We start from the raw sequence: 115,343 nt of genomic DNA on the forward strand, positions 1-115,343 counted from the left end.
GTAATCATTCATTGTTATAGGTCTGATTTTCACTGTTTCCTCCAATTCACTCTGTCCTTTCATTCATCTCAATGTACAGTTTAAGATCTTTCTTTATAAACCGTATGAATGATCCCAAAGAAAATACTCGCACTTCCAACAATAAAAATAGAAAAACTCTTCAATTCAGACGAGGATAATTGTAAGTCTTCGTTTATGAAAAATTGCATCTCTTCATTTAAGGAAACAGGTATGGTTATGTTTGATAAAAACATACCTATCACTGCAAAAATGCCGTATATTTGAAGAGCCTTTTTTATTGTTATGTTTTTCTTAGTATGTATGTTTATTTCAGCAGCTGCTTTTGTTTGTAGTTCCAATCTAACTCCTCCTTTTTCTGTCTCCTTTTTATACGAAGAAATAAATAGAAAGTTCCATAATTTATCAGACGTAAAATACATTTTTATACAGCAAATTTTTAAATGTGATAGTTCAGTTGTCATTTTAGCTCAGCACCATATGTACTACTATGCTGCCATACCTTTCAGGAGTATAAAAAAGTCCGCTGGCAGCGGACTTTGATTTAGGTCATAAGTGGGTTGGCTCACAGTTCTAACAACAACACGACTACAGTTACCAATTTTCAGCATTTCATATCTCGTTTCTCTCAGTAATACGCCTAATATCGGTATCCCAGTCCCTTCCCCCTCACCTAACAATAAATGAAAGCTTAGCTTTTTCTTCCCCATTTATAAGAATAGATATCGTGTGATCACCAGGATAGTGTTTTCTTGTGGTCATATCTTTAAAGGATTGTTTCTTTTTATACAGAAGCGGTTTATCCTTCGAGATGGTATTTTCCGTTATTTTAAATATTTTAGCGGATTGTTTGCCTAGTGCTTTTGCATAGTGAATTCGGTATTCCAACCGGATCGGGGTTGGTTCGGTTCGTTCTGATGTGATGGCAAAAGAAAAAAGAAGTTCTCCCCCTATATGGATCGTTTCATTTTCAATCCTGAAGTTTTGAACAGATATTCCTTCTGCACCAGAATATCCAAATAAGGATAGAGCTGCTGGATCGCCCTTTTTTAAAAGTGTCCGGCAAGCGTGTTTGATAATCCAATCCGTATTAGGATGTGTTCCAAGCCACTTCTCTGCTAGTGCGAGGACAAGTTGTGGATGATCCTTTGAGATATCATTTAAATTATTGGCGACGCTTTTACGGACATATAAAGATTCATCTTTTTTCAAAAGCTCTAAGATAGGCATGATTGGAGATGGGTCTTTTTTTAATGACTGGAGAGCTACTCCCCATGGAAGACGGGGGCGCATCCCTTCACTTGCCAGACGCCGTACGCTTGCATGAGAGGAAATAGCCCAGTGCTCCATTTGTTTCGCCATCTTTCCTAAGTCCTTGATAATGAATGGTCGGACGGCAAATTCAGATGTTGAATACATTGTGAAATGTTCCAAGGCTGCAAGTGATGGCTCCCAGTGTTCTAAACCAAAGACCTCTACATAGTCTGGAAAAATAATGGCTGCCAGATCTTCATGTTTAAAATGGGGTGCGACTTTCATGAGAATGTCTAGGCTCTCTTCATAATCTTCAGGCAATCCTTCATTCAATTTTAAGGTAATATGGCGCATCCGTTCCTTTAATGTTCTTTGCTCCCATTGTTCATCGAAAATAGCAGAAAAGAATTCCTCCCCCTGAAAGGGAGGATATTCATTTTTAATGGAAGCAATCAATTTTTGAATGAAAAGTTCATTGTAAATGTCTTTTAATGCCGAAGCCATTTCCGTGCCACTCCTTTCGATTAGAACTTAATGATTCATCAGTAGAAATTGTGTTTTGCTGCCTGTTTGGGTTGCTGTTACCTCTAATCTGGCATCTATTCTTTCCTTCAGCTCCGGAACGTGTGAAATGAGGCCAACGAGTCGGCCGCTGCTTTGAATATCAATTAATGATTCGATTGCCTGATCTAAGGATTCAGGATCGAGGGTACCGAAGCCTTCATCAATAAACATGGTTTCAAGTGAAACTCCCCCGGCATAGTTTTGAACTACATCTGCAAGGCCAAGCGCCAATGCAAGTGACGCTTTAAAGCTTTCACCGCCTGACAATGTTTTCACATGTCTTTCCTGTCCAGTATATTGATCAAAAATCAGCAGTTCAAGTCCGCTTTGAACATTTCCCTTAGAACGGTCTGTTTTGCGGAGCAATTCATAGCGTCCGCTCGTCATTTTAGTCAGACGGCTGTTTGCTTCTCGTAAAATATCATCTAAAAAGGCGGCAAGAACGAAACGTTCAAATGTGATTCTGTACGTATTCTGTCCTTTTGATATATCAGCCAAATGGCCAATAAGCTGATAGCGCTCTTCCAGCTGCTTCATAGAGTCATTTATGTCATCAATTTTTTGTTTTGTTGCTTCATTTTCTCTTTTTTTGATCGTTAATGATGTGTATTGCTCTTGCAGGATTGAGATTTGCTCGTCCAATTCGTTCAGCTGATTTCTCATTGCCTCCAAATCAGGCTTTTCTACATGGCGGAGAAGCTCCGACAGCTCAGAAATCCGGTCTGTTACCGAACGAAGCTCTTCTCTATAGTTGCGGATGTAGCTGTCAAGGTTCTGCAGCTGCTGTTCCGTACGCTTAGCCTGTTTATATTCTCCATATACCGTAAAGCCTTGCTTTTGCATGTTATCTACAAATAATTCGCGCTCCACTTTAAGCTTTTCGCGGATGTGACCAGCATTTTTCTCCAGCAGCTCTAATCTGGCCTTTTCAGCAGCGTGCTTCGATTGTGTATCCTGATACATCTTTTGTGCTGCTTCAAGTTTATTGTGCAAATCCTGCAATTCATTTTCTGCCTGTTGTAATTGCTTTTGATAAAGCTGTACAGATCGCAGCTCAGCAGGTATTTTTGCTGTCATTCGTGTCAGCTCTGTTTGTTTTTCGGTATATCGTATTGTCGCATCATTCACTTTTTCTCTGGTGATTTGCAATTCGTTTTGAAGCTTTTTCTTTGCTTCTTCACCAGTTTTCAATTGATGTTCACATTGAGATAGTCTTTCTTTCTCTTTGCTGTACTCTTTTTGCGTAAGTGTTAATTCCTGAAGCTTTTCTTTCGCTGTATGAAAAAGAGAAGGCAGCTGCTCCTTTTGGTAATCAGGTGAGTTTTTTCGTATATCCTCTTCCAAATCATGCAAAGTATCAAATATTGCTTGTTTTGTTGATTGTGCCTGATAAAATGCGGACTCTGCCTGGGCTTTTTGCTGTTCCACCTTGACCAGCTTTTCCTTGGCAGCCTTTAAATCTTCATCGGTTGGAACTTCGCCGCTTGCATGTGCAGGCAAGGGATGATGCTCCGAGCCACAAACAGAACAAGCCTCTCCATCAGCCAATTTGCCAGCCAGCACAGCAGCCTGGCCTTTCAGCCATTTGTTCTCTAATGCTTCTTGAGTTGCTTTTGCATCATCTAACTGATGTTTTGTTGCTGTATAGTATTGTTCTTTTTCTTTGTGAACGTGATCTGCTTCATTGAAGCGATCATATTGATTTTTAAGCTGCTGCAGCTTTTGCAGTTCATTGTTAAGCTTTTCAATGACATGCTCATTTTGCATAAATTGAAGCTGATTTTGTTCTAATTTACCTTTCTCTGCAGCTAACTCTTCAAGCTTGGCTTCCATTTGTATTTGTTGTCCCTCAAGCCCGGAACGCTTCTCTTTTAACTGCTGGAGATCTTTGTTCGCTTCCATTGCTTCAGTCTCGACAGCCGCAAATGAATAAATATCCTCTTGAATGTTTTTTAAACGATGGACGTTTTCCTGAGCAGAGGTTCGTGCCTCTCCCTTATTCTGTTCTGCCGTCCAGCGCGCTTCATGCTGCTGAAGCAATTGGGTTAAATCTTTCAATCTTGTATCGGCTTGATGATGCTCCTGCTCGGCTTCATCTAAATCACGCTTCAACATGTGGCATATTTCTTCCTGCTGTTCCAGAATGGCCGCTTTGTGTGCAAGAGCAATCTCGGCTTCCTTTTGCTCCACAGTGGTTTTTAAACCATCCAATTCAATCTTACGTTGCTGCAGGCTTTCTTTTGTTTCCAGCTGCTTAACAATATTTTCAGCTTCATAGAGCTTTTGCTGGAGTTTGTTTCGTTTCTCCTGCTCGGTCTTGCCTGCCTTGATGAGCTGCTGAAGGGCAGCATCCATAAAGGAAAGCTCTTCTTGAAGAAGGGGAAGAATAACTACATCATTCGTGCTTCCCGCCTCTATATAGGCTTTCAGTTCATCAGAAAAAGACGCATGAATTTGCTGAATCGCCTGAGATCGTTCCTCTAGCCTTTTTTCCACTGCTTTTTTCAATTGTGATGCTTCTTCTTTTAAAACCTCTTCGATTCTCTTATAAAGCTCTGTATGGAATAGGCGCTGCAGTATTAATTCTTTATCTTTGCTGTCAGATGTAAGCAATTTGCGGAATTCGCCTTGAGGAATCATTAAAATTTGCCGAAATTGATTGCTGTCGATAATCATGATTTCTTTTATTTTTTCATCTACATCGCGTACATTGGAGGCGAGAAGCTGTAATTTGCCATCTTCATCGTACACATAAAGTTCTGCTTTGGCTCCAACGGTTGTTGTGCCGTCTCCGCGTTCTTTTTTCTTGATTTGCTGCGGAGATCTTGAGATAAAATAGGTTTTATTTCTGAGCGAGAATTCTAAGGAGATTTCTGTGGCCATACTCTCACTTGCAAATTGGCTGCGAAGATCACTGCCATTCCGGTCTTCTCCGCTTGCTTTTCCATAGATTGCAAAGCTGATTCCATCAAAAATCGTCGTTTTGCCTGCACCTGTTTTACCTGAAATGACAAACATCGTTCTCATCCCGAGTTGTGTAAAGTCGATCTCTTCTTTGCCTGCATATGGGCCAAAAGCTTGCATAGTCAATTTTAACGGTCTCATTTCAATGCTTCCTCCTTCCGTACCTTTTCAATAACATCCGCAATCGCCGCTTTTCTTTCGTCGGTAAAAGCAGAGGTGGTCATTTCCTCATAAAATTGCTGAAAAAGATCCAGCTCAGATTTTTTCCCATCCTTAATAGAGGTGAAGGATGATTTCTTTTTCATATCCGTTATCGAAATTTTCCGCTCTAAATGAAGCACATTGGGAAACACTTGACGGAGCTTGTTAATCGGGTCAATTAAAGCTCCTTCATCTAATAAATTAATTTTATAATAATCTTCTATATTTTGTTTTTCATAGAAAGAAGGATCTAATAATTCCTCTAAGTGTCCTTCTATTTCCCTCATATCTTTTTTAGGCTGAATTGTACGTGTGCGAAGTTCGAACTCTCCATTTTCTTTCATATCGATGATGGATATAGATTTATTTTGCTTTGCTTCTGAAAAAGAATATTTTAAGAGAGAGCCAGAATAGCGGACTGTATCATGTTTAATGGCATCCGGACTATGCAAATGCCCTAAAGCGGTATAGCTGAAAGGTGAAAAAACATCAGCGTGAACACAGCCTGAACCGCCAACAGATAATGTTCGCTCAGAATCACTCGTTTTTCCGCCTAGCACAAAGGCATGTCCAATCAGGACATTCGGTTCATCAGGATTGATAATTTTTTCGATCTCGCCAACGACTCGTTTCATTGCATCGTCATGGCTTTGTATGCTTGCATCATCAAACAAATGGCGCACCATGCCAGGTTCTGCATAAGGCACTAAATAGAAGTTTACGCCATTAACGGTTACTGGCTGAAAAGCAGAATGCAGCTTTCCCTCCAGAAAAAATTGGCTTTGTTTATACCATGAGCTTCCAAAAGAAAGGCGCTCAGCACTATCGTGGTTGCCGCCTATCGCAACAATTGGTGTCTTTAACTCTACATTTATTTTAAATAATACTTCATTCAGCAGTTCAACCGCTTCAGTTGGAGGAACTGAACGGTCATATAAATCACCTGCAATCACAACTGCATCCGGCTTTTCTTCTTCGACAACTTCAACAAATCTCTCTAGAAAGTAGCGCTGATCCTCTGTCATATATACACCATGAACGAGCTTCCCTAGATGCCAATCAGCCGTATGTATAAACTTCATTTGCCATTCCTCCCCATTCCCTATTATTTGAATCTATTATAACAAATCAGAAATGGGCATAGGAATATTTGTTCTATTTTAATTATTTTAATTTTGAAGGATGATGTTTTTTATGTACCCCATTTACTAATTCTGAAAATAATTCCCCTGGAGGTGTTTGATCCGTAATAGGGTTCTGTGTGGTAAGCCCCATTAACCTTTTGAATTCCCCAACAGTAAGCGGTTTTGCTTCATCCGTTAATTCATAGCCAATTTGTCCATTAGGTTCCAGTGTTGCTGTTTTAATATTCTCTAGCTTACTAATACCCGATATTCGAATGCGCATTTCGAGTTCATCAACAGAGATACGCAGTTTTTTTAGCTGATGAATATCAATGATGCCATCTTGAATGATAACTTTTGACTTGCCTGTAATAAATTTTTCAACTGCATTAAATTTTAACTGTACAATTTCCATGAAGACAAGGGCTGCCACAAAAATCCCTGCGGCAACGACTGTTTTCCAGACGCTTTGTTCTACAATAGGTTTAACAATGATCGATCCGATGGAGATCATGACAACCGTTTCTGCAAGGGTCATCTGCGAAATCGATTTTCTGCCAGCCAGTCTTAAAAGAAGTACACCAGCAAAAACCATTATGAGGGCTGCAAGAGCAAAGTTCATAATTATTCACCTTTCTTCTAAAAAAATTGTGCCGATCAATATGCTTTAAGCAGCAGTTGCCTGTTGCGGCGGTTTACATTCCTGTTATTAACAGCAAGGTAGACGTGAGATCGTTATTCTATTGTTTGGATTTTTTAGGTGAATTATGCAAAAAGAGGACTGATGATATAAGGAGTAGAATCTGAAGATAGAAAAAGCAGCCCTGGCGTTTGCCTAGGCTGCTTTGTATGTTAGCAATTATAGTTTGTTTACGTTTGAAGCTTGAGGTCCACGAGCACCTTCAACAACTTCGAAAGATACTTCTTGACCTTCGTCTAAAGACTTGAAGCCTTCAGTTTGGATTGCAGAGAAGTGTACGAATACATCGTTTCCGTCTTCGCCTTCGATGAAGCCGAATCCTTTTTCAGCATTAAACCATTTTACTTTACCGTTTTTCATGAAAAAATCCTCCTATTGACTAGTTCATTAGCCATCTTTAATCACCATTTACAACGATTATGCTTTACCGATAGTTACTGTTCCTAACCTTAATAGAAAAGACGGAAAAGTGGCTCAAAAAGTATAACGCGATGCAGAACGGCTATCTTTAACTTAGCATTATATTTTAAAACTGTCAACAATTTCCGTTCCTATTATCCCTCTCTATTGCTTCATCTTTTCAGGTAAACTTTGGATTGAGGAGACTACAACATCAAGCTTTGCTTCGATCCGGCTAAGTAGAAATAAGGTTACTACAATCGGAAAGCCCACTTCACCTATCATTTGGACAATCTCGTCCATCCTATTTTCCCTCCTTTCATTTTTACAGGAGCATGCTGCTGCCACATGATGCGTTCTGAAGGTTAAAACAAGACCGGCACACGAAGTTACCGGTCTCTAAAAAATTAAACAAATTCATAGGATGTAACAGTCCGTTCTACTAATCTTGCTTCTTTTGCGGCTGCATAACTGCCATTGCTGCCTTGGAATACACCAGAGGCAATCATCTGCTCCATTGCTGCTTTCACCGCATCAGGATCAATCGGCTCTTTTGGCTGATCAATTGAGATTCGCGCCTGTTTATCCAGGTTTGTAAGAAACGTAAGTTCCAGCGTTTTTTCCATGAGTTACACCTCCCTTCTTTCTTATGATCCAATTCATTATTCTGCAATCGTGTAGCTGTCGTTTCTTGTAATAGAAACGAGTGGAGTATCAGTTAGACTGCCGACAGCTTGTGCTGCGGAAAGTAACCCATCTGCTGATGCATCTCTTTTGATGTTTGAAAAGGTTTTTGACTTTAAAATCGGCTCTCCCTTTTCGTTTAATCCCGTTTCAAAGGCAAGCTTCAACTTGGAATCAATTAATAATGCTTCTGCCATGGCTGATCACCTCCTTTCGGCTTTTATATACAAAAAAAGCGAAGGAAAGGACAGGTCAATCTAAATTATATTTAGTTGAATTCCCTCAGGTTAATGAAACAAGCAATTCTAGTACAGCTTCATAAGATATAGAGAAGCCGGAAAAAGGAGGTGGTTTGATGGATTTATTAACTTTCCTGAACCAAAAATACGTCATGCTAATACCGGCTCTATGGGTTATTGGAGCCGCTTTAAAAAATACCCCGATTATTCCAGATTGGACAATTATCTGGATTTTATTTCTTTGTTCAATCATGATTGGAAGTCTAGCTCACGGCTTTACTTTTGAATCGGTTGTAAACGGGATCATAGCTGCCGGCGTAGCTGTTTTTGGGCATCAAATGTTGAAGCAGACAATGGAAGGTGGATTGATAAAAAGACAAAAAAAATAGCACAGGCTTAGATCGGTAAGTTCTTTAGGAAGTGAATTGCCAATTGTACTTGCCAGCCTTGCTGGCAAATTGGCTACATATGGACGAGACGTCTGCATTTTTATACAGTGTTTGATAGGCTTAAGGAAAACAAAATAACCACTGTAGATAGGAGGAAAAAACTTTTTAAATAAGAGGCTGGGACAAAACGAAATTAATCTTTCTAAAACACGAATATTCAATAATTTGATTGGGTAATTAAACAAGTCCGTTCCATTGCGCTGCGGACCCTCGCTTTCCGTGGGGAGGAAGCTGAGCCTCCTCGCAGCAAAGCTGCTGCGGGGTCTCACCCTTTCCTCTATTGCCCACTGGAGTCGAGGATCCTCCGCTCCATTTCACTCTGTTAATAAAATATATTATATATTCATAAATAAAAAACCGAATGATTAGAAAGATGACCTCCTAACCATTCGGTTCTGTGGTTGTGTTAAATACTTATGTCCCAGCCTCTTTTTTATATCTTGAATTTAATAACATCTATGTCCAATTAAAGTTTAAATCTTGAAACCACTGTCTGCAGGTCTTCTGACAGTTTTGCTAAGGATTCTGCTGAAGTAGCGACCTCTTCCATTGTTGCCAGCTGTTCTTCCGTAGCCGCAGAAGTTTCTTGAGCGGAGGATACATTGCGCTCAGAAATATCTTTAATCGTCGTAATTTGCTCGTTAATTTTATCACTAATACTTGATAAACATTCAATTGAGACATTTACCTCGGCCACTCTTTCAATTACATCTCCAATTGATGTGAAGATCTCCATAAAAGCAGCATTGGCGTTTTCTGTATCTGTCAGTCCCTCGTGTACTTGAGCATTGCCTTCTTCCATGGCAATAACCGCTTGCTCTGTTTCTCCTTGAATGAGGTCAACCATATGCTGAATTTGATCGGCGGATTTCTTTGATTCCTCTGCCAGCTTTCTCACTTCATCCGCTACCACCGCAAAACCTTTTCCATGTTCACCGGCTCTTGCAGCTTCAATCGCTGCATTTAATGCCAATAAATTCGTTTGATCGGCAATGGAAGTGATCATGCCGACAAAATTGCTGATTTCTTCAGAGCGTGTTTTCAGTGCCGTAATGTACCCAGTGGCGTTTTCAACAGATGTATTGATCTCCTTCATTTGCTGTACGACATTTTCAACTGCATGTGTTCCTTTATCTGTTAATTCAGTTGCTTTTTCTGTCGCATTCAGCATTTTTTCACTGCTTTTGGAAATTTGCTTTATACCTGATGACATTTCATCAACAGATAATGAAATCTCCTGAAACTGGTTTAACTGCAATTCTGTTTCAGCCACATTCGATTGCGAAATATGAGCAACCTGCTCAGAAGCAAGTGTACTTTGTTCAGAGCTTGCAGCCATTTCTTCACTGCTGGTGGCCACTTGACTGGAAGTATCTCGTACTTGTCCGACTAAAAGTCTTAATTCCGTCACCATTTTATTCAAGGATGTAATAAAGCTTCCGATCTCATCACGGTTTTTCACCTTTATTTTACCTTGACTTAAGTCTCCTTCTGCCACACGGTCAATCGTTTTCGCAGCCAGCTTGATCGGATTTGAAATCGATCTGCCAATAAAATACGCCACAACTATTCCTAAAATAATAGCAGAAATACTGCTCAGCAGCACAATCGTTTGTATCATGCTAACTTCTGCAGCCGTTTGCTCTGTCTGCTGTGATAACAAATCTTCTTCAACTTTTACTAGACGATCAGCTGCAGCAATAAATTCTTCCCCTACAGCTTTTGCATCCGTCTCCGCAAGTTCCATATAAGCAGCTTCATTTTGCTGAATTTTTAATGTGATTTGCTCTTCGGAAATTTCATAAAATTGAGTATGCAAAGCATCAATCTCTTCGATCAGCTGTTGAGATTCAGAATGGTTTGCACTTCCTTTTAAAGCTTCTATGTAGTGAATCAGCCTTTTACGAGCGCTTTCAAAATCCTCCAAATAGGTTGAATCACCCGTCAGCAAATAGCCATTTATACCATTCGCCTGATTATATAAATCTATTTTTAAATCCTTTACCGTCAGCGCAACAGGAACGCGATCGTCAATAATTTCTTCATATTGATTGTTTACATTTTCAAGCTCATAATTTGATAGTCCAGCTACAATGCCAAACAGCAAAAACACAATGAAAAATCCAAACAGCAGCTTTTTAGCTACCGTCATCTTCATTTTCTTGCTTTTTTTCATCATCCTCTTCCTCTCGTGTCGAATAGTAGGTGTAAATAGGATTTTATACTTATAAGGTACCATAGATTAGGTCCAAACGTCAGCAACTTTTATCCTATTTCGCTTAGTGGAGCTGTATTTTAATGACAGCTGTACATAGAGTAAGGGTTAATATATGAGTGTGCTTAAGTGACCATTCACCTTCCGCTTGTTTTCAGCATAAAAAAATGCCGCCAAACTCTTGGAGTTTAGCGGCCACAATGCAGACCAAAGATCTATTAGGGAGGAGATCTTACAATGTTATTGTATGCATTGTCCGTTTGCTGGCTTGGACAAACATCCCTAGGTATTATCATCATTTTTAACATTTCTTGAATTGGACTTACACTCGTTTCTTCAAGATGCTTTCATATTCTTTTGCTGTACGAATTTCTACAGTTAATTGTCCATCCTTCATGACTGTATGAATCAAAAAGGGAGCACCTGCAGTGTTTTGAAAACGAAAATCAAGCCCTCCATAGGAAACAGTTGCATCTCTTCCGACTGGCACATATCCTACGGTTACAGAATGGTTATGCTTTTCAACATACTCAACAGCCAATTGATCAACCGCATTAAATAGCGTTGAAGACGTTTGACAGATCCCTCCGCCAATGCCCATGACCAGTTTGCCATTAACCGCCTCTTCAGCAGGCTGATAGCCATGTGCTTCGTCACTTGGTCCTACTGTCGTATTAAATGAAAAAATATCATCCTTTCCAACAATCACCTGGTGGATTGCTTCTGTCGACAGCTCGATATTTTTTGTTCTGCCAGCAACTTGAGCATTATAATGAGTTGTATAGGAGGCAATAACCACTTCATTTAATACGCTCGCATCTTCAGGAGCATAGCCGCTCGCCGTCGTGTATAAAGGCAATTCTACCTCACCGCCTTTATCCGAAAGAGCCAAAATGTTATCTACCAGCTCTTTTTCTTCCAGGATAACTCTTGGTGTCCCTTTAACAACACTGCCATCAGCACTTATTTTGTCAGGATACATACGCTTGTCGTAGCCAGTCTGATCCTCTGTGCCTCGAGCAAGCTCTCTCGCCCATTTTGCCAGCTCTTGTTTATACGCATCCAGATTTTCGCTGTAGCCTAACTCCACCGGATCAATTGTTCGAATGACCTCTTTTGTTTCGGGATCAACGATTGAAACAGACAGAGGTTCTTCCGCTTCCGTTTTTGTTTCGGTTTCCACGTTCTTCTTTTTTTCTTCCGTTTCCTGCGATAATCGTTCTAGCTCTACAATTTTCTTTTCAAGCTGAACAATTTCCTTTTTTAATTCTTCTTCAACCGTTTCTTGTCCAGAACAACCACTGAGAAGGCCAATGCCTAAAATGGTCCAAACGCTGATTAAGCGAACTCTTTTTCTCATGCTTCCCCCTACATATACATAAAATTTGGATTCAATTATATGTATGGTCAGAAAAGGAAGGATATGTAAGGAAATATTGCTAACCAAAGAAATTAGCTAATAGACGAGTTTATATATAAGAAAACGTTCATATTGATTTTTTTTATACATAGATGATAAATCAATTTCCTTTTTTAGTTCAAAACATGGATTCTTTTCTAAAAAATCAACATAATCATTGTCAATATAATAAAAAATCAGCTCGATATCTCTCCAGTATTCTTCTGCTGACATAAGGATATTATTGATCACCTTTATAAAAATCTGAACAGTGAAAGGATTAAAGAAATAAAATCGATTTTGTGATGCCTTTATTTTATATTCCTCTGCCAAAATACATTCAAATTGAATTTTCTCAGCAGAAGCCCTCGATCTGTTCTTATAGGTTTCTTTATTTTTAAGTGCCTGATGATAAAATTGTTTATTCATTTCAATCCCTGTCGCTGCATTTTGAAAATAATGATGGCTATAAAAATTTAATCTTCCCTTTCCACAGCCATAATCAACAATATGGTCATCTGCAGATAGCTCATACTGTTTAAACAATTCATCAAGGGCCTGATAGGGAGTCGGCTCATAACGATGATAATGATAGGAAGCAATAACACTAAGCTCTTGGTCTAATGTCGAAATATTTAACTGTTGATCGTATTGTCCTTCGGTTAACATGTATGGAATCACCTCTCTTTATTATATGGAAAAGGCACGTTCAAAACTAAAAGTGCCATTAAGCAATAATAAAAAATCCGAATGATTAGAGATATGATCTCTAATCATCCGGATGTATGGTCTTCTTATTCTGTATCTTCAGTTCTAGTATTTTGTTGCTCTGTGGATGATTCTTCTGTCTGATCTTCTTGATCTTCAGCAGTTTCTTCATCCTGAGGAGCCGTGTAATTGTACTGTGAACGATCTACAGGTTCAAAGCCTTCAGGTTCATAAAAACGAAGCAAGTCACCATTAACGACTTTATCTGATAATGCAAGTTTGTTCTCAACCACTGCCTGCATTTCTTCTGCTTCTTTCAAGCGAGCTTCATCTTCAATCAGCTCACCTGTAATGGAATCGTAAAATTTACCTGAAATAGACGTAATCGTCGAGCTGACAAAGTCACCATTTCGGAAAGGTGTAACGTCATCATGTTGTTCTGACAATAGATCCGTTCCGAATTGCAAGTAATCCTTTGTATCAATACCAAGCAAATGCATTAAAGTTGGCATTAAGTCAATTTGTCCGCCATATTCATGATCTATTCCGCCTTCCATTCCTGGTACGCGAATAAATAACGGTACACGCTGCAGACCTGTTTGTTCAAATGCACCAACTTCATGGCCTAAAACTTGTTCCATAGCTTTTGTATGGTTGCTTGAGATTCCATAGTGATCACCATACATCACAATTACAGAATTGTCATATAGACCAGATTCCTTCAGATAATTGAAAAACTCCTCTAACGCTTCATCTGCATATCTTGCTGTACGGAAATAATTATCGACTGATTTATCTCCAGTAGTGTGAGCTGCAATTGTTGCTTTATCTTCTGCTAATGGATATGGGTAATGATGCGATACCGTAATAAACTTTGTATAGAATGGCTGCGGCAATGATTCAAGCAGGCTTTGAGACTGCTCAAAAAACGGCTTGTCCATAAGTCCATAATCTGCCATATCTTCTTCATTTAACTCATAGTAATTACTGTCAAAGAAGTGATTGTAACCAAAGGATTTGTAAATTTCATTCCGATTCCAGAACGTGCCCGAATTACCGTGGAATACAGCAGATGAATATCCTTTTTGCCCCAGGATTGCAGGAGCAGACTGATACGTATTCATTCCCTTTGTTGTAAATGCAGAGCCTTGCGGAAGTCCGTATAAAGAGTTCTCAAGGATAAATTCTGCATCAGCTGTTTTCCCCTGTGCTGTCTGATGGAAGAAATTATCAAAATAAAGTGTATTTTCATCTCTTGTCATTGAATTTAAGAAAGGTGTAACCTCTTCGCCATGCAATTTATAATCCATCAGGAATGTTTGAATGGACTCAAGATGAATATAAATCACATTTTTTCCTTCAGCGATGCCGAAGTATTTTTGGTTTGGCTCAGCATAATTAGAAGAAGTAAAGTTTACCACTTCAGTTGTGTCATTGCTATCAGCCATAACACGCTGTGCCGACGCTTTTGTACTCTGAACAGCATCGTAAATAGTATAGTTGTACATACCTAAATATTTCACGATATAGTTGCGGTCAAATCCTCTAGTTAATAACTGAGGACGGTCTGTTTCCGCTAAACCAAGATTTGCACTTGAAATCGCTAATGCGAGTGAAAAGACCGCAGCAGCTTTTCGGCGGCTCATATCCTTCATTTCAATCTTTGCAAATTTAAACACAAGCAGCATGAGTAAAAATGCAAAATCAGCAAAGAATAAAAGGTCATATGGTCGTAAAAGGGATAGCACACTGCTGCTGACATCACCGAAGTTTTGCGTTTGTGTCAACGTCGGCAGTGTAATAAAGTCATTAAAAAATCTGTAGTAGACGGTGTTAGCATAAAGTAAAAACGACATGAAAAAGTAAAGAACCATTAAGGCAATATACTTTCTGCGGCCTTTAAAAAATGACGCAACACCCAGGAACAGGATTGCTGATCCGAGTGGATTTAAGAATAACAATGTTTTTTGCAGTGTATTTTCAATTCCGAGTTCAAATTGTGTTAATTGTACAATGTACGTTTTCATCCAAAGGAAGAACACAGCTAAAAAGAAAAAGCCAATATATTTACTGAAAATACTTTGACCTTTACTCAATAAGTTGTTCATTTCTTGCACCTACCTTCTAGCACACTATTATAGCATATTAGCATTCTATTTTATATATGATAAACTTCCCTAACCAATAAATGGTTATTTTAGCCTGTGTGTCAAAAATTATGATCACAGTTATATAACTATACTCCGATTTTTCATTAAGTCAAGTATCCGCAATTTGACAGAAATTTATTAATTATATTGCAAATGAATGCTTATAGAATGAAGACCCTTTTCTATAATTGTATTGTGCCCATTTGTTTGCTTGTATGATACTGCGCAGAGTGAACTGGCGATATTTAGTATAAAACAAGCCTTCAATAATGTCCAATGATTTCCATTCGACAAAATCGGCGGCTGATCTAACCCTCTATATCTTGGTTTGTGTATTATATTTAAACAAGTCCGTTCCACCTGCGCTGCGGGGTCTCACCTTTTCCTCTATTGCCCACAGGAATCGAGAGTCCTCCGCTCCATTTCACTCATGTTAATAAAATATTTTTATAATCATAAAAAAACCGAATGAAGAAAGATGACTTCCTAACCATTCGGTTCTTTGGGTGTGTTAAATACTATGTCCCAGCCTCATGTGTCACTGAGAAGCATCATTCTGCCCCTCTCTCTTACCGAGCAGTATACTTTTGTTCTTAGTTTTTAGCTAATTTCGGTGAAAATTTTTGCGGTTCTTCAGCTGGTTCTTCTGCCTGTTTAGAACGTTTAATAAAGAAGGCCAGGATTAATGCTACCGCGGCAATTCCAGTTGCTACTAAGAATGCATCATTAATTCCATCTAGGGTGGATTGCATCATAATCTGCTGCTGCAATTGAGCTGCAGCCTCCCCGGTTGGCTGTACACCGCCGCTTTGCTGTAATGCATCTGCCGCAAGATCTTTTGCATAGTGCTCACTTTGCGTTGTCATGATCGTGACAAGCAATGCTGTACCAATCGCACCTGAAACTTGGTTTAATGTGTTATTCATCGCAGTACCATGCGGGTAAAATTTCGTTGGAAGCTGATTAAGGCCATTGGTTGATACTGGCATCATCACCATCGACATCCCAAGCATGCGCACAGAGTTTAAAATAACCAGCTGTGTATACGTGATATCCATTGTTAAATTACTAAAGAAATATGTTGTGATTACCGTAATTGTTAATCCGATAACGGCCAGAATACGTCCGCCGATTTTGTCGAATAATCTTCCTGTAATTGGTGACATAAAGGCCATCACCAATGCACCCGGCAGCATCATTAAGCCTGCATCTAATGGTGAAATGCCGCGAATCGTTTGTACATAAATAGGAATTAACAGCATACCAGAGAACATCGCCATATTCATTGTCATGGTAATAACAGAAGACAAAGCGAACATTGGGAACTTAAAGACACCAAAATTCAGCATTGGCATAGCTTGTGATCTCTGACGCAGAATAAAGGTTACAAGTGACACAAGACCTACAGCAAGCGGTATGATCACGTGCAGGCTATCCCATCCTTTAGTCCCTGCAGAACTGAATCCATATAAAATACCGCCAAAGCCGGCACTGGATAACACAACAGAGATCAGATCCAGACGAATACTTACTTTTTCTTTCTTATCTTTTAGTAAGAAGAAACCGATCAACAAAACAATGATGGCTATTGGAGTGACAAAGTGGAAAAGCATTCTCCAGTCATAATTCTCAACAATCCAGCCGGATAATGTTGGCCCGATCGCTGGGGCTGCCATAAGGATTAAACCAAAAATCCCCATCGCTGCTCCCCTTTTTTCAATTGGAAAGCTAACAAGCATAACATTCATCAATAATGGCATCATAATAGCCGAACCAGATGCCTGCAGCATTCTTCCTGAAAGCAGAATTGGAAATTCATGTGCAATTCCGCAAATAAGTGTTCCAATTGTAAACAAAGTCATTGCCACAAGGAATAAGCGACGCACTGAATATTTTTGAATTAAGAACGCAGTCATGGGAATCAAGACTCCGTTAACAAGCATAAAGCCTGTCGTTAGCCACTGCACTGTGGTTGGTTCAATTTTTAGATCATCCATTATAGACGGCAAGGCGATATTAAGCAGTGTATTATTTAAAAAAGCAATAAATGCACCAATCATTAAAACTGCAATAATGCCGTACGGAGGCCGTGTAGTCGAATTTTGTTTTTCTTCCATTGTTTTCACCTCTTATTGTACTGTTGGTACATTAATTTGTACCTTTGTTCTATGTCATAGGCAATATCATATAACACCCCATCACTTTATGCAATCAAAACTTCTTCGATTTCCTAAATTTATTTTTTCTGAACTTTATAGGAATTATCCTTCCCCTTTTCCTTTTAAATTGATCTTAAAAAAGTAAAAAAAAGGCTGTTTTTGCAAGATATGACTAAATGCTCCTTTAAAAAGTGATGATTTAAACAGCAATGATTTAGAAAAGAACGAAAAAGAAAAAGGCTGGGACAAAACGAAATTAATCTTTCTAAAACACAAATATAAAACATCTTAGTTTGGGTATTTAAACAAGTCCGTTCCACCTGCGCTGCGGGGTCTTACCTTTTCCTCTATTTCCCTCCGGAGTCGAGAGTCCTCCGCTCCATTACTCTCATATTAATAAAATATATTTTCTAATCATAAAAAAACCGAATGATTAGAAAAATAACTTCCTAACCATTCGGTTCTCTTAGTGTGTTAAATACTTATGTCCCAGCTTTTTTTTCGACTGTCTATTTCAATGCTAATCATTCTGTATACGGTGCACTCTGATAGAAATAATTCGGTTTTTTGATTTTATTTTCATAGGAGGAATGAAAAATATGTGTAGCTGCTGGTGAAATTGGCGGAATGAGCCATGTCCAGTCTCCCGTTACCTCTCTGTTCTGATCTGCTTCTATTTGTTCAAATCGTTTGAACTGCTTTGCAGCCGTATGATGGTCTACTATGCTGACACCATTTTTCTTGTATGAATAAAGGACAGCCGCATTTAATTCAACAAGGGCGCGATCCTTCCATAACGTTGCGTTTAATGCTGTATCCAATCCAAGTAAAGCAGCTACCTTAGGCAAAAGATTGTACCGTTCCTCATCAGCAAAGTTTCTCGCTCCAATTTCTGTGCCCATATACCATCCATTAAATGGAGCTGCACTATACTCAATTCCGCCAATCTCCAATTTCATTTCAGAAATGACGGGAACGGCATACCATTTTAAGCCTAAATCCCGGAAATCCGGATAATCTGGGTGTTCGATCTCTACTTCTTTAATGATTTCAAGCGGCAGTTCCTTCCACTGAGGAGGCTGATCATTGATTTGCACCACAACTGGCAAAAGATCGAACATCCCGTATTGAGGCTTCCAGCCAAGGTCCATGCATTCCTTTGTAAACGCAGCTGAATGAGGATCCCCAATGACTCCTTCCTCTGTTTCATAGCCAGCATAACGGATCAGCTGGTGATTCCAGATTCGAAAGGTCTGATTGTCCTTTTTCTGAGGGAAAATCGTGATTGCCGGTCGAATTCTCCCCTCATTCGTTGCAAATTGAATATGATCGTTCAAGGCTGCAAACATTTCCTCTTCGTTCTTTGTTTGTCTTTTGTCCAAAACGGTTAACTGCTCCCAGAACAATCTCCCAATACAGCGGTTACTGTTACGCCATGCCAGCTTTGCTCCATAAGCCAGCTCTTCAAAGGTATGTTCATATGTTCCAGTTGCTTCAATAATCCTATCAATTTCCCGAATCCGCGCCTCAATCTCTTCAATGCTTTTGCCGAGCTCTTGATAACAGAGCTGTATAAATTCTTTTGCTTCTGTGCTTATATCTAGTTTCAAGAGTGAACCTCCTATTTTCTATTTGGCATTCAATTGCTTTCATTTCGGATTCTTTCTTTATAAAATAAAACTTGCCGAGTGGCAGGCTTGAAAGGCGCACATAGCTCTATGTGCTGCCATTTATAAATTCTGATTGTATAAAAAAAACTGCCTATTCAGCAGTTAAGCAAATGATATAAGTATTAGTAGCATTGGTGGCGGGACCGTCTGGGAATCGAACCCAGCTGACCGCTCACGGCGGTCACAAATAGTTTTGAAGACTACGGAGGACACCAGTACCCCATTCGGCCCCATTTCTAAAGCTGACAATATGTATGATTTTTGAATAATCATTTATTGTTACACTGTAATATGGTACTATTTTTTACGTAATCTTTCAATAGCTAACTCCTTGCTGATTCTATATAAATGTTACATTATGATGAACGCTCAAATGGCAGAATACTTTGAACGCGTCTGAATGGATTCTTGTCTGATAGAGAAACAAGGTTTATAATAGGATCAGAATATTTGGGTGTAGGTGAATATAATGCTTGACGGCTGGTTTTTATGGTTTATTTTATTTTGGATTGTAGTGTTGCTCGGTTCCTTTGCCATTGGCGGTTTTTTTATGTTCCGCAAATTTTTAAAGCGTTTGCCGAAGGAAGATGGCAAGTCTGATATGGATTGGGAAGAGCATTTTGTAAAAGAAACAAAGCATTTATGGAAGCAAGAGGAAAAAGAACTGCTCGAGGATCTAGTCAGCCCTGTTCCAGAATTATTCAGGGATGTAGCACGGCAGAAAATTGCGGGAAAGATTGGCGAGCTTGCTGTGAGAGAGAAAGCAAAAGCTGTTAATCAGGATTTAGTGATTCGAGGCTATATTTTAGCCACACCAAAAAGAGATCACAAATTTCTCCGCAAGAAGCTTGATGAAAGTCGAATCAGTACCGTTCCTTATGAACATTTGTTTTAGCAGATTGAAAGAAAAGTACGGAATAAGTTCCGCGTACGAGGTGAGCACCGTATTGCTTTACGAAAAGTTTGCTCTGCTATATTTTCATAAAAAAATGCTCCAGCAGATGCTGGGGCATTTTTTAGATCTTGAACGTTTACTCATCAGATTGCATTTTTACTTAATAGGATGGTGTTCTGGAGCTTTTTAAAATTAATATACATAGCAATTCGCCACGGCACGATCATTGCAAAAGCTAGAATCCAGAACATGCCTCCAAGCTGACCGACATCAATCGTCGTACTGAGAATAGACTTGGCCACGATTCGGATAACTAGCAGTCCGATCAGGATAAAGATAAATGCTTTAGAGCGAATTAAATATATATCATTTTCCTTAATTTCAAATTTAGATGTTTTAATCAGCAATATAGAGAACAGCATGCCTACGAGGATGGCCTCCAGCATTTCAATGGGCGTTACTCGAAAGTCAGGAAAAATAAACATAAGAGCCCCTGTGCTCATAAACATCGGCGGTAAAATAATTTTTTTAGCGGTTGCTGGTTTTTCAGCAGACTTCATTCGGATAAACATAGCAAAAATGGCCATGAGCACTGCACCTATTGAAGAAGCAACTACCATGTTCATACAAAGACATCCTTTTTTTATGATTTTGACTTCCCTATTATATCGCAACTCATGGAGGGAGTCACCTTTTATGAGGATATTGTTTGGTTTTCATAGTTAATCGGTCTCTATTATAGCGGGGATGTGGATATATAGATGGAGGAATTGCGGTTCATGTGGCATGGATGGCAATTGCAGAGATATTCCTTTTGGTTTTTTTAAAATACCAGAATTCCAAATCTCATAAATAGGCGGAAGAATTCCGTTTAAATCGTAAAATCACTTCAAATGTGCTTAAATAGACGGAGAAATTCCGACTATCTATACGAAAAACATGAATTTGGAAGGGTTTTTTCAATATAAGCGTAAAATCTCCGCTTATTTTGCCCGAAAAAAGCTAAATACTGAAAATAAGCGTAATATCTCCGCTTATTTGAATCGCAAAGAACTCATTTATGAAAATAAGTGCAAAATCTCCGCTTATTTGAATGCAAAGAACTCATTTACGAAAATAAGTGTAAAACATCAGCTTATTTCCTCCACCCGAAATGCGGCTGTTTTCTAAAATAAGTAGAATTTCTCCTCAAATCGCAGCAAAACCAGTCCAAAAAAAATGCTTGGAAACATAAGGTTCCAAGCATTGTCGCTTATTAAATTCAGTGTGAATTACCGTTTGAAGAGCAAGGTTAGTTGAACACAATTCATTCATAACCAAACTCCTTCTTCACCAAATGCAATTTTTCAGCTCAACTTAGTTCAAAACTCTTTCTACCGCATCTAAAACGCGTGACTCGTCAAATGGCTTAACGATAAAATCCTTTGCGCCTGATTCAATTGCTTCGACGATCATTTTCTGCTGCCCCATTGCTGAGCACATTATGATTTTAGCAGAAGGGAATTCCTTCCTAATCTCTCTCATTGCTTCAAGACCGCTCATTTCAGGCATGGTAATGTCCAAAGTTACAAGATCCGGCTGCAGTTCACGGTAAAGTTGAATTGCTTCTAATCCCGTTTCCGCTTCGCCTACAATCTCATACTGCGCCTTTTTTAATATGTTTGAAAGCGTTAGTCTCATAAATTTCGCATCATCCACGATTAAAATTTTTGCCATTGATGTTTCCCCCTCGATACGGCGACGGTAAATTCGGTTTTTATATGTAAAATACAGCTGTCTACTTAAGAATTACATAATCCAATATACCTAATTTATTTCATAATTTCAATTCAAAGCGACCGACAAATTTTGCGAAAAACTTAAGAGCAATAGAAATTGCTTGTATTGTCAGGCATTCTTCCTTGCTTTTAAGAAAATTAAAATCCTTTAAATCCGCCCGTTAAAGCGGTGAAATAGGAAATAATCATGGTCATCCAATCAAAAAATAAGATGACTCCCATTACAATCATGATATATCCGCCGATTTTCATAAATTTCACATTATGTTTTTTAATCCATTGCAGCTTGCCAATAAAAAATGATAGAGCAAAAAATGGAACGGCAAAGCCTAAAGTATAAGCAATCATATAGAAAATACCTGAACTTGGGTTAGCAGCCGCCAATGCAATGACAGAAACAAGAATCGGCCCCATGCAAGGTGTCCATCCTGCTGCAAAAGCAAGACCAATTAAGACAGAGCCGAAATATCCCGCAGGTCTGTTCTTAAATTCAAAGCGTCTTTCCTTCATTAAAAATTCTGGAGTGATAAGTCCCACAATCATTAAACCAAAGATCACAATGAATATCGCGCCAATTTGCCTTATAAGATTATTGTACTCTCTGAAAAATTCCCCGATAAAGGAAGAACTAAAACCAAGTGCGATAAAAATAATAGAAAAGCCAACTAAAAATGCTGCTGTATGCAATAAGCTTCTCTTCTGCAGCATCGCATTGTCATTCTTTAATTCCCCAACAGACATACCGGTTATGTAGGATAAAAAAGCAGGATATAAAGGTAAGCAGCACGGAGAAATAAAACTTAAAAACCCAGCACCGAGGGCAAGAAATAAATTAATATCTGTCATAGTAACAACTCCCGATCATATAGTGACCATGTTTATTCTAGCAAAACAAACAAGAAAAAAGACAGGTTTAAATGTGAACAATTTATGTCATATAGAAAAAATTAGAATCATTGTTCAATATGTAAGCTACCCGTAATTCTAACCTATTATCTAAATAGATGTCCACTATATTTCTATGTTACAAAAACTCAGCAAATGTTACTTTCTTTAGACATCCTAAAGTTTTACAAAAGTTTCTTTTGAATTAATTACCAACATTCGTTATACTAGATAGGAGCTAACATTTTTTGTGACAATTTCTTGAGATTTACATGGGTGGTTTATATGTCTGTATTATTTGTTGAAGGTGAAATTGATATGAAGGGATTTCCAGCCGTGAATAAAAAAGAATTGCTTGCATTAATTGAAAAAAAACGAACAGAATTAATACAAGTAGCTATGTCAAGCGGATTAAACTCTACTGATGCAATCAAGTACAGTCAAGAGCTGGATACCTTATTAAACGAATACAACCGCACCTTTCTAAAAAAAGCGTAGAATGCAGGACACCTTTCAAGGCACCCTGCATTCTTTTTATTTTCTGCCATTTAAGTTCCTACCGCATCCTCAACGACTTCCACAGAACCATTCTGCAATAAATACATCTTATGATACAGCCCTTTTTGAGCCAGCAATTCCTGATGGCTCCCTCTTTCGACAATTTCCCCCTGATGAAGAACCAGTATTTGCTCAGCATCTTGAATCGTTGATAACCGATGAGCAATCGCAATCGTCGTTCTGCCTTTTCGCATCTTATTTAATGCAAACTGGATCGCCTCTTCTGTCTCAGTATCAATATTAGCCGTCGCCTCATCGAGAACCAAAACTTTTGGATTTGAAGCAATGGTTCTGGCAAAAGCTATTAACTGGCGCTGTCCGCTAGAAAAGGTTGAACCTCTTTCCACGACTTTATGTTCATATTGGTCTTCCAACTGCTGAATGAAATGATGAGCCTGAACAAATTCTGCTGATTGTTTCATTTCTTCATCTGAAAGATCCTCGTTATAAAGCCTAATATTATCCTTAATCGTTCCATAGAAAAGAAACGGGTCCTGCAGAACGAGTCCCAGCTTTTTGCGGAGCTCTTCTTTGCCATACTGTTTAATCGATTGTCCATCAATTAAAATATCGCCGCGCTCATATTCATAAAATCTCATCATCATATTAATGATGGAACTCTTTCCGCTTCCAGTATGTCCGACGAGAGCCACCGTTTCTCCTGGTTTAGCTTTGAAGCTGATATTTTTTAAGACATCCCTTTTTCCATCATATGAAAATGAAACATTGCGGAATTCAATTTCTCCCTCTGCTATTTGCAGCCCATTATTTTCAGGCTGATTTGGAGCCAATTCAGATTCATCAAGTAGCTTAAAAGCGCGTGAGGCTGCAATAATTGCCTGCTGATACATTGATAATCGCTGCATAATATTATTTACCGGCTCAAAAAAGCGATCCAGGTAACTGACAAATGCATAAATGATCCCTATTTCGACAGGACTATTTAAGGAATCAAAGCCGAAAAAGCTTAAAACAATTATTAAAGCGAGCACATAGACAAGATCAATGGCCGGCCGCAGCAGCAATCCGTCCATTTTAATGTTGCGTATCCCTGCTTTATAGTGCGCTTCATTTATTTCGTCAAATTCATCTCGCATTCTATTTTCTTGGCGAAACACTTGAATAATCGCCATTCCCTGCAGTGATTCACTTAGCTTTGCATTCAGCTGGCTCAAGCGTTCACGCAGATCCTGGTAAAACACCGAGCTGTATTTTCTGTAAGCGGCCATAATAATAAAAATGAGCGGCAAAATAACTAAGCAGAATAAGGCAAGCTTCACATTCAGGATAAACATTGCGGTAAAAATACCGATTAATAAAAAACCGCCTTGGATAAAAGTAACCAGGACACTGACAAACATCTCTTTGATTGCTTCCGTATCATTGGTAACTCGGGAGACAATGCTGCCGGCAGGTGTTTTATCAAAATATTTTAAACCGAGCGCCTGTACCTTTGTAAAGACATCAATTCTCAGCTGCTGAATAATTTTTAATGCGATTTCCTGGAATTTTAACAGCTGAAAATAGGAAACGATCAAGTTCGTAACTTGAATCCCTATATAGGCTGCACCAAGCATGATCAACGGTCCTGCAATCAGATTCTCCGGCCGTAAATAGTCATCAATGAAAATACTGACAAGGATCGGTCCTAGTATATCTCCTATTGTTGTAATCAAAAGGAGGCTGAAGGCAAGTAAGATCGTTTTTTTATGCGGTTTTGTATAGGATAATAGACGAAATAAGATCGTTCTCTGCTCTTTACCCGTTATAACTGGTGTTTTTTCCATTTCGCTACCCTCCGTACTCCACAAGTTCTTCTAATTGCTGACGTAAAAACATGGATTTATACCAGCCTTCTGTTGCCATTAGCTCTTCATGTGTTCCACGCTGTATGATCGTTCCGCCGTCCAATACGATAATAAGATCGGCATGCTGAATAGCACTTAACCGATGCGCTGTAATGATCGTGGTTTTATTCTCTCTTTCTTCCTTTAAGGAGCTCAATATCGCTTCTTCCGTCTTAGCATCCACCGCTGATAAGCTATCATCTAATACAAGGACTTCATGATTCATCAGGAGTGCCCTTGCGATCGAAATTCGCTGCTTTTGTCCTCCAGAGAGTGAAACGCCCCGTTCCCCAACGACCGTTTCATATCCGTCTGTAAATTGGAGGATATCTTCATGAATATGTGATAGCCTTGCAGCATCATAGATTCGCTCAGTATCTATTTGGGGACTTGTAAACGCAATATTTTGGGCAACCGTACTGGAGAATAGAAAGTGTTCTTGCGGAACATAGCCAATGGCTGCCCGCAGGCTGTCTAGTTTGTATTTTTTAATCGATAGGCCGTTAAAGAGAATATCGCTTTTTTCTCCTTCAAACTCACGTGTTAATAGCTTTAATAGCGTTGTTTTCCCTGCACCCGTTTTTCCGACAATCCCGAGAGTTTGCCCTTTTTTCAATTCAAAGCGGATATCTGTTAAGACAGGAGCATTTGCTCCGGGATATGTATATGAATCAATCTGGTACATTAGGTCTCCGCTAGGAACGTCGGTGCTGGCATATGAATCTTCTTGAATATCCACTTTCTCTGCTAGTAACAACCTGACCCGATCATATGAGGCTCTTCCCCTCTCGACAATATTAAACAGCCAGCCGAACGCGAGCATGGGCCATACCAAAAGACTCAAATACGTTGTAAAAGAAACAAGCTCACCAATTGTAATTTCGCCTGCAAGAACAAACCGTGCTCCAAAAGCAATGGATAGAAAAAAAGACACACCAACAATTATGCTGATTGTCGGATCGAATAAGGCATCCACTTTTGCTACTGAAACATTCTTGTTCACAACATCTTCAGACTGTTTTCGGAAATCTTCAATATCTTCCTTTTCCTGGCCAAACGTCTTAATGACCTTGATTCCAGAAATGCTCTCCTGGGTTTTATCATTTAAATCTGAAAATGCCTCCTGTGCTTTATGGAAACGTTTATGAAGCAATGTCCCATACCAGCTCGTAAGAATGGCCATCAGCGGCATCGGAATGAGAGCAATTAGCGTGAGCTTCCAGCTGATCGTTGCCGCCATAGCGATAATCACGGCTCCCCCAGTTGCCAAAGAATCAACTAATGTTAATACTCCTGCACCTGCAGTTTGCTGAATAGCTGATAAATCATTGGTAGCATGCGCCATTAAATCACCGACACGTTTTTTTTGATAAAATGCTTGCGACATCTTGGTGAAATGGTGATAAAGATTGTTCCGAAGCAACCTCGCCAGCTTAACGGAAGAGCCAAAAATCATAATCCGCCAAAAATAACGAAGCACATACATGGCAATGGCACATGACACCAAAACCCCAATCCAAAAAAAGATCGTTTGCGCTGTCAGCGTGTTATCAATAATATGATCAACAAAAATACCAACAATTCGAGGCGGAATCAGCTGAAGAACCGCCACAAACAAAAGCAGGAAAATCCCTGTTATATATGCCTTCTTTTCTTGTTTAAAAAACCACATTAAATCCGCAAATACCCTCATATGTTGTCCTCCACGTTCTTCCATAATAACCAATTCAGTTTATCAAATATTTAAAAAATAAGGAAGATTTAATTTTAGCATATAAGAACAGAATGAAACCTTTTTCGTATTCACCCGTATGATATGACATGAAGTGATTTAAGAAAGGATGCGGGAAAATTGAAACGACTACTACAACTACTATTCATTAGTATGTTAGCTGCGGTTATAAGCGGATGTTCTTTTTTAGGAGAAGTGAATAATTCATTAGACTATATAAATGAAACAACTGCTCATGTAGAGACACTAAACAAGTTTGCAGAGGAAGCACCTGAACTTATTCAAGAGGCCGTAACAGATCCAGCTGTTCACGCAGAACTTGAAGAACAGCTGCTGCATGTAAAAACAGAAATCGAAGAATTTATTCAGCTTACAGATATTCCTTCCCTAGCAGAAGATCTTCACGCAGAATTTGTTCAACAGAACGAAGCGTTATTAACAGAAATTAATAACCTTCTGGAAAATGGTCATCTTGTAATGAACAATATTGAAAACTCTGAGCTCTTCACTACCATTCAAGAAGCGAACGAACTTTTTAACAGGATTGAAAATTTAGGACTATAAGAAAAATCACTCCAGTTTATAGGGGGCTTTATGTTTAGTTTTCATACTTTTAAAGATAAACGTTATTGGATTCTTTTGGTTCCGTATTTACTTGTTATAATAGGAATCATTATATTTGGTTCAAGTTATTTCGTAGGACGGCCATTAATGGCACCAGTCTTTCTGCTTGTAAGTGCAACCCTTTTTTGGGGAACATACCATTTATGGAAATATATTGGGGATCGAAAAGGGAATCGTTGAATTAGGTTTATACTTCAATCACCTTTTGAGAATGTTAAATAAATCCTATAATCTTAAGAAGATCATACGAGAAAGACGAACAGACATTGAACTGTTCGTCTTTTTATATTTTTCGACTTTCATTTGTGTTTTAAAAGATTTACCTAGTTAGCTAACTGGTTTGAGTTATGTATCTTCCCTCCATCTACTGACCCGCTGACGTCTCAGCTTCTTACCTGACATATTTCGGAACTTAGTTCTGACACCTTCGCAACAAAAGCAACTCGGAACGCTTTTTCAGAGCATGGTTGTGAGCGTTTCGGAATCCTTTATTTCTCAACTGAACGGCGAATGGTTCAGGATATTTACTTCCAAACTGGGTTAGGATCATTTCGTCCTCCATTATTACGGAACTTGGTTGTGAGGATTTCGAAACCTTCAATATCACAATGCAGCTGTAAGGTCTCTGACCTTTGCTTCCGAATTTGGTTTTGACTGCTCGGACCCTCTTATTCGGAACTTGGTTGCGAGTGTTTCGAAACCTTCGATATCACAGCTTACCTTCGATGTCTCTGAACATTTACTTTTGTATTTGGTTTTGACAGCTTCGGAACCCCTTTATTACGGAACTTGGCTGCGAGCACTTCGAACCCTTGATTTCACAAATAAGCTGCAAGCTTTCTGAACTTTTGCTTCCGAATTTGGTTTGGACGGTTCGGGCCCTCTTATTCGGAACTTGGTTGCGAGTGTTTCGAAGCCTGGTGCAAACAGCCCGCCACTGCTATTTCCTAATAAACGCATAAAAGACCACTTCCCCTGCCAATGTTCCAGCAGAAGTAGTAGCCTTTAAGCGCGAAATATGAAAATTTAGCAGGTGATGAAAGAATAACGATAAAGAACGATCATACATCTTTAGCAAAACTCTTATTTGCCATCATTTCATTTAAAAGATCATATGCTTAAGCAAGGTAGTGTTATTTCCCTTGTTGTTTGTTCATCGCATTCATCATTTGATTGATTTTCTTTTGTGATGGTTTCATACCCATTTGCATCATCATCATTTTAAGCATTTGTTCGTTAATTGGTGGATTTTTCTTTAGATAGCTCATCATATAGCGGCGAGCTATGAAAAACCCTAGTGCCACACCTGCAAGCAATGCAAGTACGCCAACTAGAATATACATACCCATCTTTCTTCCTCCTTCGTGTTGTCTATCATACAGTGTACTAGACCAAAGGTTATTATACAATATTTGCTCTTATTTTTCTCTTATTTAGACGAATTTTCTTTCTTTTATCGGCTTGAGCCATCCATAGCGAATGTGTTCCATATCTATGGCAAGAAAAGAGCCCTCGTATTTCCGCAGGATTTCAAAAAACATCGTCTCAGAATCATAGTTTCCCTTGGCTTTTATTGAGATATAACGATCATGAATTTGCAAGACTGCACTGCTTTTTTTCCCATTAATGATATAATCCCCAGATTTGTCCATTTTAAAATTTAATTTTTGCTGCATTTCAGAATGAATATTCTGATGCAAACGCAGGCCAGGAATTGGTTTTGTAATGAACTGAATTTGTTTGGCAATGATCTTGTTTAACAACCCTTCAGAGGTTTCGTATTCCTCAAATAATTCATAGAACATTCTTTCACGACCAAAATAGTGTGTAGCAAATTCGTCTTCTATTAGATATATTTGATAATCTCTCATAAGGCCCTCCTTATGGGACAACCCTTTTTGAGCTATTATATCTGTTTGTCAATAAATATCCTGTCTGAAAACGTCGCAAAATTCCACTATTTTTGTCGAAGCATGATTATTAAAAAGGTACGATCAAAAGAAAGAGCACTCTTCATTTAAGTGCTCTTTCTTAGTTGTCTGTTATTTATTAGTTTTGCAGCAGTGCTTTTACTCGAGCTACTACATTTGAAACGGTAAAGCCGTATTCTTCCATAATTTTTTCACCTGGAGCAGATGCACCAAATTGATCAATGGCAAGAACATCACCCTCATCGCCAGTATAGCGATGCCAGCCTAGTGAAGATCCCATTTCAATAGCTAAACGCTTTTTCACTGTCTTAGGGATGACGCTTTCTTTGTATTCTTTCGTTTGTGCTTCAAATCGATCCCATGCAGGCAAGCTGACAACAGAAGCAAAAATGCCTTCGTTTTCTAAAGCCTTTTGAGCTTCCACAGCTAATCCTACTTCTGAACCGGCAGCCAATAATAGAACGTCTGCCTTATCATGATTCGCTTTAGAGATAACATAGCCGCCTTTTGAGACACCCTCATAAGCGTTTTGATCTGTGCCTGCAATTGTCGGTAAATTTTGACGTGTCAGCACTAGAGCAGTTGGCTTGTTAGTTGATTGGATGGCAAGCTTCCATGCTGCTGCTGTTTCATTGCCATCGGCTGGGCGAATGACAGAAAGATTCGGCATTGCACGCAGTGCTGCTAGCTGCTCTACAGGTTCATGTGTAGGTCCGTCTTCTCCAACCGCGATACTGTCATGTGTAAATACATAAGTGACAGGCAAATTCATAAGGGCAGCAAGACGAATAGCTGGTCTTAAGTAATCAGAGAAAACAAAGAATGTGCCTCCAAAAACTTTAACTCCCCCGTGAAGCGCCATTCCATTTAAGGCAGCACCCATTGCAAACTCACGCACACCAAACCATATGTTACGACCTTCAAAGGATTCTGGAGTAAAATCCCCTGTTCCTTTAATCATCGTCTTATTCGATCCAGCTAAGTCAGCGGAACCGCCGAAGAAGCTTGGAAGTTTCTGTGCAATTGCATTTAGTACCTCACCAGATGAAGCACGGCTTGCAAGGCTTTTGCCCTCTTCATAAACTGGTACATCTTGATCCCAGCCTTCAGGAAGTTCATTATTGATCGCCAATTGAAGCTGGCTTCCTAGCTCTGGATACTTCTCTTTATAAGCAGCAAATAAATCATTCCATTCCTGCTCTTTTTTCTGGCCGTGTTCTGCTACTGCTGCTTTAAAATGCTCATACACTTCCTCAGGAACGTGGAAATCTTGTTCGAATGTCCATTTATAAGCTTCTTTTGTTAATTTAAGTTCGTCTGCTCCAAGAGGTGCACCGTGCACATCTGACTTACCTGATTTATTCGGCGAACCAAATCCAATAACCGTTTTCACTTCGATCATTGTTGGACGGTTTTCATCACTTATCGCTTCTTCAAGTGCCTTAGCGATTTCATGAAGGTCATTGCCATCATTTACACGAATGTATTGCCAGCCGTACGATTTGAAGCGCTGCTCTACACTTTCAGAGAATGAACGATCCAAGTCTCCATCCAATGAAATATCATTTGAATCATAAAGGACAACGAGTTTGCCTAATTTCAGGTGACCTGCAAGTGAGGCAGCTTCAGCTGAGACACCCTCCATTAAATCTCCATCGCCGCAAATGCTATATGTATGGTGATCTACTACGTTAAAACCTTCTTTGTTATAAACAGCAGCCATATGGCGTTCTGCCATTGCCATTCCCACTGCCATAGCTACACCTTGTCCAAGCGGACCTGTTGTTGCATCTACTCCTGGTGTATGACCAAATTCCGGGTGACCTGGCGTTTTGCTTCCCCACTGTCTGAATTGTTTAATGTCTTCCATTGAGACATCATAGCCAGATAAATGCAAAAGACTGTAAAGCAGCATGGATCCATGTCCAGCAGATAATACAAACCGGTCACGATCAAACCATTTTGGATTTTTAGGATTATGATTCATGAAACGAGTCCATAATGTATAAGCCATTGGTGCAGCACCCATCGGCATTCCAGGGTGACCGGAGTTTGCTTTCTCAATCGCATCAATGGATAAAGTTCGAATAGAACTAATTGATAAAGCATCTGTTTGATTAAACATAAATTACATCCTTTCGAGAGAAATATCTTCTCTTTTAATATATAGACAATCAAGAGGTAAGACAACTAATAGCAACAAAAAACACACGATATTTCCTATTTTGTCACATTAGAACATTCATTATGTAGCAGGAAAGACAAAGGTTCGTCATTTCCTTTGAAAACAAGAATGGTAACGTCATCAATTTATAAGAATGAAAACAAGGAACACAAGCCGTGATCGGTGTATTCCTTGCTATATCTTATTTGAAAAATCATAAGATTATACGAAACACCTGATTAATGCAGGTTTTTGTCGTTTTTTACCTGCTTTAATTTTTCAGGTGTAACATCATTTCCTTCAGGATCTATGATTGTTACTGTCTTAAGAGTATTAAACATAGAAGAACGGAAAGTCTGTAAATATTCTTTGCGCAGTGCTGATTGTTCCTTTGCCTCAGCTTCCGTTAAACCAGTTGTTTTCGCCTTATTTGCTAAAACATTTATGCGGGCGAGTTTGTCCTTTGGCAGCATATGGACAGCTCCTTTTCTATTTCATTAGCATAGATGTCATTTTAGTAGAAAATAGTTGAATTGACAAGGCTGAAGACTTAATAACACCGAAACAAGGTTTTGGTTTGAGGGGGATAAGGAGAAATACATATTTTTTTATGTATTTTGAATTTTTGTTGCTCTTTTAAAAGGAAGTAAAATTACAACTTCAGCTGGCACTTTCCGGCGAAAGGTAAACTGAACTTCTTGATCTTAGCTTCTACTGGGATTTAAGCTGACGAGTTGCAGTGCAGGAGTTGCACAACCCGTTCAGGTTCATATTCACAGGCATATTGATATGTTGTCCTAATATTTAGAGCAGCTATCCTTACCTTTATTTATATAACAACTGAGCAGGGTTGCTTTTCCAGTTGCTTAGCCAACAACCGGGGTACTTTATGTTTCTTCACTTAGTTTGTCTAAATGTTCCTGATAACGTCTATGTACGGTCGCTTTTGATATATTGTATCCAAATCCTCTTAACGTAGCGGCAATCTCAGAAAAAGTTAACTCATTCTTGCGTAAACGAATGATTTCAGTTATCGGTACTTCTATTCTCTCTCTGCCTGCATGCTCTCCACGGTTAGCTAAGTTTTTCTCAGGCTTATACCCTTTTTCAATCGCTCTTTGCATTCCGCGTTTAATTTTCACATTATGAAGCTTACGCTGATATTCTTCTACCATGCCTACTATTTTTAATACCATAGAATCTGACTCAGAAAGCTGGAGCTCTCCATTATGTGAGACGCTGAATAACTTAATATTCTCTTTCAGAATACAATGCAGAATCGCTATTTTGGCATTTCCCCTGCCGAGCCTTGTTTCATCCTGAATTAAGACGGCTTGTATATTTTCTTCCTTTATAAGAGACAGCAGCTCAAGAATTCCATCTCTCTCAAGGTCATAACCGCTCGCCTTTTCCTTTATAATTCTGCTGGGAAGAAATCCATTCTTATTCGCAAGCTGAAGCAATTCCTCTTCCTGCCGCTGAAGGGACGTCTCCTGTGTATCTTTATTTGTACTGACTCGGCAGTATATAATTGCGTTCATGTTTTACTCCTTTTTCAAATAGACTCTGTTCTATTCCCTGCTTGCAAGTTCTGTAATATGCGCAGCTTCATCGGCCTTTACTGGAATAGAAACGATATCACCAGGATGAATCTCTCCATTAATAATACCGTTTTGATTTTCCATCCACTGAACAAATTCAGCAGTTGAGTATTTATGCTCATCTGCAAACCTCTCTGCAATTCCCCATAAAGAATCATTTTCATTAACTGTTACAACCAAATACTGATTGCTGTCCTGATCATCCAAATGGATAGAGAGAATAAGAGAGCCGACGATACTTAAAAATACTAGAATAATAGCATAGCAATATGAATTCCACAATTTTTTCATGATAATCACCTCTAAAAGAATGTATGTTCGCATTTGATGTTTTTATTATAATACGAACATTTGTTTTGGTCAACAGAAAATTCGAACTTATGTTTGTATGTGTTTTAAAAGAATGGTATAATAAGGACAAGATATTAATAAAGGGTGCGTGATCCAATTTGAAACTATCAAAAAGACAGCAGGATATTCTTGAATTTATCAAAGATGAGGTACGGCAAAAGGGCTATCCCCCTTCCGTGAGAGAGATTGGGGAAGCAGTTGGACTTGCCTCCAGCTCTACCGTGCATGGGCATTTGGCCAGGCTTGAAAGTAAAGGGTTAATCAGAAGAGATCCTACAAAACCAAGAGCGATCGAAATCCTGGATCTTGAAGAAGCTCAAATTCCTAAAGTCACTACGATAAACGTACCAATTGTCGGTAAAGTTACAGCTGGACAGCCTATTACAGCAATTGAAAATGTTGAAGAGTATTTTCCGCTGCCGGAACGGCTTGCTCCTGCAGATGAACATGTTTTCATGCTCGAAATCATGGGTGATAGTATGATAGAAGCCGGTATTTTAGACGGTGATTATGTCGTTGTTAAGCAGCAGAGCACAGCGAATAATGGTGATATTGTAGTCGCGATGACAGAAGATGACGAAGCTACAGTTAAACGGTTTTTCAAAGAAAAAGATTATTTCCGCCTGCAGCCCGAGAATTCAACAATGGAGCCTATTATTCTCCGTCATGTTTCGATTCTGGGGAAAGTTACTGGTGTTTATCGACAAATGCACTAACTTTTCAAAAGCGTTAGCGCCATAATGCTTAATCAGCAAAAAAGATGCAGTCCAATCCTGCTGGGAATTGGGCTGCATCTTTTTTATTGAACATAGCTTTTTAGAGATATGATGAGACAGATCATAGATATTTCAAAGCGGCTAAGTAAATATCATGTTGAAAAGAATTGAAGTGCTAAAAAAGCAGGCAAGCTTTTTATGTGAACAATGCTTTTAACCGAAAACTCTTCCGCTCAATCAACGGCTTCTACAGAAAAATAACGAACCGAACTTTTGTTCTAGCAGCAATAAAAAACATATGCCGCAACACCTAGTTTATTATCTGAAAATTCGTTATAATTAACCATGCTATTTTTGGCAAATTCCTATATACTGGTAATACACCATGATTATACCTAAGGTCGCTTCAAAAAATCTCGACTTTAGGAGTGTGAAGGACGATGTTGATGAACATGTTACTGTCTTTCTGTATCGGTGCATTTGTCGGTGTAGCAGCGCATATTCAAAAAAACGGCAAACTGATCAAACCACGCAAAACTAAACGTTTTATCTACCTGGGATTCTTTGAAGATGTTGTTATGGGGTCATTAGCGGCAGTACTTGTGGTTTTATCTGCAAATCCTGATTCTGTCATAGCTGTTATTGTTACGGCCATGATCGCTGGACTTGGAGGAGAGGCCATCCTTAAAGGTTTGGATTTATTAAAGATACGAGAGAAAAAAGAATAGGCGTGCAACCTTTTGCACGCCTTATCCTTTCTAACGTCGATGCTCTACAAGGTCAATGACACCTAAAACGACGTGTGCTAATCCAAAGCCAAATAATGTATTTGCCATCATTTTGTTGCTGCCACGCTTTTGTTTAAGTGCATATCCAGTAGCTGTTACAGCCGTACCTAGTGCAGTCGGAATCATACCTTCACGAATGTTCATGTATTTCCCTCCACATCGATGTTAGTAGGTGAAAATTCTTTCACCCACAGATAGTATCAGCTTTCTTCAGCTTTACCACTCATGTAAAATACTCCAATTTTGCATTAGGGAAGAATTTTTCCATATAAGCATATAAGCTTTTTTGAATTTCCTCTTGTTCATCTTTTTGATATATATACTTCCCTATTCCGTATTTGCCCCATTTGTAGCGGCGTTTCTCCTCATCTAATTCAAGCTTTGTCATTGGGTAGTTTTTCTGAATAACTTTCTTTGCAGGCTTGGTAAATCGGTGCTGGATAAATTCAAATGTTATATCTTTTTTTGCATCTTCAGGAAGCTCATCATGAAGACGCTCGAACATATGATAATAGCCATCCTGCCAGCCTTCGTGCAAATAAATTGGCGCAACGATAAATCCAAGCGGATAGCCTGCTCTAGCTACCTTCCCTGCTGCTTCAATTCTTTTTGCCAGCGGTGATGTGCCAGGTTCAAAATTTTTAATGACATAATCAGCGTTTACACTAAAGCGAAAACGAGTTTTTCCATTATGTTCTGCATCCAGCAGATGATCAACATGATGAAACTTTGTAACAAAGCGAAGTTTTCCGTGTTCGGACTTGCCGAAATGTTCGATTGCTCTTTTTAAACTATGTGTCAGATGATCAATACCAACGATATCTGACGTACAGGATGCTTCAAATCGTGTGATCTCTGGTGATCTTTCTTCCATGTATTTATCTGCGGCATCTAAAATTTCATCCACATTTACGTACGTACGAATATACGGTTTGCTTCCCATTGTCGTCTGCAGATAGCAATAATGGCAATGGCCCATACAGCCAGTCGCAAAAGGAATGGCATATTCCGCAGAAGGTTTAGAGGTATCAAACTTCAATGTCTTTCTAATCCCTACTACTAAAGTAGATTTTGCTACTCTATATTTTTGAAAATCATTTTCTCCAGGCAAGTTGCGGATCTGATTATGAGATGTTGTGTATCGAATATCCAGTCCCATTTCCTTAAATCGATCGTATAATGTTTCACCGAGAGGATAATCAAGTGCATTTGGCTCAAAATAAACAAGCTGCGGCTTAAAAGGTCTCATCATATAATCCGTTTCCTCCATATATATTGCCGAAGTATTCTTGGTAAGCGGCTTCTGCTTCCTGAGGTGTCGAATAAACCGCCATTTCATTTGTCAGCGGATAATAGGTTTCATAGACAAATACCGCTAAAGATTGTGGATCTTCCGGGTTATTAACAACAGCAGCTTCCTGTATATTTGCGACATCCTGTGTATGCGGGTTTCGATAGAAGATATAGACGATATCTCCTGCCTGATAATCATAACTATTTTGATTGATTTCCATATTGATCACCACTTTCGAATTGTATACATTCATTTTGCCGATCATTGGAACAAATTATGATTTCTATATAGTGGAAATAGTTACTAAGAAGGTTTCGGGTAAGGATGATGGCAATGGTTCATACTAACGATGCTAAATAAATTGGAATGGAGATGAATGACATGGATTTACATGCGTCGAACCCTACTGAAGCATCTTTGCTGCATTATAAAGAAGGACTTGGAACATTTACGAAAAAGATGCCTGAGCTTGCTTCTCACTTTAATGCTTTTACAGAAGAATGTTTTCGCGAAGGTACGTTGTCCCAAAAGGACAAGCAATTGATCGCACTTGGGATCAGTCTCTACTCACAGGATGAATATTGCATTATTTATCATACGAAGGGCTGCCTTGACCAAGGCTGCAGTGAACAGGAAATCTTCGAAGCCATCGGTGTTACAGCGGCATTTGGCGGCGGTGCTGCCATGAGTCAGGCGGTTACTTTAGTGCAGGATTGCATCAATGACTTAAATAACCTTACACAATAATAAAAAACGAGCCGCTGATCATAGTGGCTCGTTCTCTTTTTCACCGGGAAGGAGTTCTTAATATTCTTCCATATGGGCCTTTTTGTTTGATTTAGCGGCATCAACCATCAGTAAAATGGCCGTGATGATATGCATCATCATTCCAACAATAGGAATAAGCCCAACAACAGATGTAACAATGCCTAAAATGCTGCCATGTTTCTTCTCGCCTTCATTCGCGCTAAACACAAGTGTGACGATGTGTAATACAAGCATGACAAATAATGGTGTCCAAGCAGTGCTTAAAATGAATAAGCCGCCCAATAAAGGAATACCCAGAGCTGCCTCAAAGCCGCCCGTTATCCACTTTAAAATGGTTGAGATTTTCACTTTACTTCCTCACTCTCATGTAAATGATCGATAATATTATATTCTTTTATGGACCACTTATCTTCATGAAAAACCATATTGTTCAGACAGGCATTCTCTAACCGAATGTGATTAAGCGGCTCAGCATCTAAAGCATTCGCTGCCAAAATGGCATGAATGACCGCCCCGTGAGCAACAAGCAATACTTTTTGATTTGAATATTTCCTATTGATTTTCATAAGACCATGCTGCAATCGGGTTGTTAATTCCTCCACTGTTTCCATGTTAGTGTACTGCTGATCAGGAAAATGCTCTTTTCGTTCAGCTGGTGTCATGCCTTCTGCTTTCCCAAAGTGCCTTTCGATAAAATCCTCCATCACGATCAAAGGTACTTCAACTTGATTTTGAATGATTTCAGCTGTTCTTTTTGCTCGTGAAAGCGGACTGCTTATAATAATATCCCATTCTTCTTGTTTTAAATAAGCTGCACAAAGCTCAGCCTGTTTAATGCCATTCGAGTTTAACGGTATGTCTGTGCTTCCCTGCAGTTTTCCCTCTGCATTCCAATCGGTTTGACCGTGTCTAACCATACAAAGTACTGTCAAAAATTCATCTCCCCATTATTTTATCTTTATGTACATGACCTTTATTGTGAGCTGATTCGTGTGTAATCAGGTAAATCTTCATATCATTTTAGCATATTTTGTTCGTTATTTTATGTGCATTTTCTAAATATATTGAAGAAGGTCTGCAGATGCCTTTGCTATATTTTAACGTCAAAATATGTTTTAATAGAAGTATACAAAATGAGGAAGGGAGAGAAATTTTTAGTGATTATGGATCCAATGAATGACATTTTTACACCATTTCTTAAACAAGCTTTAGATGCAACGAATGTCGGGGTTGTAATTACAGATCCTCAGAAAGATGATAATCCAATCGTGTATATAAATAAAGGGTTCACTAACCTTACCGGATATGAAGAAGCCGATGTGATCGGGAAAAATTGCCGCTTTCTCCAAGGAGCAGATACAGAACGCCATGTTGTTCAAGCCATTGCTCAAGGCATTAAAGAAAAAAAATCCATTCATGTCGAGTTAATCAATTACCGGAAAGATGGTACATCATTTCGAAATGAATTGATCATTGATCCGATTTATATTGAAGAAACAAATCGCACCTTTTTTATCGGAGTGCAAAAAGATGTGACCGAACAATATGAAACAAAAATGGAGCTGGAAGATACTTTAAAAGAAGTTCAAAGACTCTCCACCCCCATCGTACCAATTACAAACTCCATTTCGGTTATCCCTCTAATCGGTTCCCTCACATTTGAGAGAGTTGAAGTCTTATATAAAGAGATTTCAGCTTCAGAAATCATTAGACATAATCACTATGTTATTATTGATTTATCAGGCCTTGCCTTCTTTGATGATCAATTCGGAATTAATATTGGAAATATACATAAAATGCTGAACCTGCTTGGTATAGAGCTCGTTCTTACTGGCTTCTCGCCTAACATGGCCGTCTCCACTCAAAATTATAGTGAACAGCTAAGGAAAGTTAATGTCTATAAAGATATTAAAAGTGCACTGCAAGTCTTACAGAATGACTAAATATGTTTATCTTTCTTTTATTCGTGTATATAAAGAATAAGCACATACACTACACGATAAAAGGAGGCATAATCATGTCAGTCTTACAAAAAATTGCTTTAGTACTAGTCATTATAGGTGCTGTCAATTGGGGCCTAGTTGGTTTCTTCCAATTTGACCTTGTTGCCACAATCTTTGGCGGACAAGAAGAGATTGCTTCAAGAATCGTATACGGTTTAGTCGGAATCGCTGGTTTAGTATCCATCGGGCTATTATTTAAGCCAGTTACTGTAGAAGAAACAGACCGTTCTTATAGAACGAATCATTAATAGAGAAAACCGAGTCGGGGATGCTGGCTCGGTTTTTTTACATATAGGGACAAAGATTTTCACTGCAGTGTAGTCGTTTTTTTAGAGGGAGATCGTCCCTCCTCACCCAATACACTGAAAGCTGTGCTAATCATAGCTTCCCACTCTCTCTGGCGTTTCACTCTACTTGGTCCAACTAACTGACATTGTTAAATGGTCTTCTTGGAAAAGGAGATTTTAAATACAACTTTCTATAAAAATACTTCCCCATTTTTAGGGTTATATAATGGGAAATGAAGTGCAGTTATTTCATGGGATATTAAGCATTTAAGCTTTCTAACATTCGTTGTGAAGCAGGTTTTTAACAATGGGGGAGCTCGTACAAGCACCAGGTAGAACCATTCCATAGTAACACCGCTAATTTCAGCAAAAACACCCCGTAAATAATATTTACGGGGCAGTTTCAAAGTCTGTGCAAATTTGGAGTCACCTTGGGTGTTTAATTAATTTAAACCGCAAATCATGTTAGCTTGTAAACGCAGGATCGGCAAACCGGTTCTTGCGGGAATAAGAACTAATTCAGAACCGTTAAACTGACTAATAAATCCATTTGCCGTTTGCATAGCAGTTCCATTACAGCCCATATAAGTTACTTCAACAAGACTTCCTGCAGGTGTATTAGCAAGAAACCTGCGGATTTGAGCAGTAGTCATGCATGTTAGTGGATTCAGCTCTGGGTCTATCATTTGCTCTGACTCCACCTCTACTTCCATTTCCTGCTCTGATTCAGGCTCTAGTTCAAAAGCTTGTTCTGACTCAGGCTCTAGGTCTGTCGTTGGAAACACCATAGGATTTCTCCAAGTTGGAGGAAATGGAGCATTATTTCCATTCCCTGCAAGGGGTTGTTTACTTTGCTTCCAGAGTCCCCTTTTTTTCATATAGTTTTCAATCTTCAATACATATCACCTTCCTTTTTTTAAATATGTTTTATACTATTATTTTTAAAGTTTTTCGACTGTGCTTGTCCCCTTTTATTTTTGCTCAAAAATAAAATGAGTAATTTGCTATTGTTTTCTATAAAAAACCCCTTGATGCCAATGGCATCAAGGGGTTTTGGCTATTAATACATTTGCAGATACTGCTCGCGCTCCCATGGGTGAACTTGAGTACGGAACATATCCCACTCAATTTCTTTTGCTTCAAGGAAGTGTTCAAGGATATGCTCACCAAGAGCATCAACCATGATTTCATCCTTTTTAAGGTTATCAAGTGCACTTGCAAGTGTTGATGGAAGATCAACGATTCCTTCTGCTTCACGCTCTTCTTTGCTCATAACGTAGATGTTGCGGTCTACTGGAGCTGGAGGAGTTAATTTATTTTTCACACCGTCTAAGCCAGCTTTTAATAGAACAGCCATTGCTAGGTACGGGTTAGCAGCTGGATCTACGCTGCGGACTTCAACACGAGTACTTACGCCGCGTGAAGCCGGGATACGGATTAGCGGTGAACGGTTTCTAGCAGACCATGCAACATAACATGGAGCTTCATAACCAGGCACTAGACGCTTGTAAGAGTTAACTGTTGGGTTTGTAACAGCTGTGAAGCTTGGTGCGTGTTTAATAATTCCAGCGATGAAGTTGCGAGCTGTTTCGCTTAATTGCAATTCGCCATTTTCATCGTAGAAAGAGTTTTTACCATCTTTGAATAAAGAAACGTTACAGTGCATACCAGAACCGTTTACACCAAATAATGGTTTTGGCATGAATGTAGCATGCAATCCGTGCTTACGAGCGATTGTTTTAACAACTAGCTTGAATGTTTGAATTTGGTCACAAGCTGTAAGTGCATCAGCATATTTGAAATCAATTTCATGCTGTCCAGGTGCAACCTCATGGTGAGATGCTTCAATTTCAAAGCCCATTTCTTCAAGCTCAAGCACGATATCGCGGCGGCAGTTTTCACCTAAATCTGTTGGTGCAAGGTCAAAATAGCCTCCGTTATCGTTTAGCTCAAGTGTTGGCTCACCAGCTTGATCTAATTTGAATAAGAAAAATTCCGGCTCAGGTCCAAGATTGAAATCAGTGAATCCAAGCTCTTCCATTTCACCTAGAATTCTTCTTAGGTTATTACGAGGGTCTCCATCAAAAGGAGTTCCATCTGGGCTATAGATATCACAGATTAGACGAGCAACTTTTCCTTTTTCAGCTGTCCAAGGGAAAACAACCCATGTGTCAAGGTCAGGATATAGATACATATCAGATTCTTCAATACGCACGAATCCTTCAATTGAAGATCCGTCAAACATCATTTTGTTATCCAATGCCTTTTCAAGCTGGCTAATTGGAATCTCAACGTTTTTAATTGTTCCTAGAATGTCAGTGAACTGCAGGCGGATAAATTTTACGTTTTCCTCTTCTGCAATACGTGTAATGTCTTCTTTTGTAAACTTTGCCACTGGTTTTTCCTCCCTTAATGAATTACAAGTTTAATATTTTAATGGAAAAAGCGGGACATATCGCCTTGGCGGGTAGAGGTACGGTTGAAACGGCCAGCTTGCATGAGTTCTTTTCTCAGCAGCTTTCTCAATTCAGTATCCGTTAACTCCTGCCTCACTTTTTCTTCTTGCTTATTTAGTTCTGCAGAAACGGTTTGATCTTCTTTCACTAAAAACAGCTGCTTAATGCCAGCCATATTAATGCCTTGATCAATTAAATCTTTAATTTCTAATAGTTTGTCAATGTCGTTTAAAGAATACAGCCTTCTGTTTGTGTCAGTTCTTGCCGGAGAAATCAACTGATGTTCCTCATAATAGCGGATCTGACGCGCTGTAAGCTCAGTCAGCTGCATGACGATTCCAATTGGAAAAAGCGGCATGGAGCGACGGATTTCACTTCCAGTCAATCGTCTCTCCTCCTTTATTTGATTTCATGTGTTTATTATATGTAATGTTAGATTTCCTGTCAACCCAATGTTATGTTTTATGACATAAAAATTATTACACATGATTTTAACACATTCTCTTTATCTATTATGATTTCCTGCAAGGCTCGTTATGCTTTGATTTTTATTCTTTTGGGTGGTGTGTGGAGGGATCTGTTTTTTTATCGACAGGCTCTGTTTTTTGATGGCGGGCACTTTTGGGGGCGACTCAGTTCCCTTTAGGCTCTGTTTTTTATGCTGACGGCACTCCCGCGCGGGCTTAGTTCCCTTCAGCCTCCATTTTTCATGCTGGCGGGCACTTTCGCGCGGCCTTAGTTCCCTCCAAACTCCATTTCCCCCGCTGACGGGCACTTTCGCGAGACCTTCCTTCTCGCCAAACTCCATTTTCCCTGCAGAAAGGCACTTTCATCCATCCTTTCTAATCTCACCGTTTAAAAATCCCCACATTATGTATGAAAAAAAGACAGCTAAACTCAGCTGCCTTTCAAACATTCCCTATTAGAGTGAAATTAAACCCTTTTCCAGTAATCGATTCAATGCGATGCAGACGGCCATTTTTACATGGGAATAGGTCAGTCCGCCCTGGACATAAGCAGCATATGGCGGTCTGATTGGACCGTCCGCTGTTAATTCAATGCTGGCTCCTTGAATAAAGGTGCCCGCTGCCATGATAACATCATTTTCATACCCGGGCATGTAGCTTGCGTATGGGGTTACATGCGAATTGATTGGTGATGCAAATTGAATGGCCTGGCAAAAGGCAATCATTTTGTCAGGATCATCGAATTGGACGGCCTGAATTAAGTCTGTTCTTGGTTCATCCCATTTTGGTGTGGCATTCATGCCGAACTTTTCCAAAACAGCCGAGGTGAAAACCGCACCCTTTAGCGCCTGCCCGACAACATGCGGAGCAAGAAAGAAGCCTTGATACATTTCTTGAAGGCTGTATAAGGAAGCTCCTGCTTCCGCACCAATTCCTGGAGAAGTCATTCTGTAGGAACAAGCCTCGACCCAGTTTTTCTTGCCGACAATATAGCCGCCGGTTTTTGCCAAACCGCCGCCCGGATTTTTAATCAATGATCCTGCCATTAAATCGGCTCCAACATGGCATGGCTCCTGCTCTTCTACAAATTCTCCATAGCAGTTATCAACAAAAACGACAACATCCGGTTTGATCTCTTTTACAAAAGTGATCATTTCTTTGATTTGCTGAATTGTATAGGATGGTCTGGTTGCGTAGCCTTTCGAGCGCTGAATGCCGATCATTTTCGTATTAGGCTTAATCGCTGTTTCTACAGCCTGATAGTCAATGTTTCCTTCATTCGTAAGTGGAACACTATTATATGAAATGCCAAAGTCCTTTAATGAGCCGACCCCATCGCCTCGGATTCCGACGATTTCCTCTAATGTGTCATATGGTTTTCCTGTTATATATAAAAGTTCATCGCCAGGGCGCAGTACGCCAAATAACGCGATTGAAATGGCGTGTGTTCCTGAAATGATCTGCGGACGGACAAGTCCTGCTTCCCCGCCAAACGTTTGCGCATAAATGGCTTCAAGTGTATCTCTGCCATGATCGTCATATCCATACCCCGTTGAAGGGATAAAGTGCGAATCACTGACTTGATGATCCTGGAAGCTTTTTAAGACGCGATATTGGTTTTCGTCGATCCGCTCGTCAATTTTCTTTAGTATAGGTGCAATTTGTTCTTCAGCTTCCTTTACAATCGGCTGAATTTTTTCTTGAAATGATAAATGTTGAAACATGGTGTTCTCCTCTAGATTTTATATTGTTTTAAGCTGCCCGCTATTTGATGGTCAGCCATGTAAAACCCTTTACACATATATTCTTGTGTTTCTTCATTAAAAACAAGCTCGCGCAAGACGGTATCGTTTTTCAGCTGTGAAAGAAGCTTTCCTTCACTTGATGGAACAGATACATGGTATTCTTCCATCATCTGCAGCATATGCTGTTCGATTTTTTGCTTTAAAAGCAGTCGGTCTTCCCCGTCTAAAGCGCTGATTTGAATCATATCTCTGCCTGAAGTCGGCACAAAATCCGGATGGATCGCATCTCTTTTGTTGTAAACCGTGATTTGCGGAATTTTTTCATCCTCAAGTTCTTCAATCAGCTTTTGTACTGTTTGTTCATGCTGAAAGTAATCGGGATTTGACATATCAACAACATGAAGCAGCAGATCAGCTTCCTTTACTTCTTCAAGCGTTGATCGGAAAGCAGCGATTAAAGCAGTCGGCAAGTCCTGAATGAAGCCAACCGTATCAGTCAGCAGTGCAACAAAACCGCTTGGCAGCACAATTTTTCTTGTCATTGGATCTAATGTAGCGAAAAGCTGATTTTCTTCAAAAGAGTCGGCTTCGGATAGCCGGTTAAATAATGTTGATTTACCGGCATTTGTATAGCCAGCCAGCGCAATTTGAAAGACTTTGTTTTTCTTTCTGCGCTCTCTGTATCGCTCACGATGTTTTACGATCGAATCTAATTGCTCTTTAATATCATCGAGCCTGCGGCGAATATGACGGCGATCTGATTCCAGTTTTGTCTCACCAGGTCCTCTAGTTCCAATTCCGCCCCCAAGTCTTGAAAGCTGTGTCCCTTGTCCAGCAAGGCGTGGAAGTATATATTGCAGCTGAGCTAGCTCGACCTGCAGCTTTCCTTCACGCGAGCGGGCGCGCGTTGCAAAAATGTCTAAAATAAGCTGTGAGCGATCAATAATTCGTGCTGACACATTGGCAGATAAATTCCGGACCTGGCTTGGGGAAAGCTCATCATTAAAAATAATCAGATCGGCTTCCAGTTCTTCTTGCAGAGCGGAAAGTTCTTCAACTTTGCCTTTGCCGATATAAGTAGAAGGGTGAACCCGTTCTCTTTTCTGCGTTAATTCAGCAAGCACAGTACCTTTGGCTGTTGATGTCAAAGAAGCTAGTTCTTCCATTGAATATGTAAAATGCAGATCGTCCTCTTCTGTCTGGCAGCCAACGAGGATTACTTTTTCAAGCTCATGCTTTTGTTCCATCTGTCTCCTTCTTTCCTTTCGTTTCTGTGATTATCATATCAGATTCTTGTTCTATTCACTAATCTGGAATGTAATTTATCTTTACATTCCCCTTAGCAAAGGCAAACATGCAATCATTTTGGAAAGTGATTTTTTTTAAGATGAAAAATTTATTTTTTCTGTAAAAATCAGTTGTAAAACATAATATACGTGGTAAAATTTATATGTTTGCACACATAGATATTACAGCATAGAGGAGAACAAATATGGCTTGGGATGTTTTAAGCATGATTGGTACAATTGCATTTGCAGTAAGCGGTGCCATTGTAGCGATGGAGGAAGAATATGATATTTTAGGCATTTATATATTAGGGATTGTGACGGCATTTGGCGGCGGGGCGATTCGGAATTTGCTGATTGGGGTACCCGTCTCGGCCTTATGGGAGCAAGGAATGTTTTTTCAAATTGCCCTGCTTTCCATCACAGCTGTGATGCTTTTCCCGAATCGGTTATTAAAGCATTGGCAGCGATGGGGCAATTTTACTGACGCGATTGGCTTATCGGCATTTGCCATTCAAGGAGCGCTTTATGCGACAGAGATGAATCATCCGCTCAGCGCTGTATTGGTTGCGGCTGTTTTAACAGGAAGCGGCGGCGGCATGATCCGCGACGTGCTGGCCAGAAGAAAACCTCTTGTCCTTCGATCAGAGATTTATGCCGTGTGGGCAATCTTGTGCGGATTGGCAATTGGCATGAAAATAGCAGTCAATTCTTTTGAACTGTATGCATTATTTGCAATTATTACCGCACTGCGCGTACTTTCATATACGTATAAATGGAAACTCCCGACAAAACGCTTGGGAACTTAGAAAAGCGGAAGCGCCTTGCTCAGCCCCGAAAAATTACAGGGCCGGTTCAAGATACTTCCCATAGCTATAAAATAAATTATTTCTTACCTTATAAAAAAAGAGACATGAGTGAATTTTCTTCTACTCATGTCTCTTTTTCTTTTCTTATGCAACCTGTTGTGTAGTCATGTTTCCTCAAGGAGAAGGTCATTACTCCTAATCGTCATCAGTTCATGGCGGTCATATATATTTTGCATTAATAAACGCATAGCTTGGGTGCGGATGGATTTTTCAATCACATTGCGGACATAGCGTCCATTCGAAAAACTATTAGAACTATATCCGTTTTTCACATCATACAAATGCTCTCTTAATTTCTTTTCTGCTTCATGACTTAATGTGTATTCTTTCTCCTTCAACATCAGTTCAGCAATTTCCATTAGCTGATCAATATTGTAATCGGGAAAGTCTACAACAAGCGGGAAACGGGAATGCAGACCAGGGTTTAGGGTTAGGAAGAAATCCATTTCTCTTGAATAGCCTGCTAAAATTAAGATAAATTCATGCTGTTTGTCTTCCATATGTTTGACAAGCGTATCAATGGCTTCTTTTCCAAAATCCTTTTCTCCGCCGCGTCCAAGTGAATAGGCTTCATCAATAAATAGGATCCCGCCGAGCGCTTTTTTAACAAGGTCTCTTGTTTTCTGAGCAGTATGGCCAATATATTCTCCCACAAGATCCGCTCTTTCCGCCTCAATCAAATGCCCTTTTGATAGCACATTCATCTTATGAAACAATTTGCCTATCAGTCTTGCGACAGTGGTTTTCCCAGTGCCTGGATTTCCTTTGAACATCATGTGAAGCGCTTGTTTTCCAGCTCGCAGGCCAGCTTCTTCTCTTTTCTTATTAATGTATATCCAAGCATAGATTTCTTTTATTAATCTTTTCATCTCTTCCATGCCAACCAGCGCGCCAAGCTCTGCTTCAATTTCCTTTAAGGCGGCATGCTCTGCTGGGAGCTGCTTTGGTGCTGCTGGAGCATCCGGCAGTTCCTTTGTATATGTTTTCTTTTTTTGCGAATTTAGAACAATGCTGATTTGCCCATTATTTTTTAAGCGAATCGGCTGATCCAAATGCCTTCACCTCTCATTCTTAGGCACAGTTGTAAATGATGTGTGTAGGGTCAATTGCCTGAATTAGAGGAAGCCCAAGCTTTATCTGTAACTGGTACAGTTCCCTCCGTACGAATCGATTTTGGTGTGATGTTTGATCTTGTTAAAATAAAACTTTATTAATATATATTCGGATAAACGGAAAATCATTAGTACAAATTGAAACTCGGCCTAATATATTTGTTCGATGGAATTGTGAATGAAGAGGTTAGGTGGGAAGAGTGACAGGATCGGTACTGGAAAAAACGGTTGTTGTAATTTATAAAAAAAATAAAAAACTGAGGCTGGGCCAAAACGAAATTAGTATTTATAAAACACGAATGTTCACTTTAAAGGTTTACGTGTTTACACAAGCCCGTTCCACCTGCGCTCCAGACCCTCGCTTTCCATGGGGAGGAAGCTGAGCCTCCTCGGAGCAAAGCTCCTGCGGGGTCTCAGCTTTTCCTCTATTGCCCATAGGAGTCGAGGGTCCTCCGCTCCATTTCACTCATATTTAGAAATATTAAATGTTAAACAAATAAAAAACCGAATGATTGGAAAGATTTACTCTCTAATCATTCGGTATGTGGTTGTGTTAAATACTTATGTCCCAGCCTCAGTCTTCAAAATTTTATTTCTGGCCTTCCATATCAAGCTGAACATTTCGCTGTGGAGCGAAAGTGGAAATAGCATGCTTATATACGAGCTGCTGCTTACCTTCTGATTCAAATAATACAGTAAAATTATCGAAGCCCTTTACTTGCCCCCGGATTTGAAAACCATTTAAAAGAAAAACGGTTACATTTGCATTGTCTTTGCGGAGCTGGTTTAAAAATTGATCTTGAATATTAATGGATGTTTTCATCGTGTATCCTCCTCTTTTATCTCTAGTAATATGTATTCGATTTAACTCTGAGCTTTCCTTCAATATGGAAACAAATTTCAGCGAATTTTTTTTGACGCTGTTCTTCCTCCAGCGCTTTGGTCATATCAAACCATTCCACATCCATTTTGTTTCTAAACCAAGTCAGCTGCCTTTTGGCATATCTTCTTGAGTTTTGTTTCAAATTTTCTATGGCAGTTTCAAGTGTTGCTCTGCCTTCAATATAATCATAAATTTCTTTATATCCTATTGCCTGTATAGATGGACAATTGCGGATTCCTTTTTCGTAGAGGCTTTCTACTTCCTTCAGCAACCCAGCTCTCATCATGAGATCTACTCGTTCATTAATGCGCTGGTACAGCAAATCGCGATCCATTGTAAGACCAATGATAGAGGTATTATATAATAATTCCGGCTGCTGCTTCTCCTGCCATTGTGAAACGGGAATTCCTGTGCAGTGGTATACCTCCAATGCTCTTATCACACGCCTGACATTGTTGGGGTGAATATTTTCTGCACTTGTAGGATCCATTTTTTCAAGCTCTGCAAATAAGACTTCCGATCCTTCAATCTCTGCTCTTTTTTCGAGTTTTTTTCGAAATTCCTCATCAGATGGTGCATCTGAAAATTGATAATCATAAATGACCGACTGTATGTATAAACCTGTTCCGCCAACAATGATTGGAAGCTTTCCGCGGGAAGAAATGTCTTCGATCTGACGGCGGACAAGCTGCTGAAATTCTGCAGCTGAGAACGCTTCATCCGGCTCTTTAATATCGATTAGATAATGTGGAATTCCTTCCATTTCAGCAGGACTGATTTTGGCCGTCCCAATATCCATGGTTTTATAGATTTGCATTGAATCGCCGCTAATAATCTCACCATTATACTTTTTAGCAAGCTGTATGCTCAAGTTCGTTTTCCCTACTGCTGTTGGCCCAATGACTGCGAGGAGTTTTTGTTTTTCATTCATATTGTTCACACTGCCTTTTCAAACGAATGACCGATTTTCTAGGTCTTACCTTATCGTACCATATCAGTCGATGGTTTTTTAGAGGGGAATGTCCTGCTTTTGTTAATTGAGCCTTGAACATCTAACCATTATAAACAGTTTATCATTTGTTTATGCAGCGTTTCATTACATTTCAGGAATAATTTTCACAGGAGATTACAATTCATTAACGTTTCAATAACAAACACAGGTTTCGACATCTTTCCGTGTTATTTTAGGTGAAGGCTACATAGACCTTCAAAAGAAAACAGAATTGGGTGAACAAATATGCTATCTTCGAGTGAAATTGGAATTGATTTAGGAACTGCTAATATACTTGTATACAGTAAAAATAAAGGAATTGCTTTAAATGAGCCATCTGTTGTGGCAATTGACACATCAACTAATAAAGTCTTGGCTGTTGGGCATGAAGCGAAAGAAATGATCGGGAAAACGCCTGGCCGCATTATTGCCATTCGTCCTTTAAAAGAAGGCGTAATTGCCGATTATGATACGACAACTGAAATGATCCGTCATGTCATGAACAAAGCATCTAAAAAGCTCGGCTTTGCGATCCGCAAGCCAAATGTTGTTGTCTGCACTCCGTCAGGTTCAACAAGTGTTGAACGAAGAGCGATTCATGATGCAGTCAAAAATGCTGGAGCTAAAAAGGTGCATTTGATTGAAGAGCCTGTTGCTGCAGCAATCGGAGCAGATTTGCCGGTGGACGAGCCTGTTGCCAATGTCATTGTCGATATTGGCGGAGGTTCTACAGAAGTTGCCATCATTTCATTTGGCGGTGTCGTGGCATGTCACTCCATTCGCATTGGAGGCGATCGCCTTGATGAGGATATCATTCAGCATGTCCGCAAGGAATTCAATGTACTGATCGGCGAAAGAACTGCAGAACAGATAAAGATTGAAATCGGACATGCCTTAATTGATCATGAGGAATTGAAGATGGATATCCGCGGACGGGATCTTGTGACAGGGCTGCCTAAAACGATCACATTAACTTCCTATGAAATTCGGGATGCAATGAAAGAATCAATGCTTCATATTTTAGAAGCGATTCGAGCCACTTTAGAAAGCAGCCCGGCGGAACTGAGCGGCGATATAGTCGATCGGGGTGTGATACTAACGGGAGGTGGTGCTCTTCTAAATGGAATTCAAGAATGGATTTCCAAAGAGATCTTTGTTCCTGTCCATTTGGCGCCAAGTCCGCTTGAATCCGTGGCAATAGGCACAGGCAGAGCATTAAAGTTTATTGATAAACTGCAGACTGCAGTAAAGTAAAGGATTCATTGGTCAGAAAAAATGTCCGGAGATTACTTAGCGGTAATCCGGGCATTTTTTGTTTTTTTGTGAGTTTACATATGATAATAATGCAGTTTTTTTATTAGAATAAAAGATTCCTTAATGAATTTATGCACTTTTTAATTAAAAATTTGGGTTCTATCTACATATTTGAGGCTTTCTATTAAGTTTTGGAGTTAATTTGAAGTATTTGTGGATTTTTCCAGCTAATTTTTTGGGGTTCATTATCAATTCACAGGGCTTTTTATTAGATATTGTGGTTTTCCTATTAAACTTTTTGGCTTTCCTATCAAATTCGGCGGATATCCTATCAAATTTTTTGGTTATCCTATCAAATTCTTCCGTTTTCCTATCAAATTCACAGGTTTTCCTATCAAACTACCGAAATTAAGAAGTTAAAGTATGCAAGTGGTCCGAATCATATAAAATTATACCCTTATTATGTTAAAATTTACTAACTAGCGGTAACAGGAAGTTTAGGAGGAAATGTCGTGTTGAGGAATTTTGGTCTTGCCAGTTGCTTAGGTTTGATTTTGTTGTTTATTGGCTATTTTGCTTTAATCCTTTTTAGTGCAGAATGGTATATGGATTTGAATGGAATTAGAGGTCATGAAACAAATACGATTTATATGCCTATTTTTTTTGGGGGCGGCCAGCTTCTGTCTCTTATTCTCTCCTTTGTAACTGTTCAGCTCTTACGTGGAATTGCGATCTATATGAAAAGAAAAAAAGAAAGGTAAGATAGAAGACTTTCTAGATAAAAGAAAACGCTTGGGAATCTCCAAGCGTTTCTTTGCTCTATCGGTTACATCACACGCTTAAACATTTTTTCGAGCTCATAAACCGAGTAATTTATAATGATCGGTCTTCCATGCGGGCATGTAAAAGGATCGTTTGTCTGGCGAAGTTCATCCAGTAAGGCTTGGATTTCGTCATTGCGCAGATGGTGGTTAGCTTTGATGGAGCCTTTGCAGCTCATCATAATCGCCGCCTCTTCACGCAGCTTTTTGACATCTACTTTTCTCATGGAAAGCAGCTGTTCAATCATATCTTCAATGATATCCTGTTCATCACCTGGCGGAAACCATTGCGGATGAGCACGAACGATATAGCTGGTTGGTCCGAATGTCTCAAGAAACACGCCGACTTTTTCCAACTCATGCTGATACTCATTTATCTTAAGCATCTCGTCTGTTGAATACTCAAGTGTAATGGGGATCAGCAGCTCCTGCAGTTCTTGAGCGACCTGTCCGACTTTTTCTTTAAAAAATTCATATTTTATCCGTTCTTGAGCGGCATGCTGATCGATAATATATAAGCCTTTTTCATTTTGCGCAAAGATATATGTTCCGTGCATTTGCCCGATCGGATACAGAGGCGGCACACGTGGTGCTGCATGCTCAGTAGTGGATGATACACCAGTATGCTGGACGACATCAGTTGAAACCCATGCTACTTCTGGAGCTTCTGCAGGAATAAATTCTTCAAGTGCTGCCGCTTCTCTTTCTATAGGTCTATCCTCAGCAGGTAAACTCTGCTCAAGCATGTCCGGTACATCCTCATACTCTGATTGAGACACAAATACTTCCGGCTCCGTCTCTTTGACCAATGAAGCTGACGCCTTTTCCGGCAAATGATCAAGCTCTAAAAAGGTCTGCTCGTCTTTTGGCTTTGGAGCAGCAATGGGTCTGGAATAACCTGCCGGAATAAGCTCTTGCTTTTTAAAGACATTCTGAAGAGATGTTTTAATCAGCTCTGTTAATTCATTTTCCTTACTGAGGCGCACTTCCATTTTCGAAGGATGAACATTGACATCCACAAGCTGCGGATCCATGATGATATTCAGCAGAACGATCGGATAACGGCCAATCGGAAGCAATGTATGATATCCCTCCTGAATGGCTTTTGCCAGCGAATAGTTCTTTATAAACCGGCCATTAATCATGGTCGATATATAGTTTCGGGAAGCACGAGTCACCTCTGGCAATGCAGCATAGCCACTGATGGTGAAGTCCAATGATTGAGCTGTTACTGGGACCATTTTTTTGACAATATTCATTCCATAAATACTTGCTAAAACCTGCCTTACATCGCCTTTACCGTTCGTATGAAGCAGTTTGCGTTCATTATGAATGAGTTTAATCGAAACCTCAGGATGTGAAAGAGCAATCCGGTTAACGACATCAGTAATATTGCCAAGCTCTGTATGAATCGTTTTCACATATTTTAAGCGGGCAGGTGTATTGAAAAATAGGTCTGTTATGCTAATATCCGTTCCTTTTCGGGCAGAAGCCTTTTCCATCACTTCAACCTTTCCGCCTGATAAAACAAGACGGGTGCCAGCATCGCCTGTGCTTGTTTTCAGCTCAACATTGGAAACAGAAGCGATACTTGGCAAAGCCTCGCCTCTGAATCCAAGTGTTTTAATGCGGAACAGGTCATTTTCATCTTTAATTTTACTCGTCGCATGGCGATGAAATGCATTTAAAACATCTTCCTCTGCAATTCCTTCGCCATTATCTATTAATCTGATTTTGGCAAGTCCAGCCTCTTCTAGTTCAATTTCAATGATGGTGCTTCCTGCATCGATGGCATTCTCCAGCAGTTCTTTTACAACAGAGGCTGGCCGTTCGACAACCTCGCCGGCTGCGATTTTATTTGAAAGGGAATCGTCCAGCTGTATGATTTTTCCCATTTCATTCACCTCCTCAGCCTTTTATTTTTTTATGAAGCTCATATAGCTCATTAAATGCCTGCATTGGCGTCATTTCAAGAATTTCAATTGATTTTAAGTGCTGCAGAATTTTCTTTTCTTTTGAAGACACCGGCGCCTGTTTGGGTTCTGGCTCTTTTTCATCAAAAAAGGACAGCTGTGCTAACGGCTCTTGTACCTTTATAGCAGGCTCTTGTTTCGTTTCACGCTTAGGCTGCTTCTGCTGCTCCTGATGCTGCTTTTCAAATCCAGCCAAAATCGTATTGGCTCTGGCAATCAGTTCGTCTGGAAGCTCAGCAAGCTGGGCGACATGAATTCCGTAGCTTTTATCTGCAGGACCTTCCTTAATTTTGTGAAGGAAAACAACCTTGCCATTTTGCTCAGCTGCGCTCACATGGACATTCTTTAATTGCTGCAGCTCGTCCTGCAGAACCGTTAATTCATGATAATGAGTAGAAAATAAGGTTTTGGCACCAATATGCTCATGAATGTATTCAATCATCGCTTGTGCAAGAGCCATGCCATCATAGGTGGATGTGCCTCTTCCGATTTCATCAAATAAGATTAAACTATTTTGTGTGGCATTGACAATGGCATTTTTTGCTTCAAGCATTTCGACCATGAAGGTACTTTGACCTGAAATCAAATCATCTGCCGCTCCAATCCGGGTGAATACCTGATCAAAAATCGGCAGCTCAGCACTTTCTGCAGGTACAAAGCACCCAATTTGCGCGAGGATCGCCGTTAAAGCAATCTGGCGCATATAAGTGCTTTTCCCGGACATGTTCGGACCGGTGATCAGTAAAATTTCTCTTTCCGGATCCATCAGGCAGTTATTTGGCACATACTCCTGCGCCTTCATCACTTTTTCTACGACTGGATGTCTGCCTTCCTTAATGTAAACTCTCCGTTCTGCAGAGAATTGCGGACGAACGTAATGTCGCTGCTCACTAATGGCTGCAAAACATTGAAGCACATCCAATTCGCTCACTGTTTTTGCTAAAGCCTGCAGTCTAGGGATATAGCTTTTGATTTGCTCTCTTACTATGGCAAACAGCTCATATTCCAGCTCCACTGATTTTTCTTCAGCTTGAAGAATCAATGCTTCTTTTTCTTTCAGCTCTGGGGTTACAAACCGCTCTGCATTTGTTAACGTTTGTTTTCGTTCATATAAACCTTCTGGCAAATGTGGAAGGTTTGCTCGCGTTACTTCTATATAATAGCCAAACACGCGATTATAGCCGATTTTCAACGATTTGATGCCCGTTTTTTCGCGTTCCTGGCGCTCAAGCTGCGCGATCCAGCTTTTTCCGTTTCTGCTCGCATCTCGGTATGTGTCCAATTCTTCATGATAGCCATCACGAATAATATTGCCCTCTTTAACGGATAATGGCGGGTGATCAACAATCGCTTGTTCAAGCAGATCTGTTGCTTCTTCACACGCATCAAGACGTTCTGCTAATTTCTCCGCCTCTTCTGTTGAAAGTTCGTGAACCATTTGTCTTAAATGCGGAATCTGCTGCAATGATTTTTTCAGCTGAATCAAATCACGGGCATTCACATTCCCAAACGCCACACGTCCTGCAAGCCTCTCAAGATCATAGACCTCTTTCAGCTTTTCACGCAGCTCTTCTCGTTCAAAATAAGCAGTAATTAATGTATCAACCAAATCATGTCTGCGCGTGATTTCTTGTTTATTCATTAATGGGCGGTCGATCCACTGCTTCAGCAATCTCCCTCCCATTGCTGTTTTGGTTTCGTCCAGCAGCCATAGAAGTGACCCTTTTTTCCCTTTCGAGCGAATGGTTTCGGTCAATTCTAGATTGCGTTTTGAATAATAATCAATTTTCACATACTCGTCGATATGGTAAACTTCGACGACTTGAAGATGATCAAGACTTCTTTTTTGCGTTCTATGCAAATAATTCAACAGTCTGGAGGAAGCTAAACGAAGTTCATTTTGCTCCAATTTTTCTAAAAGAGAGACATAATGATCCTGCTGCTGATCATCGTTTTCTATTGAAAACGTAATCTGGCTGCGTTCTTTGATTTTTGCTTGCCATTCTTCTGTAAAATCACTTCCAACAACGACTTCTCTTGCTCCAGAAAGAAACAGTTCATTTAAGACGGTTTCAAAACCGCCGCTTAAGAAAGCTGCTTTCGTTTCACCGGTTGACAGATCATTGCATACAAACGCAAATGTTTGGTGATCAAAAGCGGTGATGCTCGCGATGTAATTGTTTTCTTTGTCTGTCAGCCCTTTGCCTTCCATCATGGTTCCTGGTGTAATCAGCTGAACGACTTCTCTTTTCACAACGCCTTTAGCTTGCTTAGGATCCTCGGTCTGCTCGCAAATCGCCACCTTATAGCCTTTTTCCACAAGCTGTTCAATATAACCAGGAGCAGAATGATACGGCACTCCACACATTGGAATTCGCTCTTCTGTTCCGCCTTCACGGCTTGTTAAGGTAATTTCAAGCTCCTGTGATGCTCGAATGGCATCGTCAAAAAACATCTCATAAAAATCGCCTAAACGAAAAAATAAAAAGGCATCCTGATAATCTGCCTTTACTCTTAAATATTGCTGTATCATTGGCGTATACGTTAAAGCCATAATATCCTCCACGGTCTGTTAGATTGCTAGATTTTAGTATGAACAAGCATATGTGTACCATGCTTTGTTTCAACATTTTGTCCTTAGTATTATAACATATTTTTTTCGTTCTTTTGAAAAAGTCCACAAACCACGCCTATCAAATTACTGGTACTTGAAAAAAACAACCCGCTGGCAAACCAGAAAGGCTGTAAATATACACATTCTAAATGAGCAGCTTGGAGTTTTCGCGGGTGCTGCTTGTTCGTTCATTAGGCATGGCAGGATAAAGAGGTATTGTTTTAGAGAAAAGCATTCAAGGTTGAATTATTCGCGGAGTATAGCTGTTTTTAGACGGAGAAATTCCGGTTATTTTGAAAAAAAGGGCTAAAAAAGCAAATATAAACGGAGAAATTCAGGTTAAGTTCTATATATGGAGTTAAATTTCATGAATTTTGTTCATATAAGCGGAAATACTCCGTCTATTTTACGGGAAATGGAGGCATTTCCCAAAATAGACGGAATTTCTATGCTTATTTTCTAAAAAGATTACATTAGGTTTGAAAAAACACTTGGGGCACCAAGTGTTTTTTTATAACAATAATGAAGCAAGGTTCGTACTCAGTTACACTGCAAACTGGACTGCTTTCCGTTTGCATAGCTCTTGTTACAGCGTTTTAGTTGTTAATATACTTCTCAAACACATACCCAAAATCTTTTACATTGTATTTCTTACGGCTGTTCATAAGCCAATTGAAGGCTGTTTCGTTTAAGACCTTGAAGTTGTCGTTGATATTGCTTTGGTCACTGGAAGCATAGCGGCTGATCGTTGTGGAAGCAAGATTTAAGCTCTTTTCAGCGTACCCCATGGAAACTTCATTTTCAGTGCAGATTTCAGAAATACGAATTAATGCTTTATATAGATCCTTTAATTCTTCAATATGTTTTTTATGTACATCAATTGAGAAGCTGATGCCGGCCATGACAAATTTAATTTCAACGTCTAAATCGACAGTGCCTGCGGTTTCAAGCATTACATTTGAAATCGTATTCTCTCTATAGCTGTAGCGCTTCAGCGATCTTTTTTTGCTGATTGCACTTGTGCCATCCAAATGGATCAGCGCACGATTTGTAAAGCAATACTCATCTGTTTTGGATTTGATGAGAAAGTAAATTTTCTCATTATCCTCGTGCAAAATATAATCGTCTGCATCCACCTTATCATAGTCTGCAGGACCGATTACAGAACCAATATCACTTAATCCTAAAACATCTGAAGCTACTTTTTTAAACATGATATCAACCTTTCTAAGTTTGATAGAAATATTTTACCATATTTTTCAGGAAGAGATAACAGTACCTTTGCCTCATTGTGGGCTAAAGCTCCTGACTGTAAGGAGGTAAGAAAAATTAGGGTTCCCTCCGTCAACTGTTTCAATATAGATTGGAAGGTGGGAATGCTGCAACTCCTGAAGGGAACCTGGCTTCATGAAAAAAGAAAAAACTAGGAAGCAAAACCTCCTAGTTACCTTCTATTCTTCTTCTGTTCCTACTAAGAAATCAGGATTTAAATCTTCAAATTCTTCGTCGTCTACATCAAAGCCCCATTCATCATCATCACAGTCGCAAGCGTCAGCGTGTACAGCTACACATACAGTTGTTTCGCCGATCACTTCCACAAGAAATTCTCTTTCGACATGTACGATAATTTTATTTCCATTTGGGGAAATAGCTGCTTCACAGCAGTTTGGCTGTTGAAGTACTTTTGCGATTACTTCTAAATCATCCAGGCAATCAGGATCGCGGTATTTTACTTTAATGACATCTTTATACTCGACACGTTCAGTTACTACTTCTGTCTGTGTATTATCATTATAGGAATACCAAACGTTGATGTCATAGCTGCCGCAGATCTCGACTGTTTTTCCAACCTTTTCTGCTTCATACTTATGGTTTATAATCCAGCAGCCAAGTATGCTTGACGGTTGGTGTTTAGGGCAGATTGTGTGATTGGACTGTGTGAATTTACGTCCTTTGGCAACGACTGCCTTTGTAATTATCTCTCTGTAGTCTCCCATTGCGAGCGAACCCTCCTCATTCATTTTCAATTCATCCTATGCGGGATATTAGACTAGTGTGCGACAATTATTGAGGAATGTTAGGTAAAAGTATTGGCATGATTTATCCTATGCCGAAAGCGGGCGAATGTGCCGGGTCGAGTCTTTTCTGCAGGCATCTTTTTTAAAATCATATAGCATTCATCACAAAATGTGCGTTTTCCTTGATCAAAATGCACAGACAGCTTGGCTTATTCTCCAATAGTATATATTAAAGAAAAGGGGGTGAGCAGAAATGCCAGATCAAGAAAGATCTAATTTCAGAGTTTCAGTAAATGGTGAGGAAATGTCAGGAACAGATGCTCAGGAGTTTGCACAAAACTTAGCAACGAATTTAGCGGGAACATTTGGCAGCTTTTTCTCGGGTCTGTTCGGCAACATTGCCGGCGGGCAAGGAACAGGATCAGCCAATTCAACAAACACAACAAATTCAACAAATCCTTTGTCTGCTTTAGACAATATCCTTAATGACGATCAAGCAGAAAATAATACAGCAAATCCGATCAACTTCTCAGGTTTGTCAGGGTTAAACTTAAACAACATGCTGCCAGTTATTGAAACATCTGATGATAATAATCAGATTAAGATGACTTGGAACGGAAACACTCTATTTGACTTAGACCTTACAAATCTACAAAACACAGGAAGTAACAATTCCAATAATTCATAACCATTTAAGGAGGTGAATGATATATGTTAACAAGAGGATTAAACAGATGCAGAATTAACAATGATGATGACAATCGTCCTGCAGTAAGCCCAGCGAACGAGAACAATGCAGTAAGCACTGGAGATGAGTTTGAAGCATTTACGTTTGCAGCACAAGCGAACGTTCAAGCTGATGTAAATCCGCAGGTACCAGTTTCAGTTGGCGGTTTTGCAATCAACGCTTCATTAATCAACGTGCCAATTCTATCTGCTCAATTCAATATTGCTAACGCTGGTGATTCCAGAGCAGTTGCTGTAAAAGTAAACAACCAAACGCAAGGTAACGAAGCTTAATAAGCTTAAAGATATAGATTATCCAAAAATGAAGGGGGGGAGTACAATTGTTAAATGCTAGTTCAAATTCAAATGCTATGGGACAATCAAAATCTGTAGAAATTAATTCCGATGTACTCAAGGAGCTGGGCATACCGCAGGAGCTGCTGGATGTCGCAGCAGAAGCTGGAATTCCGTCCATTAATAATCATGCAGCGGGCGGAAAAGGCGGACGTGCTATCAGCCTGACGTATGTTGATAATTATTCAACACTGCTTCTTGTTTACACCTTTCTCCTGAATTTTTTGGATAGTCGTGAAAATGATGATGGAACAAAAATACTAAATCAATCGCTTCTCGCCACTTTGAATAGCGCCCTGATCGAACAGCAGGAATATCGCAAAGAATTCCTCAACGCCGTTGAATTGCTTCGACAATAAGAAAAGCGGAAGGCGCTTAGGTGCCCAAGCTAATAGAAGAAAAGCCAAACATGATCCCGCCACAACCCGCGAATCATATTTGCTTCCCCTTTTAATAGATAAAAACCTGGTTTCCTTTTGGGAACCAGGTTTTTTGCGCTTACGCTTTTCGGTTGTCCAGCTACAGCGCCTAGCCCCTCGAGGTCTTAAGCCATGTTGTCCTGAAGGTAAAGTTCAACCTTCATGCCAACCTGTCTTAAGCTTGTCGGGGCTGAGCAAGGCGCTTTCACATTTCGTTTTGTCCAGCTACAGCGCCTAGCCCCTCGAGGGGTCGGGGCTGAGCAAGGCGCTTTCGCATTTCCGTTAATGGCTGCAGCTTGTGTTTTTGATTTGGGCACCCGTTTCTCCGCTTAGAAGGTTGCCTCCAGTGGATAGGATGACTTCATCTGTGACTTTGTTTGAGATGGCTGATGCCACTGTCTGCAGAAGGTTATTGACTTCCAATTGTGATTGTTTGAATTCCTGTACGACTGGAATACTGTCAAGCTGTTCCTCGATGGATGCAATTTTGGCTTCTGTTTTTTTGTGTGCTTCTTCTTTGCCAAAGTGCTGCAGGTTCACTGCTTGCTTTTGAAGTCCTTTGATGGATGTCATTAAGGTTTTTACTTTTTCATTACCATGAATTTGTGCTTCAGCACGTTTGAAGAATTCTACTTCTTCTGTATCAGCAATCATTTGTGCCAGCTCTTCAGCACGTTTAATAATGTCATCTTTTGTGTATTTAGCCACCTTAGTTCACCTCTACCGTTTCATGTTCTTGAATCATATCCCCATTTAAAGACCAAGTCTTTGCATCGGTTATTTTTACTTTTACAATCTTGCCGATCGCTGTTTTCGGTCCTCTAAAGTTTACTAATTTATTCTTTCTTGTATAACCTGCTAAAATATCCGGGTTGTTCTTGCTTTCCCCTTCAACCAGCACTTCTACAATTTCATCCTGGTATTTCTTCATGGAAGCAGCAGAAAATTCATTTACAAGCGCATTTAAACGCTGCAGACGCTCTTTTTTGACTTCCATCGGCACATTGTCTACCATTTTCGCTGCAGGTGTACCTTCTCGTGGTGAATAAATAAATGTATACGCAGCCTCGAAGCCTACTTCACGATATAAAGAAAGCGTTTCTTGGAACTGCTCTTCTGTTTCATTCGGGTAGCCAACGATGATGTCCGTTGTAAACGTTGCGTTTGGAATCGCCGCTTTAATTTTACCTACAAGCTCTAAAAATTGTTCTCTTGTATATTTGCGAGCCATGATTTTTAAGACATCCGTTGAGCCAGATTGTACCGGCAAATGAATATGTTCAACGAGGTTGCCGCCTTTAGCAAGCACTTCAATTAAACGATCATCAAAATCACGCGGATGGCTTGTTGTAAAACGAATGCGCGGGATATCAATTTTGCGGATTTCATCCATTAATTCGCCAAGACCATATTGAATATCATCAAAATCTTTACCATATGCATTTACATTCTGACCAAGCAACGTGATCTCCTGATAGCCTTGTGCTGCAAGCTGGCGCACCTCTTGAATAATATCTTCCGGACGGCGGCTCCGCTCTTTGCCTCGAGTATAAGGAACGATACAATACGTACAGAATTTATCACAGCCGTACATAATATTAACCCATGCTTTAATATTGCCGCGGCGGACCTTTGGAAGGTTTTCAATTACATCTCCTTCTTTAGACCATACCTCGACAACCAATTCTTTTGAAAGATAAGCTTCTTTAAGTATGTTTGGCAAACGGTGAATATTATGTGTACCAAAAATCATGTCAACTTGTGTGTACGTTTTTAGAATCTTGTTTACGACAGATTCTTCCTGTGACATACAGCCGCAGACGCCCAGTAAAAGATCTGGATTGTTTTTCTTTAAGTGCTTTAAGTGACCTAGCTCTCCAAACACTTTATTTTCAGCATTTTCACGGATCGCGCACGTGTTCAGTAAAATGACATTTGCATCTTCCACAGTATCTGTTGCCTCATAGCCAAGAGACTCAAAGATCCCTGCCATCACTTCTGTGTCATGCTCGTTCATTTGACATCCAAATGTGCGGATATAGAATTTGCGGCCTTTGCCCATCTGATAAAATTCTTCCGGAATATCAAAGTCTTTATGATATTTCACTTCTTCTTTTCCGCGTTTTTTTGCATCCTTTAAGGACGGTGGTGTATATACTGTTTCAAAATATTTACTGTAATCCTTTTCGGATTTTTTGTCCGCTGGATTAGCTGCTGCAATTTGCTGTCCTTCTAGCCGTTGTTTTTCGTTCATTATGGAACTCCTTTCATCTATCTCAAAACTTGTCCAATAATCCATTCGCTCATATGTTCATTGTGCTTTTTAAACCCCTATGCACATTATTATAGTATAAAGCCTATAAGGCGTTTACACAATAGAATGGAGTTTATGACTTTATATTATAAAGGGAACAGAATGTTTATATTGTGACAAAGCTTACAACGCTTTCATTTTTTATTTGATCCATTATCATCGCCCTGTTTAGAATTTCTGCAGAAGTCTGCTCCTTTTCCAAATAAGTATGCTGCTGTCCATCTGCCCAAACACCTAAAATGTATTTGATGACAAAGAATTTAGATAGACAAAATAAATTTCTTCCCTAAAGTACATAGGATGCTATAGGTGGTGAGAAGATGGGACGTTTACATGCAGTCGGACTTCTTTTAATTGTAACCGGTGTTTTTGTCGCCAGTAATATTTATACTTTGATTCCGATTTACTCGGAGATCGCTATTGGAGTAAAGTCATCTGAAGAACAAATTATATGGGGCAGCAGTGTTTTCACAGTGTGTTATGCAATTGGGCTGCTTCTCTTTGGCCCGCTGTCCGAGCAATATGGCCGTAAAAAAGTGATTGTCTTAGGTCTTTTGATGTCCGGCCTTTCCACAATGCTTGTGGGATTGTCTTTTAATCTTGAAAGCTTAATTGTCTTTCGCGGGGTTCAGGGATTCTTTCTCGGCAGCTTTGCACCAGTTGCCTTTGCCTATATCTTTGAGCTTTATGAAAAAGAAAAACAGCGAACGTTAATTCTTACCCTCATTAATTGCGGGTTTTTAGTTGCAGGCATTCTTGGTCAGATTGTAAGTACTGCACTCACACTCTTCTATGGATGGGAAATCGTTTTTTTTGTTTTTGCAGTTATCTACGTCACTTTATTTACGTTCAGCCACAAGATTCATATAAAGACAGCCATTTCCCCTGCTCAAGGCTTTCATATCTTTAAAGTCCTTGCGGTTCCATTTTCAAGCAAACAACTTTTCAATAGCTACTTAATCACGTTTACTCTGCTGCTTTCATTTATTGCTTTCTATGACAGTCTAGGAAGAATGCTGAGTACAGATGGGTTTTCAGACGAGGCGCTCATTCTTATTCGCACCATTGGATTAGCTGGTACCATTCTGGCTGTTTTTACAGGGCGGATCATTGAGAAGCTCCATTTGAAAAAGACGATGATTATTGGAATTCTTTTATGTTTGGGCAGCTTAGTGCTGTTTATTGTGTTTCGTGAACAGCCGGTTATGATTACCTTTTTATCCATCCCATTTGTGTCATCGATCGCCATGCTGATTCCTTCTGTCATCTCGTATATTGGCAGTGCTGCTAAAGCACAAAGAGGATTAGCGACTTCGTTCTATTCTTTTTCCCTCTTAATGGGGGCAAGTTTAGCTCCAGTGATTGCAGCACACTTATCGTTTACGTTCGTTATGACAGTGCTGCTTGTTTTCTTCTGCTGCAATTTGTTTCTTGTTTTGAAAATGTAAAAAAACCGCCTGATTTAAAGGCGGTTCTAAAATGGGTTACATAAACTCCGCAGCAAGCTTGTCAAAATGCTCTTGATCAAGCTGTAAATCTGCGTGTGCGAGCGGAGTTTCAGCATACCCATTCAAATGTTCCTGATAGGATTTTTGTTCTGTATTTTGATAGATCAGCCCAGTTACAAGTCCATCATGTTTCATGAGGGTCTGCATCGCAAGCTCTCGATTAGAAGGATCATATTCTTCTATTGTTGCCAATTTTGTCAGATTCTCTTTGAACCATTCATACGTATTGATTTTATTATAAGTTACACAAGGGCTATATACATTGATTAAAGAAAATCCGTCATGCTGGATCCCAGCTTCAATCAAGGCCGTTAAGTCCTTTAAATCTGTCGAAAAGCTTTGCGCCACAAAGGTCGCCCCTGCTGTTAAAGCCATTTCCATTGGCGAAATGGCAGATTCAATGGAGCCTGCAGGCGTAGATTTCGTTTTAAAGCCGGAAGCAGAGCGTGGTGAAGTCTGCCCCTTCGTCAAACCATAAATTTGGTTATCCATGACAATATACGTCAGATTGACATTGCGGCGGATCGCATGGATCGTATGCCCCATCCCAATAGCAAATCCATCTCCATCACCGCCTGAAGCAATAACGGTCAGGTCTCTGTTTGCCATTTTTACACCTTGGGCTATAGGAAGGCAACGACCGTGAATCCCATGAAATCCATAGGAGTTAATATAGCCGGAAATCCGTCCAGAACAGCCTATACCTGATATGACAGCCAGATTTTCCGGTTCCAGGCCAACGTTTGCAGCTGCACGCTGAATAGCAGCCTGAACGGAAAAATCACCACAGCCAGGACACCAGTTTGGTTTTACATTATTGCGAAAATCTTTAAACGTCGCCATTTAGATCAGCTCCTTACATGCAGAATGAATTTCATGCGGCAAAAATGGATTTCCGTCATATTTTAAATGATTATGAATTTTTTGCGCATAGCCAACATTCATTTTCATGATATTTGCCAATTGGCCTGTGGCATTGTTTTCAACAACGACCACTTTTTTTGCAGATTGAACAAGAGGCAAAAGTTCTTCTGAAGGGAACGGATGAATAAGGCGAATATGTGCATGATTCACTTTTAAACCATCTGCTTCTAATCGTTCCTGAGCTTCTTCAATGGCTCCTCTTGTGGAATTGAATCCTACTAACAATAGATCTGCATTCTCATGCGGCGTATTTTTATAAATCGGTGTATCGAAGCGAATATTTTCCAGCTTGCGGAACCTTTTATCCATCTGCGCTTTCCGGTTGGCTGGTGATTCAGATGGTTTTCCAGTTTCCTCATGCTCAACACCTGTCACATGGTGGATGCCATGCTTCATGCCAGGAATTACTCTTGGTGAAACACCATCCTCTGTTACTTCGTATCTCTTAAAATACGCTTTATTTTCAATTTCAGGTAGATCACCCGTAAGCAGCTTGCCGCGGCGGATTTCTACCTGGCTCAGATCAATCGGCTCAACCGTCTGTTTTCCTAAAGAAAGCTGCAGATCTGTTAACATAATAACTGGACATTGGTATTCCTCTGCCAGATTAAACGCTTCAGCTGTATCATAAAATGCTTCCTGCACCGTGCTTGGAGCCAGAATAATTTTAGGAATCTCTCCGTGTGTGCCATAAATCATTGCCATTAAGTCTGATTGCTCCTGCTTTGTCGGCAGACCAGTGGATGGACCGCCGCGCTGTGTATCGATAATTACGAGCGGCGTTTCAGTTATCCCTGATAAACCGATAGCTTCCATTTTTAGCGATAGACCAGGACCTGCTGAAGCCGTCAGTGCACGTGCACCAGCATAATTAGCTCCAATACACATCGTAACAGCCGCGATTTCGTCCTCTGTTTGAATGACAGAACCGCCTACTGCAGGCAGCTTCTTAATTAAATACTCCATTATTTCGGAAGCGGGCGTAATCGGGTAAGCAGCCATAAAGCGAACACCTGCACTAAGCGCGCCTAATGCGATGGCATCATTTCCGATCATAAATAATCTCTTCTCGCCATCTGCCTTAGCCAGCTCCATCATGCCTGTTCCCTCGGAAAGTGCTTCCTTCATCGCATCAAAGCCAGCTTTAATGGCATCCATATTGCTGTCAACGACATTTTGCCCTTTTCTGCCGAAAATCTCCTGAACTACTTCTCTGAAAAGCTCTGACTCTATGTTTAGAACTGCACAAGTTGATCCAATCGCAATCATATTTTTCATTAATGAAGTACCCAGTTCTGTTGCAAGACTTGTAAAAGGAATCGAATATAAAGCTGCATTTGTATCTTCTGGCTTTTGCGGACCGAATTTAGCATCTGCAATAATAATTCCGTCATCATGCAATTCCTGGTAGTTTAAATCTATTGTTTCTTGATCAAAAGCAACCAGGATATCCAAATCGTCTGATATGGCACGAACCTGACTCGTACTTACACGAATCTTATTATTTGTATGGCCACCCTTAATTCGGGAGGAAAAATGACGGTATCCGTATAAGTAGTAGCCTAAGCGATTCAAAGCAATCGAAAAGATTTCCCCTGTGCTTTCAATGCCTTCCCCTTGCTGTCCCCCAACTTTCCACGAAAGCTGATTGATCATGTTCTGCACCCCTTTTAAAAATATTAATAGGTATGTATATTTATTCAAACTAAAATAGAAGATCGCGCCCGTCTATTACAGGCATTTGCCTTATATAAAAGCGGCACAGACGTACTAAACGCTTACAATTTTAGTCCTTACCTTTTTAAAAAGCAAGCCTTTACATACAACTAAAAGTTATAATTCTGTGAATTATTTTAATATAAAATAGTATATTTTCTGTATTTTCTGCGAATAAAACAAAATTGATTTTTTGAGCTGGTTTCTATCATTTGCACAGAATTTAACTTATATTGGGAGACGACTCGCAAAATTTTGAAACATAAACCGATCAAGTTGTGTTTGTGAATAGTAGCTGCTTAATGCATGAATAAGATTTTCATATTTAGAGGCCTTTTCAATACCGGTTACGATATGGTCAGTTCCGTCAAAGTCTGAACCAAATCCGACATGAAATTCTCCGCCAAGCGAACAAATATAATCAAGATGGCGTAAAATGTCATCTATTGTAGCTGTTGATGATCCGGACAAAAAATCAGCAACAAAGGTTATTCCGATGACACTGTTTCGATCAATAAGTGCCTTGATTTGCTCATCTTTTAAATTTCTAGGATGCTTGCATACTGAATAACAATTCGAGTGAGAAGCAATCGGAAACTGCCCATATTCCATGACATCCCAAAATCCCTTTTCCGCTAAATGCGAGACATCACACCAAATATTCCTTTCATTCAGCACACCAAGTACTTGTTTGCCAAACTGCGAAAGCCCTCCTGCACTCTCCTCTAATACACCATCAGCAACGCAGTTTCGATAATTCCAGGTTAAACCTACACTTGCTACCCCCAGCCGAAGCAATGTCTGCAGTTTCACGATATCCTTACAGATGGCATCACAGCCTTCAAGCGTAAGAAGTGCCCCCACTTCGTTCAGTTTCAGATTTTTAATATCCTCTTTGCTTTTGACTAGTTTAAGGCGTGGATTGGGCTTAATGATTCGTTCATAAAATAGATCAATCATTCTTAATGCAGCATGAAACTTTAAATCAGGATGCACAGCTTCCGGGACATAAATCGCAAAGCATTGTACCTTAATGGCTGAGTTTATAAGCTCATTCATATTTACTTGCAGATTGTGATCATTTTGAAATTGAATATTTGAATCCATAAGCATTTTACACAGAACATCACAGTGAGCATCAAAGATAGACATATACAAAGTCCTTTCTCTATTGATCTTATTAATCGCATAGAAATGCGGAATCATTTTAGTGTTATAGCTCAGCAAACGCAGCTAGGTTTCTTTTATTATTCTTCGTACTGTGAAAAAAGCCTGCTTGCGTTAAGCAAACAGGCCGAAAACGATATGTGGTTGTTGTTTATCTCGGTTCAACGATCAATTTGATCGCTGTTCTTTCTTCTCCTTCAATGAGAATATCTGTAAATGCAGGGATGCAAATTAAATCCACTCCGCTAGGTGCTACAAATCCGCGTGCAATCGCTACTGCTTTAACCGCTTGATTCAATGCACCCGCACCAATTGCCTGAATTTCTGCTGCTCCTCTTTCACGCAGCACTCCAGCAAGCGCACCAGCTACAGAATTGGGATTAGATTTTGCTGAAACTTTTAATATTTCCATTCCTAGCTCCTCCTCATTTTTTCCCCTCTGTATGCCCCCTTAAAGACACATCAGGTATATAAACCATTCCATTGCTACTATATTCATTTTTGAAAACACATATTCCGGCTTGGACCAAAAATTGAAAAAAAGTATTGGTTTATAGAAGGATTGCAGAAGATTTAAGGACCTGAGGAGCAAAGTATTATGTCCCAGTCTATAAAAAGTGCTGGATCTGAACGAATATATTATTTCTTAAACACGATTATTCATAGTAGTGGTTTGGGTAGTTAAACAAGCTCGTTTCATCTGCGCTCCAGACCCTCGCTTTCCATGGGGAGAAAGCTAGAATCTCTATTGCCCATAGGAGTCGGGGGTCCTCCGCTCCATTTCATTCATGTTTAGAAATATTAAATGTTAAACAAATAAAAAACCAAATGATTAGAAAGATCTTCTTCCCAACCATTTGGTTCTAGGTCGCGTTAATACTTTTGTCTTAGCCTCTTTACTTATGAATAAAAGGGATGATCATCATTAATGAGAATCGGCTGTATTTTCTTCGCTTTGCCTGTTTTCTGATCTAGGTCGATTAATACTGCACTTAGCTGCGAGCGTCCTGTTTTCGGCACTTCAAATCGTACTGGCAGACCGGTAAGGAAGCGCTTAAGAACAGCTTCTTTCTCCATTCCCAATACAGCGTCATATGGCCCTGTCATGCCTACATCTGCCATAAAGGCCGTTCCATCTGGAAGGATGCGGCAATCGGCTGTTTGCACATGTGTATGGGTTCCTACGACTGCCGATACTCTTCCATCCAAATACCAGCCCATTGCCTGTTTTTCACTTGTTGCTTCTGCGTGAAAATCGACAAAAATGATGGACGTTCTTTCTTTTGCGATTGCTATGAGTTCATCCGCTTTCTCAAACGGACAATTATTCGCCTGCATGAAGGTTCTGCCTTGAAGACTAATAACAGCGATTTCCTCGGTATTGTATTTTAAGAAGACCATTCCCTGCCCAGGGTTGTTATCCGGAAAATTGGCTGGCCGCACTAAATATTTTGCTTTATCAACAAATTCGAATATTTCTTTATTATCCCATGTATGATTTCCAAGTGTAACGGCTTGTGCGCCAGTTTCTAAAAAGCTCCGATAAATTTTTTCTGTGATGCCTCTGCCGCTTGCTGCATTTTCACCATTGATGATGGTCAGCTGCGGACGGTATTTTTCTTTTAATTTAGGCACATACTCGCTGATCATATCTCTTCCTAACGAGCCGACCACATCTCCTACAAACAAAATCCTCATTTTTACACCTTCTTAATATGTACTTGCTCTTTCAGTTTAGCACATTTCTGTATGCTTTTATGCAATTCATCGTACAATTCATCCTATTACGCTCAGAAAAACAAACACTTTTTCGTTCAAGCTGCAGATGTTGCTAAATTATTCATGGTGATGTTCAGGCTTTCCTTTTAAAAGCACAAAAAAGCGATGCTGACGCATCGCTTATTTTGCATATTCAACAGCTCTCGTTTCACGGATCACTGTTACTTTAATATGTCCTGGGTAATCCAGTTCTTCTTCAATTTTCTTGCGGATATCTCGTGCCAGTCGATGTGATTCAAGATCGTCAATTTGCTCAGGTTTTACCATAATGCGTATTTCGCGGCCAGCCTGAATTGCAAATGATTTCTCAACTCCATCATAAGACTCTGAAATTTCCTCAAGCTTTTCAAGACGACGAATATAGTTTTCAAGTGTTTCACGTCTTGCTCCCGGGCGTGCAGCCGATAAGGCATCTGCAGCTGCCACAAGAACAGCAATGATGGACGTAGGCTCTGAATCACCATGGTGAGACGCGATACTATTGATGACAACTGGATGCTCTTTGTATTTTGTAGCAAGCTCCACACCAATTTCAACGTGGCTTCCTTCGACTTCGTGGTCAATTGCCTTCCCGATGTCATGCAGTAAACCTGCGCGGCGTGCCAGTGTCTCATCCTGTCCAAGTTCTGCTGCTAACATTCCTGAAAGCTGCGCAACTTCCATTGAGTGTTTTAACACATTTTGACCATAGCTCGTCCGGAATTTTAGGCGTCCAAGAATTTTAATTAAATCTGGATGCAACCCGTGTACACCGACTTCAAACGTAGTTTGTTCACCAATCTCACGGATATGTTCATCTACTTCGCGACGTGCTTTATCTACCATTTCTTCAATGCGTGCAGGGTGAATACGGCCATCCTGAACGAGCTTGTCTAATGCAAGTCGTGCAGTTTCACGGCGAATCGGATCAAATCCGGAAAGAATAACCGCTTCTGGAGTATCATCGATAATTAAATCGATTCCAGTTAATGTTTCAAGTGTACGGATATTTCGTCCTTCACGTCCGATGATACGACCCTTCATTTCATCGTTTGGCAGATTTACAACTGATACAGTTGTTTCAGCAACATGGTCAGCTGCACATCTTTGGATAGCTAGTGACAAAATTTCTTTCGCTTTCTTGTCAGCGTCCTCTTTTGCTCTAATCTCGCTCTCTTTTACCATTATAGCGACTTCATGAGACACTTCTTGCTCTGTGCGCTCTAAAATGATGGACTTCGCTTCTTCGCGAGTTAAACCAGAGATGCGTTCTAGCTCTGTTTGCTGCGCTTGTACCATCTTGTCCACTTTGCTTTCCATCTCTTCTATATGCTGTTGTCTTTTGCTAAGAGAATCGTCCCTCTTTTCTAATTGTACTTCACGTTTATCTAACGTTTCATCCTTACGGTCAAGATTCTCTTCTTTTTGCAGTAAACGATTTTCTTGTTTTTGCAGTTCATTTCTGCGATCACGAACTTCACGTTCAGCTTCTGTGCGAAGCTTGTGAATCTCATCCTTGGCTTCAAGCAGGGCTTCCTTTTTGGTCGCTTCCGCTTCACGCTTAGCGTCTTCTAAAATTTGCTCAGCTGCGTCTTTAGCACCTGCGATCTTTGCTTCAGAAATAGATTTACGAACAAAATAGCCAACAAAAGCACCGAGTATTAGGCCAAGCAAAATGGAGATGATTGTTACTGGTTCCATCATTTCACCTCCTCTTGCTATGAACTTTTTGTTACGTTTCTAAAAGTGATGCTTGTACATGATCATCGTTCAATGTACAGCACTGCGGCTTCTAAACGCTTTTCATACTTTATAAAAAATGTAAAATATACAATTTTAATTGTAAAGCTGTGAAAATTTATTGTCAAGTGCTCCAGGTCCTTGACAGAATGATAATTTAAGTATTTTCGCAGTTTTTGAAAACTTTGTCCTTTTTACTGTGAAAAATAGGCTTCTCAGCACAATTTCAGGATCATCCAAGCCATCCAAAACAATTGTTGCCGATTCTTTAAAGATAGATATGAAAGATTGTATGTAAATCAAAAAAGCGGACAAAGTCTAAATCGACCCTTGTCCACTTCTTAGCGCCTTAAATTAAGTCGAACTCTTCCTGCTCTTTTTCCTCTGTGACTGTGTATTGAGCATCCAGACCGTAGTGTTCGCGAATTTGCTGCTGAATTTGCTTGCGAATTTCAGAGTTTTCTTTTAAGAACTGCTTCGCGTTCTCACGGCCTTGGCCTAAACGTTCCTCGTTGTAGGAATACCATGATCCGCTCTTTTGAACAATATCAACTTCAGAGCCAAGATCAATGATTTCTCCTTCTTTAGAAATCCCCTCACCGTACATGATATCCACTTCAGCTACACGGAATGGAGGAGCAACTTTATTCTTAACTACTTTAATTTTAGTCTTGTTACCGACCATTTCATTGCCTTGTTTTAATGTTTCAGCACGGCGCACTTCCAGACGAATAGTAGAATAGAACTTTAAGGCACGTCCACCTGGAGTTGTTTCAGGGTTACCGAACATAACACCAACTTTTTCACGGATCTGGTTAATAAAGATGGCAATCGTTTTGGATTTATTAATAGCACCAGAAAGCTTACGAAGTGCCTGGGACATTAAGCGAGCCTGTAAACCAACGTGGGAGTCACCCATTTCCCCTTCAATCTCCGCTTTCGGAACAAGAGCCGCAACTGAGTCAATTACTAGAATATCTACTGCACCGCTTCGTACAAGAGCTTCAGCAATCTCAAGTGCCTGTTCACCTGTATCAGGCTGAGATAATAGCAGTTCATCAATGTTTACACCCAGCTTTTGAGCATAAACCGGATCAAGCGCATGCTCAGCATCAATAAATGCAGCCTGTCCGCCTTGTGCTTGAACCTCTGCGATAGCATGAAGTGCTACAGTTGTTTTACCTGAACTTTCAGGTCCATATGTTTCAATAATTCTTCCGCGCGGATATCCGCCTATCCCAAGAGCTGCATCAAGTGCTAGAGAACCACTTGGAACCGCAGATACTTTTTGCTCTGCCTGCTCGCCCAGTTTCATAATTGAACCTTTACCAAATTGCTTTTCTATTTGCTTTAATGCCATTTCAAGTGCTGCCTGACGATCACTCACTCAAAATTCCTCCTTTTATATGAATGAACGAAACTGTTCATTTATCTCATCTCGAATCTATCTCTACTATAAACGTTTTTTTTCTGTTTGTACAGCAAAAAGTCGAACATTCATTCGTTTTTTTTATTTCCAGTGACACTTGCCAAAATTGGATTTTCTGCTGGCAAAAGCTCGTTAATCTCATTAAATATGTTCGAGAAATGCAAAAAGCTGCCACTATCTGAATTTATGTGAGGCTGCCTATGAAAATTTCTATCATAATCGTTATTTATCAAAAACAAAAGGAATGCACATCCTGCATCCCTCCTGCTTTTACGCTTCCTGTATATAGCTCAACAAAAAGTGACATCCATATTTTATGCTTCGCATCCGATTCGCTGCTCTTGAGCCGCCCAGATTTAGTTTTTCAACTGCTGTTTCTTTCCCTTTTTGGAAGAGTCCGATATAGACTGTGCCAACAGGGTGGCCTTCTAATTCATCCGGTCCGGCAACGCCAGTAAAACTGATGCCGACATCGGCATTCATCAGCTTGGCCGCATTTTCTGCCAGTTCTATTGCACATTCACCGCTGACAACCCCAAACGATTGAATGGTTTCTTCTTTTACCTGCAGGAGATTTGCTTTTACTTCGTTTGTATAGCATACAATTCCGCCTTTTAGAAGGCTGCCTGCACCAGGAATAGACGTAAACTCCTGCTGGAACATGCCCCCTGTCAAGCTTTCTGCTGCAGCAATCGTCAAGTCCTTTTCTTTCAGCAGCTTGATCAGCTCTTCCATAAGAGACGTGTCGTCATATCCGTATATATATTGGCCGACTCGTGTTCTGATCTTCTCTTCTGTTTCATCAATCAGCTGATGAGCCACCTGAAGATCACCATGCTTCGCAGTAATTCTCAGTGTAACCTCCCCATCGCCTGCAAGCGGGGCAATCGTTGGGTTGCTTTGACCATCAATTAAATCCTCAATTTCTGTTTCCAGCATGGCTTCGCCAATGCCAAAAAAACGCAAAACTCGAGAGGCAATCACTTCAGTGGAACCCAGTTTCGAGCGCAATGCCGGGTATGCAAATTTAAGAAACATTGGTTCCATTTCTTTTGGCGGTCCCGGCAGCAGCATATAGATGCGCTCATCTTTTTTGAAGATCATTCCAGGTGCCATCCCATGCTCGTTTGGAAGAACCTCTGATCCACGTAAAATGAGCGCTTGTTTTTTGTTATTCTCTGTCATTGGCCGTCCAGTTCTTGTAAAGTACGCCTCAATGGAAAGCAGCGCATGTTCATCCATTTGCAGCTCTGTATTCAAATGGCTGGCAATGGTTTCCTTTGTGAGGTCATCCTTCGTTGGACCAAGGCCTCCTGTAAAAATAATCAAATCGGCCCTGTTTTCAGCAATTTCAATTGCTGACTTCAGGCGGGAGGGATTATCTCCTACAGCGGTTTGATAGTATACATTAATGCCGATATCGGCCAGCTGCCTGGAAATAAAGCGAGCGTTTGTGTTTACGATCTGGCCAAGCAAAAGCTCTGAACCAACCGCAATGATTTCTGCATTCATGCTTTCCCCTCCGATTGCTTATTTAGAATTAACAAAAGCTTGTTTATTTTTTGCAAAATAATCCCATCCCGACCAAACTGTGAAGATCAGCGCGACCCAAAGGGCAATCATATCAAACGGGATAGAGATCATTTCAAATAGAATATTATGCAGCAGCAAAGCTGAAACGGCAATAATTTGGGCCCAAGTCTTAATTTTGCCTAGCATATTTGCAGCGACTACCTCACCGCCGCCAGCCAAAATAAGGCGGAGACCAGTAACCGCAAATTCACGGCTAATGATAATAATAACGATCCAGGAAGGAGCAAGATGCAGCTCAACAAGTACGATTAATGCTGCCGAAACAAGCAATTTATCTGCAAGCGGATCTAAAAACTTCCCGAGATTTGTAACCAGATTATATTTTCTGGCAATGTAGCCATCGATCCAGTCTGTTGTTGACGCAATGATAAACAGCAGTGCACCTGCTAAGTGGGCAACAGGCAGTTCATCAACTCCAAGCAGGGAAATGTCACCCCATGAAAAAGGATCAAGCATGATAATCATAAACAATGGGATTAACATAATTCTAGATATTGTAATTTTATTAGGCAGATTCATTATAGACCTCCAGTAATAATTGCTTTACCGATTTTAACGCATGAGAAAATAGCCATCAGATTGATGACTATTCAGTATCCGCGACGTAGCGGATGGTAATATCCTGCCGTACGAAATCACTTGGTGAGACAGCATACTCAATTTTTTCATCATTAATGTATATTTCTGTGTTAGAAGAGTTTCCAATAACAAGCACCGCTTCTTCTTCTTTTGTCAGGTCAACAACTTGAGTTGAATTGGCTTCATCTCCAGCAACGAGCATCCCTTGAAAGAAAGAATAGCCTTTGCCATTTTTAATATTCACCCATGTTTCGCCTGTTGAAACAAGCTTCAGTTCAAACTTGTCCGTATTTTTCAGCTCATATGTTGTATATTGGCCATTCGTCTCAGCAGTTGTTACTTCTTGAGCAGGAGGTTCTGGTTCCTCGACAGGTTCTTCAACAGGTTCTTCTTGCTCTGTATCCTCGCCAGTGCCTTCATCTGCTTCATTCTCGCCTGAACCGTTATTTTCATCGGTATCCTCAGGCAGGTTATTCTCGACATTTACACCAGGAGTATTCTCCGGTTCAGCAGGATCGGTTGCATTATTGCCGGAAAATTGTACATAGAAATAATAAACAACAGCAAATACTCCGACCACAAATACAGCGATTAGAACTTTCGGCAGGATTTCAAAGAATTTTGATGTCCCGCCAGAAATATCTTTTCGTGTCTGAACTCTTGAGAGCTTTTCTGGAATATCTTCATTCATACCAGTTGGGATTTCACTCTTAAATTCCTCAAAAAGTTCTTCAGGATGCAGGCCAACAACCTCTGCATATTGCTTAATAAATGCTCTAACATAGAATTTCCCCGGCATGACACTATAATTGCCTTCTTCAATGCCCACTAAATATCTTTTTTGAATCTTGGTTGCTGTCTGCAGATCATCAAGACTCATGCCCTTTGCGATCCGGGCTTCTTTCAATCGATTTCCTAGTTCTGTCATTATAACACCTTCCAACGTACTAAAAATCAAAGTCTCCAAAAGCAGATTCAGAGAACATATTGTTTTTGTCTACTACATCATACTTAATTTCTTCATCTGGCTCATGACGCAATTCGATAATATAATCAAAGTCATTAAGTGTATATTCTGTATTTTGCACAAAAATATCCGGATGCTCAATCACTTTAACCGATGGAAGCCTCATGATTTCTCTCACTAACTGCCAATGACGCTCATTTGCCCGCCTTGTTGAGACAATTCCATCTATAATAAATAAATTATCTGCATTATACTCGTCATCAATCAGCTGATTCCGAATCGTCTGCTTTAAAAGCGTCGAAGAAACAAATAGCCAGCGTTTATTCGCACACACACTGGAAGCAACGATCGACTCTGTCTTTCCGACACGGGGCATACCTCGAATGCCTATCAGCTTATGGCCATCCTGTTTAAACAATTCTGCCATAAAATCAACTAAAAGACCAAGTTCCTTTCTTTCAAATCGGAATGTTTTTTTATCATCCGCATCTCTTTGTATGTATCGGCCATGACGGACTGCTAATCGGTCACGCAGCTTCGGCTCCCGAATTTTGATTACTTTTATTGTATCCATTGTATGTAAAATTGACTCAAGTCTAACGATTTGTTCGTCGTCTTCTGCTAAAATTAACAATCCTCTTCGACCTTCATCTACCCCATTAATTGTTACAATATTTATTGATAGCATCCCGAGAAGGGAAGAAATATCCCCCAGCAGACCAGGCCTGTTTATCACAATTTCATATTCGAGGTACCATTCTTTCTTTTCCACAGAAAAAACCTCCTAAAACTAGCCAAGCAATTAAATTAATTTATTTTTAATAGAGCCAATTTCATTCCTCTATTTCATCTAGCTTCTATAATATATGATTTCCAATAAAGATGAAAGGAAAAACGCTATTGGTGAAAGGATTATTACTAGCAGGAGAGAATCTGCTGGCCGTTTCATAATAGAAAAAAGAGAGGATGCCCTCTCTTTTTCAGTGATGTATTACTTTGTACCGTTGTTTTCAACAAGCTTAACCATCATATTGGCAATCGCATGTTGTTCCTGTTCATTCGCAACAGACCAAAGATCCGCAAGAATGCGCTCCTGATCGTTTTTCGGTTCAACTTGCTTTGCCAGATAGTCACCGATTTCGAAAGCAACGTTGTTAACTGTATCTTTGCCCATCCCTTGGTTCTCACCTTGGTGAAGACGATCAGCAAGGAAATCCTTCCATTGTTGCCAATTATCAAGTACTGACATGTACAAATCCCTCCTTAATGGTAATACGATATTATTTTGCATTTAGAGGAGAGAAAATATTCATCGAGTACAACATACTCTAGTGTATAAAATGACAACTTTTTGACGAATTGCACATATATAACTTAAGTGTACCAGCCGCCATTTACAGCGAGCACCTGTCCGGTTATATAGGAGGCCTGATCAGAAATTAAAAATTGCACGGCATCTGCCACATTTTGGGCAGTACCCATTTTCCCCATCGGAACGTCTTCTTGTATGCCTAAAATTTCTTCCTCAGAGAACCCAGACATCATATTCGTTGAAATAGCCCCAGGCGCAACCGTATTTACACGCACGCCGCTTAAAGCCAGCTCCTTGCTTAACGCTTTAACGAAAGAGATTTGCGCACCTTTTGCAGCAGAATAAAGCACCTCACAAGCAGAGCCGGTCTGACCCCAGATCGATGAAATAAAGACAATGCTTCCTGTTCCTTTTTTTATCAGCTTCGGCAAAAGCTCTTTTGTCAATAAAATCGGTGCTGTTGCATGCACATACAGCATATCTTCCGCATCACGATCCGTCATATCTGTGAACAACCCATAATGTGCAATTCCGCTTGTTATAACAATTTCATCTAGTGAAAAGATGTTTGCAGCGATTTTTTTATAGCCTCCATGTACAGAGAGGTCCGCTTGGATAGGGATATATTCTCCTCCATATTCTGCAAACTCTTGCAGCAAGCTGTCAATTGGTGCGGCGTTCTGATTGTAATGCAAATACAAGGAATAACCATTTTGAGCCAATTTTCGGCAAACTGCTTGACCAATCCCTCCGCTCGCACCTGTTACTAAAGCAAATTTCTTCATATGTATTCACTCCAAAAAACTTCATCATAGGTATTCTACCATAAGAGAACGGTTTGCAGAGCGTCAGTATGGTAGAAGTCTGCACAACAAAAAAGGGAGTTTCCCCCCCTTTTTAGAACAGTTCTTATGCTTTTGGCAATACTTGAAAAACAGTAAAGCGATCTTCTTCAATAAATCTGGAAGCGGCCTGCTCTACATCCTCTAACGTAATGCTTTCAAGCATTGGCACTACTTCAAACAGCTTCATATCATTAAATGCATACCGCGTGAATTGATTGGCGATGTATTCAGGCGAGTTAATGGCTCTTAGGAACGCACCAATCTTTTTCTTTTTCGTGCGCTGCAAACTTTCTTCCGTTATTTGTCCCTGTTCTTTTGCTTTTAAGAGCATGGTTTCAAGTGTTTCGGCTAAACGGTCAGCATCCGGCGTGTCACCGCCGACCATGGCAAATCCAAAACCCTGCTCTTGCGTATAATCAAATGAAAACGTGTCATCGATCAGCCCTGCACTATAGAGCTCATTGTAGTTTTCCGAGCTTTTGCCAAAGATGATATCAAGCAGAATATTTAAGCTCAGCTCATGCTTTAGCATTTGCTCACCTGTTTGGGCCGTCTCATGACTTTTTATTCCGACTAAGCATTTAGATGTCTGTACATTCATCTTCATGACTCTTTTCTTCGTGTCACTAGCGACAGGTTCTTCATCAAATTTGCGCTGAATCGCTGGCTGCTCTTTATAATCCTTTGCATTCTGATTGCTGCGCACGAGGTTCATGATGTCTTCCGGCTCAACAGGACCAACAATAAATAGAAGCATATTGCTTGGATGATAGAACGTATTGTAGCACTCATATAACATATCTTTTGTAATATGTGAAATCGATTCAACCGTGCCTGCAATATCAATCTTCACCGGATGATTGCTGAACATGTTTTCAATAAGGCCAAAGTAAAGTCGCCAGTCTGGATTGTCATCATACATTGTAATTTCCTGACCGATAATCCCTTTTTCCTTTTCAACCGTGGTTTCTGTAAAATAAGGCTCCTGCACAAAATCAATTAAGGTCTCTAAGTTTTTTTCAACATTAGATGTGCTAGAGAAAAGGTATGCCGTTCGTGTAAATGATGTAAAAGCATTTGCAGAAGCTCCTTGGCGGCTAAACTGCTGAAAAACATCGCCATCTTCTTTTTCAAAAAGCTTATGTTCCAGAAAATGAGCAATTCCATCTGGAACTTTTACATATTCATCTTTTCCAAGCGGCAGAAAATGATTGTCGATTGAGCCGTATTTGGTTGTAAATGTTGCAAATGTTTTATTAAAGCCCTTTTTTGGAAGTATATACACATCCAAGCCATTGCTTTGCTTTTCATAATAGAGATCTTCCTGCAGCTGATTAAACGTTAGTTTTTCCATCAGTTCGCTTCCCCCTTTCCGTATAGGAAATACACGGTATCCAGTTCACATTTTTTTGCTGCTGCTACAATATCATCTTTTGTAACAGCGTCCATGCCTTCGAGCCATTCATCCAGGGAAACTGACTGTTCAGAAACGACATTATGATATAATACTTCAATCGCTCCCCTAGCAGTATCAACGGTTTCAAGCAATTGATTTTTAATGACTGCTTTCGTTTGATCCATTTCAGCTTCCGTGAATTCTCCATTTTTCATTGCTTTCATTTGTTCTTCTATGATGCCTACCGCTTGATCATATTTACTGTTATCAATTCCCGACATCACCATCATCAAGCCTTTATGACTTTCCAGTCTGCTCGCTACATAATAAGCCAAGCTTGCTTTTTCACGCACATTTAAAAACAGCTTCGAATGTGAAAATCCGCCAAATATGCCATTGAAGATTTGCAGTGCATAGTACTCTTTTTCCCCATAAAGAACATTTGTGCGATAGCCAATATTCAGCTTTCCTTGCTTTACATCCTGCTCTTCCTTCACCGTATTCGTATCGGTTTTTTTGATTGAGGTTTGGCGGGCATCAATGACTTCTGGTGTACGATCAGAAAATTGGAAAAGTTCATTGGCATATCCAGCCACTTCATTTTCATCAATATCGCCAATCACATATAAGTCCAGCTCATCTTCTTTTAGAGCATTTTCATAATAGGCATATAAACTTTCAGGTGTAATCGCATCAACATCATCAATTTGTCCATGCACATGAAGAGCGTAAGGCTCCTCTTTGCACATTTCCTGAACAAGGCGATAGTTCGCATAACGCATTTTGTCATCGTACACTGCTTGAATTCTTTGCTTTAATGATCTCTTCTCATTTTCCACGGTACTTGCATCAAAAGCGCTTCCGCTTGCGTTTGGACGTGTAAGTATATTGGCTAAAAAATCAAATGCCTGCTTTAACAGAGGGGTTTGATCGGATAAAAACTTTTCATTGGCGATTTCAAGAGAAAAGCTCATCACATGGTATTCGCCCTTTTTCGAAAGATCTGTAAAAAGGGATGCACCGTACAGTTCATCTAAGTATGATCGTAACTTGGCGGTTGTTGGATATTGCTCACTATTGCTTTGCAGGACATGAGGCAGTAGCGATCTGGCTGTCACCGTTTCTTTCTTTAATGGGGATTTCATTTTCCAGACAATCGTATTGGTTTTAAACTTAGAGGTCTTTACTGTATGGAGCTTAAAACCTTTTAGCTGCTGTACATTTTCTTCAATAACGCTCATGTATCTTCCTCCTTTATATAGGCTCAGTTTCTCCATATTAAGTTGAATTTTATCATCTTAAAGATAATAAATTGCATTTGTTACATAACACAGTGTTTACCAAGCACAGGTTTTGAACACATCTTTTCTTATTATATGTACAAAAGTGAAGAGATATTTTCTGCTCACCTCAGCATTGTCTTATTATCATATGCTAAACATTTCCACTGTACAAGGAATAGGGTTTCGGCGGTTATTTTGTGATGTTTAGGAGAAGTTGGAACAGATTATAAAAAGTGGGATATAAAGGAAGGAATCATTATCTAAGAACGCGGGTCATCAGAAACACTTCTGTTACGCACTCTCGCTTTCCGTGGTGAAATGTCTGCGAGTTCTGGCCTATTTTTCTAAAAACACCAGATTGACAAATCTTATAATTAAGCGGAAGAATTCCGCTTATTTCGTAAAATCACTGAAAAATGGCTTAAATAGACGGAGAAATTCCGTCTAATTAACCAAAAAACGTGCAAATGAGCGATTTTTTTCCCATTTAACCGGAAAATCTCCGCTTATTTCGCCCGAAAATAGCTTAATTCTGAAAATAACCGGAAATTCTCCGCTTATTTTTTCATTCGTTCGTAAAGCAATTACCCAAAAAAAGCCGAATGATTAAAGATATATCTCTAATCATTCGACTTATGTTTATTTATTATCTGCTTCCTTTAATATAAGGCACACCAGAAGCTTTTGGTGCATCAGCACGGCCGATAAATCCTGTTAGAGCAAGGATTGTTAAGACATACGGCGCAATTAACAGATACACATTTGGAATGTTTTCCAAGAATGGCAAGCTATTTCCGATGATGCTTAAGCTTTGGGCAAATCCAAAGAATAAAGCTGCACCCATCGCACCAAGCGGATGCCATTTACCGAAGATCATTGCTGCAAGAGCCATGAACCCTTGTCCGCTGATGGTAGCATGTCCAAAATCGGATGAAATGGATTGAGCGTATACACCGCCGCCAATTCCTCCAAGTGCACCAGAGAGAACAACCGCAATATAGCGGATTTTTGTTACATTGATCCCCATAGTGTCTGCTGCCATCGGATGCTCACCAACTGCACGAAGGCGTAAACCAAATGGAGTTTTATAAATGATATACCATGCAATCACCGCAACGAAGATCGCCACGAACGAAGTATAATAAGTGTTTGAGAAAAACAATTCACCAATGACTGGGATATCGCTCAGCACTGGGATATCAATTTTACTAAACCCTTTTTGAATAATGTCGGTTTGACCTTTATCATAAAAGTATTTAACAAGGAATAAGGAAACCCCGACTGCCAACAAGTTGATCGCAACACCAGATACAGTCTGGTCGGCACGGAATGTAATGGAAGCAACAGCATGAATAAGAGAAAATAATGCTCCAACTGCCATTGCAGCCAAAAGGGATACCCAAGGAGTCCAAGCGCCAAGTGCATCAACAAAAGTTAAGTTAAAAACAATCGCTGAAAATGCACCGATGACCATTAAACCTTCTAACCCAATGTTTACAACACCGGAACGCTCTGAAAAGGTTCCGCCTAATGCAGTGAAAATAAGTGGAGCAGCCCATAATAATGTGGACGGAATAATGATAACTAATACATCCATGAAGCTCACTTACTTCACCCCCTTTTTACTAATACGATCAATAAACATACGAATCATGTAGCTTGCTGCGACGAAGAACACAATTAACGCGATAATGATGTCAACGAGTTCATTCGGTACACCAGCTTCAAGCGGCATGTTCAATGCGCCAACTTTTAAGCTTCCGAATAAAATAGCCGCTAAAATAATTCCGATTGGTCCATTTGCACCTAGAAGGGCAACAGCAATTCCGTCAAATCCAACTCCTGTAAAACCGCCCTTTGTGGCTGCATAGCCAAATGTCCCCAGACCTTCCATTGCACCTGCAAGACCTGCAAACGCACCAGAAATGACCATAGACATTATGATATTTGATTTAACATTCATCCCCGCATATTCAGAAGCATTTTGGTTAAATCCAACTGCTTTTAACTCATAACCTCTTGACGTTTTTTCAAGAATGAACCACATGATAAATACGCAAATAAGTGCGATAAAAATTCCCCAGTGCAAACGGGAATAGTCAGTTAGACTTTCAAAAAATGGTGAACGAAGAGATGCACTTTGATGTACCAATTCTGTTCGGTCACTTGATTCAGATAGCACAGAACGAATGATATAGTTTGTAACATGTAAAGCAACATAGTTCATCATAATGGTTACAATAACTTCATGAACTCTAAATCTTGCTTTTAAAAGACCTGGAATAAATGCCCATAACGCTCCTGCTGCAGCACCTGCTAAAACAGCGAGCGGCAAGTGAATGACCTTCGGAAGTTCGAATGCAACCCCTACCCAGACAGCTGCAAGCCAGCCAACAATCAGCTGTCCTTCAACTCCGATGTTAAATAAGCCTGTTCTAAAAGCAAACGCAACAGCTAAACCGGCTAAAATATATGGTGTGATTTGTCTGATGGTCTCTCCAGTAAAGTAAGAATCACCGAAAGCACCATTCCACAAAGCACCAAATGCCGCAACTGGATCATAGCCAGTAATAAGCATGATGATTGTTCCTACGAGCATCCCCAGTAAAACGGCGATAATGGGAACAATAATATTTTTCGTGCGATTAGACATCTGCATGATCCACACCTTCTTTCTTCTGTTTCGAACCAGCCATCAATAATCCCAATTCTTGTTCTGTAGTTGATTTTGGATCAACGATAGCGACAATTTCTCCTTCATAAATTACAGCGATCTTGTCACTGACATTGATAATTTCATCAAGTTCAAAGGAGATTAACAGAACGGCTTTTCCATTGTCACGCTGTTCAATCAGACGCTTATGAATAAATTCAATTGCTCCTACATCAAGACCGCGTGTAGGCTGAGCAGCGATCAGCAAATCAGGATTACGATCGATCTCACGTCCAATGATCGCTTTCTGCTGATTTCCGCCTGATAATGCACGTGCTAACGTAAACTCACTTGGTGTACGCACATCGTACTCTTTAATTAAGCTTTTCGCTTTTTTATAAATTTCTTTGTAATTCAGTACTCCGCCTTTTGAAAACGGACGCTTATAGTAGGTTTGAAGTGCGATATTCGCACCAATCGGATAGTCTAAAACGAGACCATGTTTGTGACGGTCCTGTGGGATATGGCCAGTTCCTGCCTCTGTTACTTTTCTTGGAGGCATATTGATAATTTCTTTGCCATTCAGCTTAATTGAACCGCTTTCAGACTTTCTCAGTCCTGTGATCGCTTCGATTAATTCTGACTGCCCATTGCCATCTACTCCGGCAATCCCCACAATTTCTCCAGCCTTCACTTCTAAGTTAAGATTATTAACAGCTGGCAATCCACGGGAATCTTTTACGTTCAGACCATTAATCTCAAGCACACCATGTTCAGGTTTTGCTTCTGTTTTTTCTGTTTTAAACGTTACTTCACGGCCAACCATTAAGCTAGCCAGATCGTTCGGATTGGTCTCACTTACATTGACTGTGCCAATCCCCACACCTTTGCGGATAACGGTTACACGATCACAAACTTCCATGATTTCTTTCAGTTTGTGTGTGATTAAGATAATAGACTTTCCTTCTTTAATTAAGGTTTTCATAATTTGAATTAGTTCTTTAATTTCCTGAGGAGTCAATACAGCTGTCGGCTCATCAAAGATTAAAATCTCAGCACCACGGTAGAGCGTTTTTAATATTTCAACCCTTTGCTGCATGCCTACAGATATATCGGAAATATAAGCTTGCGGATCCACAGCAAGACCATATTTTTCAGAGATTTCACGTACATCCTGTTCTGCTTTTTTGATATCAATGCGTCCACGTGATGTCGTTTCTTTCCCTAAGATAATGTTTTCAGTCACAGTGAATTTATCAACAAGCATGAAATGCTGATGCACCATTCCAATGCCCAACTCATTCGCAATGTTCGGATTGGTGATTTGCACTGCCTTTCCATTCACTTTGATTTCGCCTTTTTCTGGCTGGTAGAGACCGAAAAGCACGTTCATTAACGTTGATTTACCTGCACCATTTTCACCTAACAATGCATGTATTTCTCCTTGCTTCAGCTGCAGCGTAATGTTATCATTTGCAACAATGCCTGGAAATTCTTTTCGGATGTTAAGCATCTCGATCACGTATTCCATTCTTTTCACTCCTCGCTTTATTAAAGGGGACATCTAGTAGTTAGAGGTCAGACCTTGCAACCTCATATAAAAACCTGGCCAGCGCCAAGTTTACTTCCTTATTTCATTTAGTTGTAAACAGCTAAGTGAAAGGCAGATGAAAGATCGAATTCTGACCTTCAATTAACGTTTTACTCTTAAACATAAAAACTCGTTTTTTTTCTTTAAAAAAGGAATAAGCGGTGAAAACAGGCTACCGCTTATTCCTTTGTTGCAACATTACTCTGCTGAGAAAGTTTCTAATTCAGCAATTGTGCCAGGGATCGTTAAATCACCAGCTTTGATTTTTTCAATCCACTCATTTACTGCTGTTTCGATGTCCGCTTTGTTTGCTACTTCTTCGTTAAGAGGAGCAAGACCAACGCCATCTTCAGCTAAACCATAAGTAGTTGTTTCTCCGCCAGGGAAGTTTCCTTCCATAGCATGTTTTGAAACGTCTTGTACTGCAACGTCAACACGCTTCATTGCAGAAGTTAATACGATATTGTGCTCTTCTCCGCCAGCTTCTACAACACCTTCAGCTGTTTGGTCTGAGTCAACACCGATTGCCCAGATTGATCTTTCAGGGTCATTTGCTTTTAAGTCACGCGCTTCTTTAAATAGACCGTTACCAGTTCCGCCAGCTGCGTGGAAAATTACATCGATATCAGAAGAATACATTGTTGAAGCAATAGTTTGACCAAGTTCAGCTTTATCGAATGCACCAGCATATTGAACATCTACAGTGATTGCAGGATCTACTGCTTGTACACCAGCACGGAAACCAGCTTCGAAACGCTCGATAACTTCAGATTCCATTCCGCCGATGAAACCGATTTTGTTTGTTTCAGTTGCAAGAGCAGCAGCTACACCAGCAAGGAAAGAAGCTTCTTGCTCTTTGAAAAGAACACTTGCTACGTTTGGCTGATCAACTACAGCATCAATGATCGAGAAGTGAGCATCTGTTTGCTGCTGAGCGATTTCATTCACCGCACCTTCCATCATGAAACCAATACCGAATACTAAGTCAAAATCTTGGCGAACAAGGTTGTTTAAGTTTGTAGAATAGTCTGCATCAGATTGTGATTGCAAGTAGTTGTAACCGTCTGTTCCTTTATCAAGACCGTTTTCCTTACCAAAAGCTTGAATACCTTCCCAAGCTGATTGGTTGAATGATTTATCATCAACTCCACCAACATCTGTAACCATTGCAACTGTAAAGTTGTTTTCAGTGCTTTCTCCAGCACCACCGTTATCTGTGTCGGATCCTTCGTTACTTTCACCGCCGCCACAAGCACTTAAAAATGTACCTGCTGCTAGGACTAACGACATTGCTAAACCAAATTTGCGCTTTTTCAACGTGTGTACCCCCTAAAGAAATTGTTTTTACATTAGTAGTAATACCCAAAATTCATGAATGATTGCATAAATCAAGCCAAACTCAGATGCGCTTTCTTAAAACATGAAAGCTAAACTTGTCTGCTCTGAAATAATTAACACTGTAAAGGATAGGCTCGTCCATTTCATCATAATGCATTTGCTTTAAAACAAGCAGTGCAGTCTCAGGGTCACATTCTAATATCGGGGAAACTTTGTCGTGATATCCAATCGGTTCTATCTGTGCTATGGCATATGTAATCTTCCGGCCAGCGTCTGTTCCCAGCAGATCTAAAAATGATTCTTTCTCATGCGAGAAGGTCTCTGGCAGGATTTTTTCAGGCACCTTGTCAATACAATAGACAACCGGCTCTCCATTAGCGGTTCTTACCCTTTCAATCACAGCAATGTCTTCCTCAATAGAACATGAAAAACGGCGTATATCCTCTTCAGTTGGCCCTTGGGTGACTGAGCTTAAAAAAATGGTTCCAGGCTTCATTCCAGCCTGCAAAATCATGTTTGTCACACTGTTCAGCTGTTCTATGCCAGAGGTAAAAAGCGGCTTTGCATTCACAAAAGTACCTACACCATGGCGGCGGATAATGATATTCTCTTCTTCAAGAATCCTTAACGCCTCACGCAGTGTCGCTCTGCTGACACCGAGCTGTTTGGCAAGATCAAATTCAGATGGGAGTTTTTCTCTTTCTTTATATAGCCCAACTTCAATGTCCTGCTTTAAACGATCGATGACTTGCAAATATAAATGCCGGTTATCTGACTTAATAGACATGCAGTGTTCCTCCAACCCATTTTCTCAAGACATCAGACCTCTGATGTTCAATCATTCCTACTAATCGAAAATACTATAACACTTTTTACCCAATAAAGGAATAGTATTTCATGAAAATGTCGAAAAAAGATAGATAGATTTCAATTGTTATAATTGCCTAACATTTACAAAGGGAAATAGTGGTATATTTGGCATTTTGATATCGCTTTCATATTTTATGAAAGCGAAATTTTGCTGATGTATTCCGAATTGAGCAACAAATGTAAATGTAAGTGTTTCCAATAGTATGTCACATTAAAACCCGGTAAACGGACTGTAAAGATCGTTTGTCGAATGCTGGTGATACGCTCCGAACGTGCTTCGCAGAACATTTTTACTGCTGCCGAGTACGGATCAAAGATGGGGCAGCACCGAGGGTTACTGTACCTTCCATTCCATTTGCCAGATATAACGCAAAATAGCTGTTTCAAGGCCGTTTAATAGAAGAAAAGCTTTTAATAATCGGGAAATAAACTAGTTTCTAAGACAAAACCAAACGAATCGCTTGAAACGTATAATCAAACATGGTATTGGTATTTAACCAATTCAGACCACTTGTGCTGCCGTGTCTCGCTTTTTATAGGAGGAAGCTGAGCCTTCTCACAGCATGCTTTCTTCCACTAGAAATCAGTATCCTCGGATCCATTCGACTCATGTTTAAAAAAAACAAATAAAAAACCGAATGATTAGAAAGATTCTCTTCCTAACCATTCGGTTCTATGATGGTGTTAAGTTCTTTTGTCCTACAATCTTCTTGCATTCTATAAGCTTGCTTCTTCTCCCGGTTTGCCGAGAAGGACCGATCTTGGCTTGCTTCCTTCGTAAGGACCGACAATGCCTCTTGCCTCCATCTCATCGATCAGGCGGGCGGCTCTTGTATAACCGACACGGAATCTGCGCTGCAGCATGGATACGGACGCTGTCTGCATTTCCAGAACAAGCTCTACTGCTTCATCATATAATTCATCGTCTACTTTTTCTGTTTTTTCGGGCACATCCTCAGGGATCATTTCCTGCTGATATTGAGCTTTTTGCTGTCCGATGACAAAGTCAACAATTTCTTCTACCTCTTCATCTGATAGAAAGGCACCTTGAACACGAACAGGCTTTGAAGCACCTACAGGCAAGAATAGCATATCCCCTCGGCCGAGAAGCTTTTCGGCGCCGCCCATGTCGAGAATTGTGCGTGAATCAGTCATAGACGAAACGGCAAAAGCGATTCGCGATGGAATATTGGCCTTAATAACACCTGTGATGACATCAACAGATGGTCTTTGTGTAGCAATAATTAAATGGATTCCTGCCGCTCTGGCCATCTGGGCCAATCTTGTAATGGCATCTTCCACATCGGAAGAAGCGACCATCATTAAATCGGCAAGCTCGTCCACAATCACTACGATATAGGGAAGCAGCGGCTGCTGTCCATCTTCCTCTGCGTTATGCCGTTTAACATAATCGTTATATCCTTCAATGTTACGAGTGCCGGAATGAGAGAACAACTCATAGCGCCTTTCCATTTCACTTACTACTTTTTTAAGTGCCTGTGACGCTTTTTTGGCATCTGTTACAACAGGGGCAAGCAAATGAGGCACTCCATTATAAACATTTAATTCTACCATTTTTGGATCAATCATCATCAGCTTCACTTCATGAGGCTTTGCGCGCATTAAAATACTTGTGATAATTCCATTGATACATACACTTTTCCCGCTTCCTGTCGCACCAGCCACGAGCAAATGGGGCATCTTATTTAATTCAGCCATCACAGCTTCGCCTGTTATGTCTCTGCCTAAGCCGATTAACAGCTTCGCATCTGGTTTATCCTTCCCTTTTGTTTCAATAACTTCTCGCAAGGAAACCATAGCAACCTCTGAATTTGGCACTTCTATCCCAATTGCCGATTTTCCTGGAATTGGGGCCTCAATTCGAATATCCTTTGCAGCCAATGCAAGCGCCAGATCATCATTTAAGCTGACAATTTTGCTGACTTTTACTCCCACATCAGGATGTACTTCATATTTTGTTACTGCAGGTCCTAAATGAACTTGAGTAACTCTTGCTTTTACACCGAAACTCTGGAAGGTGCGTTCAAGCTTAGCGGCATTTGCATGGATTAGTTCATATTCACCGCTTTGGTCTGTCTGATTCGGTAATTTTAATAGACGCATAGGCGGCAGCTGATAATCCTTGTTCTCCATTTCCGTAAACGTAATCTGAGGAGGAAGCGGATCTTCTGCCTCACTTGCATCAGCTGTTTCTTCTGCTGCAGGTACCACGGTATCTTCTTCCTGTATGTATGCTCTTTCTGCAAAACTAGAAATCATAGGCTCTGGATTCATATCCTCTTGTACAGGCTCGTTCATGGAATTGATGGTGATAACAGGATCGTCTTCCTGCTGCTGTTCATTTTTTTCGGCCTGTCTTTGATTTTTTCTTTCTGATCTTTTATCCTTTTGTCCGCCAATCCACTCTTTTACATCATCTATAAAAGCCAGCCACTGTTTTTGGGCAAAGGAAAATACTGATGTCATGATTTTACCTGCCGTTTCACCAAACGTTTTGCCTGTCAGTAAAATAAACCCGATGATAATCAGTAAAAAGGCTATGATTTTGGAGCCGGCTTCATCAAACAAGAAATAAAATAGTGCAAAGAGTATGGCACCGATCATTCCGCCGCCCAGTTCATCTGTACTTGTTTCACCTGCACTTTCCATCCAGAACAACTGCCATGTGTTTGTAATCACACTTGGATTATCGAATTGCCCCCCGTTTGATAGAAGCTGAAATAATTTTACATGACTTAAAAGCAAGAGGGATCCCGCTATAAAATAGATTCCTACCAATCTTCTGTTCAGCAAATGGGGTGTCTCTCTTTTCCACATTAAATAGGCAGCATACACAGCCATGCCTAATAGGCAAATCATATACCATTCTCCCGTAAAAAAGCGGAAAAAAAGAACGGTGGTTTTGCCGACTGCACCTAAACCTGCTATAGAAATGACAGCAAGGGTTAGCAATGCAAGGGCAATCAGTTCAAATTTAATCGTTCGCTTAACACTATCTGTTGTTTTTGAACGTCTTCTCTTCTTTTTTGCCATCATATCACCTTATTTTTATTGTTATTACCATGATAAACCATTTTGTTCATTTTTAGGCTTATACGCTGTATTTTTTTCATTGGCGCGTTTCTAGCATAAAAACGATGTATGAAACGAGAGAGCAGCCATATTGGCTGCTCTCAGTTTTCGTATCTATTATAGCATATTTAAGAATTGCTAGGTTATGTTAGCGTAATTTTTGTTCCAGGCATAAACGCATCATTCATATAATGATTCGGATCGCTGCTCATTACACGCAGCACTCTGCATTGCGGACCTTCAAGCTTCTCCACCAGCAATGGTATCCCATTATACGTAATAACCTTCTGCGAGTTATATGTGCTGGATTCGAGCGGGAAAATAAGCTCCTCCGGCATCATGGTATACAGGATCATTGAACAAGCCCCTCACTTTCATCCTTGTTCAGATCGATTAATTCATTCAGCTTTTGCAATGCCGGGCCAACTCCGCCAACACTATCAATTAACCCATATTCTACTGCATCTGAACCAACCACATTTGTTCCAATATCTCTAGTCAGATTGCCTTTTGCAAACATAAGATCTTTAAATTGCTGCTCTTCAATGTTCGAGTGTTTTGTCACAAAGTTAATAACCCGATCCTGCATTTTATCGAGATATTCAAACGTTTGCGGTACTCCAATGACTAAACCTGTCAGGCGAATAGGATGAATCGTCATTGTTGCTGTTTCTGCAATAAAAGAATGATCACATGAAACCGCAATAGGTACACCGATCGAGTGTCCTCCTCCTAAAACAATGGATACTGTTGGTTTGGACAAGGAAGCCAGCATCTCAGAAATGGCAAGTCCTGCCTCGACATCACCACCGACCGTATTTAAGATTACGAGTAATCCCTCGATCTTTGGGTTTTGCTCAATAGCTACGATTTGCGGGATGAGATGCTCATATTTGGTTGTTTTATTTTGTGGAGGCAGCTGAAGATGCCCTTCAATTTGCCCGACAATTGTTAAACAGTGAATTTTTGAGTCCTGTGACAGCTGCGGAACATTGGTCTGCCCAAGCTGCTGAATTTTTTCCATTAATGGTGATGGTCTGTCCTCTTTTGGCTGCTCTTGACCTTCATTGTTTTGCATTTGGTGATCCATCCATATTTCTCCCTTCAAGCAATATATGGATAGTATGAGCGGTTATGGGAATTTCATTCTGATATTATTGGATTCGTTTTCGACGGGAGAATACTTTTCTATAAATTTTTTAAGCAAAAAAGTAAAATTATGCTGCTCATTTTCTAAATCCATCAAAGTGGCTGAGACAAAAAGAAAATCAATTTCTAAAACACCATTGTTTCATGTCATGGTTGGGTTATTTATAAAAGTTCGTTTCACCAGCGATGCATGGATCACAAGCAGTGCTTCCTTATAGCAAAGCTTCTGCATGGTCTCACCTTTTTCTCTATTGCAGACAGGAGTCGAAATCCTCCGTACTGTTTTGACAAGATATATGATAAATACAAATAAAAAAAACCGAATGATTAGAAAGAGTTGTTTTCTAATCATTCGGAAGTATCAGTAGGCTGTATACGGATGTCCCAGCCTCCTCCTTTTATGCTTCCATTAAAATCGGCAATATCATTGGTCTGCGTTTTGTTTGCTCGAATAAGAATTGGTATAGGGAATCACGCATATCCTGTTTAATAGATGACCAGTCAAATGACGATTCTGCCAATTTCTTTTCGACAACCTCTTTCACAAGCTGTGATGCATCAACCAGCAGCTGCTCGGATTCCCGCACATACACAAAACCTCTTGTGATGATTTCTGGTCCAGCTGCAATCTTTTTTTCCTTTTTGTTTAAGGTTACGACCACAAGCAGAATTCCATCCTGAGATAAAAGCTTACGGTCTCTTAAAACGATATTTCCTACATCGCCAACACCGCTTCCATCAATTAAAACATTACCTGCTGAAATTTTCCCAGCCGGACGGAACATGCCATTTTTATATTCAACAACTTCCCCTTTGTCAGGGATAAAGATATGATCTGCTTCTACGCCGCATTCTGCTGCGACTTTCGCATGAGCTTTCATCATTCTATATTCACCATGTACAGGCATAAAGAATTTCGGATTCATCAGATTCATCATAAACTTCAATTCTTCCTGGCTGCCATGACTTGATGTATTAAACGTTCCTTTTCCAGAGATAACATGGGCACCCGCTCTATAAATCATATCAACTGTTTTAGAAATAAAGAGCTCTGTTCCTGGAACCACGGATGCAGCGATTAAAACTGTATCTCCCTTTTTTATATTGATATGACGATGGGATTGCTTGGCCATTTTCTGCAGAACTTCCATTGGTTCACCTTGAGAGCCTGTAGTCATTACAACTACCTCATGGTTATCAAAATTCGAGATTTCCGCTAGCGGAATAATCAGATCCTCATCGACTTGCAGATAATTCAGAGTCAGAGCGATGTTATACACTTTTTTCAAGCTTTTGCCGACAACCGCTACTTTTCTTCCCGTTTGGGCAGCAGCATCAAAAATATGCTGAATGCGAATGAGATCAGAAGCAAATGCAGCTGCGACAATTCTGCCTTCCGCTTGTTCAAAGACACTGATTAATTCCTTTAGAACAATAGCTTCTGATTTTGTATAGCCTGGCTTTTCTGCTTCGGTACTATCAGAAAGCAGGCATAATACGCCCTCTTCCCCAATTCTGGCCATCTTTCCTATGTCAGCCTTATATAAACTTGATGCCGCTTGATCAAATTTAAAGTCTCCAGTATACACGATAGCTCCTTCTGATGTATGTATGCTTATGCCGACACTGTCGGGTATGCTATGGGTTGTCCGAAAGAAAGAGACTTGTGCAGTTTCAAATTCCAATTGTGTTTCAGGCTGAATTTCGATCAGCTGTGCTTTGCCTTTAAATTCGTTTTCTTTTAGTTTAGATTTTGCCAGTGCGAGTGTTAATTTTGTTCCGTAGACAGGCACAGGCAATACTCTTAAAATGTAGGCTAATGCCCCGATATGATCTTCATGTCCGTGAGTCAGAAAAATTCCAACTACTCGATCCTTATTCTGCTCTAAATAGGAAATATCCGGTATGACAATATCAATTCCGAGCATTTCATTTTCAGGATACATGAGACCCGCATCGAGCACGTAAATATCCTCGTCCACTTCAACTAAATACATGTTTTTGCCTAATTCTCCGACTCCCCCGAGTGGTGTAATCTTGATGCTTTCATTCTGTCTGTTCAATGTATGTTTCCTCCTATATTTCTTTAGCCGACCGTAATCAGTTATCCATATTATACTTGAATATTGAAAATGATGACAACCAGATTTATGCAAATAGTTAGGAATATGGTTCTGAATTTTATGAAAATAAATGGATTTTCCCTTTGCTAGTACTTGTCACTATGCACTTTTATAGGTAATAGAATGATTAGACATATTCATGATGTTTTCGCAGTCTTTGTGTTTAAAAAAGATTTCCACTCAGGGTACTCGCTTTCCGGCGGGCGGGAGCTTAAGCCTCGTCGCAACGTGCTCCATTCTCTAATAAATGTGAGAAAAATAAAAGAGGCTGGGACAAAACGAATTTGATATTTCTAAAACATGAATATTTATGATCCTGGTTTGGGTATTTAAACAAGCCCGTTCCATTGCGCTCCAGACCCTCGCTTTCCGCGGGGAGCAAGCTGAGCCTCCTCGTCACTCCGTTCCTGCGGGGTCTCACCCTTTGCTCTTCAGCCCGCAGGAGTCGAGGGTCCTCCGCTCCATTTCACTCATGTTTAGAAATTAAATGTTAAACAAATAAAAAAAGAACCGAATGATTAGAAAGGTTCACTTCCTATTCATTCGGTTCTGTGGTTGTTTTAAATACTTATGTCTCAGCCTCAGAATGTTGGTTTTAGGACTTACATCTTTGCTTTTTTCTGTTTAGATTAATTCTGCTAGTGTTGCTCTTTCTTCTTGTGTTAATGGAACCATTGGCAGGCGAACTGAGCCAACATCAAGTCCGCGCATTTGTAAAGCTGTTTTGACTGGTGCTGGACTTGGAGCTGCAAAAAGGCCTTCCATGATTGGAAGCAGCTTTTGATGAATTTTCGCTGCTTTTTCGTTTTCATTGTTTAAGAAGGCATGAACCATTTCTTGCATTTCATCCCCAATAATATGCGATGCTACAGAAACAACTCCAGCTCCTCCGATTGCAAGGACTGGAAGTGTAATGCCGTCATCCCCGCTGTACAAGGAAAAGTCCTCAGAAGTTCCGCCAATGATTTCTGTCATTGCATTTAAGTTTCCGCTTGCTTCTTTAACCGCTGTGATATTCGGGATTTTAGAAAGGCGGATAATCGTTTCAGGTGTCATATTGACAACCGATCTGCCTGGAATATTGTAAACCATAACCGGCAGTGCCGTGCTTTCGGCAACCGCTTTAAAATGCTGATAAAGCCCTTCCTGGTTTGGTTTATTATAATATGGCGCAACAATCATAACCGCATCTACGCCGATTTTTTCAGCCTTTTTTGTTAAATCAATTGAATCGTAGGTGTTGTTGCTGCCTGTTCCTGCAATAACAGGTACACGCTTGTCAACTACCTTAACTACATGCTGGAATAAAGCCAGCTTTTCTTCCTTGGTTAAGGTAGGAGATTCTCCTGTTGTTCCTGCAATCACAAGAGAATCAGTGCCATGATCAATTAGATGATTGACTAACTGTGTTGTTTTTAGAAAATCAACATGGCCTTTGTTATCGAATGGCGTAACCATCGCTGTAGAAACTCTCCCAAATTGAATCATTGTTCCACTCCTTCATACAGTTGCTTATTTATCTTTTTTCGAATTCTGCTGTGTCTTTTTCAAGGTGAAAAGCATTATGAAGTGCGTTCACTGACTTTGCCAGATCTGCTTGCTTTACGAGCACCCAAATGGTTGTATGACTATCTGCTGATTGAAGGATTCTTATGCCTTGCTCTGATAATGCAGTCACAATTCGTGAAGCTACTCCCGGGACACCCTGCATCCCTGCACCCACAACGGATACCTTCGCACAAGCCTCTTCAAAATACGGTTCATGACCTAGCGCTTTTAGAACCGTTATTGCACGATCGGTCATTTCCTCCGTGACTGTGTACGTAACTCCGTTAGGATAGATGTTAATAAAATCAACACTTATGCCTTCATTCGCCATTGCTTTAAACACTTCGGATTGCAGATTGTATTGATCCTTTTTAGCAACTACTTTAATTTGTGTTACGTTTGGAACATGCGCAATTCCTGTTACCGGACGCTCTTTAATATCGGTTCCTCTGCTGTTGCGGTTAATCGTTGTGACAAGAGTTCCAGGGCTATCGCTATAGGTCGAACGAATCCGAATCGGAATCTTCGATTGCATTGCAATTTCCACTGCACGAGGATGAATGACCTTTGCACCTTGATAAGCCATGTTACAGACCTCTGTATACGTTACAACAGACAATGGTCTTGCTTTTTCGGCAATTCGCGGATCTGCTGTCATAATCCCTTCCACATCAGTGAAGATATCGATCCACTCTGAATTTAATGCTGCGCCAAGTGCAGCGGCTGATGTGTCACTGCCGCCTCTGCCAATCGTTGTCACATCCCCATTTTTAGCAGCTCCCTGGAAGCCTGCAACAACAATCACGTCAAAATGCTCAAGCTCACTTAATAAACGTTCACATTTCATATCAATGATTTTTGCATTTGTATGATCATTGTTTGTACGGAAACCAGCTTGGGCACCTGTAAGAGAGGTAGCTGAAATTCCTTCCTGACGAAGCATATTCGTAAATACAACACTTGATATGATTTCACCGCATGATAATAACAAATCGGTTTCTCTTTTATTAATTAATGCTTCATTTGACTGTACAAGAGATAGCAGCGTATCTGTTGCATATGGGTCTCCTTTGCGGCCCATTGCTGATACAACTACTACCGCTTTGTAGCCTTCTGCAATCGCATTTTTTATATGCCTTAAGGCATGCCTGCGGCTTTCTTCATCTTTAACAGATGTTCCGCCGAATTTTTGCACGACGATTTTCATCTAAACACCTCTAATGCTCTCTTAGCTTTTGAAGTTTTTTATTTTACTAATCCTAATTTAATTAGGCTTTCGGCTATTTGGACGGAGTTCCAAGCAGCACCCTTCAATAGATTATCAGATACAACCCACATATGGAAACCTGCTGGTACATCTAAATCCTGGCGAATACGGCCGACAAATACATCATTGCTGCCGACACAATCTGCAGGCATTGGATAAATCTGTTCTTGCGGCTGATCCTGAAGAACAACTCCCGGCGCCTTGTCTAAAAGTGCCTGAATGTCAGCAACCGTTGCACTCTCACTGTCAAGTTCAACATAAACGGATTCAGAATGTCCTGTAGCTACAGGTAAACGCACACAGGTTGCCGCTACTTTTAAGTCTTCGTTATGCATGATTTTTTTCGTTTCATTAATCATTTTCATTTCTTCAAACGTAAAACCGTTTTCTGTGAATTTATCGATTTGCGGAATCGCATTAAAAGCAATTTGGTAATGCTTTTCATCCCCTTTTACAGGCAATATTTCAGGTGTAAAAGGTTCATTGTTTAAGATCGCTTGCGTTTGCTGTGTTAATTCCTCAACAGCTGCAGCGCCGGATCCAGAGACAGCCTGGTATGTTGAAACGATGACTTTTTTCAGACCATATTTCTCTTTTAGTGGCTGCAGAGCTACAACCATTTGAATGGTCGAACAGTTTGGGTTGGCGATAATGCCTTTATGATTCAATAGATCTTGTTCATTTACTTCAGGCACAACCAATGGAACGTTTTCATCCATGCGAAAAGCACTCGTGTTATCAACTACAATCGCACCATGCTCAACCGCTGCAGGAGCAAGTTCTTTTGAAACACCGCCTCCAGCACTAAATAAGGCAATGTCAACGCCTTGGAAGCTATCCGGCTTTGCCTCTTGCAGAGTATATTCTTCCCCTTTAAATGAAACTGTCTTCCCTGCTGAACGAGCAGATGATAACAGTGTTAGTTTACTGATTGGAAAATCTCTATTTTCTAATGTTTGCAGCATTTGCTGTCCAACAGCACCAGTTGCACCTACAACTGCTACATGAAATCCTTTTTTCTCGCTCACTTTGTGTTTCCCCTTCCGTCTCCATATATTTCATCTTCATTAACAATCGTGGGTAAAAACCGCGAAAATCCAGCACAGCATGATCCTACTTCAGAAGCTGTGTGGTTTTTATTTCACAAAAAGATCAAGTTCCACTTCATTTTATCATATTCACTCATTAAAGAATAAGGTTTTATTATTCAGTCAGGATTCAGTCCTGCCTGTTACTATTGGAACTGAAGCAGCCTGGTGGATCACACGGTTCGTTACCACATCAACTATTTGTCCGATATGTTAAGTTCTTAGGAGAGAAGTTTCTGCGGGTATTGCTTTATTAGAGGTTCTCGCTGTATTCAAAGATGTGGAGCAAGCGCTTTTAACAGCTGGCCTGCTCCCCATCTGGTGTCTTTTACAATTAGTCTTTATAGCGTTCAATGATCACGGGCTGAAGCTGTTTTCCTTCAATGGCTGCTTCAATTGTTTCTGAGATCAGAGTCATTCTTGCTACCATGGAATTTGGTTTTTTGACTGGATCATCTTGGCCATAAGGAATAAAATAAATGTTTTTTGTTGCCATTAGTCGCATTAAATTAACCCCGTTTAAGCCTAAAGCATCATTTGTGGAAATGCCTAATACGACGGGGCTTCCATTTCTCAATGTCGCCTTCGCAGCCATTAAGACAGGAGAATCTGTCATTGCGTTGGCAAACTTACTCATTGAATTTCCTGTCAATGGTGCTACTACCATACAATCAAGCGGAAGCTTTGGACCAAGTGGTTCAGCAGCAACAATTGAATCAATTGCCTTGTTTCCTGTTAAATCTTCGATGCGCTGTACCCAGTCTTCCCCTTTTCCAAATCTTGTTGTAGTATTTTTTACTGTGAAAGTAACAACTGGTATTACTTCTGCTCCGGCATTAACAAGCTTTTCAATCTCAGGAAAGACTGCATCATACGTACAATGCGAGCCTGTTAATCCAAAGCCGATGCGTTTTCCTTTTAAGCTCATGATTGCTGCTCCCTTCTTGTCTGTAATTCTTCTCCGATTAACTGTGTTAACACATTAGCCAGAATTTGCCCCGCCGTTTTTGGCGCTACAATCCCTGGTAAGCCTGGAGCAAGCAATGCCTTGACTCCGCGTTTTTCAGCATATCTGAAATCGGTACCGCCCGGTTTTGAAGCCAAATCAATGATTAATGTATGAACAGGCAGTTTTGAAATAACAGAAGCAGTTAAGACAAGATGCGGGATCGTGTTAATGCAAATGTCCGTATTTGCAACAGCTTTGTCAATGTCATCCATATGAAATGGAGTCATTCCCATTTCAGTAATTCTGGCAATATGTGCACTATTTCTTGCTCCAACCTTCACCTTTGCACCTAGGGCTTGAAATGTTCTCGCGGTACTCATTCCTGTACGGCCGAGGCCTAATACGGTAATTTCAGAGCCATGAATCGTAAAGTCAGTATGTTGAATCGCCATCATGATGGTTCCTTCAACAGTTGGAATTGAATTATAGATGGCTACATCATCTCGCTCAAAGAGCTTAACAAGTTTTCGATTGGCCTTTTCTGTTATGCCAGTCAGGTAATCATTCGAAATACCAGAGTAAACAGTACAGTGGGAAGGAGTCTGGTCTAATATTTCTTGATTTAAATACACCTTTTCATTCGAAAAGATCGTTTCTACCTTTCCTTCCAAACTTGTTCCTGCAACAGGCAAAATAATGTGATCTATATTCGAGAAATCAACTTCATCAAGTTTTTCCTTCGCCGCACCGGTAAAAGCATGATCCAATTGTTCGAATCCTATTAAAGATAGCTTTGCATCAAGCTCGGTTAATTTGCGAATAATTTCCAGTTGCCTTGCATCTCCGCCGATAACTGCGATTTGTAATCCTGTCAGCATGCAACACTCACCTTCTTTTAAAGAATCAATAGACTCTTTTACTGAACTACTTCAACATCTTATGTTCAGGGGAAAGATTCGGTGAGTTTTCCAACATAAAAAGAGCGAATAACCGCATGTTTTGCAGTCATTCGCTCTTTTTATGTTTTTATTCATTTCCATCGGGGATATCAATGATCATCATATCATTGCCTATTTTTTGAATATGGCTCCATGGCACACGTACCTCCGTGCCTTGCCGTTTAAACCCAAACCATTTCACATTCGGAATGAGCAGTGCCTGTATTTGCCCGGTTTTTTCGTTAATTTCTAAGTCTGTTTGTCCAAGCACGCCGAGCCGCTCTGCTTTTTTCACATCAACAATTTCTTTGCCGCTGAGTTCACTTAGCCTCATATGCAAACCTCCGTTCGTTTGGTTGATATACTTGTTTTATTTTATTGACCAAGTGCTCTATTTAGAAGTGATTTGCACACCCAAATACAGAAAACGAAGCTTGTGGTGAATCGCATATGAAAACGCACAGGGAGTATGCTTGTATTTGGATTTGAAGCCTTAACTATTAAAATGGTGAGTAAATTAAGCGGAGAATTTCCGCTTAAATCTAAAATGGAGCTATTTTCGGGGAAAATAAGGGGAGTTTTTCCGACTATGCATAAAAAATAGCTCGATTTTGCCTTATTTTAAGAAAATAGCCGGAATTGCTCCGTCTATTTTAGCTATTTTTAGCGGTTTTTTATAAATAAGCGTAATTTCTCCGTCTATTTTCACACTCACTTTTTCCCTCTTAGCATCTGTCAGGATTTTTTGTGAAAAAATAAGGCTGGGACTAAACGAAATTAACATTTCTAATACACGAATAAATTCACTATCTTGGTTTGGGTGTTTAAACAAGTTCGTTCCACCTGCGCTCCATACCCTCGCTTTCCGTGGGGAGGAAGCTGAGCCTCCTCGAAGCAAAGTTCTGCGGGGTCTCGCCTTTTCCTCTATTGCCCACAGGAGTTGAGGATCCTCCGCTCCATTTTACCCCTGTTAATAAAATATATTTTATAATCATAAATAAAAAAACCGAATGATTAGAAAGATAACTTCCTATCCATTCGGTTCTATGAGTGTGTTAAATACTTATGTCTCAGCCTCTTTTAAACACTATTTAACATCCCTGTAATCGAACATTCGTCACATCAGAACGGAGCAGTCTGTTTCATAGGTTTATAAATTTCTTGGCAGTTCCCCAGCGGGACTGATGAGTGCAACTGAGAATTGATCGTTAAATATTCTTTGAGCCATTTCATCCACAGAAGACTTTGTCACAGCATCAATTTCTTCTACGATTTCGTCAAGTGTGCGATGACGCCCTAAGATGAGTTCATTTTTCCCGTTGCGGCTCATGCGGCTATTTGTACTTTCAAGGCTCAGCATTAAGCTGCCCTTCATTTGTTCCTTGCTATTTCTTAATTCCTTGTCCGTAATGCCTTCTGCTTTTAACTTCTCCAGCGTTTCTTGCATTGTATCATAGAGAACATCAAGCTGATTTGCCCCTGTACCTCCGTACAATGTAACAATACCGCTGTCCTGGAATGCAGAATGATAGGAGAACACAGAGTATGCTAGTCCTTTTTGCTCTCTGACATCCTGGAAAAGCCTGCTGCTCATGCTGCCGCCTAAAATATTATTTAAGACGATTAAGCTGTACATATCATCATGGCCAACTTGCAAGCCTTCAAAACCTAAACATAAATGGGCCTGTTCGGTTTCTTTTTTACGTGCAAGGCGATGCGGATGAAAAGCTGGCTTTTCTGTTGTTCTTGCTTTTTTTGAAGCTTCATAGGAACCAAAGAAGTTCTCTACATCTTTAATAAAGCTTTCGTTTATATTCCCTGCAACGGAAATAACAACATTTTCAGGGGTATAATTTTCGTACATATATTCTTTAAGCGTATCACCAGTAAAGGTTGCCAATGTGCTTTCTGTCCCTAAGATCGGATAACCGAGCGGATGATTCTCATATATAGCCTGGCTCAAAATATCATGAACGATGTCGTCTGGCGTGTCCTCATACATCTTAATTTCTTCATAAACTACATTTTTTTCTTTGTTTAACTCTTCATCAACAAATGTAGAGTTAAAGAACATATCTGACAGTACATCTAAAGCAAAATTAGCGTGTGTGTCTAATACTTTCGCATAATAGCAAGTATACTCTTTTGACGTAAAGGCATTTACTTGACCGCCAATGCTGTCAAAGGATTCGGCAATTTCCCGGGCCGATCTTGTTTTTGTACCTTTGAAAAACATATGCTCTAAAAAGTGAGAGATGCCGTTGTTCTCCGCATTCTCATTTCGTGAACCTGTTTCAATCCACACGCCGATTGCGACGGATCTGACAGTCGGAATATTTTCTAGTACAACTCTTACCCCATTTTGACATGTATATTTTTTTATCAAAATATATCCTCCTGTTCTTTGCTTGCTGAATAGTCCCCAGCATTCAATCCTTTTATAACTGGAGATTTTGCTGCCGCACAGGTTTGACCCCCTCAAACCATTTACAGTGCATATGGTACTAGTTTATCTCATTATAGTTACTTTTTCCAAATCGCTGATTATTATTTTTTATCTTCTGCAAAAATTCTGTCCTCATTCAGAAGCTGTGACACTGTGCCAATTTCCAGGTTTTTGCTTTTTAGTCCTTTAATGAGACGGTCAAGCGATTCCGCAGTTGATTTTGTCGGATGCATTAAAATCATCGCCCCACTATGCACCTTACCCATAACTCTTTGGATCAATACATCAGGTGTTGGTTTTTGCCAATCAATGGTATCAACCGTCCACATAACAGTTCCTAATTCTTCTTCAGCAGCTATGGACACTATTTCATCTCGATAGCTTCCGCTTGGAGGAGCAAACCAGCGCACTTTAGCATCATTATCAGTTATAGCCTCAATTACTTCATTTGTCTTTTTAATTTCTTCACGTGCTTTTGCAGCCGATACATTTTTCATATCCGGGTGAGTATACGAGTGATTGCCCAGTTCATGTCCTGCTGCCGCAATCATTTTGGCCAGATCAGGGTTGTTTTGGGCCCAGCGCCCTTCTAAAAAGAAACTCGCTGAAACATGATGTTTTTTAAGTGTTGCAAGCATGTCAGGCAAATATTCGTTTCCCCATGCTACGTTGATAATAAAGCTAACCATTGGTTTGTCAGGGTGCCCTTTATAGACAGGTGAAGGAGAAAGATCACTTAAGTGAACCTTTGGCGGTATTTGATCAAAGACAAGTTTATCTTCATCAAATACGTTATCCTTCTTCATTTTTTTATAGGATTCTTCTATATTTACTTTTACCCCATTTAAACCAGGCAAAGCCTTCCACACACGGTCAATTTTCGCGTCTGCTGGTGCAATATAGTAAGATTCAGCTTTTTCCTTAATTTCATCCAGCAGCGGTTTGGTTTGACCTGTTACAGCAATGCTTTCTGTTTTTAAACTTGCAACATATGTAGTCGTCATTGGATTATTAACGATTAGAAAAGAAATCAAAGTCATGATGATTAACACACTTAATTTTTTCATTCCACACGCCTCCTCAGTACACATTATGTTTTGAGGGGACAAGGTAGAACGAAGAATACAAGCTTAAGAATTGTTAATACGATCAATCCAACGATTATAAAATCAGTGTATATGCAGGAAAAAGCCAGGGAAGTACCCTGACTTTCATGAACTATATGGATGTTCAATTACATATATTATTGCTGTGCTTTTTCTTGCTGTTCACGCTGTTCACGCAGGACAGCTTTTCTAGACAAGTTCACACGGCCTTGTTTATCAATTTCTGTAACCTTAACAAGAAGTTCGTCACCAATGGAAACGACGTCCTCTGTTTTGCCTACACGCTCTTCTGCCAATTCAGAAATATGAACCAAACCATCCTTGCCATTGAAGATTTCAACAAATGCACCGAATTTTTCAACTCGTTTTACTTTACCTAAATACATTTGTCCAACTTCAACTTCACGTACAATATCTTCAATGATGGATTTTGCTTTTTGGTTCATTTCTTCATTAATAGAAGAAATAAAGACAGTTCCATCCTGTTCGATATCAATTTTCACGCCAGTTTCTTCAATGATTTTATTGATTTGTTTCCCGCTTGGTCCAATCACATCACGGATTTTATCCGGATTGATGCTAAGCATAAGGATCTTCGGCGCATACTGAGATAGCTCTTGGTTTGGCTCAGCAATCGTGCTTAGCATAGAGTCTAAAATTTGCATACGTCCAGTTTTTGCTTGCTGAAGAGCCTCTTCTAATATTTCACGTGAGAGTCCTTCAATTTTAATATCCATTTGCAATGCTGTTACACCTTTGGATGTACCTGCTACTTTAAAGTCCATATCTCCAAGGTGATCTTCCATTCCTTGAATATCCGTTAAGATGGAATAATGGTCACCTGATTTAATCAGACCCATTGCAATCCCAGCTACTGGAGCTTTAATTGGAACCCCTGCATCCATCATTGCAAGTGTGCTTGCACAAATACTTGCTTGAGAAGTAGAACCATTGGATTCTAATACTTCAGAAACGAGACGAATAGTATATGGGAAATCTTTTTCAGATGGAATAATTGGTTCTAATGCTCTCTCACCAAGTGCTCCGTGTCCAATTTCACGGCGGCCTGGTCCGCGAATTGGTCCAGTTTCACCCACACTGAAATTAGGGAAATTATAGTGGTGCATGAAGCGTTTTTCTTCTTCAATGCCTAAACCATCTAAAATTTGCACATCACCAAGCGCTCCAAGTGTACAAATGCTAAGTGCTTGTGTTTGTCCGCGTGTAAATAATCCTGATCCATGAGTACGCGGAAGCAAACCTACTTCAGATGAAAGCGGACGGATTACTTCTAACCCACGTCCATCTGGACGTACTTTATCTTCCGTAATTAATCGTCTTACTTCACCCTTAACAATCTTATCAAGGATTTGTTTCACTTGTTTAAGCTGATCATCGTCTGCTTCTTTTTCCTCGTATTGAGAAACAACTTCAACTTTTACTTCTTTAATAGCAGCCTCACGAGCATGCTTCTCTTGTACTTGGATGGCTTGAATCATTTTTTCTTCACAAATGCCGCGAACTTCAGCTTCAAGCTCTTGGTCTACTTGATAAAGAACAATTTCCATTTTGTCTTTGCCGATTTCTTCAGCGATTTTCTCTTGGAAAGAGATCAGTCGTTTGATTTCTTCATGACCATACATAATCGCTTCAAGCATTGTTTCTTCAGGTACCTCATCCGCACCCGCTTCAACCATGTTAATCGCGTCTTTTGTACCGGCAACGACTAAATGAATATCACTTTGCTCTGTTTGTGCAACAGATGGATTGATGATGAATTTACCATCAATTCTTCCAACTGTTACGCCAGCAATTGGTCCGCCAAAAGGAATGTCAGATACACTTAATGCTAATGATGAACCGAACATTGCAGCCATTTCAGAAGAGCAGTCCTGATCCACACTCATCACCATGCTGACAACTTGTACATCATTACGGAAGCCATCAGCAAAAAGAGGACGGATTGGGCGGTCGATTAGGCGGCTAGCCAAAATCGCTCTTTCACTCGGACGTCCTTCCCTCTTGATAAAGCCTCCCGGAATTTTACCTACCGCATATAACCGTTCTTCATAATTAACCGTTAACGGAAAGAAATCTAAGTTTTTTGGTTCCTTTGATGCAGTTGCTGTGCTTAATACAGCTGTATCGCCATAACGGACTAATACAGCACCATTTGCTTGCTTTGCAAGCTGGCCAACTTCAACAGTCAGCTTACGACCAGCCCATTCAAGGCTGTAGACATGTTTATCTTGTCCCATATTTGTACCCCTCTCTGCCATTTCACTTACAAAAGGCGGAAATCCTCCACCTATAATTTATCGAAAAGCAATATGCTTAACATATTAGAAAAGCGGAAGCGCCTCGCTCAGCCCCGACAAGAATAAGATGAGCCAGACAGAAGATCGTTCTTTGATCTTTTGGCTGGATTGGCTTAGACCAAAGAGAGGCTAGGCGCTAGAGCTAGACATTACTCAAGTTTTAAACTAAAGAAAAAACAAGTTTATAACAACTAATATACATCACTTAGTATGCACACTTTTTGTAATCTGTAAAATGTAATCCGCTATGTATTAAGTATAAAAAAAGCAGCTTTTTTTTGCTAATAAAAAAGCGGGAAAAATCCCGCTTCTCTGAAATAAGACATTAGAATATAAAGCCGGACATAAGCCTGCTTTATAAGCATTCTTATTATCGGCGTAAACCAAGTTTGTTGATTAACACACGGTAACGCTGAACGTCTTTGTTACGAAGGTAAGTTAATAAGTTACGGCGCTTACCTACCATTTTAAGAAGACCGCGACGAGAGTGGTGGTCTTTCTTGTGCGTACGTAAATGTTCGTTCAAGCTGTTAATTTCTTCTGTAAGGACAGCGATTTGAACTTCTGGAGATCCAGTATCACTATCATGAGTTTTGTACTCAGCGATTAGTTCATTTTTACGTTCTTTTGTGATTGCCATCCGGTTCACCTCCTAATAGATATCCCCTGTTACTGAGCAAGCGTCGGTGACTCGACTTGCCAAGCAAAGGTTCTTTATTAATACGTTATTAAGAATACATCTTTTCCTTTTAAAATGCAAGGATAATCGACGTTTTTTGTCATGAAAAGAGTTTACGCTTAAAGTATCCCGATCGATTCAATCCCTTTTTGGTCTATTTTTCAACGTAAAGTATCTCCACTTCAGGATGCTCGCTGTCTGCAGGGCGCACTTGAGTCTCCTTGTCGCTGTCGCTCCAGCGGTACTCGAGCTACCCTCTCGTCCAGCAGGTGTATCACACCCTTCCGTCCCGATCACCTGCATAGCTATACAAAAAAAACAAAAGAATGCTCTTAATCCGTTCCAAGCAGCTGCTTTTCTTTTACTTCCTTTAAATACTGGGCAGCTTCCGCTTTATCCTGATTAATTTGGTTAACAAGTTCATCAATTCCAGCGAATTTCCTTTCGCTGCGCAGATGTTTATGCCATTCAATGGTAACAGTCTTCCCATAAATATCTTCGTTAAACTCAAATATATGAACTTCAACCGAAGGCTTTTTCATTTTTTCGTTATGAAAGGTTGGCTTATAGCCAATATTGCACACACCTTCATGCCATTTGCCTTCTACTTGGATATTAACTGCATACACACCAGTTGGCGGTATTAAATACTCGTCAGCATGCTCAACATTAGCAGTTGGAAAACCGATCGTCCGTCCGCGCTTATCACCGTGAATCACGACTCCAGAGGTCATATAGTGTCTGCCAAGCAAAGCAGGCAGCTCAGCTGTCTCTCCCTCAGCAATCATGCTTCTAATTTTTGTAGAGCTGATTTTCCCCTCATTCCACTCAAGCTTCGGAACTATTGCAGATTGGAATTGGCTACGGGAATGAAACGGCAAGGTTTCCATTGTACCTCTGCCCATTTTCCCATAGGAGTAATCAAATCCAGCCGTAACGTATTTGACGTTTAAACCAATTAAATAGGAATCGGCAAATTCCTGCGGCAGGAGACTTGCAAATTCCTTTGTAAAATGGACAACAAATAAATATTGTATTCCCAGGTCCTCAATCAAAGAGATTTTCGCATCTAATGGCGTGATATATTCAACATGCTGAACACTTTTCCCCAAGACAACAGACGGGTGAGGATCAAATGTCATCACGGCACTTTTCACGCCTTTTTCTTCTGCTGTCTTTTTTGCCTCAAGAATAACTTTTTGATGGCCAAGATGAACGCCATCAAAAAAGCCTAATGCAATGGAAAGCTCGGGAAAATCACTCTGCTTTAATTCATGGGGATGATGAATGTATATAACTTTCACAAAATCTCACCTTTTCTATTCCAGCGCCAAAATGATTAATCATTGCGCAAAACTTTTGCAGGTTTCATCCGTCCGTGCTTTTCGGGATGATTTATATATACCGCTATTGCACGGCTATCTTCGTCTGTCATAAGAATGGGGCCAGAATAGGTTAGAAACTGTTCTGGTGTCTGTAAGACAGCGCCATTTTTCACTTTCATTGCTAATGTATCATTTATTTCATATTTGGGCAAATCAGAAAGACCGGTTTCAAGGGGGAAGATCGCCTCTTCAATGGTCCCATCTGCTGTTTTTTCTTCCACCTCGGCAAGTGTTAAACAGTCATCAAGCGTAAAGGATGCCGATTGAATTCTTGATAAGTCTGACATATGGGCAGGATATCCGAGCTTTTCTCCCATTGTAACGGCAAGTGTCCGGATATACGTTCCTTTTCCGCAAGAGACCCGGAAACGAAAAGAGATTTCATGACCGCTGAAAAACTCACGCTCATCTAATAGTTCAATGGAATATATTTGGACGTTTCTCGTCGGACGATCCACTTCAATTCCTTGGCGCGCATACTCATATAAACGTTTCCCATTCACTTTCACGGCTGAATACATCGGAGGCGTTTGTGTAATCGTACCGGTTAATTCTTCTAATACGGCTAAGACCTGCGCGCGAGTAAACGTCTCTGTAACAGGCTTCTGCTCCACAATTTCTCCAGAACGATCCTCAGTCGTTGTTGAATAGCCTAGTGTTACTTCCCCTTCATAGGCTTTTCCTGCATCTGTTATGTATTCTGCTACCTTCGTCGCTCTCCCTAAGCAAATCGGAAGGACGCCGGTAACATCCGGGTCAAGTGTTCCGGTATGTCCAATACGCTTCATTTTTAAAATTTTTCTTAATTTAAATACACAATCATGGGATGTCATCCCTTTTGGCTTCCATAAAGGAATGATGCCTTCCATTATGATTCCTCCTAAAAATTTCATAAAGAAAAGTTGTCGACTGTCAAACTTAATAGGCAAACTTCTTGTCTTCGCTGGGCTTCAGCTTTCCTCCGAATCAGCCATTGCACATATTAAACGACCATGCCGCTCATTTACTTTCTGAAAGTGTAAAAAATGGATAGACATTAGTGTCTATCCATTTATCATTTCTGTTATTCCTTATCATCCGAACGCTGTTCATCCTGAATTTGATGAAGCAGTGATTCGATGCGATTACCATAGTCAATGGACTCATCGAATTCAAAGAGAATTTCCGGCGTTTTACGAAGACGAATTCTCTGCCCGATTTCTGAGCGGATAAATCCTTTAGCCTTCGCTAGCCCACGTAATGTGTTTTCTCTTTGCTCCTCATCGCCAAGAACAGAAATATAAACAGTGGCTTGCTGAAGATCACCTGTTACCTGAACATCTGTTACCGTCACAAATCCAACGCGCGGATCTTTGATTTTTCGGCCGATGATTTCGCCAAGCTCTTTTTTCATCTGTTCCCCAACTCTGTTTGATCTAAGGCTCATCGTATTTTCACCTCTTTATCCTGCAGCATATCAAGTTCCTTGTGTTGATCATGCTGTCTGTCTTTAGCATTTAACACTCTGCAGAAAAAATTCATCATTGTGCAAGTGTATTTTCAGAGCCATTCTATATCCGTTATCGTCCGTTCGATCTCAGGAAAAGAATCAATCAATTTCAGGGCGTTATCAAGCTCTAGTTCAGTATATTTCTTTGCAGATGATACTGCTACAATCGCTATCTTTGTCCGCTGCCATACATCATGATGATCGACTTCCGAAACGGATATATTGTACTTCTGCTTTAATCTGGTAATAATCCTTTGCAGAACGGCTCTTTTCTCTTTTAAAGAATGAGCATCATAAATAATGCATTCACAGGCTGCTAAGCCAATGATCATTTACGCTCAATTTCTTCCATTACGAATGCTTCGATTACATCGCCATCTTTTACATCATTGAAGTTCTTAATCGTGATTCCGCACTCGTAGCCTTGTGCTACTTCCTTCGCGTCATCCTTGAAACGTTTAAGAGCATCAATTTCACCTTCAAAAATAACAACACCATCGCGAATTAGGCGGATGCCAGAATCACGAGTGATTTTTCCGTCGGTTACATAAGAACCAGCAATTGTTCCCACTTTTGATACTTTAAATGTCTGGCGAATCTCTGCTTGACCAATGATTTTCTCTTCAAATTCAGGATCAAGAAGTCCTTTCATCGCCAATTCGATTTCTTCGATTACTTTATAGATAATGCGGTGTAAGCGAATATCTACATTTTCAGCATCTGCAGCACGTTTTGCGTTATTATCTGGGCGTACGTTAAATCCAATTACAATCGCATTGAATGCTGCCGCAAGCGTGATATCTGATTCGTTAATTGCACCAGCACCTGTATGAAGGATACGGACATTAACCCCTTCAACATCAATCTTTTGCAGAGCAGCCACTAAAGCTTCAGCAGAACCTTGAACATCAGCTTTTACAACGATGTTTAGGTCTTTCATTTCCCCTTGTTTCATATGTTCAAACAAGTTATCAAGACTTACGCGTGTTTTCTCGTTACGCTGTGCTTGCAGTGCCTGTGTTGCACGAGCTTCTCCTACACTGCGCGCTGTTTTTTCATCATCAAATACAACGAAGCGATCTCCAGCTTGAGGCACATCGTTTAAGCCTGTAATTTCAACTGGTGTAGATGGACCAGCGGTTTTTACACGGCGGCCAAGATCATTCACCATTGCACGCACACGTCCAAATGTGTTTCCTACAACGATTGGATCTCCAACCTTAAGGGTTCCATTTTGAACAAGTAATGTTGCAACTGAACCGCGGCCTTTATCTAATTGAGCTTCAATAACGGTTCCAACTGCATTGCGGTTAGGGTTTGCTTTGTATTCTTCCACTTCACTTACAAGTAAAATCATTTCAAGCAAGGAATCAATTCCTTCACCCTTGATTGCTGAAATCGGTACAAAGATCGTATCTCCGCCCCATGCTTCAGCCACAAGACCATGCTCCGTTAATTCTTGCATAACACGATCAGGGTTTGCTGCTTCTTTATCCATTTTGTTAACAGCTACAATAATTGGCACTTCAGCTGCTTTTGCATGGTTAATAGCTTCAACCGTTTGAGGCATAACTCCATCATCTGCTGCAACAACTAGGATTGTTATGTCCGTGATTTTCGCACCACGTGCACGCATTGTTGTAAACGCAGCATGCCCAGGTGTATCAAGGAATGTAATTTTCTTGCCGTTTTCTTCAACTTGATAAGCACCGATATGCTGAGTGATTCCGCCTGCTTCACCAGCAGTTACTTTTGTGTTTCGGATGGAATCAAGCAAAGTTGTTTTACCATGGTCAACGTGACCCATAATTGTTACAACTGATGGACGCTCGATTAATTCAGCTTCTTCGTCATCTCCGAAATACACTTCCAGATCTGTTGTATCAATTTTGATTTCTTCTTCTACTTCTACTCCGAATTCACCAGCGATCAATTCGATTGAATCTTTATCAAGATCCTGGTTAATCGTTGCCATTACTCCAAGCATGAATAACTTTTTAATGATTTCAGAAGGTTCCCGGTGAAGTTTTTTCGCAAGCTCTCCTACTGTTAAGGAATCTGTGTAAGTGATTTTCGTTGGGAGTTCTTTTACTTTTTTAGGAGCAGGAGCGACTGGGGTCTGCTGCTGTTTGCCTTTATTTTGGTTCTTGTTTTTATTATTTTTGCTGTTGTTCTTATTGTTGTTATTATTATTTTTATTGAACGGTTTATTCTGTCCGCCCGTTTTCGGTCCGCGGTTTTGATTGTCATGATTCGGTTTCGCCGCTGGTTTGCCGCCTTTTTCAGCACTGCCTGCAGACTGATTGCTTTTCGGCTGGCTAGGTTTCGCTTGCTTTTCTTCCTTGTTATTAAAAATACCGTCAAGTTTTTTTACTGCATCGTCTTCAATTGTTGTCATATGGTTAGAAACCTCGATGTTCATATCTTTTAATTTCGTAATTACATCTTTACTAGATAGATTATGTTGTTTTGCATATTCATAAACACGCATTTTACTCATGTTTTCACCCCCGCTAGAATTAATCGAGCAACGTTAACAGTTTTTTCGCAAATCCAGCTTCAAGCACAGCAACAACGACTCTTGCTTCCTTGCCAATTGCTTGCCCGAGTATCTCCCTGTTTTCTACTATTCGCACAGGAACATGATAGGTCTTGCATTTGTCTGTTATTTTTTTTGCTGTGTTGCTAGAGGCATCTGCCGAAAGCAATACAAGCTTTGCTTTGCCATTTCGGATTTCCTTAATGGTAAGCTCTTCACCTGATGTGATTTTACGTGCCCGATTGGCCAAGCCAAGCAATGACATCCACTGATTTTCTCTCATCAGGATTGCCTATTCTCTTTCTCAATGATGTCAAATAACTCATCATAGAGCGACTCATCAATTGTAACTTCTAAGTGATTTGCTAAAGTGTTTTTCTTTTTAGCAAGCTTCACAGCTTCTTCATTTTTGGATAGGTAGGCACCACGGCCGGATTTCTTTCCGGTCAGATCAATGGAAACCTCGCCTTCCTTTGTGCGAACGATGCGAACGAGCTCTTTCTTCGGTCTCATTTCACCCGTTGCAATACATTTTCGCATTGGAACTTTTTTACGATTGTTCAAAGGTCATTCACCTCTATTAATCTTGATCTTCATCAAAGCTGAAGTTATTATCATCTTCGAATTCATCATGATCATAGCTCAGTAAAGTATCTTCACGCGGAAAGATCCCCGCTTCTCTAGCATCTGTTTCAGACTTGATGTCTATTTTCCAGCCTGTCAGCTTTGCAGCTAACCTTGCATTTTGTCCGCGTTTTCCGATTGCAAGGGATAACTGATAATCTGGAACCACAACCGTTGTTGCTTTTTCATCCTCATTCACAATAACATCCAGCACTTTAGAAGGGCTTAATGCATTCGCAACAAAAACGACCGGATCTGCTGACCATTTAACGATATCAATTTTCTCGCCCTTTAATTCATTCACAACAGCCTGTACACGTGTTCCTTTAGGGCCTACACATGAACCAACAGGATCGACTTCAGGATTATCGGAATGAACAGAAATTTTTGAACGGTCTCCAGCTTCACGTGCAACAGATTTCAGTTCAACTGTTCCATCATAAATTTCAGGCACTTCAATTTCAAATAATCGCTTTAAAAGACCAGGATGTGTTCTTGAAACAAAGATTTGCGGGCCTTTTGTCGTTTTTTCCACCTTTGTCAGAAAAACTTTAATTCTGTCATGTGCTTTATAATGTTCATTTGGCATTTGCTCATTCGCCGGGAGGATTGCTTCAATTTTCCCTAAGCTTACATAGATAAATTTAGGGTCTTGACGCTGGACAATACCTGTCATGATATCTTCTTCACGATCAATGTATTCAGAGTAAATAATACCTCTCTCAGCTTCACGTACACGCTGTGTTACTACTTGTTTCGCAGTTTGCGCAGCGATTCGGCCGAAGTCTTTTGGTGTAACTTCCATTTCCACAATATCTTCAACCTGATAATTCGGGTTGATTTTCTGCGCATCCTCAACAGAAATTTCAAGTCTAGGATCAAACACTTCATCCACAACTTCTTTTCGGGCAAATACACGCATGGTGCCAACACCCAAATTCAAGTCGATCCGAACGTTTTGTGCCTGATTAAAGTTTCTGCGGTATGCAGACACAAGTGCTGCTTCTATTGCTTCAATAATCACATCGCGAGAAATACCCTTCTCTCTTTCCAGCAATGTTAGAGCATCTAGTAATTCACTGCTCATCTGATTTATATCCCCCTTTAATATAATGACAGTCTAACTTTCTACTTGGTTCATATGTTTTTCTTATGAAAAAACGACGGCTAACCGTGCACTTGCTACCTTGTTATAAGGAATTTGCACTGTTTTCTTTCTCGTCTTGATTTTCACTTCTACTTCAACCATATTTCCATCAAAATGAGTTAAAACGCCTTCAAAAACTTTTTCACCGTCAATCGGCTCATATGTCTTTATGTACACATTTTTGCCGACCGCTCTTTCAAAATCTTTGTCTTTCTTAAGAGGGCGCTCAGCTCCAGGTGAAGAAACTTCAAGAAAATAGTTGTATGGAATCGGATCTGTTTCGTCCAGCTTTTCGCTTAGTCGCTCACTGACCATTCCGCACTCTTCGATATCTACACCTGTTTCTTTATCAATGAAAACACGGAGAAACCAATCTTTTCCCTCTTTCACATACTCAATATCAACTAATTCTAATTGAAGTTCATCCAAAATAGGATTAACTAGCTGCTCTACCTGCTGGGCAACTTTGCTCACTCACTGTCCCTCCTTTAACACTTACATCTCAAATTGGTCACATTGCCAATCGAAATTATATCTATACTACCCAAAAAAAGCGTACACAACACGAAAGAGTGGGTTTCCCCACTCTCCTTTGCGAAGTTATCCGTAGTATTTCCAATAAAACTATACCATAACCAGAAAATTAATGCAAATGACTGGAAAAGCGGAGGGGGCTTGCTCAGGGGCGACAAGCTTAAGGCGAGCCGGCTGGAAGGTTGTTCTTTAACCTTCTAGACGGATTGACTTAAGACCTCGAGCCCCTAGCCCCCGGAGCTGGATCTTGGAAAAGCGCAGGCGGGTCGCTCAGCCCCGACAAGCATAAGACGAGCTGGCATAAAGGTCGTTCTTTGACCTTTAGGACAGATTGGCTTATGACCTCGAGGGGCTACCCGCCGGAGCTGGATCTCGGGAAAAGCGCAGGGGGCTCGCTCAGGGGCGACAAGCTTAAGGCGAGCCGGCTGGAAGGTTGTTCTTTAACCTTCTAGACGGATTGACTTAAGACCTCGAGCCCCTAGCCCCCGGAGCTGGATCTTGGAAAAGCGCAGGCGGCTTGCCCACAAATGAAAACAGACTAACTCAGCCAAACTCTGCTTATGTGTCTCCATGTTCCATTATCTCTGAATTCCCCGGAAACGCCGATAGACAAATGTCGTTAAACCTATTGTTTCATCCTAGCTATAAATAAATACCCAATGGCCGACATCAGCCGTATTTTGTTTTCTTCTGACAGCTGATTGGACAACTCAACAATATCATTATGTGAATCGCGAAAGATGTTCGTATATTCGTGTGGGAACAGCCCCTTTATAAATCTGGCCCACTGTTCGCCATTCTCATCAAGCCATTTAAAATCTCCTGAAAACCCTGATGCATTTATTGAGAGGATTTGCTCATCTTTTTCATTCAAAAGCTTTCCTTTAATATGAATTAATGCTTTTAATTCTTCTTGTATGTATGAACCAATTTTCTTGTTATGCCCATCAAAAATAGTAAGTGTAACTTGCTTCAGCCATCCTTTTTTATGAAACTTAAATAAGTTCTTTCCATCATGAGATATAAATCCATAAGATTGCGGGAACATTGATGCTGTTTCCTCACTGATGATATATAGAGAATAAAGCCACCATGGTGTCTTTATAGGCTTTAAGACTCCAATAAACTCACCATTCTTCTCAAATAGCAGTAATCTTGGGATAATGGCTGCATCCTTTTTGATCACCACATGATTTAATTCTATTATTACAGCGTCAGAATTTGGGATGTTTACATCTTTAACCTTATTATAATGATAACGGCTAATCATTATAATAGAAACAACGAATCCGAGCGGCAGAAGAAAAAAGGACAACTCCAGCCATTCACGCTGTGTTTCTGGTGTCTGGAAAATAAGCCAGCCGATAAAAATGGCTAATAGAAGAAACAAAATAACATATCCTAGCTTTTCCCGGCGTTTATATAGATCTGAAATCAAAACAATATCCCCCTTCCCGTGTAGTGTTTTGCTTCTTTATCAAGTGTACGTTTAAGGTATTGACTTGGTTTCATATGCCAGCAAAACAATTAGGTAATTGAGTGTTTACAGATATTTTTGTGATAGTTACAGAAACTAATAACTTTTACAGTTAAACCGTAATTTTTACCTATATACAAAAAAGGACCGCCGAATGTGCGGTCCTTTTTTCAAAATTCCATCTTAAAATAAGCTCAACTGATTCTGATCCGGCAAAGCTTCCAGGCAGCCATGATTATCTAGATATTCAATGATTGTTTTTGAAACTTTACCACGCTGCTGCAAGTCTTCCTTAGAAAGGAATTCTCCATGCTCACGGGCATTTACAATATTAAAGGCAGCGTTCGTTCCAAGTCCTGGGATCGAGTTAAACGGCGGAATCAAAGCATTTCCATCGATCAGAAACTCGTTTGCACTGGAATTGTATAAATCTACTTTCTTAAAATGAAATCCTCTTTCGTTCATTTCAAGAGCCAGCTCTAAAACAGTCAGCAAGTTTTTCTCTTTCGTTGATGCATCTAACCCTTTGGCATTGATTTCATCAATTTTAGCTCGAATTGCCTGTGAACCTTTAACCATCGCATCGATATCAAAATCTTCGGCACGCACAGAAAAATATGCTGCATAATATAAAAGCGGATGATGGACCTTGAAATAAGCAATCCTAACTGCCATTAGAACATATGCGGCAGCATGCGCCTTCGGGAACATATATTTGATCTTTTTACAAGAATCTATATACCATTCCGGCACTGTGTTTTTGCGCATTTCTTCTTCCATTTCATCACTAAGCCCTTTTCCTTTACGGACGGATTCCATGATTTTGAAAGCGAAAGCAGGCTCAAGACCTTGATAGATCAAGTAAACCATAATATCATCACGACAGCCGATTACTTCACTCAGTGTACAGATGTTATTGTGAATAAGCTCTTGCGCATTGCCGAGCCAAACGTCGGTACCATGCGAAAGCCCGGAAATCTGTACTAATTCTGAGAAGGTAGTTGGCTTTGTATCTTCAAGCATTTGACGTACGAATCTTGTACCAAACTCAGGTATACCCAATGTTCCGGTTTTACACATAATCTGCTCTTCTGTTACACCAAGAGATTCAGTGCCGCTGAATATTTTCATGACCTCAGGATCATCTGTAGGAATGGTCTTTGGATCGATTCCGCTTAAATCCTGAAGCATACGAATAACAGTTGGATCATCGTGTCCTAGTATATCAAGCTTAAGCAAGTTGTCATGGATAGAATGGAAGTCAAAATGGGTTGTTTTCCATTCGGAGTTGCGGTCATCAGCAGGAAATTGAATTGGTGTAAAATCATAAATATCCATATAATCTGGAACAACG

At 40.1% G+C, this 115,343-nt stretch carries 109 protein-coding genes and 1 tRNA gene (2 of these 110 cut by a window edge); 17 read left to right on the forward strand and 93 right to left on the reverse strand.

All coding sequences use genetic code 11. The annotated features are described in order from the left end of the window. The 10 genes from B7E07_RS13245 to B7E07_RS13295 form a co-directional block, all read right to left on the reverse strand. Positions 1 to 33 carry the beginning of a GNAT family N-acetyltransferase gene (locus B7E07_RS13245; protein WP_257391451.1) on the reverse strand. The gene continues 465 nt to the left of window position 1, outside the view, so the window shows 33 of its 498 coding nt (coding positions 1–33); its start codon is at positions 31 to 33; its stop codon lies beyond the left edge, outside the window. Between the two features lie 47 nt (positions 34 to 80). Continuing rightward, positions 81 to 359 carry a hypothetical protein gene (locus B7E07_RS13250; RefSeq protein ID WP_080846310.1) on the reverse strand — a complete coding sequence of 93 codons (279 nt, stop codon included), beginning with the start codon at positions 357 to 359 and terminating at the stop codon, positions 81 to 83. Between the two features lie 328 nt (positions 360 to 687). Then, positions 688 to 1,776: a DNA alkylation repair protein gene (locus B7E07_RS13260; RefSeq protein ID WP_080846312.1), complete on the reverse strand. Its 1,089-nt coding sequence runs from the start codon at positions 1,774 to 1,776 to the stop codon at positions 688 to 690. Positions 1,777 to 1,803: 27 nt separating this feature from the next. Next, positions 1,804 to 4,941 (reverse strand): AAA family ATPase, encoded by a 3,138-nt coding sequence (locus B7E07_RS13265; protein WP_080846313.1) that lies wholly within the window; start codon positions 4,939 to 4,941, stop codon positions 1,804 to 1,806. Next, a complete protein-coding gene (locus B7E07_RS13270) occupies positions 4,938 to 6,083 on the reverse strand; it encodes an exonuclease SbcCD subunit D (protein WP_080846314.1) in 1,146 nt (381 codons plus the stop codon). Before B7E07_RS13270 ends, B7E07_RS13265 begins: the two co-directional genes overlap by 4 nt. A gap of 82 nt (positions 6,084 to 6,165) precedes the next feature. Then, a complete protein-coding gene (locus tag B7E07_RS13275; protein ID WP_080846315.1) occupies positions 6,166 to 6,747 on the reverse strand; it encodes a DUF421 domain-containing protein in 582 nt (193 codons plus the stop codon). Positions 6,748 to 6,984: 237 nt separating this feature from the next. Beyond that, positions 6,985 to 7,185, reverse strand: a complete 201-nt coding sequence (locus B7E07_RS13280; RefSeq protein ID WP_080846316.1) for a cold-shock protein — start codon at positions 7,183 to 7,185, stop codon at positions 6,985 to 6,987. Between the two features lie 204 nt (positions 7,186 to 7,389). After that, complete coding sequence (locus B7E07_RS13285) at positions 7,390 to 7,527, reverse strand: YvrJ family protein (RefSeq protein ID WP_080846317.1); 138 nt, start codon at positions 7,525 to 7,527, stop codon at positions 7,390 to 7,392. A gap of 104 nt (positions 7,528 to 7,631) precedes the next feature. After that, positions 7,632 to 7,850 (reverse strand): DUF2922 domain-containing protein, encoded by a 219-nt coding sequence (locus tag B7E07_RS13290; protein ID WP_080846318.1) that lies wholly within the window; start codon positions 7,848 to 7,850, stop codon positions 7,632 to 7,634. Between the two features lie 36 nt (positions 7,851 to 7,886). Continuing rightward, positions 7,887 to 8,105, reverse strand: coding sequence for a DUF1659 domain-containing protein (locus B7E07_RS13295; protein WP_080846319.1), 219 nt, complete (start codon positions 8,103 to 8,105; stop codon positions 7,887 to 7,889). 158 nt (positions 8,106 to 8,263) lie between these two features. Between B7E07_RS13295 and B7E07_RS13300 the strand changes: the two genes are divergently transcribed. Further along, entirely contained in the window at positions 8,264 to 8,536 is a 273-nt protein-coding gene (locus B7E07_RS13300; RefSeq protein WP_080846320.1) for a phage holin family protein, read from the forward strand. A 526-nt stretch (positions 8,537 to 9,062) separates the two neighbouring features. Here the strand turns inward: B7E07_RS13300 and B7E07_RS13305 are convergent. From B7E07_RS13305 to B7E07_RS23785, 7 genes are all read right to left on the reverse strand, one after another. Then, on the reverse strand, positions 9,063 to 10,775 hold the full coding sequence (locus B7E07_RS13305; protein ID WP_176215204.1) for a methyl-accepting chemotaxis protein: 1,713 nt from the start codon (positions 10,773 to 10,775) through the stop codon (positions 9,063 to 9,065). Between the two features lie 358 nt (positions 10,776 to 11,133). Beyond that, complete coding sequence (locus B7E07_RS13310) at positions 11,134 to 12,171, reverse strand: VanW family protein (protein ID WP_080846322.1); 1,038 nt, start codon at positions 12,169 to 12,171, stop codon at positions 11,134 to 11,136. Between the two features lie 96 nt (positions 12,172 to 12,267). Beyond that, positions 12,268 to 12,879 (reverse strand): SAM-dependent methyltransferase, encoded by a 612-nt coding sequence (locus tag B7E07_RS13315; protein ID WP_080846323.1) that lies wholly within the window; start codon positions 12,877 to 12,879, stop codon positions 12,268 to 12,270. A 125-nt stretch (positions 12,880 to 13,004) separates the two neighbouring features. Next, positions 13,005 to 15,026, reverse strand: a complete 2,022-nt coding sequence (locus B7E07_RS13320) for a lipoteichoic acid synthase (protein ID WP_080846324.1) — start codon at positions 15,024 to 15,026, stop codon at positions 13,005 to 13,007. Positions 15,027 to 15,661: 635 nt separating this feature from the next. Beyond that, a complete protein-coding gene (locus B7E07_RS13325) occupies positions 15,662 to 17,185 on the reverse strand; it encodes a DHA2 family efflux MFS transporter permease subunit (protein WP_080846325.1) in 1,524 nt (507 codons plus the stop codon). 566 nt (positions 17,186 to 17,751) lie between these two features. After that, positions 17,752 to 18,837 carry a nitric oxide synthase oxygenase gene (locus B7E07_RS13330; protein WP_080846326.1) on the reverse strand — a complete coding sequence of 362 codons (1,086 nt, stop codon included), beginning with the start codon at positions 18,835 to 18,837 and terminating at the stop codon, positions 17,752 to 17,754. Between the two features lie 195 nt (positions 18,838 to 19,032). Further along, positions 19,033 to 19,129, reverse strand: a tRNA-Sec gene (locus B7E07_RS23785). Positions 19,130 to 19,366: 237 nt separating this feature from the next. Here B7E07_RS23785 and B7E07_RS13335 point away from each other — a divergent pair. Next, on the forward strand, positions 19,367 to 19,792 hold the full coding sequence (locus B7E07_RS13335; protein WP_080846327.1) for a DUF2621 domain-containing protein: 426 nt from the start codon (positions 19,367 to 19,369) through the stop codon (positions 19,790 to 19,792). Positions 19,793 to 19,935: 143 nt separating this feature from the next. Here B7E07_RS13335 and B7E07_RS13340 read toward each other — a convergent pair whose 3' ends face one another. The 3 genes from B7E07_RS13340 to B7E07_RS13355 form a co-directional block, all read right to left on the reverse strand. Continuing rightward, positions 19,936 to 20,418 (reverse strand): CcdC family protein, encoded by a 483-nt coding sequence (locus B7E07_RS13340; RefSeq protein WP_080846328.1) that lies wholly within the window; start codon positions 20,416 to 20,418, stop codon positions 19,936 to 19,938. Positions 20,419 to 21,148: 730 nt separating this feature from the next. Further along, positions 21,149 to 21,508: a response regulator gene (locus B7E07_RS13350; RefSeq protein WP_080846330.1), complete on the reverse strand. Its 360-nt coding sequence runs from the start codon at positions 21,506 to 21,508 to the stop codon at positions 21,149 to 21,151. Between the two features lie 200 nt (positions 21,509 to 21,708). Next, on the reverse strand, positions 21,709 to 22,416 hold the full coding sequence (locus B7E07_RS13355) for a cytochrome c biogenesis CcdA family protein (RefSeq protein ID WP_080846331.1): 708 nt from the start codon (positions 22,414 to 22,416) through the stop codon (positions 21,709 to 21,711). A gap of 324 nt (positions 22,417 to 22,740) precedes the next feature. On the opposite strand from B7E07_RS13355, the gene B7E07_RS13360 reads away from it, so the two are divergent. Then, positions 22,741 to 22,953: a Spo0E family sporulation regulatory protein-aspartic acid phosphatase gene (locus tag B7E07_RS13360; protein WP_373886055.1), complete on the forward strand. Its 213-nt coding sequence runs from the start codon at positions 22,741 to 22,743 to the stop codon at positions 22,951 to 22,953. Positions 22,954 to 23,003: 50 nt separating this feature from the next. On the opposite strand, the gene B7E07_RS13365 is transcribed toward B7E07_RS13360, so the two are convergent. Further along, positions 23,004 to 24,800: an ABC transporter ATP-binding protein gene (locus B7E07_RS13365; RefSeq protein WP_080846332.1), complete on the reverse strand. Its 1,797-nt coding sequence runs from the start codon at positions 24,798 to 24,800 to the stop codon at positions 23,004 to 23,006. Between the two features lie 4 nt (positions 24,801 to 24,804). Beyond that, positions 24,805 to 26,553 carry an ABC transporter transmembrane domain-containing protein gene (locus tag B7E07_RS13370; RefSeq protein WP_080846333.1) on the reverse strand — a complete coding sequence of 583 codons (1,749 nt, stop codon included), beginning with the start codon at positions 26,551 to 26,553 and terminating at the stop codon, positions 24,805 to 24,807. Between the two features lie 159 nt (positions 26,554 to 26,712). Here B7E07_RS13370 and B7E07_RS13375 point away from each other — a divergent pair, with 159 nt between their 5' ends. Together B7E07_RS13375 and B7E07_RS13380 are read left to right on the forward strand one after the other, a co-directional pair. Continuing rightward, positions 26,713 to 27,156, forward strand: coding sequence for a DUF6376 family protein (locus B7E07_RS13375; RefSeq protein WP_139785637.1), 444 nt, complete (start codon positions 26,713 to 26,715; stop codon positions 27,154 to 27,156). A 30-nt stretch (positions 27,157 to 27,186) separates the two neighbouring features. Continuing rightward, a complete protein-coding gene (locus tag B7E07_RS13380) occupies positions 27,187 to 27,396 on the forward strand; it encodes a hypothetical protein (protein ID WP_080846334.1) in 210 nt (69 codons plus the stop codon). 953 nt (positions 27,397 to 28,349) lie between these two features. On the opposite strand, the gene B7E07_RS13390 is transcribed toward B7E07_RS13380, so the two are convergent. The 6 genes from B7E07_RS13390 to yneA form a co-directional block, all read right to left on the reverse strand. Further along, on the reverse strand, positions 28,350 to 28,565 hold the full coding sequence (locus tag B7E07_RS13390; RefSeq protein ID WP_080846336.1) for a YneF family protein: 216 nt from the start codon (positions 28,563 to 28,565) through the stop codon (positions 28,350 to 28,352). An 84-nt stretch (positions 28,566 to 28,649) separates the two neighbouring features. Then, complete coding sequence (gene sirA / locus B7E07_RS13395) at positions 28,650 to 29,087, reverse strand: sporulation inhibitor of replication protein SirA (RefSeq protein ID WP_080846337.1); 438 nt, start codon at positions 29,085 to 29,087, stop codon at positions 28,650 to 28,652. A 178-nt stretch (positions 29,088 to 29,265) separates the two neighbouring features. Then, on the reverse strand, positions 29,266 to 31,272 hold the full coding sequence (tkt, locus tag B7E07_RS13400) for a transketolase (RefSeq protein ID WP_080846338.1): 2,007 nt from the start codon (positions 31,270 to 31,272) through the stop codon (positions 29,266 to 29,268). A 278-nt stretch (positions 31,273 to 31,550) separates the two neighbouring features. Next, positions 31,551 to 31,784, reverse strand: a complete 234-nt coding sequence (locus B7E07_RS13405) for a DUF896 domain-containing protein (RefSeq protein WP_080846339.1) — start codon at positions 31,782 to 31,784, stop codon at positions 31,551 to 31,553. A gap of 414 nt (positions 31,785 to 32,198) precedes the next feature. Next, positions 32,199 to 32,852, reverse strand: a complete 654-nt coding sequence (locus tag B7E07_RS13410) for a YneB family resolvase-like protein (protein ID WP_080846340.1) — start codon at positions 32,850 to 32,852, stop codon at positions 32,199 to 32,201. A gap of 30 nt (positions 32,853 to 32,882) precedes the next feature. Further along, positions 32,883 to 33,203: a cell division suppressor protein YneA gene (gene yneA / locus B7E07_RS13415; protein ID WP_257391452.1), complete on the reverse strand. Its 321-nt coding sequence runs from the start codon at positions 33,201 to 33,203 to the stop codon at positions 32,883 to 32,885. A gap of 158 nt (positions 33,204 to 33,361) precedes the next feature. Here yneA and lexA point away from each other — a divergent pair, with 158 nt between their 5' ends. Both lexA and B7E07_RS13425 read left to right on the forward strand, forming a co-directional pair. Further along, positions 33,362 to 33,979: a transcriptional repressor LexA gene (gene lexA, locus B7E07_RS13420; RefSeq protein ID WP_080846342.1), complete on the forward strand. Its 618-nt coding sequence runs from the start codon at positions 33,362 to 33,364 to the stop codon at positions 33,977 to 33,979. 440 nt (positions 33,980 to 34,419) lie between these two features. Continuing rightward, complete coding sequence (locus tag B7E07_RS13425) at positions 34,420 to 34,707, forward strand: DUF4257 domain-containing protein (RefSeq protein ID WP_080846343.1); 288 nt, start codon at positions 34,420 to 34,422, stop codon at positions 34,705 to 34,707. 30 nt (positions 34,708 to 34,737) lie between these two features. On the opposite strand, the gene B7E07_RS13430 is transcribed toward B7E07_RS13425, so the two are convergent. From B7E07_RS13430 to B7E07_RS13440, 3 genes are all read right to left on the reverse strand, one after another. Further along, complete coding sequence (locus B7E07_RS13430) at positions 34,738 to 34,911, reverse strand: asparagine synthase (RefSeq protein ID WP_066446296.1); 174 nt, start codon at positions 34,909 to 34,911, stop codon at positions 34,738 to 34,740. 79 nt (positions 34,912 to 34,990) lie between these two features. Beyond that, complete coding sequence (splB, locus tag B7E07_RS13435; protein ID WP_080846344.1) at positions 34,991 to 36,019, reverse strand: spore photoproduct lyase; 1,029 nt, start codon at positions 36,017 to 36,019, stop codon at positions 34,991 to 34,993. Beyond that, complete coding sequence (locus B7E07_RS13440; protein ID WP_080846345.1) at positions 36,003 to 36,281, reverse strand: transcriptional regulator SplA domain-containing protein; 279 nt, start codon at positions 36,279 to 36,281, stop codon at positions 36,003 to 36,005. Before B7E07_RS13440 ends, splB begins: the two co-directional genes overlap by 17 nt. A gap of 161 nt (positions 36,282 to 36,442) precedes the next feature. Between B7E07_RS13440 and B7E07_RS13445 the strand changes: the two genes are divergently transcribed. Then, complete coding sequence (locus B7E07_RS13445) at positions 36,443 to 36,808, forward strand: carboxymuconolactone decarboxylase family protein (RefSeq protein ID WP_080846346.1); 366 nt, start codon at positions 36,443 to 36,445, stop codon at positions 36,806 to 36,808. Between the two features lie 57 nt (positions 36,809 to 36,865). On the opposite strand, the gene B7E07_RS13450 is transcribed toward B7E07_RS13445, so the two are convergent. Then, positions 36,866 to 37,177 carry a hypothetical protein gene (locus B7E07_RS13450; protein WP_080846347.1) on the reverse strand — a complete coding sequence of 104 codons (312 nt, stop codon included), beginning with the start codon at positions 37,175 to 37,177 and terminating at the stop codon, positions 36,866 to 36,868. Beyond that, positions 37,174 to 37,761: a histidine phosphatase family protein gene (locus B7E07_RS13455; protein ID WP_080846348.1), complete on the reverse strand. Its 588-nt coding sequence runs from the start codon at positions 37,759 to 37,761 to the stop codon at positions 37,174 to 37,176. The genes B7E07_RS13450 and B7E07_RS13455 overlap by 4 nt, the downstream gene beginning before the upstream one ends. A gap of 201 nt (positions 37,762 to 37,962) precedes the next feature. On the opposite strand from B7E07_RS13455, the gene B7E07_RS13460 reads away from it, so the two are divergent. Both B7E07_RS13460 and B7E07_RS13465 read left to right on the forward strand, forming a co-directional pair. Further along, positions 37,963 to 38,772: a YtvA family blue-light photoreceptor gene (locus B7E07_RS13460; protein WP_080846349.1), complete on the forward strand. Its 810-nt coding sequence runs from the start codon at positions 37,963 to 37,965 to the stop codon at positions 38,770 to 38,772. Between the two features lie 74 nt (positions 38,773 to 38,846). Then, positions 38,847 to 39,080, forward strand: coding sequence for a DUF378 domain-containing protein (locus B7E07_RS13465; protein WP_080846350.1), 234 nt, complete (start codon positions 38,847 to 38,849; stop codon positions 39,078 to 39,080). A 482-nt stretch (positions 39,081 to 39,562) separates the two neighbouring features. Here B7E07_RS13465 and B7E07_RS13470 read toward each other — a convergent pair whose 3' ends face one another. The 5 genes from B7E07_RS13470 to hflX form a co-directional block, all read right to left on the reverse strand. Next, entirely contained in the window at positions 39,563 to 40,015 is a 453-nt protein-coding gene (locus tag B7E07_RS13470; RefSeq protein WP_080846351.1) for a hypothetical protein, read from the reverse strand. 164 nt (positions 40,016 to 40,179) lie between these two features. Next, complete coding sequence (glnA, locus tag B7E07_RS13475; protein WP_080846352.1) at positions 40,180 to 41,514, reverse strand: type I glutamate--ammonia ligase; 1,335 nt, start codon at positions 41,512 to 41,514, stop codon at positions 40,180 to 40,182. A 38-nt stretch (positions 41,515 to 41,552) separates the two neighbouring features. After that, positions 41,553 to 41,960 carry a MerR family transcriptional regulator gene (locus B7E07_RS13480; protein WP_080846353.1) on the reverse strand — a complete coding sequence of 136 codons (408 nt, stop codon included), beginning with the start codon at positions 41,958 to 41,960 and terminating at the stop codon, positions 41,553 to 41,555. 537 nt (positions 41,961 to 42,497) lie between these two features. Further along, entirely contained in the window at positions 42,498 to 43,766 is a 1,269-nt protein-coding gene (locus B7E07_RS13490) for a methionine gamma-lyase family protein (RefSeq protein WP_080846355.1), read from the reverse strand. Between the two features lie 11 nt (positions 43,767 to 43,777). Then, positions 43,778 to 45,034 carry a GTPase HflX gene (hflX, locus tag B7E07_RS13495; RefSeq protein ID WP_080846356.1) on the reverse strand — a complete coding sequence of 419 codons (1,257 nt, stop codon included), beginning with the start codon at positions 45,032 to 45,034 and terminating at the stop codon, positions 43,778 to 43,780. A 245-nt stretch (positions 45,035 to 45,279) separates the two neighbouring features. Here hflX and B7E07_RS13500 point away from each other — a divergent pair, with 245 nt between their 5' ends. Beyond that, complete coding sequence (locus B7E07_RS13500; protein ID WP_080846357.1) at positions 45,280 to 45,882, forward strand: trimeric intracellular cation channel family protein; 603 nt, start codon at positions 45,280 to 45,282, stop codon at positions 45,880 to 45,882. Between the two features lie 164 nt (positions 45,883 to 46,046). Here B7E07_RS13500 and spoVK read toward each other — a convergent pair whose 3' ends face one another. From spoVK to miaA, 3 genes are all read right to left on the reverse strand, one after another. After that, a complete protein-coding gene (spoVK, locus tag B7E07_RS13505) occupies positions 46,047 to 46,994 on the reverse strand; it encodes a stage V sporulation protein K (protein WP_080846358.1) in 948 nt (315 codons plus the stop codon). Between the two features lie 649 nt (positions 46,995 to 47,643). Further along, complete coding sequence (hfq, locus tag B7E07_RS13515) at positions 47,644 to 47,877, reverse strand: RNA chaperone Hfq (protein WP_066446348.1); 234 nt, start codon at positions 47,875 to 47,877, stop codon at positions 47,644 to 47,646. A 22-nt stretch (positions 47,878 to 47,899) separates the two neighbouring features. Then, on the reverse strand, positions 47,900 to 48,868 hold the full coding sequence (miaA, locus tag B7E07_RS13520) for a tRNA (adenosine(37)-N6)-dimethylallyltransferase MiaA (protein WP_080846360.1): 969 nt from the start codon (positions 48,866 to 48,868) through the stop codon (positions 47,900 to 47,902). 306 nt (positions 48,869 to 49,174) lie between these two features. On the opposite strand from miaA, the gene mreBH reads away from it, so the two are divergent. After that, on the forward strand, positions 49,175 to 50,182 hold the full coding sequence (gene mreBH / locus B7E07_RS13525; RefSeq protein WP_080846361.1) for a rod-share determining protein MreBH: 1,008 nt from the start codon (positions 49,175 to 49,177) through the stop codon (positions 50,180 to 50,182). A gap of 512 nt (positions 50,183 to 50,694) precedes the next feature. Next, positions 50,695 to 50,943 (forward strand): hypothetical protein, encoded by a 249-nt coding sequence (locus B7E07_RS13530; protein ID WP_080846362.1) that lies wholly within the window; start codon positions 50,695 to 50,697, stop codon positions 50,941 to 50,943. A gap of 65 nt (positions 50,944 to 51,008) precedes the next feature. Here B7E07_RS13530 and mutL read toward each other — a convergent pair whose 3' ends face one another. The 4 genes from mutL to B7E07_RS13550 form a co-directional block, all read right to left on the reverse strand. Beyond that, entirely contained in the window at positions 51,009 to 52,898 is a 1,890-nt protein-coding gene (gene mutL / locus B7E07_RS13535; RefSeq protein WP_080846363.1) for a DNA mismatch repair endonuclease MutL, read from the reverse strand. A 13-nt stretch (positions 52,899 to 52,911) separates the two neighbouring features. Then, positions 52,912 to 55,530, reverse strand: coding sequence for a DNA mismatch repair protein MutS (mutS, locus tag B7E07_RS13540; RefSeq protein ID WP_080846364.1), 2,619 nt, complete (start codon positions 55,528 to 55,530; stop codon positions 52,912 to 52,914). Between the two features lie 656 nt (positions 55,531 to 56,186). Then, the gene (locus B7E07_RS13545; RefSeq protein WP_080846365.1) at positions 56,187 to 56,804 is read right to left on the reverse strand and encodes a PH domain-containing protein; all 618 of its coding nucleotides are present in this window, start codon (positions 56,802 to 56,804) and stop codon (positions 56,187 to 56,189) included. A gap of 237 nt (positions 56,805 to 57,041) precedes the next feature. Continuing rightward, positions 57,042 to 57,587: an outer spore coat protein CotE gene (locus B7E07_RS13550; protein WP_080846366.1), complete on the reverse strand. Its 546-nt coding sequence runs from the start codon at positions 57,585 to 57,587 to the stop codon at positions 57,042 to 57,044. Positions 57,588 to 57,861: 274 nt separating this feature from the next. Here B7E07_RS13550 and B7E07_RS13555 point away from each other — a divergent pair, with 274 nt between their 5' ends. From B7E07_RS13555 to B7E07_RS13565, 3 genes are read left to right on the forward strand one after another with little or no spacing between them, the layout of a single operon-like run. After that, positions 57,862 to 58,296, forward strand: a complete 435-nt coding sequence (locus B7E07_RS13555; RefSeq protein WP_080846367.1) for a hypothetical protein — start codon at positions 57,862 to 57,864, stop codon at positions 58,294 to 58,296. A gap of 23 nt (positions 58,297 to 58,319) precedes the next feature. Next, positions 58,320 to 58,628 (forward strand): hypothetical protein, encoded by a 309-nt coding sequence (locus tag B7E07_RS13560; RefSeq protein ID WP_080846368.1) that lies wholly within the window; start codon positions 58,320 to 58,322, stop codon positions 58,626 to 58,628. Positions 58,629 to 58,675: 47 nt separating this feature from the next. Further along, entirely contained in the window at positions 58,676 to 59,047 is a 372-nt protein-coding gene (locus B7E07_RS13565) for a hypothetical protein (protein ID WP_257391453.1), read from the forward strand. A 342-nt stretch (positions 59,048 to 59,389) separates the two neighbouring features. On the opposite strand, the gene B7E07_RS13570 is transcribed toward B7E07_RS13565, so the two are convergent. Continuing rightward, positions 59,390 to 59,815, reverse strand: a complete 426-nt coding sequence (locus B7E07_RS13570; protein WP_080846369.1) for a YlbF/YmcA family competence regulator — start codon at positions 59,813 to 59,815, stop codon at positions 59,390 to 59,392. Between the two features lies 1 nt (position 59,816). Further along, positions 59,817 to 61,361 carry a tRNA (N6-isopentenyl adenosine(37)-C2)-methylthiotransferase MiaB gene (gene miaB, locus B7E07_RS13575; protein WP_080846370.1) on the reverse strand — a complete coding sequence of 515 codons (1,545 nt, stop codon included), beginning with the start codon at positions 61,359 to 61,361 and terminating at the stop codon, positions 59,817 to 59,819. A 380-nt stretch (positions 61,362 to 61,741) separates the two neighbouring features. Here miaB and B7E07_RS13580 point away from each other — a divergent pair, with 380 nt between their 5' ends. Next, positions 61,742 to 62,869: an MFS transporter gene (locus tag B7E07_RS13580; RefSeq protein WP_080846371.1), complete on the forward strand. Its 1,128-nt coding sequence runs from the start codon at positions 61,742 to 61,744 to the stop codon at positions 62,867 to 62,869. A gap of 36 nt (positions 62,870 to 62,905) precedes the next feature. On the opposite strand, the gene B7E07_RS13585 is transcribed toward B7E07_RS13580, so the two are convergent. The 46 genes from B7E07_RS13585 to B7E07_RS13815 all read right to left on the reverse strand — a co-directional run. After that, positions 62,906 to 63,772, reverse strand: coding sequence for a 2-oxoacid:ferredoxin oxidoreductase subunit beta (locus B7E07_RS13585; protein WP_080846372.1), 867 nt, complete (start codon positions 63,770 to 63,772; stop codon positions 62,906 to 62,908). After that, positions 63,773 to 65,509 carry a 2-oxoacid:acceptor oxidoreductase subunit alpha gene (locus B7E07_RS13590; protein ID WP_080846373.1) on the reverse strand — a complete coding sequence of 579 codons (1,737 nt, stop codon included), beginning with the start codon at positions 65,507 to 65,509 and terminating at the stop codon, positions 63,773 to 63,775. 288 nt (positions 65,510 to 65,797) lie between these two features. After that, a complete protein-coding gene (locus B7E07_RS13595; protein WP_080846374.1) occupies positions 65,798 to 66,721 on the reverse strand; it encodes a dipeptidase in 924 nt (307 codons plus the stop codon). 166 nt (positions 66,722 to 66,887) lie between these two features. Beyond that, positions 66,888 to 67,148: a stage V sporulation protein SpoVS gene (gene spoVS, locus B7E07_RS13600; RefSeq protein ID WP_066446403.1), complete on the reverse strand. Its 261-nt coding sequence runs from the start codon at positions 67,146 to 67,148 to the stop codon at positions 66,888 to 66,890. Positions 67,149 to 67,636: 488 nt separating this feature from the next. Continuing rightward, complete coding sequence (locus tag B7E07_RS13605; protein ID WP_080846375.1) at positions 67,637 to 68,434, reverse strand: TIGR00282 family metallophosphoesterase; 798 nt, start codon at positions 68,432 to 68,434, stop codon at positions 67,637 to 67,639. A gap of 201 nt (positions 68,435 to 68,635) precedes the next feature. After that, on the reverse strand, positions 68,636 to 70,195 hold the full coding sequence (gene rny, locus B7E07_RS13610) for a ribonuclease Y (protein WP_080846376.1): 1,560 nt from the start codon (positions 70,193 to 70,195) through the stop codon (positions 68,636 to 68,638). Between the two features lie 388 nt (positions 70,196 to 70,583). Beyond that, the gene (gene recA, locus B7E07_RS13620) at positions 70,584 to 71,621 is read right to left on the reverse strand and encodes a recombinase RecA (RefSeq protein WP_080846378.1); all 1,038 of its coding nucleotides are present in this window, start codon (positions 71,619 to 71,621) and stop codon (positions 70,584 to 70,586) included. A 312-nt stretch (positions 71,622 to 71,933) separates the two neighbouring features. Then, positions 71,934 to 73,175, reverse strand: coding sequence for a competence/damage-inducible protein A (locus B7E07_RS13625; protein WP_080846379.1), 1,242 nt, complete (start codon positions 73,173 to 73,175; stop codon positions 71,934 to 71,936). Positions 73,176 to 73,193: 18 nt separating this feature from the next. Then, positions 73,194 to 73,775: a CDP-diacylglycerol--glycerol-3-phosphate 3-phosphatidyltransferase gene (gene pgsA / locus B7E07_RS13630; protein ID WP_080846380.1), complete on the reverse strand. Its 582-nt coding sequence runs from the start codon at positions 73,773 to 73,775 to the stop codon at positions 73,194 to 73,196. A 67-nt stretch (positions 73,776 to 73,842) separates the two neighbouring features. Next, on the reverse strand, positions 73,843 to 74,763 hold the full coding sequence (locus tag B7E07_RS13635) for a helix-turn-helix domain-containing protein (RefSeq protein ID WP_080846381.1): 921 nt from the start codon (positions 74,761 to 74,763) through the stop codon (positions 73,843 to 73,845). A gap of 19 nt (positions 74,764 to 74,782) precedes the next feature. Then, the gene (locus tag B7E07_RS13640; protein ID WP_080846382.1) at positions 74,783 to 75,574 is read right to left on the reverse strand and encodes a DUF3388 domain-containing protein; all 792 of its coding nucleotides are present in this window, start codon (positions 75,572 to 75,574) and stop codon (positions 74,783 to 74,785) included. Between the two features lie 219 nt (positions 75,575 to 75,793). Continuing rightward, positions 75,794 to 76,051 carry a DUF3243 domain-containing protein gene (locus tag B7E07_RS13645; protein WP_080846383.1) on the reverse strand — a complete coding sequence of 86 codons (258 nt, stop codon included), beginning with the start codon at positions 76,049 to 76,051 and terminating at the stop codon, positions 75,794 to 75,796. Between the two features lie 125 nt (positions 76,052 to 76,176). Continuing rightward, positions 76,177 to 76,899: an elongation factor P 5-aminopentanone reductase gene (gene ymfI / locus B7E07_RS13650; protein WP_080846384.1), complete on the reverse strand. Its 723-nt coding sequence runs from the start codon at positions 76,897 to 76,899 to the stop codon at positions 76,177 to 76,179. Between the two features lie 124 nt (positions 76,900 to 77,023). Beyond that, positions 77,024 to 78,313: an EF-P 5-aminopentanol modification-associated protein YfmH gene (yfmH, locus tag B7E07_RS13655; RefSeq protein WP_080846385.1), complete on the reverse strand. Its 1,290-nt coding sequence runs from the start codon at positions 78,311 to 78,313 to the stop codon at positions 77,024 to 77,026. Beyond that, positions 78,313 to 79,596 carry an EF-P 5-aminopentanol modification-associated protein YfmF gene (gene yfmF, locus B7E07_RS13660; protein ID WP_080846386.1) on the reverse strand — a complete coding sequence of 428 codons (1,284 nt, stop codon included), beginning with the start codon at positions 79,594 to 79,596 and terminating at the stop codon, positions 78,313 to 78,315. The genes yfmH and yfmF overlap by 1 nt, the downstream gene beginning before the upstream one ends. 688 nt (positions 79,597 to 80,284) lie before the next feature. Then, complete coding sequence (locus B7E07_RS13665) at positions 80,285 to 81,244, reverse strand: ABC transporter permease (protein WP_139785638.1); 960 nt, start codon at positions 81,242 to 81,244, stop codon at positions 80,285 to 80,287. Next, positions 81,245 to 82,291 (reverse strand): ABC transporter permease, encoded by a 1,047-nt coding sequence (locus B7E07_RS13670; protein ID WP_080849194.1) that lies wholly within the window; start codon positions 82,289 to 82,291, stop codon positions 81,245 to 81,247. Then, complete coding sequence (locus tag B7E07_RS13675; RefSeq protein WP_080846387.1) at positions 82,284 to 83,822, reverse strand: ABC transporter ATP-binding protein; 1,539 nt, start codon at positions 83,820 to 83,822, stop codon at positions 82,284 to 82,286. Before B7E07_RS13675 ends, B7E07_RS13670 begins: the two co-directional genes overlap by 8 nt. Before the next feature lie 258 nt (positions 83,823 to 84,080). Further along, the gene (locus tag B7E07_RS13680; protein ID WP_080846388.1) at positions 84,081 to 85,199 is read right to left on the reverse strand and encodes a BMP family lipoprotein; all 1,119 of its coding nucleotides are present in this window, start codon (positions 85,197 to 85,199) and stop codon (positions 84,081 to 84,083) included. An 82-nt stretch (positions 85,200 to 85,281) separates the two neighbouring features. Then, entirely contained in the window at positions 85,282 to 86,007 is a 726-nt protein-coding gene (locus tag B7E07_RS13685) for a GntR family transcriptional regulator (RefSeq protein WP_080846389.1), read from the reverse strand. An 800-nt stretch (positions 86,008 to 86,807) separates the two neighbouring features. Further along, positions 86,808 to 89,144 carry a DNA translocase FtsK gene (locus B7E07_RS13690; protein WP_080846390.1) on the reverse strand — a complete coding sequence of 779 codons (2,337 nt, stop codon included), beginning with the start codon at positions 89,142 to 89,144 and terminating at the stop codon, positions 86,808 to 86,810. A gap of 182 nt (positions 89,145 to 89,326) precedes the next feature. Next, the gene (locus tag B7E07_RS13695; RefSeq protein ID WP_080846391.1) at positions 89,327 to 89,539 is read right to left on the reverse strand and encodes a YlzJ-like family protein; all 213 of its coding nucleotides are present in this window, start codon (positions 89,537 to 89,539) and stop codon (positions 89,327 to 89,329) included. Beyond that, the gene (locus tag B7E07_RS13700; protein WP_080846392.1) at positions 89,536 to 90,273 is read right to left on the reverse strand and encodes a ClpP family protease; all 738 of its coding nucleotides are present in this window, start codon (positions 90,271 to 90,273) and stop codon (positions 89,536 to 89,538) included. The genes B7E07_RS13695 and B7E07_RS13700 overlap by 4 nt, the downstream gene beginning before the upstream one ends. 457 nt (positions 90,274 to 90,730) lie before the next feature. Continuing rightward, positions 90,731 to 92,395 carry a ribonuclease J gene (locus B7E07_RS13705; RefSeq protein WP_218970425.1) on the reverse strand — a complete coding sequence of 555 codons (1,665 nt, stop codon included), beginning with the start codon at positions 92,393 to 92,395 and terminating at the stop codon, positions 90,731 to 90,733. 684 nt (positions 92,396 to 93,079) lie between these two features. Next, positions 93,080 to 93,943: a 4-hydroxy-tetrahydrodipicolinate synthase gene (dapA, locus tag B7E07_RS13710; RefSeq protein ID WP_080846393.1), complete on the reverse strand. Its 864-nt coding sequence runs from the start codon at positions 93,941 to 93,943 to the stop codon at positions 93,080 to 93,082. 28 nt (positions 93,944 to 93,971) lie between these two features. Then, entirely contained in the window at positions 93,972 to 95,210 is a 1,239-nt protein-coding gene (dapG, locus tag B7E07_RS13715; RefSeq protein ID WP_080846394.1) for an aspartate kinase, read from the reverse strand. Positions 95,211 to 95,248: 38 nt separating this feature from the next. After that, on the reverse strand, positions 95,249 to 96,298 hold the full coding sequence (asd, locus tag B7E07_RS13720; RefSeq protein WP_080846395.1) for an aspartate-semialdehyde dehydrogenase: 1,050 nt from the start codon (positions 96,296 to 96,298) through the stop codon (positions 95,249 to 95,251). A gap of 394 nt (positions 96,299 to 96,692) precedes the next feature. After that, positions 96,693 to 97,286 carry a dipicolinate synthase subunit B gene (gene dpaB, locus B7E07_RS13725; protein ID WP_080846396.1) on the reverse strand — a complete coding sequence of 198 codons (594 nt, stop codon included), beginning with the start codon at positions 97,284 to 97,286 and terminating at the stop codon, positions 96,693 to 96,695. After that, complete coding sequence (gene dpaA, locus B7E07_RS13730) at positions 97,283 to 98,185, reverse strand: dipicolinic acid synthetase subunit A (RefSeq protein WP_080846397.1); 903 nt, start codon at positions 98,183 to 98,185, stop codon at positions 97,283 to 97,285. The genes dpaB and dpaA overlap by 4 nt, the downstream gene beginning before the upstream one ends. A 148-nt stretch (positions 98,186 to 98,333) precedes the next feature. Continuing rightward, positions 98,334 to 98,579, reverse strand: coding sequence for a YlmC/YmxH family sporulation protein (locus B7E07_RS13735; RefSeq protein ID WP_080846398.1), 246 nt, complete (start codon positions 98,577 to 98,579; stop codon positions 98,334 to 98,336). 282 nt (positions 98,580 to 98,861) lie between these two features. After that, positions 98,862 to 99,077: a hypothetical protein gene (locus tag B7E07_RS13740; RefSeq protein ID WP_080846399.1), complete on the reverse strand. Its 216-nt coding sequence runs from the start codon at positions 99,075 to 99,077 to the stop codon at positions 98,862 to 98,864. A gap of 318 nt (positions 99,078 to 99,395) precedes the next feature. Next, positions 99,396 to 100,631, reverse strand: a complete 1,236-nt coding sequence (locus tag B7E07_RS13745) for a M16 family metallopeptidase (RefSeq protein WP_080846400.1) — start codon at positions 100,629 to 100,631, stop codon at positions 99,396 to 99,398. A gap of 161 nt (positions 100,632 to 100,792) precedes the next feature. Beyond that, positions 100,793 to 101,758: a polysaccharide deacetylase family protein gene (locus B7E07_RS13750; protein WP_080846401.1), complete on the reverse strand. Its 966-nt coding sequence runs from the start codon at positions 101,756 to 101,758 to the stop codon at positions 100,793 to 100,795. A gap of 176 nt (positions 101,759 to 101,934) precedes the next feature. Then, the gene (pnp, locus tag B7E07_RS13755) at positions 101,935 to 104,055 is read right to left on the reverse strand and encodes a polyribonucleotide nucleotidyltransferase (RefSeq protein WP_080846402.1); all 2,121 of its coding nucleotides are present in this window, start codon (positions 104,053 to 104,055) and stop codon (positions 101,935 to 101,937) included. Positions 104,056 to 104,485: 430 nt separating this feature from the next. Further along, positions 104,486 to 104,755: a 30S ribosomal protein S15 gene (rpsO, locus tag B7E07_RS13760; protein ID WP_080846403.1), complete on the reverse strand. Its 270-nt coding sequence runs from the start codon at positions 104,753 to 104,755 to the stop codon at positions 104,486 to 104,488. 371 nt (positions 104,756 to 105,126) lie between these two features. Further along, entirely contained in the window at positions 105,127 to 106,098 is a 972-nt protein-coding gene (gene ribF, locus B7E07_RS13765) for a bifunctional riboflavin kinase/FAD synthetase (RefSeq protein ID WP_080846404.1), read from the reverse strand. A gap of 35 nt (positions 106,099 to 106,133) precedes the next feature. After that, positions 106,134 to 107,048 carry a tRNA pseudouridine(55) synthase TruB gene (truB, locus tag B7E07_RS13770; RefSeq protein WP_080846405.1) on the reverse strand — a complete coding sequence of 305 codons (915 nt, stop codon included), beginning with the start codon at positions 107,046 to 107,048 and terminating at the stop codon, positions 106,134 to 106,136. 194 nt (positions 107,049 to 107,242) lie between these two features. Then, a complete protein-coding gene (gene rbfA, locus B7E07_RS13775; protein ID WP_080846406.1) occupies positions 107,243 to 107,605 on the reverse strand; it encodes a 30S ribosome-binding factor RbfA in 363 nt (120 codons plus the stop codon). A gap of 113 nt (positions 107,606 to 107,718) precedes the next feature. Further along, positions 107,719 to 108,000, reverse strand: a complete 282-nt coding sequence (locus B7E07_RS13780) for a DUF503 domain-containing protein (protein ID WP_080846407.1) — start codon at positions 107,998 to 108,000, stop codon at positions 107,719 to 107,721. Continuing rightward, complete coding sequence (infB, locus tag B7E07_RS13785) at positions 107,997 to 110,168, reverse strand: translation initiation factor IF-2 (protein ID WP_080846408.1); 2,172 nt, start codon at positions 110,166 to 110,168, stop codon at positions 107,997 to 107,999. Before infB ends, B7E07_RS13780 begins: the two co-directional genes overlap by 4 nt. Before the next feature lie 19 nt (positions 110,169 to 110,187). Continuing rightward, positions 110,188 to 110,490 (reverse strand): YlxQ family RNA-binding protein, encoded by a 303-nt coding sequence (locus B7E07_RS13790; protein ID WP_080846409.1) that lies wholly within the window; start codon positions 110,488 to 110,490, stop codon positions 110,188 to 110,190. Next, positions 110,490 to 110,771, reverse strand: coding sequence for an RNase P modulator RnpM (gene rnpM, locus B7E07_RS13795; RefSeq protein ID WP_080846410.1), 282 nt, complete (start codon positions 110,769 to 110,771; stop codon positions 110,490 to 110,492). Before rnpM ends, B7E07_RS13790 begins: the two co-directional genes overlap by 1 nt. A gap of 16 nt (positions 110,772 to 110,787) precedes the next feature. Further along, complete coding sequence (nusA, locus tag B7E07_RS13800; RefSeq protein ID WP_080846411.1) at positions 110,788 to 111,918, reverse strand: transcription termination factor NusA; 1,131 nt, start codon at positions 111,916 to 111,918, stop codon at positions 110,788 to 110,790. Between the two features lie 63 nt (positions 111,919 to 111,981). Further along, on the reverse strand, positions 111,982 to 112,452 hold the full coding sequence (rimP, locus tag B7E07_RS13805) for a ribosome maturation factor RimP (protein ID WP_080846412.1): 471 nt from the start codon (positions 112,450 to 112,452) through the stop codon (positions 111,982 to 111,984). Positions 112,453 to 113,137: 685 nt separating this feature from the next. After that, entirely contained in the window at positions 113,138 to 113,950 is an 813-nt protein-coding gene (locus B7E07_RS13810) for a hypothetical protein (RefSeq protein ID WP_080846413.1), read from the reverse strand. Between the two features lie 222 nt (positions 113,951 to 114,172). After that, on the reverse strand, positions 114,173 to 115,343 hold the final stretch of the coding sequence (locus B7E07_RS13815) for a PolC-type DNA polymerase III (RefSeq protein ID WP_080846414.1). Its footprint extends 3,200 nt past the window's final position; the window shows 1,171 of its 4,371 coding nt (coding positions 3,201–4,371); its start codon lies beyond the right edge, outside the window — the gene reads right to left on this strand; its stop codon occupies positions 114,173 to 114,175.

This window comes from Cytobacillus gottheilii, assembly GCF_900166665.1.
Taxonomy (GTDB): Bacteria; Bacillota; Bacilli; order Bacillales; family Cytobacillaceae; genus Cytobacillus; species Cytobacillus gottheilii_A.

Coding starts and splice junctions, on each gene's coding strand:
- B7E07_RS13695 (WP_080846391.1), bottom strand. CDS start 89,539: ATGATCCTGTATACCATGATGCCGGAGGAGCTTATTTTCCCGCTCGAA.
- miaA (WP_080846360.1), bottom strand. CDS start 48,868: ATGAATGAAAAACAAAAACTCCTCGCAGTCATTGGGCCAACAGCAGTA.
- hflX (WP_080846356.1), bottom strand. CDS start 45,034: ATGGAACAAAAGCATGAGCTTGAAAAAGTAATCCTCGTTGGCTGCCAG.
- mutL (WP_080846363.1), bottom strand. CDS start 52,898: ATGGGAAAAATCATACAGCTGGACGATTCCCTTTCAAATAAAATCGCA.
- infB (WP_080846408.1), bottom strand. CDS start 110,168: ATGAGTAAAATGCGTGTTTATGAATATGCAAAACAACATAATCTATCT.
- B7E07_RS13590 (WP_080846373.1), bottom strand. CDS start 65,509: ATGATCAATCAGCTTTCGTGGAAAGTTGGGGGACAGCAAGGGGAAGGC.
- B7E07_RS13445 (WP_080846346.1), top strand. CDS start 36,443: ATGGATTTACATGCGTCGAACCCTACTGAAGCATCTTTGCTGCATTAT.
- B7E07_RS13780 (WP_080846407.1), bottom strand. CDS start 108,000: ATGATCATTGGCTTAGCAGCCTGTGAATGCATTATTTATGATGCTCAT.
- B7E07_RS13750 (WP_080846401.1), bottom strand. CDS start 101,758: ATGAAAAAATTAAGTGTGTTAATCATCATGACTTTGATTTCTTTTCTA.
- dpaB (WP_080846396.1), bottom strand. CDS start 97,286: ATGAGCTTAAAAGGAAAACGCATCGGCTTTGGATTAACAGGCTCGCAT.
- B7E07_RS13645 (WP_080846383.1), bottom strand. CDS start 76,051: ATGTCAGTACTTGATAATTGGCAACAATGGAAGGATTTCCTTGCTGAT.
- sirA (WP_080846337.1), bottom strand. CDS start 29,087: ATGAGAGATTATCAAATATATCTAATAGAAGACGAATTTGCTACACAC.
- B7E07_RS13295 (WP_080846319.1), bottom strand. CDS start 8,105: ATGGCAGAAGCATTATTAATTGATTCCAAGTTGAAGCTTGCCTTTGAA.
- B7E07_RS13580 (WP_080846371.1), top strand. CDS start 61,742: ATGGGACGTTTACATGCAGTCGGACTTCTTTTAATTGTAACCGGTGTT.
- B7E07_RS13335 (WP_080846327.1), top strand. CDS start 19,367: ATGCTTGACGGCTGGTTTTTATGGTTTATTTTATTTTGGATTGTAGTG.
- B7E07_RS13440 (WP_080846345.1), bottom strand. CDS start 36,281: ATGGAAATCAATCAAAATAGTTATGATTATCAGGCAGGAGATATCGTC.
- B7E07_RS13380 (WP_080846334.1), top strand. CDS start 27,187: ATGTTTAGTTTTCATACTTTTAAAGATAAACGTTATTGGATTCTTTTG.
- B7E07_RS13365 (WP_080846332.1), bottom strand. CDS start 24,800: ATGGAAAAAACACCAGTTATAACGGGTAAAGAGCAGAGAACGATCTTA.
- B7E07_RS13425 (WP_080846343.1), top strand. CDS start 34,420: ATGTTGATGAACATGTTACTGTCTTTCTGTATCGGTGCATTTGTCGGT.
- mutS (WP_080846364.1), bottom strand. CDS start 55,530: ATGGCTTTAACGTATACGCCAATGATACAGCAATATTTAAGAGTAAAG.
- ymfI (WP_080846384.1), bottom strand. CDS start 76,899: ATGAAGAAATTTGCTTTAGTAACAGGTGCGAGCGGAGGGATTGGTCAA.
- B7E07_RS13265 (WP_080846313.1), bottom strand. CDS start 4,941: ATGAGACCGTTAAAATTGACTATGCAAGCTTTTGGCCCATATGCAGGC.
- B7E07_RS13350 (WP_080846330.1), bottom strand. CDS start 21,508: ATGGCAAAAATTTTAATCGTGGATGATGCGAAATTTATGAGACTAACG.
- dpaA (WP_080846397.1), bottom strand. CDS start 98,185: ATGCTGACAGGATTACAAATCGCAGTTATCGGCGGAGATGCAAGGCAA.
- B7E07_RS13735 (WP_080846398.1), bottom strand. CDS start 98,579: ATGAGGCTAAGTGAACTCAGCGGCAAAGAAATTGTTGATGTGAAAAAA.
- B7E07_RS13260 (WP_080846312.1), bottom strand. CDS start 1,776: ATGGCTTCGGCATTAAAAGACATTTACAATGAACTTTTCATTCAAAAA.
- B7E07_RS13340 (WP_080846328.1), bottom strand. CDS start 20,418: ATGAACATGGTAGTTGCTTCTTCAATAGGTGCAGTGCTCATGGCCATT.
- B7E07_RS13275 (WP_080846315.1), bottom strand. CDS start 6,747: ATGAACTTTGCTCTTGCAGCCCTCATAATGGTTTTTGCTGGTGTACTT.
- tkt (WP_080846338.1), bottom strand. CDS start 31,272: ATGTTTAATCAAACAGATGCTTTATCAATTAGTTCTATTCGAACTTTA.
- yfmF (WP_080846386.1), bottom strand. CDS start 79,596: ATGAGCGTTATTGAAGAAAATGTACAGCAGCTAAAAGGTTTTAAGCTC.
- mreBH (WP_080846361.1), top strand. CDS start 49,175: ATGCTATCTTCGAGTGAAATTGGAATTGATTTAGGAACTGCTAATATA.
- B7E07_RS13700 (WP_080846392.1), bottom strand. CDS start 90,273: ATGGATCACCAAATGCAAAACAATGAAGGTCAAGAGCAGCCAAAAGAG.
- B7E07_RS13300 (WP_080846320.1), top strand. CDS start 8,264: ATGGATTTATTAACTTTCCTGAACCAAAAATACGTCATGCTAATACCG.
- B7E07_RS13500 (WP_080846357.1), top strand. CDS start 45,280: ATGGCTTGGGATGTTTTAAGCATGATTGGTACAATTGCATTTGCAGTA.
- B7E07_RS13270 (WP_080846314.1), bottom strand. CDS start 6,083: ATGAAGTTTATACATACGGCTGATTGGCATCTAGGGAAGCTCGTTCAT.
- B7E07_RS13370 (WP_080846333.1), bottom strand. CDS start 26,553: ATGAGGGTATTTGCGGATTTAATGTGGTTTTTTAAACAAGAAAAGAAG.
- B7E07_RS13625 (WP_080846379.1), bottom strand. CDS start 73,175: ATGAATGCAGAAATCATTGCGGTTGGTTCAGAGCTTTTGCTTGGCCAG.
- B7E07_RS13490 (WP_080846355.1), bottom strand. CDS start 43,766: ATGTTTCAACATTTATCATTTCAAGAAAAAATTCAGCCGATTGTAAAG.
- B7E07_RS13685 (WP_080846389.1), bottom strand. CDS start 86,007: ATGTCTATTAAGTCAGATAACCGGCATTTATATTTGCAAGTCATCGAT.
- B7E07_RS13790 (WP_080846409.1), bottom strand. CDS start 110,490: ATGAGAGAAAATCAGTGGATGTCATTGCTTGGCTTGGCCAATCGGGCA.
- B7E07_RS13595 (WP_080846374.1), bottom strand. CDS start 66,721: ATGTCTATCTTTGATGCTCACTGTGATGTTCTGTGTAAAATGCTTATG.
- yfmH (WP_080846385.1), bottom strand. CDS start 78,313: ATGGAAAAACTAACGTTTAATCAGCTGCAGGAAGATCTCTATTATGAA.
- B7E07_RS13675 (WP_080846387.1), bottom strand. CDS start 83,822: ATGGAATACGTGATCGAGATGCTTAACATCCGAAAAGAATTTCCAGGC.
- pgsA (WP_080846380.1), bottom strand. CDS start 73,775: ATGAATCTGCCTAATAAAATTACAATATCTAGAATTATGTTAATCCCA.
- B7E07_RS13460 (WP_080846349.1), top strand. CDS start 37,963: ATGAGGAAGGGAGAGAAATTTTTAGTGATTATGGATCCAATGAATGAC.
- B7E07_RS13410 (WP_080846340.1), bottom strand. CDS start 32,852: ATGAACGCAATTATATACTGCCGAGTCAGTACAAATAAAGATACACAG.
- B7E07_RS13690 (WP_080846390.1), bottom strand. CDS start 89,144: ATGGCAAAAAAGAAGAGAAGACGTTCAAAAACAACAGATAGTGTTAAG.
- B7E07_RS13555 (WP_080846367.1), top strand. CDS start 57,862: ATGCCAGATCAAGAAAGATCTAATTTCAGAGTTTCAGTAAATGGTGAG.
- B7E07_RS13315 (WP_080846323.1), bottom strand. CDS start 12,879: ATGTTAACCGAAGGACAATACGATCAACAGTTAAATATTTCGACATTA.
- B7E07_RS13560 (WP_080846368.1), top strand. CDS start 58,320: ATGTTAACAAGAGGATTAAACAGATGCAGAATTAACAATGATGATGAC.
- B7E07_RS13390 (WP_080846336.1), bottom strand. CDS start 28,565: ATGGGTATGTATATTCTAGTTGGCGTACTTGCATTGCTTGCAGGTGTG.
- B7E07_RS13310 (WP_080846322.1), bottom strand. CDS start 12,171: ATGAGAAAAAGAGTTCGCTTAATCAGCGTTTGGACCATTTTAGGCATT.
- B7E07_RS13305 (WP_176215204.1), bottom strand. CDS start 10,775: ATGATGAAAAAAAGCAAGAAAATGAAGATGACGGTAGCTAAAAAGCTG.
- B7E07_RS13670 (WP_080849194.1), bottom strand. CDS start 82,291: ATGTCTAATCGCACGAAAAATATTATTGTTCCCATTATCGCCGTTTTA.
- splB (WP_080846344.1), bottom strand. CDS start 36,019: ATGATGAGACCTTTTAAGCCGCAGCTTGTTTATTTTGAGCCAAATGCA.
- dapA (WP_080846393.1), bottom strand. CDS start 93,943: ATGATTCAATTTGGGAGAGTTTCTACAGCGATGGTTACGCCATTCGAT.
- B7E07_RS13585 (WP_080846372.1), bottom strand. CDS start 63,772: ATGGCGACGTTTAAAGATTTTCGCAATAATGTAAAACCAAACTGGTGT.
- B7E07_RS13430 (WP_066446296.1), bottom strand. CDS start 34,911: ATGAACATTCGTGAAGGTATGATTCCGACTGCACTAGGTACGGCTGTA.
- rbfA (WP_080846406.1), bottom strand. CDS start 107,605: ATGAGCCTTAGATCAAACAGAGTTGGGGAACAGATGAAAAAAGAGCTT.
- B7E07_RS13285 (WP_080846317.1), bottom strand. CDS start 7,527: ATGGACGAGATTGTCCAAATGATAGGTGAAGTGGGCTTTCCGATTGTA.
- yneA (WP_257391452.1), bottom strand. CDS start 33,203: ATGAAAAAATTGTGGAATTCATATTGCTATGCTATTATTCTAGTATTT.
- B7E07_RS13325 (WP_080846325.1), bottom strand. CDS start 17,185: ATGGAAGAAAAACAAAATTCGACTACACGGCCTCCGTACGGCATTATT.
- B7E07_RS13405 (WP_080846339.1), bottom strand. CDS start 31,784: ATGCTGCCAAAGGACAAACTCGCCCGCATAAATGTTTTAGCAAATAAG.
- hfq (WP_066446348.1), bottom strand. CDS start 47,877: ATGAAAACATCCATTAATATTCAAGATCAATTTTTAAACCAGCTCCGC.
- rny (WP_080846376.1), bottom strand. CDS start 70,195: ATGGAACCAGTAACAATCATCTCCATTTTGCTTGGCCTAATACTCGGT.
- rpsO (WP_080846403.1), bottom strand. CDS start 104,755: ATGGCAATCACAAAAGAACGTAAAAATGAACTAATCGCTGAGTACAAA.
- B7E07_RS13550 (WP_080846366.1), bottom strand. CDS start 57,587: ATGGGAGACTACAGAGAGATAATTACAAAGGCAGTCGTTGCCAAAGGA.
- B7E07_RS13545 (WP_080846365.1), bottom strand. CDS start 56,804: ATGTTTAAAAAAGTAGCTTCAGATGTTTTAGGATTAAGTGATATTGGT.
- pnp (WP_080846402.1), bottom strand. CDS start 104,055: ATGGGACAAGATAAACATGTCTACAGCCTTGAATGGGCTGGTCGTAAG.
- truB (WP_080846405.1), bottom strand. CDS start 107,048: ATGGAAGGCATCATTCCTTTATGGAAGCCAAAAGGGATGACATCCCAT.
- B7E07_RS13355 (WP_080846331.1), bottom strand. CDS start 22,416: ATGACAGATATTAATTTATTTCTTGCCCTCGGTGCTGGGTTTTTAAGT.
- B7E07_RS13280 (WP_080846316.1), bottom strand. CDS start 7,185: ATGAAAAACGGTAAAGTAAAATGGTTTAATGCTGAAAAAGGATTCGGC.
- B7E07_RS13360 (WP_373886055.1), top strand. CDS start 22,741: ATGTCTGTATTATTTGTTGAAGGTGAAATTGATATGAAGGGATTTCCA.
- B7E07_RS13320 (WP_080846324.1), bottom strand. CDS start 15,026: ATGAACAACTTATTGAGTAAAGGTCAAAGTATTTTCAGTAAATATATT.
- nusA (WP_080846411.1), bottom strand. CDS start 111,918: ATGAGCAGTGAATTACTAGATGCTCTAACATTGCTGGAAAGAGAGAAG.
- miaB (WP_080846370.1), bottom strand. CDS start 61,361: ATGAACGAAAAACAACGGCTAGAAGGACAGCAAATTGCAGCAGCTAAT.
- B7E07_RS13605 (WP_080846375.1), bottom strand. CDS start 68,434: ATGAGGATTTTGTTTGTAGGAGATGTGGTCGGCTCGTTAGGAAGAGAT.
- B7E07_RS13465 (WP_080846350.1), top strand. CDS start 38,847: ATGTCAGTCTTACAAAAAATTGCTTTAGTACTAGTCATTATAGGTGCT.
- spoVS (WP_066446403.1), bottom strand. CDS start 67,148: ATGGAAATATTAAAAGTTTCAGCAAAATCTAATCCCAATTCTGTAGCT.
- B7E07_RS13635 (WP_080846381.1), bottom strand. CDS start 74,763: ATGACAGAACTAGGAAATCGATTGAAAGAAGCCCGGATCGCAAAGGGC.
- B7E07_RS13290 (WP_080846318.1), bottom strand. CDS start 7,850: ATGGAAAAAACGCTGGAACTTACGTTTCTTACAAACCTGGATAAACAG.
- dapG (WP_080846394.1), bottom strand. CDS start 95,210: ATGAAAATCGTCGTGCAAAAATTCGGCGGAACATCTGTTAAAGATGAA.